Annotated in this window: 93 protein-coding genes, 16 pseudogenes and 1 riboswitch (1 of these 110 cut by a window edge); of the genes and pseudogenes, 51 read left to right on the top strand and 58 right to left on the bottom strand. The window is 64.5% G+C overall.

Annotation, left to right across the window (positions count from 1 at the left end):
• Positions 1 to 179 precede the first annotated feature (179 nt).
• Positions 180 to 1,382: an ISAs1-like element IS2404/ISMul1 family transposase gene (locus tag CKW46_RS15350; RefSeq protein ID WP_420891844.1), complete on the bottom strand. Its 1,203-nt coding sequence runs from the start codon at positions 1,380 to 1,382 to the stop codon at positions 180 to 182.
• Between the two features lie 144 nt (positions 1,383 to 1,526).
• A pseudogene (locus tag CKW46_RS15345) lies at positions 1,527 to 2,495 on the bottom strand (ISAs1-like element IS2404/ISMul1 family transposase); the annotation flags it as partial.
• Between the two features lie 216 nt (positions 2,496 to 2,711).
• Between CKW46_RS15345 and CKW46_RS15340 the strand changes: the two are divergent.
• Entirely contained in the window at positions 2,712 to 2,939 is a 228-nt protein-coding gene (locus CKW46_RS15340; RefSeq protein WP_041299172.1) for a hypothetical protein, read from the top strand.
• A 79-nt stretch (positions 2,940 to 3,018) separates the two neighbouring features.
• On the opposite strand, the gene CKW46_RS15335 is transcribed toward CKW46_RS15340, so the two are convergent.
• Positions 3,019 to 3,993: a heme o synthase gene (locus CKW46_RS15335; RefSeq protein WP_012394011.1), complete on the bottom strand. Its 975-nt coding sequence runs from the start codon at positions 3,991 to 3,993 to the stop codon at positions 3,019 to 3,021.
• A 287-nt stretch (positions 3,994 to 4,280) separates the two neighbouring features.
• On the opposite strand from CKW46_RS15335, the gene tkt reads away from it, so the two are divergent.
• The 8 genes from tkt (at position 4,281) to CKW46_RS15295 (ending at position 13,999) form a co-directional block, all read left to right on the top strand.
• Positions 4,281 to 6,383 (top strand): transketolase, encoded by a 2,103-nt coding sequence (tkt, locus tag CKW46_RS15330; protein WP_482053328.1) that lies wholly within the window; start codon positions 4,281 to 4,283, stop codon positions 6,381 to 6,383.
• Positions 6,384 to 6,398: 15 nt separating this feature from the next.
• On the top strand, positions 6,399 to 7,520 hold the full coding sequence (gene tal / locus CKW46_RS15325; protein ID WP_012394009.1) for a transaldolase: 1,122 nt from the start codon (positions 6,399 to 6,401) through the stop codon (positions 7,518 to 7,520).
• Entirely contained in the window at positions 7,517 to 9,070 is a 1,554-nt protein-coding gene (zwf, locus tag CKW46_RS15320) for a glucose-6-phosphate dehydrogenase (RefSeq protein WP_012394008.1), read from the top strand. Before tal ends, zwf begins: the two co-directional genes overlap by 4 nt.
• Positions 9,071 to 9,119: 49 nt before the next feature.
• The gene (gene opcA / locus CKW46_RS15315) at positions 9,120 to 10,031 is read left to right on the top strand and encodes a glucose-6-phosphate dehydrogenase assembly protein OpcA (RefSeq protein WP_015355656.1); all 912 of its coding nucleotides are present in this window, start codon (positions 9,120 to 9,122) and stop codon (positions 10,029 to 10,031) included.
• Positions 10,028 to 10,771 (top strand): 6-phosphogluconolactonase, encoded by a 744-nt coding sequence (pgl, locus tag CKW46_RS15310; RefSeq protein ID WP_011739931.1) that lies wholly within the window; start codon positions 10,028 to 10,030, stop codon positions 10,769 to 10,771. The genes opcA and pgl overlap by 4 nt, the downstream gene beginning before the upstream one ends.
• Before the next feature lie 49 nt (positions 10,772 to 10,820).
• On the top strand, positions 10,821 to 11,219 hold the full coding sequence (locus tag CKW46_RS15305) for an ATPase (protein WP_117436161.1): 399 nt from the start codon (positions 10,821 to 10,823) through the stop codon (positions 11,217 to 11,219).
• Positions 11,220 to 11,314: 95 nt separating this feature from the next.
• The gene (locus CKW46_RS15300; RefSeq protein ID WP_482053327.1) at positions 11,315 to 12,700 is read left to right on the top strand and encodes a PE family protein; all 1,386 of its coding nucleotides are present in this window, start codon (positions 11,315 to 11,317) and stop codon (positions 12,698 to 12,700) included.
• Positions 12,701 to 13,999, top strand: coding sequence for a PE family protein (locus CKW46_RS15295; protein ID WP_482053326.1), 1,299 nt, complete (start codon positions 12,701 to 12,703; stop codon positions 13,997 to 13,999).
• 23 nt (positions 14,000 to 14,022) lie between these two features.
• On the opposite strand, the gene ppc is transcribed toward CKW46_RS15295, so the two are convergent.
• Positions 14,023 to 16,830, bottom strand: a complete 2,808-nt coding sequence (gene ppc, locus CKW46_RS15290; RefSeq protein ID WP_482053325.1) for a phosphoenolpyruvate carboxylase — start codon at positions 16,828 to 16,830, stop codon at positions 14,023 to 14,025.
• 69 nt (positions 16,831 to 16,899) lie between these two features.
• Between ppc and secG the strand changes: the two genes are divergently transcribed.
• On the top strand, positions 16,900 to 17,133 hold the full coding sequence (gene secG / locus CKW46_RS15285) for a preprotein translocase subunit SecG (protein WP_011739926.1): 234 nt from the start codon (positions 16,900 to 16,902) through the stop codon (positions 17,131 to 17,133).
• Positions 17,134 to 17,290: 157 nt separating this feature from the next.
• Positions 17,291 to 17,635: a hypothetical protein gene (locus CKW46_RS15280; protein WP_240274860.1), complete on the top strand. Its 345-nt coding sequence runs from the start codon at positions 17,291 to 17,293 to the stop codon at positions 17,633 to 17,635.
• Between the two features lie 33 nt (positions 17,636 to 17,668).
• On the opposite strand, the gene CKW46_RS15275 is transcribed toward CKW46_RS15280, so the two are convergent.
• Positions 17,669 to 18,544 (bottom strand): GntR family transcriptional regulator, encoded by an 876-nt coding sequence (locus CKW46_RS15275; RefSeq protein ID WP_231991650.1) that lies wholly within the window; start codon positions 18,542 to 18,544, stop codon positions 17,669 to 17,671.
• A gap of 129 nt (positions 18,545 to 18,673) precedes the next feature.
• Between CKW46_RS15275 and CKW46_RS15270 the strand changes: the two genes are divergently transcribed.
• Positions 18,674 to 20,017 carry an APC family permease gene (locus CKW46_RS15270; protein ID WP_117437048.1) on the top strand — a complete coding sequence of 448 codons (1,344 nt, stop codon included), beginning with the start codon at positions 18,674 to 18,676 and terminating at the stop codon, positions 20,015 to 20,017.
• Positions 20,014 to 22,953: an aminotransferase gene (locus CKW46_RS15265; protein WP_482053324.1), complete on the top strand. Its 2,940-nt coding sequence runs from the start codon at positions 20,014 to 20,016 to the stop codon at positions 22,951 to 22,953. The genes CKW46_RS15270 and CKW46_RS15265 overlap by 4 nt, the downstream gene beginning before the upstream one ends.
• 44 nt (positions 22,954 to 22,997) lie before the next feature.
• Here the strand turns inward: CKW46_RS15265 and tpiA are convergent, their stop codons facing one another.
• From tpiA to gap, 3 genes are read right to left on the bottom strand one after another with little or no spacing between them, the layout of a single operon-like run.
• A complete protein-coding gene (tpiA, locus tag CKW46_RS15260) occupies positions 22,998 to 23,783 on the bottom strand; it encodes a triose-phosphate isomerase (protein ID WP_482053323.1) in 786 nt (261 codons plus the stop codon).
• Positions 23,780 to 25,030, bottom strand: coding sequence for a phosphoglycerate kinase (locus tag CKW46_RS15255; protein WP_015355651.1), 1,251 nt, complete (start codon positions 25,028 to 25,030; stop codon positions 23,780 to 23,782). Before CKW46_RS15255 ends, tpiA begins: the two co-directional genes overlap by 4 nt.
• Before the next feature lie 12 nt (positions 25,031 to 25,042).
• A complete protein-coding gene (gene gap, locus CKW46_RS15250; protein ID WP_011739921.1) occupies positions 25,043 to 26,062 on the bottom strand; it encodes a type I glyceraldehyde-3-phosphate dehydrogenase in 1,020 nt (339 codons plus the stop codon).
• A gap of 343 nt (positions 26,063 to 26,405) precedes the next feature.
• Between gap and CKW46_RS15245 the strand changes: the two genes are divergently transcribed.
• Positions 26,406 to 27,155: a beta-xylosidase gene (locus tag CKW46_RS15245; protein ID WP_482053322.1), complete on the top strand. Its 750-nt coding sequence runs from the start codon at positions 26,406 to 26,408 to the stop codon at positions 27,153 to 27,155.
• A gap of 7 nt (positions 27,156 to 27,162) precedes the next feature.
• Here the strand turns inward: CKW46_RS15245 and CKW46_RS15240 are convergent, their stop codons facing one another.
• Entirely contained in the window at positions 27,163 to 28,584 is a 1,422-nt protein-coding gene (locus CKW46_RS15240) for a phytoene desaturase family protein (protein WP_482053321.1), read from the bottom strand.
• Positions 28,581 to 30,349: pseudogene (locus tag CKW46_RS15235) on the bottom strand (DUF3556 domain-containing protein). Before CKW46_RS15235 ends, CKW46_RS15240 begins: the two are co-directional and overlap by 4 nt.
• Before the next feature lie 268 nt (positions 30,350 to 30,617).
• Between CKW46_RS15235 and CKW46_RS15230 the strand changes: the two are divergent.
• The 3 genes and pseudogenes from CKW46_RS15230 to CKW46_RS15220 form a co-directional block, all read left to right on the top strand.
• Positions 30,618 to 31,508, top strand: a pseudogene (locus CKW46_RS15230) (ISAs1-like element IS2404/ISMul1 family transposase); the annotation flags it as partial.
• 18 nt (positions 31,509 to 31,526) lie between these two features.
• A pseudogene (locus CKW46_RS15225) lies at positions 31,527 to 32,087 on the top strand (cutinase family protein); the annotation flags it as partial.
• Positions 32,088 to 32,099: 12 nt separating this feature from the next.
• Positions 32,100 to 33,254, top strand: coding sequence for a serpin family protein (locus tag CKW46_RS15220; RefSeq protein WP_482053320.1), 1,155 nt, complete (start codon positions 32,100 to 32,102; stop codon positions 33,252 to 33,254).
• A 9-nt stretch (positions 33,255 to 33,263) separates the two neighbouring features.
• On the opposite strand, the gene CKW46_RS15215 is transcribed toward CKW46_RS15220, so the two are convergent.
• Positions 33,264 to 34,298 (bottom strand): M48 family metallopeptidase, encoded by a 1,035-nt coding sequence (locus tag CKW46_RS15215; protein WP_482053419.1) that lies wholly within the window; start codon positions 34,296 to 34,298, stop codon positions 33,264 to 33,266.
• 140 nt (positions 34,299 to 34,438) lie between these two features.
• Here CKW46_RS15215 and CKW46_RS15210 point away from each other — a divergent pair.
• Positions 34,439 to 35,629, top strand: a pseudogene (locus tag CKW46_RS15210) (ISAs1-like element IS2404/ISMul1 family transposase).
• 147 nt (positions 35,630 to 35,776) lie between these two features.
• Here the strand turns inward: CKW46_RS15210 and CKW46_RS15205 are convergent.
• Together CKW46_RS15205 and CKW46_RS15200 are read right to left on the bottom strand one after the other, a co-directional pair.
• Positions 35,777 to 35,983, bottom strand: a complete 207-nt coding sequence (locus CKW46_RS15205) for a hypothetical protein (RefSeq protein ID WP_015355641.1) — start codon at positions 35,981 to 35,983, stop codon at positions 35,777 to 35,779.
• Between the two features lie 309 nt (positions 35,984 to 36,292).
• On the bottom strand, positions 36,293 to 37,150 hold the full coding sequence (locus CKW46_RS15200) for a class I SAM-dependent methyltransferase (RefSeq protein WP_020725403.1): 858 nt from the start codon (positions 37,148 to 37,150) through the stop codon (positions 36,293 to 36,295).
• Positions 37,151 to 37,248: 98 nt separating this feature from the next.
• On the opposite strand from CKW46_RS15200, the pseudogene CKW46_RS15195 reads away from it, so the two are divergent.
• Both CKW46_RS15195 and CKW46_RS15190 read left to right on the top strand, forming a co-directional pair.
• Positions 37,249 to 38,234: pseudogene (locus CKW46_RS15195) on the top strand (NADP-dependent oxidoreductase).
• A 68-nt stretch (positions 38,235 to 38,302) separates the two neighbouring features.
• Complete coding sequence (locus tag CKW46_RS15190) at positions 38,303 to 39,136, top strand: glycoside hydrolase family 16 protein (protein ID WP_041299166.1); 834 nt, start codon at positions 38,303 to 38,305, stop codon at positions 39,134 to 39,136.
• Between the two features lie 31 nt (positions 39,137 to 39,167).
• Here the strand turns inward: CKW46_RS15190 and CKW46_RS15185 are convergent, their stop codons facing one another.
• Entirely contained in the window at positions 39,168 to 39,536 is a 369-nt protein-coding gene (locus CKW46_RS15185) for a hypothetical protein (protein WP_117435709.1), read from the bottom strand.
• A gap of 64 nt (positions 39,537 to 39,600) precedes the next feature.
• On the opposite strand from CKW46_RS15185, the pseudogene CKW46_RS15180 reads away from it, so the two are divergent.
• Positions 39,601 to 39,869, top strand: a pseudogene (locus CKW46_RS15180) (EF-Tu/IF-2/RF-3 family GTPase).
• A 159-nt stretch (positions 39,870 to 40,028) separates the two neighbouring features.
• Entirely contained in the window at positions 40,029 to 40,295 is a 267-nt protein-coding gene (locus tag CKW46_RS15175) for a hypothetical protein (protein ID WP_015355636.1), read from the top strand.
• A 111-nt stretch (positions 40,296 to 40,406) separates the two neighbouring features.
• Here the strand turns inward: CKW46_RS15175 and CKW46_RS15170 are convergent, their stop codons facing one another.
• The 3 genes from CKW46_RS15170 to CKW46_RS15160 form a co-directional block, all read right to left on the bottom strand.
• Positions 40,407 to 41,144 (bottom strand): hypothetical protein, encoded by a 738-nt coding sequence (locus CKW46_RS15170; RefSeq protein WP_482053319.1) that lies wholly within the window; start codon positions 41,142 to 41,144, stop codon positions 40,407 to 40,409.
• The gene (locus CKW46_RS15165; protein ID WP_012394596.1) at positions 41,141 to 41,959 is read right to left on the bottom strand and encodes a hypothetical protein; all 819 of its coding nucleotides are present in this window, start codon (positions 41,957 to 41,959) and stop codon (positions 41,141 to 41,143) included. The genes CKW46_RS15170 and CKW46_RS15165 overlap by 4 nt, the downstream gene beginning before the upstream one ends.
• A 179-nt stretch (positions 41,960 to 42,138) precedes the next feature.
• Positions 42,139 to 43,041, bottom strand: a complete 903-nt coding sequence (locus CKW46_RS15160; protein WP_117435713.1) for an NAD-dependent epimerase/dehydratase family protein — start codon at positions 43,039 to 43,041, stop codon at positions 42,139 to 42,141.
• Between the two features lie 193 nt (positions 43,042 to 43,234).
• On the opposite strand from CKW46_RS15160, the gene CKW46_RS15155 reads away from it, so the two are divergent.
• The 6 genes and pseudogenes from CKW46_RS15155 (at position 43,235) to CKW46_RS15130 (ending at position 46,726) form a co-directional block, all read left to right on the top strand.
• Positions 43,235 to 43,462 carry a hypothetical protein gene (locus CKW46_RS15155; protein ID WP_020725395.1) on the top strand — a complete coding sequence of 76 codons (228 nt, stop codon included), beginning with the start codon at positions 43,235 to 43,237 and terminating at the stop codon, positions 43,460 to 43,462.
• A gap of 143 nt (positions 43,463 to 43,605) precedes the next feature.
• Positions 43,606 to 43,938: pseudogene (locus CKW46_RS15150) on the top strand (ISAs1 family transposase); the annotation flags it as partial.
• A gap of 697 nt (positions 43,939 to 44,635) precedes the next feature.
• Complete coding sequence (locus CKW46_RS15145; protein ID WP_117436270.1) at positions 44,636 to 45,325, top strand: type VII secretion system ESX-1 target, MMAR_2894 family; 690 nt, start codon at positions 44,636 to 44,638, stop codon at positions 45,323 to 45,325.
• 173 nt (positions 45,326 to 45,498) lie between these two features.
• Entirely contained in the window at positions 45,499 to 45,777 is a 279-nt protein-coding gene (locus CKW46_RS15140) for a hypothetical protein (RefSeq protein ID WP_015355631.1), read from the top strand.
• 77 nt (positions 45,778 to 45,854) lie between these two features.
• On the top strand, positions 45,855 to 46,265 hold the full coding sequence (locus tag CKW46_RS15135; protein WP_117436271.1) for an NYN domain-containing protein: 411 nt from the start codon (positions 45,855 to 45,857) through the stop codon (positions 46,263 to 46,265).
• 92 nt (positions 46,266 to 46,357) lie between these two features.
• Positions 46,358 to 46,726 (top strand): DUF732 domain-containing protein, encoded by a 369-nt coding sequence (locus CKW46_RS15130; protein ID WP_117436272.1) that lies wholly within the window; start codon positions 46,358 to 46,360, stop codon positions 46,724 to 46,726.
• An 80-nt stretch (positions 46,727 to 46,806) separates the two neighbouring features.
• On the opposite strand, the gene CKW46_RS15125 is transcribed toward CKW46_RS15130, so the two are convergent.
• The 14 genes and pseudogenes from CKW46_RS15125 to CKW46_RS15060 all read right to left on the bottom strand — a co-directional run bounded on the left by CKW46_RS15125 (position 46,807) and on the right by CKW46_RS15060 (position 60,302).
• Positions 46,807 to 47,472: a CAP domain-containing protein gene (locus CKW46_RS15125; protein WP_117436273.1), complete on the bottom strand. Its 666-nt coding sequence runs from the start codon at positions 47,470 to 47,472 to the stop codon at positions 46,807 to 46,809.
• Positions 47,473 to 47,533: 61 nt separating this feature from the next.
• Positions 47,534 to 48,027 (bottom strand): annotated as a pseudogene (locus CKW46_RS15120) (hypothetical protein).
• A gap of 74 nt (positions 48,028 to 48,101) precedes the next feature.
• Positions 48,102 to 48,665, bottom strand: a complete 564-nt coding sequence (locus CKW46_RS15115) for an Rv1363c family protein (protein ID WP_011740762.1) — start codon at positions 48,663 to 48,665, stop codon at positions 48,102 to 48,104.
• A gap of 43 nt (positions 48,666 to 48,708) precedes the next feature.
• Entirely contained in the window at positions 48,709 to 50,181 is a 1,473-nt protein-coding gene (locus tag CKW46_RS15110; RefSeq protein ID WP_117436274.1) for an MCE family protein, read from the bottom strand.
• Positions 50,182 to 51,351, bottom strand: coding sequence for a virulence factor Mce family protein (locus CKW46_RS15105; protein WP_117436275.1), 1,170 nt, complete (start codon positions 51,349 to 51,351; stop codon positions 50,182 to 50,184).
• Positions 51,351 to 52,634 carry a virulence factor Mce family protein gene (locus CKW46_RS15100; RefSeq protein WP_117436276.1) on the bottom strand — a complete coding sequence of 428 codons (1,284 nt, stop codon included), beginning with the start codon at positions 52,632 to 52,634 and terminating at the stop codon, positions 51,351 to 51,353. The genes CKW46_RS15105 and CKW46_RS15100 overlap by 1 nt, the downstream gene beginning before the upstream one ends.
• The gene (locus CKW46_RS15095) at positions 52,631 to 53,914 is read right to left on the bottom strand and encodes a virulence factor Mce family protein (protein WP_117436277.1); all 1,284 of its coding nucleotides are present in this window, start codon (positions 53,912 to 53,914) and stop codon (positions 52,631 to 52,633) included. The genes CKW46_RS15100 and CKW46_RS15095 overlap by 4 nt, the downstream gene beginning before the upstream one ends.
• On the bottom strand, positions 53,911 to 54,939 hold the full coding sequence (locus CKW46_RS15090; RefSeq protein ID WP_117436278.1) for a virulence factor Mce family protein: 1,029 nt from the start codon (positions 54,937 to 54,939) through the stop codon (positions 53,911 to 53,913). The genes CKW46_RS15095 and CKW46_RS15090 overlap by 4 nt, the downstream gene beginning before the upstream one ends.
• Before the next feature lie 64 nt (positions 54,940 to 55,003).
• On the bottom strand, positions 55,004 to 56,389 hold the full coding sequence (locus CKW46_RS15085; protein ID WP_015355622.1) for an MCE family protein: 1,386 nt from the start codon (positions 56,387 to 56,389) through the stop codon (positions 55,004 to 55,006).
• 4 nt (positions 56,390 to 56,393) lie between these two features.
• Positions 56,394 to 57,248: an ABC transporter permease gene (locus CKW46_RS15080; RefSeq protein ID WP_015355621.1), complete on the bottom strand. Its 855-nt coding sequence runs from the start codon at positions 57,246 to 57,248 to the stop codon at positions 56,394 to 56,396.
• 9 nt (positions 57,249 to 57,257) lie between these two features.
• Positions 57,258 to 58,091: an MlaE family ABC transporter permease gene (locus CKW46_RS15075; protein ID WP_085981917.1), complete on the bottom strand. Its 834-nt coding sequence runs from the start codon at positions 58,089 to 58,091 to the stop codon at positions 57,258 to 57,260.
• A gap of 324 nt (positions 58,092 to 58,415) precedes the next feature.
• A complete protein-coding gene (locus tag CKW46_RS15070) occupies positions 58,416 to 58,610 on the bottom strand; it encodes a ferredoxin (RefSeq protein ID WP_011740769.1) in 195 nt (64 codons plus the stop codon).
• Entirely contained in the window at positions 58,607 to 59,023 is a 417-nt protein-coding gene (locus CKW46_RS15065) for a nuclear transport factor 2 family protein (RefSeq protein WP_117436279.1), read from the bottom strand. The genes CKW46_RS15070 and CKW46_RS15065 overlap by 4 nt, the downstream gene beginning before the upstream one ends.
• Positions 59,020 to 60,302, bottom strand: a pseudogene (locus tag CKW46_RS15060) (cytochrome P450). The gene CKW46_RS15065 and the pseudogene CKW46_RS15060 overlap by 4 nt, the downstream one beginning before the upstream one ends.
• Before the next feature lie 116 nt (positions 60,303 to 60,418).
• Between CKW46_RS15060 and CKW46_RS15055 the strand changes: the two are divergent.
• Entirely contained in the window at positions 60,419 to 61,615 is a 1,197-nt protein-coding gene (locus CKW46_RS15055; RefSeq protein WP_015355618.1) for a LuxR C-terminal-related transcriptional regulator, read from the top strand.
• Positions 61,616 to 61,617: 2 nt separating this feature from the next.
• Here the strand turns inward: CKW46_RS15055 and CKW46_RS15050 are convergent, their stop codons facing one another.
• Entirely contained in the window at positions 61,618 to 63,141 is a 1,524-nt protein-coding gene (locus tag CKW46_RS15050) for an aldehyde dehydrogenase family protein (protein ID WP_117436280.1), read from the bottom strand.
• The gene (locus CKW46_RS15045) at positions 63,138 to 63,557 is read right to left on the bottom strand and encodes an SCP2 sterol-binding domain-containing protein (RefSeq protein WP_117436281.1); all 420 of its coding nucleotides are present in this window, start codon (positions 63,555 to 63,557) and stop codon (positions 63,138 to 63,140) included. Before CKW46_RS15045 ends, CKW46_RS15050 begins: the two co-directional genes overlap by 4 nt.
• Positions 63,558 to 64,037: 480 nt before the next feature.
• On the opposite strand from CKW46_RS15045, the gene CKW46_RS15040 reads away from it, so the two are divergent.
• Entirely contained in the window at positions 64,038 to 65,240 is a 1,203-nt protein-coding gene (locus CKW46_RS15040; protein ID WP_015355615.1) for a TetR/AcrR family transcriptional regulator, read from the top strand.
• Positions 65,241 to 65,565: 325 nt separating this feature from the next.
• On the opposite strand, the gene CKW46_RS15035 is transcribed toward CKW46_RS15040, so the two are convergent.
• A complete protein-coding gene (locus CKW46_RS15035; RefSeq protein WP_117436282.1) occupies positions 65,566 to 65,880 on the bottom strand; it encodes a DMT family transporter in 315 nt (104 codons plus the stop codon).
• Positions 65,881 to 65,890: 10 nt separating this feature from the next.
• A riboswitch (guanidine-III (ykkC-III) riboswitch) is annotated at positions 65,891 to 65,956 on the bottom strand.
• Between the two features lie 434 nt (positions 65,957 to 66,390).
• Between CKW46_RS15035 and CKW46_RS15030 the strand changes: the two are divergent.
• Positions 66,391 to 67,594 (top strand): annotated as a pseudogene (locus tag CKW46_RS15030) (ISAs1-like element IS2404/ISMul1 family transposase).
• A gap of 45 nt (positions 67,595 to 67,639) precedes the next feature.
• On the opposite strand, the gene CKW46_RS15025 reads toward CKW46_RS15030, so the two are convergent.
• On the bottom strand, positions 67,640 to 67,990 hold the full coding sequence (locus CKW46_RS15025) for a winged helix-turn-helix domain-containing protein (RefSeq protein ID WP_015355613.1): 351 nt from the start codon (positions 67,988 to 67,990) through the stop codon (positions 67,640 to 67,642).
• 248 nt (positions 67,991 to 68,238) lie between these two features.
• On the opposite strand from CKW46_RS15025, the gene CKW46_RS15020 reads away from it, so the two are divergent.
• Positions 68,239 to 69,048, top strand: a complete 810-nt coding sequence (locus CKW46_RS15020) for a YoaK family protein (protein WP_117436894.1) — start codon at positions 68,239 to 68,241, stop codon at positions 69,046 to 69,048.
• 18 nt (positions 69,049 to 69,066) lie between these two features.
• Here the strand turns inward: CKW46_RS15020 and CKW46_RS15015 are convergent, their stop codons facing one another.
• The 6 genes and pseudogenes from CKW46_RS15015 to CKW46_RS14990 form a co-directional block, all read right to left on the bottom strand.
• Positions 69,067 to 69,837, bottom strand: coding sequence for an SDR family oxidoreductase (locus CKW46_RS15015; RefSeq protein WP_020787356.1), 771 nt, complete (start codon positions 69,835 to 69,837; stop codon positions 69,067 to 69,069).
• Positions 69,838 to 69,840: 3 nt separating this feature from the next.
• Positions 69,841 to 70,938 (bottom strand): 3,4-dihydroxy-2-butanone-4-phosphate synthase, encoded by a 1,098-nt coding sequence (locus CKW46_RS15010; RefSeq protein ID WP_482053318.1) that lies wholly within the window; start codon positions 70,936 to 70,938, stop codon positions 69,841 to 69,843.
• Positions 70,935 to 71,468: a flavin reductase family protein gene (locus CKW46_RS15005; protein WP_482053317.1), complete on the bottom strand. Its 534-nt coding sequence runs from the start codon at positions 71,466 to 71,468 to the stop codon at positions 70,935 to 70,937. The genes CKW46_RS15010 and CKW46_RS15005 overlap by 4 nt, the downstream gene beginning before the upstream one ends.
• Positions 71,465 to 72,523: pseudogene (locus tag CKW46_RS15000) on the bottom strand (alpha/beta fold hydrolase). The gene CKW46_RS15005 and the pseudogene CKW46_RS15000 overlap by 4 nt, the downstream one beginning before the upstream one ends.
• An 11-nt stretch (positions 72,524 to 72,534) precedes the next feature.
• Positions 72,535 to 75,054, bottom strand: coding sequence for an FAD-binding oxidoreductase (locus tag CKW46_RS14995; RefSeq protein WP_482053316.1), 2,520 nt, complete (start codon positions 75,052 to 75,054; stop codon positions 72,535 to 72,537).
• Positions 75,055 to 75,125: 71 nt separating this feature from the next.
• Positions 75,126 to 76,217: pseudogene (locus tag CKW46_RS14990) on the bottom strand (LLM class flavin-dependent oxidoreductase); the annotation flags it as partial.
• A 235-nt stretch (positions 76,218 to 76,452) separates the two neighbouring features.
• On the opposite strand from CKW46_RS14990, the gene CKW46_RS14985 reads away from it, so the two are divergent.
• The 3 genes from CKW46_RS14985 to CKW46_RS14975 are packed head-to-tail and all read left to right on the top strand — an operon-like array spanning position 76,453 to position 79,740.
• Complete coding sequence (locus CKW46_RS14985) at positions 76,453 to 77,403, top strand: enoyl-CoA hydratase (RefSeq protein ID WP_482053314.1); 951 nt, start codon at positions 76,453 to 76,455, stop codon at positions 77,401 to 77,403.
• Positions 77,404 to 77,420: 17 nt separating this feature from the next.
• The gene (locus CKW46_RS14980) at positions 77,421 to 78,650 is read left to right on the top strand and encodes an acyl-CoA dehydrogenase (RefSeq protein WP_482053313.1); all 1,230 of its coding nucleotides are present in this window, start codon (positions 77,421 to 77,423) and stop codon (positions 78,648 to 78,650) included.
• Position 78,651: 1 nt separating this feature from the next.
• On the top strand, positions 78,652 to 79,740 hold the full coding sequence (locus CKW46_RS14975; RefSeq protein WP_015355605.1) for an acyl-CoA dehydrogenase family protein: 1,089 nt from the start codon (positions 78,652 to 78,654) through the stop codon (positions 79,738 to 79,740).
• Positions 79,741 to 79,761: 21 nt separating this feature from the next.
• Here the strand turns inward: CKW46_RS14975 and tpx are convergent, their stop codons facing one another.
• Both tpx and CKW46_RS14965 read right to left on the bottom strand, forming a co-directional pair.
• The gene (gene tpx / locus CKW46_RS14970; protein WP_011740785.1) at positions 79,762 to 80,259 is read right to left on the bottom strand and encodes a thiol peroxidase; all 498 of its coding nucleotides are present in this window, start codon (positions 80,257 to 80,259) and stop codon (positions 79,762 to 79,764) included.
• A gap of 87 nt (positions 80,260 to 80,346) precedes the next feature.
• A complete protein-coding gene (locus tag CKW46_RS14965) occupies positions 80,347 to 81,429 on the bottom strand; it encodes a radical SAM protein (protein ID WP_117436903.1) in 1,083 nt (360 codons plus the stop codon).
• Between the two features lie 243 nt (positions 81,430 to 81,672).
• Here CKW46_RS14965 and CKW46_RS14960 point away from each other — a divergent pair, with 243 nt between their 5' ends.
• The 3 genes from CKW46_RS14960 to CKW46_RS14950 all read left to right on the top strand — a co-directional run bounded on the left by CKW46_RS14960 (position 81,673) and on the right by CKW46_RS14950 (position 84,968).
• A complete protein-coding gene (locus CKW46_RS14960) occupies positions 81,673 to 83,094 on the top strand; it encodes a TIGR00366 family protein (protein ID WP_482053418.1) in 1,422 nt (473 codons plus the stop codon).
• A 161-nt stretch (positions 83,095 to 83,255) separates the two neighbouring features.
• Positions 83,256 to 84,206 carry a GlxA family transcriptional regulator gene (locus CKW46_RS14955; RefSeq protein WP_117436905.1) on the top strand — a complete coding sequence of 317 codons (951 nt, stop codon included), beginning with the start codon at positions 83,256 to 83,258 and terminating at the stop codon, positions 84,204 to 84,206.
• A gap of 18 nt (positions 84,207 to 84,224) precedes the next feature.
• Positions 84,225 to 84,968 carry a DJ-1/PfpI family protein gene (locus CKW46_RS14950; RefSeq protein WP_012394556.1) on the top strand — a complete coding sequence of 248 codons (744 nt, stop codon included), beginning with the start codon at positions 84,225 to 84,227 and terminating at the stop codon, positions 84,966 to 84,968.
• Positions 84,969 to 85,024: 56 nt separating this feature from the next.
• On the opposite strand, the gene CKW46_RS14945 is transcribed toward CKW46_RS14950, so the two are convergent.
• Positions 85,025 to 85,435 (bottom strand): hypothetical protein, encoded by a 411-nt coding sequence (locus CKW46_RS14945; RefSeq protein WP_238559593.1) that lies wholly within the window; start codon positions 85,433 to 85,435, stop codon positions 85,025 to 85,027.
• 151 nt (positions 85,436 to 85,586) lie between these two features.
• Between CKW46_RS14945 and CKW46_RS14940 the strand changes: the two genes are divergently transcribed.
• Positions 85,587 to 86,147 carry a dihydrofolate reductase family protein gene (locus tag CKW46_RS14940; protein WP_117436906.1) on the top strand — a complete coding sequence of 187 codons (561 nt, stop codon included), beginning with the start codon at positions 85,587 to 85,589 and terminating at the stop codon, positions 86,145 to 86,147.
• Between the two features lie 30 nt (positions 86,148 to 86,177).
• Here CKW46_RS14940 and CKW46_RS14935 read toward each other — a convergent pair whose 3' ends face one another.
• Entirely contained in the window at positions 86,178 to 87,032 is an 855-nt protein-coding gene (locus CKW46_RS14935) for an alpha/beta fold hydrolase (RefSeq protein WP_117436912.1), read from the bottom strand.
• 31 nt (positions 87,033 to 87,063) lie between these two features.
• Positions 87,064 to 87,540 (bottom strand): nuclear transport factor 2 family protein, encoded by a 477-nt coding sequence (locus CKW46_RS14930; protein ID WP_015355597.1) that lies wholly within the window; start codon positions 87,538 to 87,540, stop codon positions 87,064 to 87,066.
• A gap of 56 nt (positions 87,541 to 87,596) precedes the next feature.
• Here CKW46_RS14930 and CKW46_RS14925 point away from each other — a divergent pair, with 56 nt between their 5' ends.
• Positions 87,597 to 88,364: an SDR family oxidoreductase gene (locus CKW46_RS14925; RefSeq protein ID WP_012394551.1), complete on the top strand. Its 768-nt coding sequence runs from the start codon at positions 87,597 to 87,599 to the stop codon at positions 88,362 to 88,364.
• 47 nt (positions 88,365 to 88,411) lie between these two features.
• On the opposite strand, the gene CKW46_RS14920 is transcribed toward CKW46_RS14925, so the two are convergent.
• From CKW46_RS14920 to CKW46_RS14910, 3 genes are all read right to left on the bottom strand, one after another.
• Positions 88,412 to 89,119 carry a YqjF family protein gene (locus CKW46_RS14920; protein ID WP_499017928.1) on the bottom strand — a complete coding sequence of 236 codons (708 nt, stop codon included), beginning with the start codon at positions 89,117 to 89,119 and terminating at the stop codon, positions 88,412 to 88,414.
• Between the two features lie 161 nt (positions 89,120 to 89,280).
• On the bottom strand, positions 89,281 to 89,649 hold the full coding sequence (locus CKW46_RS14915) for a SpoIIAA family protein (RefSeq protein ID WP_015355594.1): 369 nt from the start codon (positions 89,647 to 89,649) through the stop codon (positions 89,281 to 89,283).
• A 115-nt stretch (positions 89,650 to 89,764) separates the two neighbouring features.
• Entirely contained in the window at positions 89,765 to 91,234 is a 1,470-nt protein-coding gene (locus CKW46_RS14910) for an alpha-L-fucosidase (protein ID WP_482053310.1), read from the bottom strand.
• Between the two features lie 177 nt (positions 91,235 to 91,411).
• Here CKW46_RS14910 and CKW46_RS14905 point away from each other — a divergent pair, with 177 nt between their 5' ends.
• Positions 91,412 to 92,143, top strand: a complete 732-nt coding sequence (locus tag CKW46_RS14905) for a peroxiredoxin (protein WP_117436909.1) — start codon at positions 91,412 to 91,414, stop codon at positions 92,141 to 92,143.
• 421 nt (positions 92,144 to 92,564) lie between these two features.
• Here the strand turns inward: CKW46_RS14905 and CKW46_RS14900 are convergent, their stop codons facing one another.
• Positions 92,565 to 93,914, bottom strand: a complete 1,350-nt coding sequence (locus CKW46_RS14900) for an 8-oxoguanine deaminase (RefSeq protein WP_482053309.1) — start codon at positions 93,912 to 93,914, stop codon at positions 92,565 to 92,567.
• Between the two features lie 389 nt (positions 93,915 to 94,303).
• Between CKW46_RS14900 and CKW46_RS14895 the strand changes: the two genes are divergently transcribed.
• Positions 94,304 to 95,302, top strand: coding sequence for an antibiotic biosynthesis monooxygenase (locus CKW46_RS14895; protein WP_117436910.1), 999 nt, complete (start codon positions 94,304 to 94,306; stop codon positions 95,300 to 95,302).
• A 75-nt stretch (positions 95,303 to 95,377) separates the two neighbouring features.
• Positions 95,378 to 96,229 (top strand): bile acid:sodium symporter family protein, encoded by an 852-nt coding sequence (locus CKW46_RS14890; protein WP_015355589.1) that lies wholly within the window; start codon positions 95,378 to 95,380, stop codon positions 96,227 to 96,229.
• 36 nt (positions 96,230 to 96,265) lie between these two features.
• Here the strand turns inward: CKW46_RS14890 and CKW46_RS14885 are convergent, their stop codons facing one another.
• From CKW46_RS14885 to CKW46_RS14870, 4 genes and pseudogenes are all read right to left on the bottom strand, one after another.
• Positions 96,266 to 96,916: a GAP family protein gene (locus tag CKW46_RS14885; protein ID WP_117436911.1), complete on the bottom strand. Its 651-nt coding sequence runs from the start codon at positions 96,914 to 96,916 to the stop codon at positions 96,266 to 96,268.
• A 205-nt stretch (positions 96,917 to 97,121) separates the two neighbouring features.
• The gene (locus tag CKW46_RS14880; RefSeq protein WP_482053511.1) at positions 97,122 to 98,345 is read right to left on the bottom strand and encodes an alkaline phosphatase family protein; all 1,224 of its coding nucleotides are present in this window, start codon (positions 98,343 to 98,345) and stop codon (positions 97,122 to 97,124) included.
• A gap of 113 nt (positions 98,346 to 98,458) precedes the next feature.
• Positions 98,459 to 98,533 (bottom strand): annotated as a pseudogene (locus CKW46_RS14875) (hypothetical protein); the annotation flags it as partial.
• A gap of 169 nt (positions 98,534 to 98,702) precedes the next feature.
• Positions 98,703 to 99,329: pseudogene (locus tag CKW46_RS14870) on the bottom strand (sulfatase-like hydrolase/transferase); the annotation flags it as partial.
• 216 nt (positions 99,330 to 99,545) lie between these two features.
• Here CKW46_RS14870 and CKW46_RS14865 point away from each other — a divergent pair.
• Both CKW46_RS14865 and CKW46_RS14860 read left to right on the top strand, forming a co-directional pair.
• The gene (locus tag CKW46_RS14865; protein ID WP_482053417.1) at positions 99,546 to 100,748 is read left to right on the top strand and encodes an ISAs1-like element IS2404/ISMul1 family transposase; all 1,203 of its coding nucleotides are present in this window, start codon (positions 99,546 to 99,548) and stop codon (positions 100,746 to 100,748) included.
• A gap of 311 nt (positions 100,749 to 101,059) precedes the next feature.
• A complete protein-coding gene (locus CKW46_RS14860; protein WP_012394541.1) occupies positions 101,060 to 101,539 on the top strand; it encodes an MPT63 family protein in 480 nt (159 codons plus the stop codon).
• Between the two features lie 58 nt (positions 101,540 to 101,597).
• On the opposite strand, the gene CKW46_RS14855 is transcribed toward CKW46_RS14860, so the two are convergent.
• Positions 101,598 to 102,800 (bottom strand): ISAs1-like element IS2404/ISMul1 family transposase, encoded by a 1,203-nt coding sequence (locus tag CKW46_RS14855; RefSeq protein WP_482053417.1) that lies wholly within the window; start codon positions 102,798 to 102,800, stop codon positions 101,598 to 101,600.
• 182 nt (positions 102,801 to 102,982) lie between these two features.
• On the opposite strand from CKW46_RS14855, the gene CKW46_RS14850 reads away from it, so the two are divergent.
• The 3 genes from CKW46_RS14850 to CKW46_RS14840 all read left to right on the top strand — a co-directional run bounded on the left by CKW46_RS14850 (position 102,983) and on the right by CKW46_RS14840 (position 106,146).
• Positions 102,983 to 103,507, top strand: a complete 525-nt coding sequence (locus CKW46_RS14850) for a hypothetical protein (RefSeq protein ID WP_237708332.1) — start codon at positions 102,983 to 102,985, stop codon at positions 103,505 to 103,507.
• Positions 103,508 to 103,930: 423 nt separating this feature from the next.
• Complete coding sequence (locus CKW46_RS14845) at positions 103,931 to 104,203, top strand: hypothetical protein (protein ID WP_020725356.1); 273 nt, start codon at positions 103,931 to 103,933, stop codon at positions 104,201 to 104,203.
• An 80-nt stretch (positions 104,204 to 104,283) separates the two neighbouring features.
• A complete protein-coding gene (locus tag CKW46_RS14840) occupies positions 104,284 to 106,146 on the top strand; it encodes a GNAT family N-acetyltransferase (protein ID WP_482053307.1) in 1,863 nt (620 codons plus the stop codon).
• Positions 106,147 to 106,149: 3 nt separating this feature from the next.
• Here CKW46_RS14840 and CKW46_RS14835 read toward each other — a convergent pair whose 3' ends face one another.
• Positions 106,150 to 108,024 (bottom strand): fatty acyl-AMP ligase, encoded by a 1,875-nt coding sequence (locus CKW46_RS14835; RefSeq protein WP_482053306.1) that lies wholly within the window; start codon positions 108,022 to 108,024, stop codon positions 106,150 to 106,152.
• 154 nt (positions 108,025 to 108,178) lie between these two features.
• On the opposite strand from CKW46_RS14835, the gene CKW46_RS14830 reads away from it, so the two are divergent.
• From CKW46_RS14830 to CKW46_RS14820, 3 genes are all read left to right on the top strand, one after another.
• A complete protein-coding gene (locus tag CKW46_RS14830) occupies positions 108,179 to 108,559 on the top strand; it encodes a hypothetical protein (protein ID WP_015355582.1) in 381 nt (126 codons plus the stop codon).
• 607 nt (positions 108,560 to 109,166) lie between these two features.
• Positions 109,167 to 111,785: a TetR family transcriptional regulator gene (locus CKW46_RS14825; RefSeq protein WP_482053305.1), complete on the top strand. Its 2,619-nt coding sequence runs from the start codon at positions 109,167 to 109,169 to the stop codon at positions 111,783 to 111,785.
• A 215-nt stretch (positions 111,786 to 112,000) separates the two neighbouring features.
• Entirely contained in the window at positions 112,001 to 112,750 is a 750-nt protein-coding gene (locus CKW46_RS14820; protein ID WP_193376293.1) for a maleylpyruvate isomerase family mycothiol-dependent enzyme, read from the top strand.
• 50 nt (positions 112,751 to 112,800) lie between these two features.
• Here CKW46_RS14820 and lipD read toward each other — a convergent pair.
• Together lipD and CKW46_RS14810 are read right to left on the bottom strand one after the other, a co-directional pair.
• Positions 112,801 to 114,050, bottom strand: a pseudogene (gene lipD, locus CKW46_RS14815) (lipase LipD).
• 121 nt (positions 114,051 to 114,171) lie between these two features.
• Positions 114,172 to 115,343, bottom strand: partial view of a serine hydrolase domain-containing protein gene (locus CKW46_RS14810; RefSeq protein WP_015355579.1) — the 3' portion only. Its footprint extends 22 nt past the window's final position; the window shows 1,172 of its 1,194 coding nt (coding positions 23-1,194); its start codon lies beyond the right edge, outside the window; the stop codon is at positions 114,172 to 114,174.

The raw sequence follows: 115,343 nt of genomic DNA, 5'->3' as shown, positions 1-115,343 counted from the left end.
CCAATATCAATGACATGATCGCCCCCTACAGTGGCGTGAAAAACCCGGTCGACCAAGCCGACAATCTATCACCAAATATCGGACAAATTCGCCCGCATCTCCACTCGAGGAATAAATAAACAAAGGATGAATTTCTACCTTTCCAACGAACCCGTCACCCAGGGCTCCGGCGTTGTTGATTAGCAGGCTTGTGAGCTGGGGAATTGTGGATTGAGGAGGTCTAGGCGGCGGTTGGCGGTCAAAGCGGTGATCCGGCAGGCTTCGGCGATGTTGTCGGCGCCGTTGAGGCGGTGCAGATTGATCGCGGTGTTGCGTAGCGTTGCTAGGACCTGTGCGCCGTTTCCGGTATGTGCCCTTTGACGGTCTTCGTCGAAGGTGACGTCGCGTATCCAGTGCAGGCTGTTCTCGATTCCCCAGTGTTGACGCATCCAGGTCATGATCGCGGTAGGGCGGGCGTGCTCGAACGGCAGGCTGCAGATGGCATAGACCACCTCCACGCTGCGCTGGTCGGTGGCGGTGATCAAGCGTTCACGAGTGATCCGGATGATTTGTTTTGCGTAGGGGAAGCCGATTCCTCGTGCAGCGGTGATGATTTGCAGGGTGCGGGTCTCGACACGGCCGTGGCCGCGGGAGTCGTCGGTAGCGGCTGTGGGCACCTCGGCCCAGGGCAGCGCGGTGATACGCGCAAGTATTTTGGCTTGGTTGGACTTGACGATCATCAGGTAGTGCGACTTCAAGGTGGCGCAGATCAACTTCGCGGTGACGACCTGGGTATGCATCGCATCCACGGTGACCAGCCACCGCAAGCTACCCGGCAGCAGCGTGAGCAGGGCACGTACGCAGGGAATTTCATTGCTTTTCTCGGCGACAGCGAGTTGACCGAGCACCAATCGGGCACGGTGGGCGAACACCGACACGAGATGCGTGGCTGTCGCTTTGGCGCGTAAAGCACCACGCAGCATCTTGCCGTCCAACGCGATCGGCACCAATCCACTGGGGTCGCTGCTGGCCACGTGTGCAGTGAAGTAACTGCCCATCCTGGCGTTGAGGTCGGCGGGGTCTAGCCGAGACAAAACAGCGCGGAAGGTCTTCTCACTGGGCCGCCGGAACCGGACCCCTAATTGGGCCAACACATCATCGGGAGCGGTGGCCGCCCATGTGGCAAAAACAGCATAGCCGCGCATCCCCGCGGCAGTGGCCAGAACCGCGATCGCCAACAAAGCCATCAGCGAATACCTCCGACCGCGTGGGTCCCTCGGGTCTGGCACCGAGGCCAACACATCGAGAAACTCCGATCCGATGAGCTCGCTGCGCTCACCAGGACTCCAGCGGTCGAATACCTCTGGAACCGACGACACAGGCAATACTGAAACGGTAGGCACGGGCAACTCCAGACCAACGACGAACAGTAACCAACTCGATCGTTCTCCAGATAGCCCGTGCCTACACTCCGGCCCCAATAGCGCGGCACCAAAGATCATCAACCCAGCTCACAAGCCTGCTAATCAACAACGCCGGAGCCCTGCCCAGTGTTGACGCATCCAGGTCATGATCGCGGTAGGGCGGGCGTGCTCGAACGGCAGGCTGCAGATGGCATAGACCACCTCCACGCTGCGCTGGTCGGTGGCGGTGATCAAGCGTTCACGAGTGATCCGGATGATTTGTTTTGCGTAGGGGAAGCCGATTCCTCGTACAGCGGTGATGATTTGCAGGGTGCGGGTCTCGACACGGCCGTGGCCGCGGGAGTCGTCGGTAGCGGCTGCGGGCACCTCGGCCCAGGGCAGCGCGGTGATACGCGCAAGTATTTTGGCTTGGTTGGACTTGACGATCATCAGGTAGTGCGACTTCAAGGTGGCGCAGATCAACTTCGCGGTGACGACCTGGGTATGCATCGCATCCACGGTGACCAGCCACCGCAAGCTACCCGGCAGCAGCGTGAGCAGGGCACGTACGCAGGGAATTTCATTGCTTTTCTCGGCGACAGCGAGTTGACCGAGCACCAATCGGGCACGGTGGGCGAACACCGACACGAGATGCGTGGCTGTCGCTTTGGCGCGTAAAGCACCACGCAGCATCTTGCCGTCCAACGCGATCGGCACCAATCCACTGGGGTCGCTGCTGGCCACGTGTGCAGTGAAGTAACTGCCCATCCTGGCGTTGAGGTCGGCGGGGTCTAGCCGAGACAAAACAGCGCGGAAGGTCTTCTCACTGGGCCGCCGGAACCGGACCCCTAATTAGGCCAACACATCATCGGGAGCGGTGGCCGCCCATGTAGCAAAACCAGCATAGCCGCGCATCCCCGCGGCAGTGGCCAGAACCGCGATCGCCAACAAAGCCATCAGCGAATACCTCCGACCGCGTGGGTCCCTCGGGTCTGGCACCGAGACCAACACATCGAGAAACTCCGATCCGATGAGCTCACTGCGCTCACCAGGACTCCAGCGGTCGAACACCTCTGGAACCGACGACACAGGCAATACTGAAACGGTAGGCACGGGCAACTCCAGACCAACGACGAACAGTAACCAACTCGATCGTTCTCCAGATAGCCCGTGCCTACACTCCGGCCCCAATAGCGCGGCACCAAAGATCATCAACCCAGCTCACAAGCCTGCTAATCAACAACGCCGGAGCCCTGCGGGTCACCTGAACAGCCGGGATGCCAAGAAGCGGCCCTAGGTGAATTACATACCCAACTCAAAAAAGTTGGTGTGACGCTGAAGACCACCGTTCTGACGAAGGCATGGCCGAAGTTTTTCCCCCATGTGTCGCAATCCGCGATCGCGAACGGCTTCTACGACGATCTGGAGTCGCTGCAAGGCCAGGGTGACATTTTCTACCTCGGCGGCGCCCTGGGTTTCGAGAGTCTCGAGCACACGATCACCTATAGCTACGGGCTGGTCGACCAGCATTTCCCGGCAATCCGCTCGGGCAGCTAGCGATCGATCACCGAAAGGCAGCGGGAAATACCGGTTGAGATTCACCATGCCGGGCCGGTGCCACCGGTGCGCTGCACGGTTAGCCGAGCAGCGTCGGCAGCCCGATCGCCGAGTCGACGGCCAGCGCGCAGAACACCAACGCCAGGTAGTTGTTGGATTGCAGGAACAACCGCAGCGGCTTGACCGCCTCGCCGGCGCGCACTCCGGCGTAGAGCTGATGCGCCATGGTCAAGAACCACGCCCCCGCCACCGCGGCAACCGCCGCGTAAAGCCACCCAGCCGCCGGCGTCAGCGCCAACGTTGCCAACACGGTCAGCCAGGTATAGATCAGGATCTGCTTGGTTACCTGACGTTCGGTCGCCACGGCCGGCAGCATCGGCACGCCGGCCTCTTTGTAGTCGTCCTTGTACCGCATCGCCAACGCCCAGGTATGCGGCGGCGTCCAGAAGAAGATGATCGCGAACATCGCCAGCGCCGGCCAGGCGAGGGTGCCCGTGACCGCGGACCAACCGATCATCACCGGCATGCACCCGGCGGCCCCGCCCCACACCACGTTTTGCGACGTGCGGCGCTTGAGCAACAGCGTGTAGATGAACACGTAGAACGCCACGGTGGCCAGGGCCAACAGCCCGGACAACAGATTGGCACTCAACCACAGCCAGAAGAACGAAATCACGGTCAGCGCCAAACCGAAGATCAGCGCGCTTCTGGTCGGCACCGCGGCTCGTGCGAGCGGGCGGCGCGCCGTGCGCTTCATCACCTTGTCGATATCGGCGTCGGCCACACAGTTGAGCGTGTTGGCGCCGGCGGCAGCCATCATGCCGCCGATCAGCGTGTTCGCGATGATCAACGGATGAACGGCACCGCGGTCGGCCAGCAGCATCGCCGGGATCGCGGTAACCAACAACAGTTCGATGACCCGCGGCTTGGTCAACGCCAGATAGGCCAGCACCGTACCGAGCACGCGGCTCCTCCACGTGCCGGTACCCGGCTCGCTACGCTGCCGGGCGGTGCCAGCTACCTGGCCCGGCGCGACGCGCCCGTGAACGCTCACGCAATAACTCCTCGAGGATTCGCAGCCGCGCACAGCTTCTACTACGCACGATGGTAGACGGCACCACCACAGCAGCACTGCCGCAGGGTCGATTCACAGTAATTTCCCCGCCAGAACGGCACTGTCTGTAACGCCGGTGTGGCCGGCAGGATATTTTCACTGTGCTTATCCGAGCTTTTCCTGACAGGCCCGATGGGTACTCCAGATCGAGGCCTGCAACCACCTGCAATCCCACACTAGGGTGGGGTTGATCAGTTTGATGACCCTGAGAACTGAGGACTGTATTTGTGACCACTCTCGAAGAGATCTCTGCGCTCACCCAACCGCGCCATCCCGACGACTGGACCGAGATCGATTCGGCTGCGGTTGACACGGCCCGAGTGCTGGCAGCCGACGCCGTGCAAAAGGTCGGCAATGGACACCCGGGAACGGCGATGAGCCTGGCCCCGCTGGCCTACACGTTGTTTCAGCGCGCGATGCGCCACGACCCCAGCGACACCACTTGGTTGGGCCGGGACCGGTTCGTCCTGTCCTGCGGACACAGCAGCCTGACCCTCTACATACAGCTCTACCTGGGCGGCTTCGGGCTTGAATTGTCCGACATCGAGTCGCTGCGCACCTGGGGGTCCAAGACTCCCGGGCATCCCGAGTTCCGCCACACCGCCGGGGTGGAGATCACCACGGGTCCGCTGGGCCAGGGCCTGGCTTCAGCGGTGGGCATGGCCATGGCGGCACGCTATGAGCGTGGCCTGTTCGACCCCGACGCCGAACCCGGAACCAGCCCCTTCGACCATCACATTTACGTGATCGCCTCCGACGGTGACATCGAAGAGGGAGTCACCTCCGAGGCGTCGTCTCTTGCGGCCGTTCAACAGCTGGGCAACCTCATCGTCTTCTACGACCACAACAAGATCTCGATCGAGGACGACACCAACATCGCGCTGTGCGAAGACACCGCTGCTCGCTACCGCGCCTACGGCTGGCACGTGCAAGAGGTGGAGGGCGGCGAGAACGTCACCGGCATCGAGGAGGCGATCGCCAACGCGAAGGCGGTCACCAATCGGCCCTCGTTCATCTCGCTGCGCACCATCATCGGCTACCCGGCGCCGAACATGATGAACACGGGCAAGGTGCATGGTGCGGCGCTTGGTGACGAGGAAGTGGCGGCCGTCAAGACAGTCCTCGGATTCGATCCCAACAAGGCGTTCGAAGTGCGCGAAGACGTCATCACGCACACCCGCGGGTTGGTGGCGCGCGGCAAGGAGGCGCACGAAAGCTGGCAGGCCGACTTTGAGGCCTGGGCGCAGCGGGAACCGCAGCGCAAGGCCTTGCTGGACCGTCTGACGGCCCAGCAGCTGCCCGACGGCTGGGATGCCGACATGCCGCGCTGGGAGCCCGGTTCCAAAGCACTGGCCACGCGGGCAGCGTCCGGACAGGTGCTGGCCGCGATCGGTCCCAAACTCCCCGAGTTGTGGGGCGGTTCGGCTGACCTTGCCGGCAGCAACAACACCACCATCAAGGGCGCGGACTCATTCGGCCCGCCAGCGATCTCTACCGATGACTACACCGCGCACTGGTACGGCCGCACGCTGCACTTCGGTGTTCGCGAGCACGCGATGGGCGCCATCCTCTCCGGGATCGCGCTGCACGGACCCACCCGCGCCTACGGTGGCACGTTCCTGCAGTTCTCCGATTACATGCGCCCGGCAGTGCGGCTGGCGGCACTGATGGACATCGACCCCATTTACGTCTGGACCCACGATTCGATCGGACTGGGTGAAGACGGCCCGACCCACCAGCCGATCGAGCACCTTTCGGCGTTGCGCGCGATCCCCCGGCTCGCGGTGGTGCGCCCGGCCGACGCCAATGAGACGGCGTACGCCTGGAGCACGATCCTGGCCCGGGGCGCCACCAGCGGTCCGGTCGGGCTGATCCTGACCCGGCAGGGAGTGCCGGTGCTAGCGGGCACCAACGCCGAGGGCGTTGCCCGCGGTGGCTACGTGCTCAGCGATGGCGCCGATGGTGACTCGTCCGAAGACCCCGACGTCGTTTTGATCGCCACCGGTTCCGAGGTGCAGCTTGCGGTCGAAGCACGGAAGTTGTTGGCGGATAACGACATCATCGCGCGAGTGGTATCGATGCCGTGCGTGGAGTGGTTTGAGTCCCAGCCTGAGGAATACCGCGACAGTGTGTTGCCGCCGTCGGTTTCGGCCCGGGTGGCCGTCGAGGCCGGCATCGCACAGTGCTGGCACAAGCTGGTCGGTAACACCGGCAAGATCGTTTCGATCGAGCACTACGGAGAGTCCGCCGACTACAAGACATTGTTCCGCGAGTACGGCTTTACCGCCGAAGCTGTTGCCGCTGCCGCGGAACGAGCATTGGAAAATTGAGAAAGGGTGGTTCAGATGGCCAGTCAGAACCCAAACCTCGCCGCACTCAGTGCCGCGGGCGTATCAGTGTGGCTCGATGACTTGTCCCGCGACCGGTTGCGCTCAGGCAACCTGCAAGAGCTGATCGACACCAAGAGTGTCGTCGGCGTGACCACCAACCCGTCCATCTTCCAGAAGGCGTTGTCGGAAGGCCACGACTACGACGCCCAGGTTGCCGAGCTCGCCGAACGCGGCGCCGATGTCGACGCCACCATCCGCACCGTCACCACCGACGACGTGCGCAACGCCTGCGATGTGCTGGCCCCCCGGTGGGAGGCCTCCGGGGGGGTCGACGGGCGGGTGTCGATCGAGGTCGACCCGCGGCTGGCGCACGAGACCGACAAGACAATCCAGCAGGCTGTCGAGCTGTGGAAGATTGTCGACCGGCCCAACTTGCTCATCAAGATCCCGGCGACCAAGGCCGGCTTGCCGGCTATTGCCGCCGTTCTGGCCGAAGGTATCTCGGTCAACGTCACGCTCATCTTCTCCGTCGACCGCCACCGCGGGGTGATGGATGCCTACTTGACCGGTATGGAGAAGGCCGCCCAAGCCGGACACGATCTATCCAAGATTCATTCGGTGGCATCGTTTTTCGTCTCCCGCGTGGATACCGAAATCGATAACCGACTGGAACAGATCGGCTCCGCGGAGGCTCTCGCGTTGCGCGGTCAGGCCGGTGTCGCCAACGCCCGACTCGCCTACGCGGCCTATCAAGAGGTGTTCGAAGGCGATGCGCGCTACCAAGCGCTCAAGGAACGTGGTGCCCGGGTGCAGCGCCCCCTGTGGGCGTCCACAGGCGTGAAGAACCCCGACTACTCCGACACCCTCTACGTCACCGAGTTGGTTGCACCGCACACGGTCAACACGATGCCGGAGAAGACCCTCGACGCTGTCGCCGATCACGGTGTGGTCAAGGGAGACTCGATCACTGGCACTTCCGGCGATGCCCAACAGGTATTCGACAAGCTCGAGGCGATCGGCATCGATCTGTCCGACGTGTTTGACGTGCTGGAGAGCGAAGGCGTGGAGAAGTTCGAGGCGTCGTGGAAAGAGCTGCTTGATGCAACGCAGGCGCAGCTCGACGCGCTCGCCAAATGAGCCCGCCTCACTCTGAGTCCGGGGTCGCGCAGTGGCAGAACCCATTGCGCGACAAGCTGGATAAGCGTCTGCCTCGCATCGCCGGTTCTTGCGGCATGGTGATTTTCGGTGTTACCGGCGACCTGGCCCGCAAGAAGGTGATGCCGGCCATCTACGATCTGGCCAACCGCGGGCTGCTACCACCCACGTTTGCACTGGTCGGCTTCGCCCGCCGGGACTGGGATACCGAAGATTTCGGCCAGGTGGTCTACCAAGCGGTCAAGGAGCACTGCCGAACCCCGTTCCGGCAGGCGAACTGGGACCGGCTGGCCGAGGGATTCCGTTTCGTCTCAGGATCTTTCGACGACGACGAAGCGTTCGGCCGGTTGGCCGAGACATTGGAGAAGCTCGACACCGAGCGCGGCACCGGCGGCAATCATGCCTTTTACCTCGCGATTCCGCCCAAGTCCTTTCCCGTGGTCTGCGGCCAACTGCACAAATCCGGGCTGGCGCGCCCGCAGGGCGACAGGTGGAGCCGGGTCGTCATCGAAAAGCCGTTCGGCCACGATCTGCAAAGCGCGCGCGACCTGAACAGGGCGGTCAATGCGGTGTTCCCGGAGGAATCGGTCTTCCGCATCGACCACTACCTGGGCAAGGAGACGGTTCAGAACATCTTGGCGCTGCGGTTCGCCAACCAGCTGTTTGATCCGATCTGGAACGCGCACTACGTCGACCACGTGCAAATCACCATGGCCGAGGACATCGGACTGGGCGGACGCGCCGGTTATTACGACGGCATCGGCGCGGCCCGCGATGTCATTCAGAACCACCTGATGCAGTTGTTGGCGCTGACCGCAATGGAAGAACCGGTCAGCTTCAATCCGACCGCCCTGCAGACCGAGAAAATCAAGGTGCTCTCCGCCACTCAACTTGCCGAGCCGCTCGACGAGACCACCAGCCGCGGCCAGTACACGGCCGGTTGGCAGGGCGGCGAGAAAGTGGTCGGTTTGCTCGACGAGGAGGGGTTTTCCAAGACCTCGACCACCGAGACCTTCGCGGCCATCACGCTCGAGGTGAACAGTCGCCGCTGGGCCGGCGTTCCGTTCTATCTTCGCACCGGAAAACGGCTGGGCCGCAGGGTAACCGAGATCGCACTGGTGTTCAAGCGGGCTCCGCACCTTCCGTTCGATGCCACCATGACCGATGAGTTGGGCACCAACGCGCTGGTGATCCGCGTTCAGCCGGATGAGGGAATGACGCTGCGGTTCGGTTCGAAGGTGCCGGGCAGCGCGATGGAAGTCCGCGACGTCAACATGGACTTCTCGTATGGCTCAGCGTTCGCCGAGGACTCGCCGGAGGCCTATGAACGGTTGATCCTTGATGTGCTGCTCGGCGAACCGTCCCTTTTCCCGGTCAACGCGGAAGTCGAATTGGCTTGGGAGATCCTGGATCCGGCGCTGGATAATTGGGCGTCCAGCGGCAAGCCCGACCCCTACGAAGCCGGCACCTGGGGCCCGGAATCGGCATTCGAGATGCTGCGACGCACCGGCCGGGAATGGCGACGGCCGTGATCCCCGCCAGCGACGATGCAGAGCGAAGCGATGAGAAGGAGCGGCGCAGATGATCGTCGACCTGCCCGACACCACCACCACCGCGGTCAACAAGAAGCTCGATGAGCTTCGCGAAAAGATCGGTGCCGTCACGATGGGGCGGGTCTTGACGCTGATCATCGTGCCGGACAGCGAGACCATGGTCGAAGAGTCCATCGACGCGGCCAACGATGCCAGCCATGAACATCCCAGTCGCATCATCGTGACGATGAGGGGCGACCCATACGCCGACGAACCGCGTCTGGACGCACAATTGCGCGCGGGTGGGGACGCCGGGTCCGGCGAGGTCGTGGTGCTGCGGCTATCCGGGCCGCTGGCCGGCCATGCCGAAAGCGTCGTCACCCCGTTCCTGCTGCCCGACATCCCGGTGGTTGCCTGGTGGCCTGACATCGCCCCTGCCGTGCCCACGCAAGATCCACTGGGCAAGTTGGCGATTCGGCGCATCACCGATGCGACCAACGGGATCGACCCACTGTCGGCGATCAAGAGCCGGTTGCCCGGATACACCGCGGGCGACACCGATCTGGCCTGGAGTCGGATCACCTATTGGCGGGCGCTGTTGACCTCGGCCGTCGATCAGCCGCCGCACGAGCCGATCGTGTCCGCGCTGGTTTCCGGATTGCGGACCGAGCCGGCGCTCGACATCCTGGCCGGCTGGCTGGCCAGCCGGATCGACGGTCCGGTGCGCCGCGCGGTGGGCGAGCTCCGAGTGGAGTTGGAGCGCCCCAGCGAAAACATCGTGCTCAGCCGGCCGCAAGAAGGGATCACCGCAACCCTGAGCCGCACCGCCAAGCCCGATGCCCTGGTTCCGTTGGCGCGCAGGGTCGTCGGGGAATGTCTGGCCGAAGATCTGCGCCGGCTCGACGCCGACGAGATCTACTTCGCCGCCCTGGAGGGCATCAAGAAAGTGCAATACGTGTGAGCCTGGACGTCGAGATCTTCCCTGACAGCGACATGCTGATCGGAGCCGCTGGACAACGCCTGATCCAGACCATCGGCAGCGCGGTGGCCGAGCGTGGACAAGCCCTGATCGTGCTGACCGGCGGCGGCAACGGTATTGGGCTGCTGCGGTATCTGGGCAGTCAAGGCCCGCAGATCGACTGGTCCAAGGTTCATCTGTTCTGGGGCGACGACCGCTACGTTCCCGAGGATGACGACGAGCGCAACGACAAGCAGGCGCGCGAGGCATTGCTCGATCACGTTGACATACCGGCGAGCCAGGTGCACCCGATGGCCGCCAGCGACGGCGAGTTCGGCGCCGACCTGGACGCCGCGGCCCTGGCCTACGAACAGGTACTGGCGGCCAGTGCAGTCCCCGGAAACCGGGCGCCGGACTTCGATGTGCACCTTTTGGGCATGGGGCCAGAGGGCCATATCAATTCGCTTTTCCCGGGCACTCAGGCCGTGCGTGAGACCACCCGTCTGGTGGTCCCGGTCGGCGACTCCCCCAAACCACCGCCACAACGAATCACCCTGACGCTTCCGGCAATTCAGCGTTCACGCGAAGTCTGGTTGATGGTTTCCGGTGGGACCAAAGCGGAGGCGGTGGCCGCTGCCATCGGCGGTGCGGACCCGGTGTTGTTGCCGGCGGCGGGTGCCATCGGGCGCGAAAGCACGCGCTGGCTGCTGGACCGCGATGCCGCGGCCAGGCTGCCTGGCTGACATCAGGGCTGTCGCCGCACGGTGAGTTATCCCTTGTCAAGGGGTGATAATGACCGTTATGGCAGATAGAGGCGGCCGCCCGACGCCAGCTCGACAGCGGATGAAGACCCTGACCCAGGCGGCGTTGAACGCCGACAAGACGGTGGAACAGGTCGAAGACGTACTCGACGGATTGGGTAAGACCATGAACGAGCTGAACAGCTCGTTGTCGGCCCTCAACGCCACGGTCGAACGCCTGGAGGGCGGCCTGGATCACCTGGAGGGCACGCTGTCCAGCCTGGACGAGCTGGCCAAGCGCCTCATCGTGCTGGTGGAACCGGTGGAGGCCATCGTCGATCGGATCGACTACATCGTCAGCCCGGGGGAAACGGTGATGTCCCCGCTGTCGATCACCGAGCACACCGTTCGTGGATTCCTGGACAAGCTGCGGAATAGAACAGCGTACTAGAACGCCCGTCCAGTTTTGGGCCGTTCCGGCAAATTAGTGCGGACCGGTCACGACAATTCGGCATTTGGCCGGGAAAAACCGCATACACTGCGGCGATGTCGGCAGTACTAGTGGTGGCCCCGGAGGCGTTGAGCGCGGCGGCAGCGAACATAGCGGGAATCGGTTCGTCACTGGGTGCGGCCAATGCGGCCGCGGTGACCCCGACCACCACGGTGCTGGCCGCTGGCACCGACGAGGTCTCGGGGGCCATCGCAACCCTGTTCTGCGGCTACGCCCGCGACTACCAAAACCTCAGCACCCAGCTGGCCGACTTTCACCAGCAGTTCCTGCAGGCCCTGACCGGAAGCGCAAACTCCTACACGGCCGCCGAAGCCGCCAACACCAACCCATTACAAGCCCTCGAACAGCAACTACTCGCCGCGATCAACGCACCCACCCAAACCCTGCTGGGCCGCCCCCTGATCGGCAACGGCGCCAACGGGGCGCCCGGCCAAAACAGCGCCGACGGCGGACTGCTGTGGGGCAACGGCGGCACCGGCGGCACCGGCGACGCCACCCACCCGGCCGGCGGCAACGGCGGCAACGCCGGACTGATCGGCAACGGCGGCGCCGGCGGCACCGGCTACAGCCCGGCCGCCGGCACCGGCGCCGGCGGCGGAGCGGGCGGCATCGGCGGACGCGGCGGCTTCTTTTTCGGCGATGGCGGCGCCGGCGGTTCGGGCGGCTTCGGGGGTAGCGGCGCTGCGGCACCCGGGACTGGCACCGCCGGCACGGGGGGCGCGGGCGGCGACGGCGGAGCCGGCGGCTCCGCGGGCATGTGGGGCACCGGTGGCGCCGGCGGACAGGGCGGATACGGCGGCGACGGCGGAGCCGGCAAAGACGGTCCACTCCAAAGCAACGGCGGTAACGCCGGCCACGATGGCGACGGGGCGGCGGGTGGCGAGGGCGGTTGGTTCTCCGGCGACGGTGGTGCGGGTGGCAGCGGCGGCCACGGCGGCCATGGCGGCAAAGGCGGTGCTGAAGGATCCGGATTCGGTAGCGGAGGTAGCGGCGGCGACGGCGGCGATGGCGGGGTCGCGGCCATGGGCGGGTCGGGCGGTTGGTTCTCCGGCAATGGCGGGGCCGGGGGCTCCGGCGGTAGCGGAGGCGACGCCGGCAACGGCGGCAACGGCAGTGGCCCCAGCACCGGCGGGGACGGAGGCGACGGGGGCAACGGCGCAGCGGGCGGTGTGGGCGCGACGCTGATCGGCAATGGCGCAGCGGGCGGTGCCGGTGGCGGCGGCGGCACTGGCGGTACCGGCGGCCATGGTGGCGCCGGCGGCACCGACGGCGGCGGAGGCGACGGCGCCATGGGCGGCGCCGCGCAGCTGATCGGGGACGGCGGCAACGGCGGGGCCGGTGGCAGCGGGACACCCGACGGGTCCGGGGGCGCCGGTGGCACGGCCGGACGTCTGGCCGGTGCGGCCGGAACACACGGGTAGGTGTCGGTCGTGCTAGTGGTGGCCCCGGAGGCGTTGAGCGCGGCGGCAGCGAACATAGCGGGAATCGGTTCGTCACTGGGTGCGGCCAACGCGGCCGCGGCGACCCCGACCACCACGGTGCTGGCCGCCGGCACCGATGAGATCTCGACGACCATCGCAACCCTGTTCTGCGGCTACGCCCGCGACTACCAAAACCTCAGCACCCAGCTGGCCAGCTTTCACCAGCAGTTCCTGCAGGCCCTCACCGGCAGCGCAAACTCCTACACGGCCGCCGAAGCCGCCAACGCCAACCCACTACAAGCCCTCGAACAGCAACTACTCGCCGCGATCAACGCACCCACCCAAACCCTGCTGGGCCGCCCCCTGATCGGCAACGGCGTCAACGGGGCGCCCGGCCAAAACGGCGCCGACGGCGGACTGCTGTGGGGCACCGGCGGCACCGGCGACGCCACCCACCCGGCCGGCGGCAACGGCGGCAACGCCGGACTGATCGGCAACGGCGGCACCGGCTACAGCCCGGCCACCGGCACCGGCGCCGGCGGCGGAGCGGGCGGCAGCGGCGGACGCGGCGGCTTCTTTTTCGGCAGTGGCGGCGCCGGCGGGGACGGCGGTGCCGGCGCTGGCGGCACCAGCCCTGGGGGCCAAAGCGCCGGCGCGGGTGGCAACGGCGGCAGCGGCGGTGCAACGGGGCTGTGCGGCACTGGCGGCGCCGGCGGCTCCGGTGGCGTCGGCGGCAAAGGCGGGTCGTCAGGCGCTACCGCTAGCCTCGGCGGGATCGGGGGCAGCGGCGGCGCCGGTGGTGACGGCGGGTGGATGTACGGCGACGGTGGGGCGGGCGGCGCTGGCGGCAAAGGCGGCACGGGCGGTCAGGGCTTGGGCATCGGCGGCATCGGCGGCGACGGCGGCGGCGGGGGCGATGGAGGCGCGGGCGGCAATGGCGGCTGGGTGGTCGGCAACGGCGGCATTGCCGGCGCGGGCGGCCACGGCGGCACTGCGGGCTCCGGCGGCCAGTCCAGCGGCAACGCCGACGGCGGTGACGGCGGCAACGGCGGAGCCGGCGGCACCGGCGGACGGCTGCTCGGCAGTGCCGGTGACGGCGGCGGCGGCGGAGATGGCGGCTTGTCCGTTGGCCCCCACAGCGGCCGCGGCGCGGGTGGCGGTGGCGGTGGCGGCGGTAGCGCGCTGCTGATCGGGAACGGGGGCAATGGCGGGGCCGGTGGCACCGGCTTACCGGAGGGAACCGGCGGCAACGGCGGCACCGGCGGACTGCTCTTCGGCACACCCGGGATGCACGGGTAGCCGTCCAGGGCGGCCAGCCGCGATCAGCCGCTGTTTCTTAGCGCGCTGGCCAGCCCGTTCATCGTCAGCAGAATGCCGCGCAGCACGGATTCGTCGTCCTCACCGCTGCGGTAACGGCGGAGCAGTTCGACTTGAAGGTGGTTGAGCGGTTCCAAGTAGGGGAACCGGTTGAACACCGAGCGCGCCAGGGCCGGGTTGTCGGCAAGTAGGTCGTCTTGTCCGGTGATTCGCTTGTACATGGCGATGGTGCGTTGGTGCTCGTCGGCGATTTTGTCGAACACCCGGCGCCGCAGCGTTTCGTCGGCCACCAGTTCGGAGTAGCGGGCCGCCAGTTCCAGGTCGCTCTTGGCCATCACCTGCGCCATGTTGGACAGCACGCTGCGGAAAAACGGCCACCGCTGATACAGGTCGTGCAGCACCTGCAGCCGGTCGGCCTCACTTTCGGGACCCGCCGCTAGCCATTGCTCGAATGCCGAGCCAGTGCCGTACCAGCCGGGAAGCATCACCCGCGACTGGCTCCAAGCCAGCACCCACGGGATGGCCCGCAGGTCGGCGATGGAAGCGGTGGGTTTGCGCGTGGTCGGCCGGCTGCCGATGTTCAGCGCCCCGATTTCGCTGACTGGGGTGGAAGCCTTGAAGTACTCGACGAAACCCGGTGTCTCGTGCACCAATTCGGCGTAGGCACGTTGCGCCAATGCCGCCACCTCGTCGAGCACCGCATAGGCCGGCGCCGCCGTATCGCCCAACCCCTCGACGTCCAGCAGCGTCGACTCCAGGGTGGCGGCCAGCAGGCTCTCCAGATTGCGTCGGGCCATCTGCGGTTCGGCGTACTTGGCGGCGATCACTTCACCCTGTTCGGTGAGCCGCAACGATCCGCTTACCGCACCCGGCGGCTGCGCCAGGATGGCCTGGTAGCTGGGTCCGCCACCGCGGCCGACCGTGCCGCCACGGCCATGGAAGAGCCGCAGCCGGATTCCGGTCTTGCGCGCCGTCTCCACCAGCGCGAGTTCGGCTCGATACACCGCCCAGTTGGCGGCCAGATACCCGCCGTCCTTGTTCGAGTCCGAGTAGCCGAGCATCACCTCCTGGCAACCACCCCGGGCCGTCACCAAAGCGCGATAGAGCGGAAGATCCAACATCGCTTGCAGAATGGCCGCCCCGTTGTGCAGGTCCTCGATCGTCTCGAACAGCGGCGAGATACCCACCGGGCAATTGGGTTCCGACTCGGAAGCGTCCAGTAGGCCGACCTCTTTGAGCAGGACCGCGGCTTCCAGCATGTCCGATACCGACCGGCACATCGAGATGATGTAGTTGGGCACCGCGGCGGGACCAAAGGTCCAGACGGCGTGGGCGGCGGCCGCCAGAACGCCCAGTTCGCTGCGAGCCAAATCGGAAAGCTGCGCGCCATCGCGGATCAGCGGCCGGCGGGTGCTCAGTTCGGCCGCCAACAGCTCGACCCGCTCCGCTTCGGCCAGCGAGGTGTAGTCCGGGTGCACGCCCGCCCACGCGAGCAGCTCTCCGACCACCTGCTCGTGGACGTCGGAGTTCTGTCGCATGTCCAGGCCGGAGAGATGAAATCCGAAGACCCGCACCGCTTCACGCAGCCGGGCCAGCCGGTCGTCGGCCAACAACCCGGCGCCGTGGTTATGCAGTGAGGCATCGATGGTGTCCAGATCGGCCCGCAGTTCGGCCGCGGTGGCATATGGCGGCAAGCCCAACTCCAGCGTGTGCTGCGGTTGCTGGTCCAGGATTTCGGCCGCGGTGGCGCTGAGCCGGCCGCGCACGACCTGCAAGGCGCGCCGGTACGGCTCGTCGGGGCGGGCACCCGCCGGACAGGCATCGGCCAGCGTGGCCAATTCGGGGGTGACGGTGATCAGTCGCGCCGACATCGAAAGCTCCTGCGCAAGTGCCGTCAGTTCGGCCAGGTAGTGCGCCAGCGCGGTGAAAGCGGCACTGCCGGTGGCCAGCCGAACCACCTCGGCGGTGACGTTCGGGTTTCCGTCCCGGTCCCCGCCGATCCACGAGCCCGGCCGCAAAATGGGTTCGGAAAGCAGGTCGGCATCGGGCCAGCGGGCTCGCAACGCATCCCGCACCTCGGCATTCACCTGCGGAATCACCTCGAAGAGCGCCGCCGGGTAGTACCGCAACCCGACCTCGATCTCGTCGGAGATCTGTAACCGAAACAGCCGGATCAGCGCGGTCTGCCACAACCTCAAGACCTGCCGACGCAATTCGACTTCGATGCCGCGCCCGTCGTCGGTTTCGGTGTGGCCTTCCGCGTGCAACCGCATCAACTGGGTGATCCGGTGCTGGGTCTCGAAAATGGTGCGCCGCCGGGTCTCGGTCGGATGGGCGGTGATGACCGGAGACACTAGTGCGCCCTTCAGCGCTTCGGCGATGGTTGCCGAATCCAACTGGGCCGCGTCAAGTTTCATGTACGTGGCGGCCAGACTGCTGTCCTGCGGCGGCTCACCGGCGGCGACGTGAATGCTGCGACGGCGCTCCCGGTGGATGTCTTCGGCCGCATTGGCCAGCAACGCGAAGTGACTGAACGCACGGATGATCGGGATGGCGTGGTGGATGTCGATGCCCTCGAACATGCGCGCCATCGCGGCGCGGTCGATCTCGGAGTGCCGCACCCGAAAGGCCTCCACCCGCGCCCGCTCCACCAACTCGAAGACCTCGTCACCGTTTTGCTCACGGACGGTATCCCCGAGGATGGCGCCCAGCAGTCTGATGTCGGCTCGCATTGGTTCGGTAGCCTCGCGGCCAATCCGGGTCCGGTGGACGTCGCCAATGGGCTCGAGTGCGGTATCGGACACCTCAACCATGTGTCCCAGTATCAAGGACCAACTCGCCCGGCGCCTGTTGTCGATCGGTTGTTCGGTAGGCTGCTGGTCATGGAGTTGGCCCTGCAGATCACCTTGGTGATCACCAGTGTGCTGGTGGTGTTGCTGGTGCTGCTGCACCGCGCGAAGGGTGGCGGCCTGTCAACGCTGTTCGGCGGCGGTGTGCAGTCCTCGCTGTCCGGGTCCACCGTGGTGGAGAAGAATCTCGACCGGTTGACCCTGTTCATCACCGGGATCTGGCTGGTATCGATCGTCGGCGTGGCATTGCTGATCAAGTACCGCTGACGCGGCACACCTCGGTGAGCTATCCCCACCAACCGGCGCCGTACCCGCATGATCGCCCCCACATCAGGCTTATCCGCCCGCACCGCACGGCTACGTCCAGCCGAGCCCGGGTTCCGGCGGAATCGCGGTAACGACTCAGTACTTCCCGCTGGGGTTCATGTTGGCGCTGTTCAAGCCCAAGATTTTCATCAATGGCTTCGAGGTACCGGTTGCCGGTTGGGGTCGTACGGTCGTGCCCGTGCAACCGGGACGGCACCGGGTGCACGTGCATGTGCCCTACTGGTTGCCGTCGCAGATCGGGCCGGCGGACACCCTGATGGATGTCTACCCTGGGCACTTGGCCGAATTGGAGTACAAGGCGCCGGTTTGGGGGTACAGCGCCGGGTCGCTGGGCACCCCGCCGCAAAGCTACAACGGCGTCGGAATCACCATCGCCGTGCTCACGATCGTCGCGGCCTTGGTGTTCGTACTGCCGATCATCGTGGCGTTGTTTCTGGCCTGACTCAGCGGACCCGCAGCACTGCAACCGCTGCAGTCAGCTGGCGACAATCCGGATCAGGACGTCGCGGTTGATCCGAAGATGTTCGGAGATTAGCTGCGTCGAACGTTGCTCGTCGCGGTCGCGAAGCGCCTCATACATTGCTTTGTGCTCACCGAATGCCTTTGCCGCATCGGTCTTGTACTCGCCCTCGCTGGCCTCGAGAATGGCCAGCGCATAGAGCATCTCGGCCTCGATCGCCGCAAAAAAGCGATCCACGCGCGGGCTGTCGAGGAGGCCGATGATTGCCGCGTGGAAGTCAAGGTCAGACTTGACGATCAGCCCGGAATCGGTCCCCCGCGAGGCCTGCTCCAGCCGGCCAAGCGCCTCGGTCAGGCGGTGGAATCGGTACCCGGAATCCACCTCGCCTGCCCTACACCACCGTTTTGCGGCATCGAGTTCGAGGACCTCGCGCGACCGGTACATATCGGTGATGTCTTCAGCACTGAAGTCGACCACGGTCGAGCCCTTGTGCCGCTGATGGCGAACCAGCCCGTTGGACTCCAATACCCGAAGCGCATCTCGAACCGTGCGACGAGACACCTGATACCGGTCGGCAATCAATTCTTCGCGCAGCGGCGCACCGCGCTTTGCCTCGCCGGACAGGATCGACTCCTGGATCAGATCCGCGACCTGTTCGCCGATGGTGCCGCGCGCCGGTAACCGCCCGCACGTCTGATCTGGACTATCCGCCCTTGGGATCACCACCGCTTCTTCCTCGAGCATTCGTCGTTTCAAAACATTGTTACCACGACGGTTTACACCGCCAATGAGCACGCGCCCGGCGGCCGGCCGAAGTCTTCGGTTCGCGCTTACCGAGATCGGCGCGTATCGTCTACCGACGAATCGTATCATTGTGATATTGGTGATCAATCTTTCCTCGCAAATCTACACACCTCTAGGTGGGAGGCCAAGCATGCAAGACGGTTCGACGCAGTTGATCAGACCGGTGCCATCGTGAGTCAGCCCACAGGCGAACCACGGCTGCGCCGGGCGTTGGGCGTGGCCGGGCTGGTTGCATTCGGCTTGGCCTACATCGCCCCGCTCGCCATGTTCGACACATTCGGCGTCGTCAGCCAAACGACGCACGGCCACGTGCCGACCGCCTACGTCGTGACATTTGTTGCGATGCTGTTCACCGCCGCAAGCTACGCCGTGCTCGTCCACGCCTACCCCAGCGCCGGGAGCGCCTACACTTTCGCGCGCCGCTCCTTCGGCGGCAACGTCGACTTTCTGACCGGCTGGGCATTGATGCTCGACTACCTGCTGTTGCCCCTGGTCAACTACCTATTGATCGGGATCTACCTCAACGCGCAGTTCCCCGCCGTCCCGGCGCCCGTCTTCTGCTTGGCCGCAATCGCCTTGGTCACCACCGTCAACATTGTCGGCGTCGTCATCATGAACCGCCTCAACTTCGCGCTCGTCGGTTTGCAGCTGGCGTTCGTCCTGGTCTTCATCACGGTGTCGCTGCTGTACCTGCGCGACCACCCGGACGCGTCGCTGCTACAGCCGCTCTACAGCGCCGGATTCCGCGGCGGAGACATCCTCGGCGGGGCGGCCGTCGTCGCCTTGAGCTTCGTTGGGTTCGACGCGGTGTCAACGATGGCTGAGGAGGCGCGCAACCCGCGCCGCACGGTTCCGCTGGCGATCATCCTCACGGTGCTCATCGGCGGTGCGACCTTCTTGTCAGTCTCCTACTGTGCCACCCTGGTCGAGCCGGACTACCGCGCAATCACCACGCCAAACTCGGCCGCATTGCAGATTGTCGTCTCCGCCGGCGGCCATTCGCTTCAAACATTTTTTATCATCGCCTACATGTGCGCCTGCAGCGCCGCCGCGCTGTCATCGCAAGTCAGCGTCACCCGCATCCTCTACGCCATGGGACGCGACGGTGTGTTGCCCCGTGCGGTGTTTGGCCGGATCAGCCGACGATTCCGCACCCCGATCGGAGCGGCGCTGGTCGTCTCGGCAGTCTCCACGCTGGCGCTGATCGCGGACCTCGAGACGATGGCGTCGATCGTCAGTTTCGGCGCATTGGCCGCCTTCACCCTGGTACATCTCGCGGTCACCAAACACTTCCTGATCGATCAGCGCCGGCGCGGCTGGCGAAGCTGGGCGCTGTACGCGGCTATGCCTGCCGTCGGTGTGGTCCTCACGGGCTGGCTTTGGACCAGCCTGTCCGTCGGTGCCTTTGCCATCGGGTTTGCCTGGCTCGGGATCGGAACCAGCTACCTGGCCGTACTGACGCGCGGATTTCGCAAGCCAGCACCGGCGGTGGATTTCGACGCCGACGCCGCGCCCATCCAGACCGAAATTGATCTCACCAAAGAAGGGACCCTGCAGTGAAACCCGTGAAAGCCCCGACGGGCTTCGACTTCTTCGCGCACCCGGAACTGCCGGGGCCGCCGGTCAGCGAACGCGATGCCGAGAAGTTTGTCGTCGAGAACTACGAAATCAGCGCTTGCGCCAGGAGTCTGGGAAGCCAGCAGGACGCCAACTTCTTGATGACAGATCCCCACGGCAACACGGTCGGGGTGCTCAAGGTGGCCAACGCGGTGTTCAGCACCGAAGAGATCGACGCCCAGGTCGAAGCCGTTGAATGGGTGGCCGAACGCGACAGCGCACTACGACTCCCCCGCGCCATCCCGGACCGCCGGGGCCAGCGCCACGCTCCCATGTCGATCGGGCAGGAAATGCTGGGAGTGGCCCGCCTGCTGACCTTCCTACCGGGCGGCGCCATGTCGCAGTCCGGATACCTCGCACCGAAGATTCTCGCCGGGATGGGCAATGTGACGGGTCGTGTCAGCCGGGCGCTTGCCTCATTCGAGCATCCTGGGTTGGATCGCGTGCTGCAGTGGGATCCACGCTTCGCGAGCGAGTCCGTCGATGCCCTCATCGGGCATGTAGCCGAACCCGCGGAGGCTCACCGCCTAGCGGTCGCCACCGCCACGGCGGTCAACAGCCTGCAGCGCCTTGACCCACAACTGCCGCGACAGGCCGTTCATCTCGATATCGCCGACACCAACATGGTGGGGTCCCCGGGCAGCGACGGTCGCCGCCACCCCGATGGCGTCATCGACTTCGGCGACCTGACCAAGACCTGGGCGATCGCCGAGCTTGCCACCACCGTGGCCTCCTGCCTGTACCACGCGGGCGCCGAGCCGGCCACCATTCTTCCGGTCGTCGCCGCCTTCCACGCCATTCGTCCCCTCAGCGGCGACGAGATCGAAGCGCTGTGGCCCATGGTGATCGCGCGGGCTGCCGTGCTACTGGTCAGCGACCTGCAACAGATCGCCATCGACCCCGGCAACGAATACGCCGCCAACACCGTCCAACGCGAACGGGTCATCCTCGACCAGGCTCTGCTGGTGCCGGCCCCGGTGATGACCGGCCTCATCCGCGACCGGCTCGGCATCGCGCAACCGCAGCACCACCCGCTCCCCAAACCGCACCGACCGATCATCGATATCGACCCAAAGTCCATTGTGAGATTGGACTTTTCCGTGGAGTCCGACGCGGCGAACCGGGGCGCCTGGCTCGATGGCGCCCTCGCCCACGAGCTGGCAGACTCCGCACTTTCATCCAACGCACTCGCCGCAGCGACGCGCTACGCGGCCACCCGCGCGGATTACATCGCACCGTTGCACCCACGAAGCAGCCCCACCATCGCCACCGGCATCGATTTCTGGCTACGCGAAGACACGGAGCTCGTTGCCCCGTGGGCCGGGGACGTCGTCGCCAGCACCGGGGCCATCACCCTACGCACCGACTCCCATGAGCTGCAGCTCACCGGCGCAGAGCCGGTGCCGACTAGCGGCCAGCGGGTCCAAGCGGGCCAGCCCTGGGCCAAAGCCCCCTTTGGCCAACGCATTCACCTCGCGCTACGCCCGACCGACGCGCCCACCGCGCCCCACACGGTACGTCCCGAGTACGCACCTGGCTGGTTGGCCGTCACCGAAGATCCGGCCGCGCTGCTGGGCTTGGAGCCAGCCCCCTCTGATGGGCTCGACGTGCTGGAACGGCGCGCCGCCACATTCGCCGAAGTGCAGGAGCACTATTACGACGACCCGCCTCAGATCGAACGAGGCTGGCGGCACTACTTGCTGTCCACGGCGGGGCGAAGCTATCTGGACATGGTCAACAACGTCACCGTTCTGGGACATGCCCACCCAGGTGTGGCTGCGGCGGCGGCGCGCCAACTGGAGCGGCTCAACACCAACTCGCGATTCAACTACGCGGTGGTGGTCGAGTTCTGCGAACGACTTACCCAGCTGCTGCCGGATCCCCTCGACACCGTATTCCTGGTCAACTCCGGTTCGGAGGCCGGCGACCTCGCATTGCGGCTGGCGATGGCGGCCACCGGCCGGCGCGATGTCGTCGCGGTCGGCGAGGCGTATCACGGCTGGACCTACGCCACCGACGCGGTATCCACGTCGACCGCGGACAACCCCAACGCGTTGAACACCCGCCCGGACTGGGTGCACACCGTGGAGTCCCCGAACAGTTTCCGCGGAAAGTACCGCGGTGCCGGGGCGTCCCAGTACGCCCACGACGCCGTCGCCGCCATCGAGGACCTGGTGCAGTCGGGCCGTGCGCCCGCGGCATTTATCGCCGAAACCGTCTATGGCAGCGCCGGAGGGATGGCACTTCCCGATGGATATCTGGACGCGGTATACACCGCCATTCGTGCCGCGGGCGGCCTGACCATCGCCGATGAGGTCCAGGTCGGGTACGGCAGGCTCGGCAAGTGGTTCTGGGGATTCGAGCAACAAGGCGTTGTGCCCGATATCGTGGCGATCGCCAAAGCGACGGGCAACGGTCATCCCGTCGGCGCCGTCATCACCAGCAAGGCCATCGCGCAGCGATTCCGTTCGCAGGGCTACTTCTTCTCGTCCACGGGTGGCAGCCCGCTGTCGAGCGCAATCGGGATCGCGGTACTCGACGCCCTGAAAAGCGAACGGCTACAACACTATGCCCTGGCCGTCGGCAGTCACCTGATCGCCCGGATACGCAAGCTGGCCACCAAACACCAGCTGATCGGTACCGTCCACGGTTTCGGCCTCTACATCGGCGTCGAGATGGTCCGCGACCGCAAGACACTGGAGCCAGCGGCCGAAGAGACCGCTGCCATCTGCGACCGGATGCTCGAACTCGGAGTCATCATCCAACCAACCGGCGAGCGGATGAACATTCTGAAGACCAAGCCACCGCTGTGCATCGACATGACCGCGGCGGACTACTTCGCCGATACGCTGGACCGAGTGCTCACCGAGGGTTGGTGAGCACTCGGTGAGCACTCGCGGGACCGCTCGCCGTGACTGCCCGGTTACGGCAGCGGTCCCCCGGCGGCGATGGCCGCCAGCGTCGCAAACTGTTCACCGTCCAACGACGCGCCACCCACCAGGCCACCGTCGACGTCCGCCTGCGCGATCAGTTCGCCGATGTTCTTCGCGTTGACCGAGCCGCCGTAGAGCACCCGAACCGCGTCGGCGATCTGCGGCGAGGCCAGCGAACCAAGCTCGCTGCGGATTGCCGCACAGACTTCCTGGGCGTCGGCTGCGCCGGCTACCCGCCCGGTGCCGATCGCCCAGACCGGCTCGTAGGCGATGACCACCTTGCTGATCTGCTCTGCTGAAAGCCCGGACAGCGAACCGCGCAGTTGTTCGACGTTGTACGCCACGTGATTTCCCGCCTCACGCACATCGAGGTGCTCGCCGATGCAGACGATCGGAGTCAGGTCGTGCTTGAGCGCCGCGGCAGCCTTGGCGGCCACTAGAGCGTCGTCCTCGTTGTGGTAGGTGCGCCGTTCCGAATGCCCCACGACGACGAAGCTGCAGCCCAGTTTGGCCAGAAATGCCCCACTGATGTCACCGGTATAGGCACCGGAGTCGTGCTGGGACAGGTCTTGACCGCCATAGGTCAGGCGCAGCTTGTCACCGTCGACCAAGGTCTGTACACTGCGCAAGTCGGTGAACGGCGGAATGACCGTCACATCGACTTTGTCGTAGTACTTGTCCGGCAACGAGAATGCGATCTTCTGCACCAGAGCGATCGCCTCGAAGTGATTGAGGTTCATCTTCCAGTTGCCGGCGATCAACGGCTTGCGGCTCACGCGGGTCCTCCGCCCTCGGTTTGGCCGGGCTGGGGTCTACCGAGCACCTCGATGCCGGGCAGCGTCTTGCCCTCCAGGTATTCCAGCGACGCGCCGCCGCCGGTGGAAATGTGCGAGAACGATCCCTCCGAAATGCCAAGCGCGCGAACCGCGGCGGCGGAGTCACCGCCGCCGACCACGCTGAACGCACCCTTGCCGGTCGCCGCGACAATCGCCTCGGCGATGCCCCTGGTGCCCGTCGCGTACGCCGGGAATTCGAATACGCCCATCGGGCCATTCCAGAAGATGGTCTTGGCGTTGGACAGCAGCGCGGCGAACCTCTTGACCGATCCCGGCCCGATATCCAAGCCCATCGTGTCGGCCGGGATCGCATCCGCGGCAACGGTTTGAGGTGGTGAATCGGCGGCGAACTTCTCGGTCACCACCACGTCGACGGGTAGCCGCAGCACATCGTGGTAGGTGTCGAGCAGCCTTCGACAGGTGTCGATCATCTCTTTTTCCAGCAGCGACGTGCCGACCGAGTAACCTTGGGCGGCAAGGAATGTGAAACACATTCCGCCGCCGATCACGATGCTGTCGGCCTTGGTTGCCAGCGACTCGATGACACCGAGCTTGTCGGATACCTTCGACCCGCCCAGCACCACCGCGTACGGCCGCTCGGTCGAACTGGTCAACTGCTCGAGCACGCGGATTTCATCAGCCACCAGCCTGCCGGCATAGTGCGGCAGCAACGTGGCGACGTCATACACCGAAGCTTGCTTGCGGTGCACCACGCCAAAGCCATCCGAGACGAAAGCACCTCCCGGGCTGACCAGTTCGGCGAGCTGCTTGGCGAAAGCGAGGCGCTCGCCGTCGTCCTTGCTGGTTTCGCGCTTGTCGAAGCGGATGTTCTCCAGCAGCAGGACGTCGCCGTCGGTCAGCCCTTCGGCACGAGCGAGCGCATCGGTGCCGACGATGTCTCCGGCCAACTGCACGTGCCGGCCCAGTTGCTCGCCAAGAGCCGCGGCAACCGGCTCCAGAGACAGCTTCGGGTCGGGCCCATCCTTGGGACGACCCAAATGCGCTGCGACGACGACCTTGGCGCCGCCGTCGAGCAGCGCCTTCAACGTCGGTACCGACGCGGTGATACGGCCCGCGTCGGTAATGACACCGTTCTCGTCGAGCGGCACATTCAGATCGGAGCGCACCAGCACCCCGCGACCCGAAACACCTTCAGCGAGAAGGTCTTCAAGGGAATGGATGGTCACGGCTGCCGGAACCTAGAGGGACTTGCCGACCAGCGCGACCAGGTCGATGAGCCGGTTGGAGTAACCCCATTCGTTGTCGTACCAAGACACCACCTTGGCCTGGTCATCGATCACCTTGGTCAGCCCGGAATCGAAGATCGAGCTGTGCGGGTCGGTGACGATGTCGCTGGACACAATCGGGGCGTCGTAGTACTTCAGAATGCCCTTGAGTCTGCCCTCGGCCGCGGCTTTGAACGCCGCGTTGATCTCTTCGGCGGTCGCGGCCTTGGCCAATTCCGCGGTCAGGTCGGTCACCGAACCGGTCGGGATCGGCACCCGCAGCGCGTAACCGTCGAGCTTGCCCTTGAGCTCGGGCATCACCAGACCGATGGCTTTGGCGGCGCCGGTAGAAGTCGGCACGATGTTGAGCGCGGCGGCCCGGGCACGACGCAAGTCCTTGTGCGGCCCATCCTGCAGGTTCTGGTCCTGGGTGTAGGCGTGGATGGTGGTCATCAGGCCCTTGACGATGCCGAACTCGTCGTGCAGCACCTTGGCCAACGGCGCCAGGCAGTTCGTCGTGCACGACGCGTTGGAGATGATGTTCTGGCTGCCGTCATACTTGTCGTCGTTGACCCCCAGCACGATGGTGAGGTCCGGGTCGGTCGCAGGCGCCGAGATGATCACCTTCTTCGCACCCGCGTCCAGGTGGCCCTTGGCCTTGGCAGCGTTGGTGAAAAGACCGGTGGACTCGACGACGACATCGACCCCCAGGTCGCCCCAGGGCATCGCCGCCGGGCCCTCCCGCACCTCGAGGGCCTTGATCTTCACACCGCCGACGACGATGGTGTCCTCGCCCTCGAGACTCACGTCCTGGGGCAACCGGCCCAGAATCGAGTCGAATTTGAGCAGGTGGGCCAGCGTCTGGTTGTCGGTGATGTCATTGACGGCGATCACCTCGATGTCCGCGCTGCCCTGCTGTTGTTGAGCCAATAAGGCCCGGTAAAAGTTGCGGCCGATTCGACCAAAGCCGTTGATACCTACCCGGACCGTCACTTGCCTCTCCCTGCCTTCCATGTCCGCCTAAAAGCGCCTTGCCCGTCAGCCTAGATCAGTGACACGCGTCACCGCCCTGCCGGTAACAAATGCCAGAACTCTGCGGCCGCGAAAGCCCAGGCGCGGCGCGGCGGGTTCGCCGGCCCCGGCGGACAGGGCCGGAAGGGGATTCGAGGGGAAACGTCACCATTTGGAAACGGCGCGGTGCGGCGCGGCGCGTGTATCGCGGCGGCCGCTAACAATTGTGCCGGTCGGCTAGACACGAGTGCAGTAGGACCATGCGGTGTTACTGCACCAATTGATTGCAGAAGTACCGGGCGCGAATAAAGAGGAGTCGGCGTTGATGACGATCTTTGATCGGTTCAACTTCAAGGTAGTTGCCTGCGCTGGGCTGTGCGGAGCCGCTATTGCGTTGAGCCCACAAGCGGCAGCTGTCCCGCTGAAAACCGACGGCTACGCGTGCATCCAAGGGATGGCGGGCGAAGGCGGAGCACCGGCGGCGGGCGGTCCGGCTGCGGCGGGCGGTCCAGCTGCGGCCGGCGGTCCGGCAGCGGCCGGCGCGACATGCGCGGCCAGCGCTCCCATCAATGACATGGCTGGTGTTCCGATGGCGGTGCCAGGGCCCATTCCGGTGCTTCCGGCTGGTGCGCCACTGATCGATCTCGGTGGGGCCGCGGCGGCCGCACCGGTGCCGATCCCGGCCGCCGCACCGGTACCCATCCCGGCCGCCGCACCGGTACCCATCCCGGCCGGCGCACCCATCCCCATCCCGGCCGCCGCACCCGTGCCCATCCCGGCCGCCGCACCGGTGCCGATCCCGGCCGCCGCACCGGTACCCATCCCGGCCGCCGCACCGGTACCCATCCCGGCCGGCGCACCCATCCCCATCGCGGCCGGCGCACCGGTACCCATCCCGGCCGGCGTTCCGCTGATCGCGCTCGGGCCGGTGCCCGCGGGCGTTCCGGCGGCCGGAGCTCCCATCATCGATATGTCGGGAACCGGCAAGGACGGGCCAATCGGTCCGGCGCCGGCCGGCGGACCTGTGGCGGGTCAGCCGGTTCAGCCCGGCCCGTCGGGTGCGGGAGCCGGCTGAGACAGCCTCAGCGCCGCTTACGCAACCCCTGCAACGCCGATTCCGCGGCGTGGTAGCCACACAGTCCGTGGATTCCGGCGCCCGGCGGGGCGGATTGGGAACACAGATAGACACCGGGTACCCCGATCGCATACGGATCGAGGGCTATCCGCGGCCGGAAAATGACCTGGAGCCCGTCATTGGCCCCGCCGATGATGTCACCGCCGATGAAGTTGCGGTTGTAGGCCTGTAGCTCGGCGGTCGACTTGCTGACGGTCGCGGTGATGCGATCGCGGAATCCGGGCGCGAATCGTTCTATCTGGTCGATGACGGCGGCAGTGGCGTCGCCGGCATAGCCGAACGGTACGTGTGCGTAGACCCAGATCGGGTTGATGTTGCCCGCCGAACGCGACGGGTCGGCCAGGTATTGCTGCCCGATCAAGACGAACGGTCGTTGCACCATTCGACCTTGTGCGCGTTGGCGTTCGGTGTCCGCGATCTCGGCGAACGTGCCCCCGAGGTGGACGGTCCCGGCCCGCCGGCAGTCAGGATTGGTCCATGGAATGTCGCCTTCGATGGCGAAGTCGACCTTGAACGCCGACGATCCTTCCCGATAACGCCGGTAGGACCGCTTGATCCGCGCGGGCATCGCATCGCCGTACAGCGTCAGAACGTTGGCCGGGCTGAGGTCGAGCATGACGATGTCGGCATCGGGGATGTCACGGCGGCTGGTGACGGTTATCCCCGTGGCCACGACACCGCCGAGCGCGTCCAGGGCGGCTCCCAGTGCCGCGGTTATCGACCCGGAACCGCCTTGTGCGACGGGCCAGCCGTAGCGGTGGCCGCTGGCCAAGATCATCAACCCCAGCGACGCGGTCAGCGGCCGGTCCAGCCGGGTGTAGACGTGCGCGGCAGCGCCTCCGAACAGTGCGCGCGCCTGCTCGGTACGGAACCAGCGCGCCATCATGGTGGCGGGCAGCGCCGCCCGAGGCCCGAAGGCGGCCAGCCGAAGCGGGTGACGGGGAACGCCGAGCACCGGGCGGAGCAGGTCGCCCGCCAGTTCATCGAAACCGGCCGCCAGGTCCCCCACCGCACGGCGCCACCGTTTGCCGTCGGGCCCCATGCCCGCCGCCGTGCGTTCAATCGACTGGTGCAGCACCCCGGCCGTGCCGTCGTCGAGCGGATGTGCGCAGTCGACTTCGGACCAATTCCACGTCAACCCGTAGCTTTGAAGGTCGATCTCATTCCAGAACGGTGAGCCGACACCCAGTGGGTGAAACGCTGAGCAGTGATCGTGGATCACCCCGGGCACGGTCAGCTCACCCGAACGCGCTCCCCCACCGATGGTGTCGTGCGCTTCAAGCACCTGCACCTCGACCCCGTGCCTGGCCAACTGGATCGCGGCGGCCAGGCCGTTGGGCCCGGCCCCGACAACGACTGCCTTGGTCATTGGGCGGCGCGTTGAGTCGTCACGTGTACCGGAAATTCGTCGCCGGGCTCGGGCCACGGCTGCCGGGCAAGCATGTCCTCGACTGTGACGTACCCGGCTTCGATCAATCCGGTCTTGGCGTCGACGATGCGGTACCACTGCTTTTGGATGTGGATCGGTTGACCTTCAAGGATGATGACGCGCAGGTCGCCGTCGGCGAAATTGCAGCGCCGCTGCACGGCCTGTACCAGCTGCTCATTGTGCAGGTGGCCCTCGCCGAAGTTCCAGCCGACCAACGGCCCGGCCACGATTTCGCCCTCACGGACCTTGTACTCGGCTTCGTTGCCGATCGCCCGGGGCAACAACCCGTTGAGCGCCCTGCCGTGGGTATGCATGGCCCGGAACGCGGCCGTCTTGTCGGCCATGATTTCGGCCGTGTTCGCGTCGTAGAGCTTGGCCAACTGGTTGACCACCAGCGCGGAGCTCTTGACGACGCTGGCCTCGATCTTTTCCTCGGCCCCGGCACGGAAACACCACACGCTGGTGGCCCAGTTACCCGCGTAGTAGCGCATCGCCGGCAGGAACGAAATCTTCTCCGGGAAAACGAAATCTTCTCCGGGAAAAGGTTTCCCGCTACCACCACGGCGACAGCGGCGAGCACGATCGCCAGCAGCAGCGGGGATCGAAGATCTATGGCGCGGATCGAGCCGTAGTGCCCGAACAGATAGAACAGCGAAAAGATGAAGAACACATTCCACTCCAGCGGGACTCCCATGGGGAGGTTGGAGAGGATGTTGAGGTGGAAGATCACCATGAACCCGATCAGGAACCAGCGCCACGGCTGGTCACCGGCGACGAGCACCAGAACCGCCGGAACCAGGAACTCCGCCGTGGTCCCACCCACGTGGGCCATGATTTTCGGCAGCCAGGACGGGCGCAGGTCGTTGACGTGGTCGCGGTAGAGCAGATGCTTGATCGGATTGAACAGCCTGCCGCGCAGTAGCGCGTTATTGCTGGTCATCACCGCGACGACGTACGGAAAATGGTGGTTGAGCTTGGACGTGGCCGCTCCCCACCACAGGCAGAGCATGATGATCTTGAACGCCGCGATCTGATCGGTGAACGGGAAGAAGAACACGAACAGCTTCAGCCAATAGTGTTCCCCGCGCGCGGCCAAAAAGACCGTCTTGTCACGCAGACCCAGTAGCGCCAGCGCGATGATCGTCGGTACCACCAGGATCGGGTCGATCAGGCCGACGTCACCGCTGGCTGTCACCTGTCCCGCATGGCCGGGAGAAAACAGTGCCCACCCCCCGCTGATCAGGACGATGGCGTAGAGCGTCACATCCACCACGGTGCGAGTGTCCCCGTCGGTGAAGGGCACCTTTGCCGGCCAGGGTGGCAGGCGAATTGTCTTGGGTAGCAGCCAATAAAGGAATCCGCCAACCGGCGGCATGAACCGCCCGGTCAACGGTCCGGACCCGCAGCCAAATCCGAGGACCTCGAACAGCAGTGTGAAGATGATGACCTTCTGATACACGATTGGTTGCGTCCACCAGTCGGCGATATGCCCCAGCCCACCCAAACCCGGCGTCAGCGAGATGATCGCCGCGGGGGCGGCGACGTAGATCCCGATCTTGAGCAAATAGAGCAGGTACACCGCATACGGGGTCCCGAAGCCATGTTCGGCCCAGTGCCGAGTAACAACCTGCAGTCGCGTTGCACGTGGCAGGGTATGCCAGGTTTCGTGATCGACGTCTGGCAAGTCCGGTGACATGAATCCCATAGCGGCCTCATTCTCGGTGCGAAACCCTGCTGGTGTGTCCCTTGCGGTTCCAATCTATCGGCACCACGCGGCCGACGAATAGATGCTTTTGAATCCCGCCGTGCCTTCTCCGTCCGGCCGCGACGAAAAGCACTAACACACAATGTCTTCACGGCCTTCATGGCCTTCACGGCCTTCAGGTTGCTGCACCGACACGGCAACTATCAGGGAAAGTCACGACCGATGTAAGCGGAGACCCCGGCCGCGATCGGAATTGTCGCACCGAAAGTCGGTGCTAGACCCCGCCGACCTCAACGCCAGGATGGGCAGTTACTTCACTGCACACGTGGCCAGCAGCGACCCCAGTGGATTGGTGCCGATCGCGTTGGACGGCAAGATGCTGCGTGGTGCTTTACGCGCCAAAGCGACAGCCACGCATCTCGTGTCGGTGTTCGCCCACCGTGCCCGATTGGTGCTCGGTCAACTCGCTGTCGCCGAGAAAAGCAATGAAATTCCCTGCGTACGTGCCCTGCTCACGCTGCTGCCGGGTAGCTTGCGGTGGCTGGTCACCGTGGATGCGATGCATACCCAGGTCGTCACCGCGAAGTTGATCTGCGCCACCTTGAAGTCGCACTACCTGATGATCGTCAAGTCCAACCAAGCCAAAATACTTGCGCGTATCACCGCGCTGCCCTGGGCCGAGGTGCCCACAGCCGCTACCGACGACTCCCGCGGCCACGGCCGTGTCGAGACCCGCACCCTGCAAATCATCACCGCTGCACGAGGAATCGGCTTCCCCTACGCAAAACAAATCATCCGGATCACTCGTGAACGCTTGATCACCGCCACCGACCAGCGCAGCGTGGAGGTGGTCTATGCCATCTGCAGCCTGCCGTTCGAGCACGCCCGCCCTACCGCGATCATGACCTGGATGCGTCAACACTGGGGAATCGAGAACAGCCTGCACTGGATACGCGACGTCACCTTCGACGAAGACCGTCAAAGGGCACATACCGGAAACGGCGCACAGGTCCTAGCAACGCTACGCAACACCGCGATCAATCTGCACCGCCTCAACGGCGCCGACAACATCGCCGAAGCCTGCCGGATCACCGCTTTGACCGCCAACCGCCACCTAGACCTCCTCAATCCACAATTCCCCAGCTCACAAGCCTGCTAATCAACAACGCCGGAGCCCTGCCCTCAGGTGGAGGTTGTCTTCGCCCGGGGCAGATTCGAGTCGCCGGGGCCCGGGGTGCTGGGCAACGCGTTCATCAGCTCGCTGAGCTCCAAGGTCGGCGGCAGAAGCATGGGGTCCTACGCCGTGAAGTATCCGGCTGACACCGAGGTCGACATCGGTGCCAACGACATGAGCGGGCACATCCAATACATGGTCAACAGCTGCCCGGACACCCGACTGGTGCTAGGCGGATATTCCCTCGGCGCGGCGGTCACCGACGTGGTGCTTGCGGTGCCGATGTCGGCGTTCGGATTCGAGAATCCGCTGCCGCCGGGCACCGATCAGCACATCGCCGCGGTCGCGCTGTTCGGCAACGGCAGCCAGTGGGTGGGGCCCATCACGAACTTCAGTCCGCTCTACAACGACAGAACCATCGAGTTGTGCCATGGCTCCGACCCGGTCTGCAGCCCCGCTGACCCCAATACGTGGAAGCAGAACTGGCCACAGCACCTCGCCAGTGCCTACATCCAGGACGGCATGGTCAACGAGGCCGCCGACTTCGTCGCAGGCAAGCTCTAGTCCCGCTGCGGCATGGACGTCGGGCCGCTGATCACGCGCTATGCCCGCCGCTTCTGTCGGGTGCATGCGGGTCTGCACTCGGTCGCGTCACCGCTGGGTGCGTGGTTGCTCCTGGCGCTGGTGGCGCCGATCGCCCGAGGTGCCGCTCGCGAGCAGCTCGAAGAGGCCCTCGGTACTGACGCTAAGCATGCGCGCCGGGCGCTGGAGGACCTGATGGTCGCGCCACCCGAGGTGATCAATGCGGCGTTGGCCCTGTGGGGCCCAGCGGACTTGGCGGGGTTGTGGTCAGGCCGCATGCCCTCCGAAGTGGAGATCGGGCCGATCCCCAGCCAGGCCCAAGCCGACACGTGGGCACGCAACCACACCGATGGCATGATCGAGCGCTTCCCCGCCGACTTGTCGGGCATGGCGGCCGTGTTGGCCAGCGCGCTGGCCACGCGGATCAGCTGGTTGCGGCCCTTCGGCGTCACCGATGCCGGCCAGCTGCGCTCGCCCTGGAGCAAACAGGTTTGCGATGCGCTCACGGTCGCCGGGCACAGCGCCTACCTCGCCGATGCTGAGGGTGTGGGAACTGTCGGCGTGCATACCGCGGTCGGTACCGGCGAATTGCACGTCACCTCGGTTATCGCGAGTCGAGGTGCATCGTTTCAGGCCGTGTTGGCGGCGGCGCACGACATCGCCTGCCGGGAAGTGACCGGCTCCCGGGTGCGTCGCCGTGAGCTCTGCGACCTGCCGCTCGGCGACGGCGAATTCTGGACGATCACCGAGGGGGCCCGTGGCCGCGAGGACGACGTGCGGGTGGTGATGCCGGCTTGGCAGGTGTCGTCGGATCACGACCTCACCGCTGATCCGGCGTTGGGTTTCGGTGCGGCCGGGCAAGCCCTGGCGGTGGCGCTGAAGGGGACTGCGGATACGCGGGCCCGGCAGTCCACGGTGGCCCGCTACGGCCGGTATGGCTTCGAGGCCGCGGCCGTCACCGCGATCGCTGTGCGTGGCGCGATGGTTTCGCGGCTGCCGTCGCGGTCAGCGACGCTGTGCTTCGGTCATCCCTATGCGGTGGTGGCAGTGGTAGGTGGCGGGCGGCGACGCGATCCGTGGGCCGGTGTGCCGGTCTTCGCCGCCTGGGTCAGCGAACCCACCGAAGTCGGATCCGTCCAAACCGGGTAGCCGGATCCGCTATTTCGGGTTGTGCCGCCACTCGTTGATCTTGCGGCCCAACGAATCGGCCGCGCTGGTGGCGGCCCGGCCCACGCCGTCCACGATGCCGCCCAGACCGTCGCGTATGCCCTTGATCAGCGGGTCGTCGGACTGGTCGAACCCGTCCTTGTAGTGGCGGGCGGCCTCGCCGAGGTCATCGGCGATCGAGGATTGGCCATCGTCGACGCGCAGCGGATAACTGCCCGACATCACCTTTCCATAGCCGCCGGCGTCCACCCACTTGGTCAATTCGGCGACCCGCAGCACCGAGAACGGGTGGGTCTGAAGTTCGAGGTTGAGCAGCTTGAGCAGCCCGTCGCGCATGTCCCCAGATCGCTCGTACTCCGCGGCCTGGGCCAAGAACGCTTCGGAGTCCAGCTTGTCCAACCGGCTTCCGCCGGCCAGCTTCATCTCCACCCGAATCGCGGTGTCCAAGTCCTGGCAGCAGAGCAGTCCCGCCCGGTCCCCGGACAGCTCGGACTTGCGTTGCCATTCCAGCAGCGCCGCCACGATCGCGCGTAACGCCCAGCCGCCGATCGAGAGAAAGCCCAGGGAACCCGCCAGCCGCATCAGGTGCATCAGCATCGTGCGGTAGGTGGCGTGACCCGATAGCGCGTGACCGAGCTCGTGACCCACGACAAAGCGCAGCTCGTCATGGGTCATCAGGTCGTAGAGCCCGGAGGTGATCACGATGAACGGGGCGTCCATCCCGATGGTGTAAGCATTCACCACCGGCGACTGCGTGACGTAGACCTCGGGTTTGGTCGGCGCGTCCAGGACATCCACGCATTCATCGAGCAGTGCGTCGAGGTCTGCGAACTGGCGTGGGCCGACTCGTGCCGCGCTGGCCAGATACAGCAGCCGGTGTTGGCGCTCCCGCAGCATTCCGGAGAGCAGTTTCAGGATCTGGTCGAAGCCTTTGAGATGGCGCAGTGCCGATAAAGCGGTTCGGTCGGCCGGATGCTCCCACGCCCTGGAGCTGATACCGCCAAGAGTGGTGCGGGTGGTGGCCAGGGCTCCGGCGTTGTTGATTAGCAGGCTTGTGAGCTGGGTTGATGATCTTTGGTGCCGCGCTATTGGGGCCGGAGTGTAGGCACGGGCTATCTGGAGAACGATCGAGTTGGTTACTGTTCGTCGTTGGTCTGGAGTTGCCCGTGCCTACCGTTTCAGTATTGCCTGTGTCGTCGGTTCCAGAGGTGTTCGACCGCTGGAGTCCTGGTGAGCGCAGCGAGCTCATCGGATCGGAGTTTCTCGGTGTGTTGGCCTCGGTGCCAGACCCGAGGGACCCACGCGGTCGGAGGTATTCGCTGATGGCTTTGTTGGCGATCGCGGTTCTGGCCACTGCCGCGGGGATGCGCGGCTATGCTGGTTTTGCCACATGGGCGGCCACCGCTCCCGATGATGTGTTGGCCTAATTAGGGGTCCGGTTCCGGCGGCCCAGTGAGAAGACCTTCCGCGCTGTTTTGTCTCGGCTAGACCCCGCCGACCTCAACGCCAGGATGGGCAGTTACTTCACTGCACACGTGGCCAGCAGCGACCCCAGTGGATTGGTGCCGATCGCGTTGGACGGCAAGATGCTGCGTGGTGCTTTACGCGCCAAAGCGACAGCCACGCATCTCGTGTCGGTGTTCGCCCACCGTGCCCGATTGGTGCTCGGTCAACTCGCTGTCGCCGAGAAAAGCAATGAAATTCCCTGCGTACGTGCCCTGCTCACGCTGCTGCCGGGTAGCTTGCGGTGGCTGGTCACCGTGGATGCGATGCATACCCAGGTCGTCACCGCGAAGTTGATCTGCGCCACCTTGAAGTCGCACTACCTGATGATCGTCAAGTCCAACCAAGCCAAAATACTTGCGCGTATCACCGCGCTGCCCTGGGCCGAGGTGCCCGCAGCCGCTACCGACGACTCCCGCGGCCACGGCCGTGTCGAGACCCGCACCCTGCAAATCATCACCGCTGCACGAGGAATCGGCTTCCCCTACGCAAAACAAATCATCCGGATCACTCGTGAACGCTTGATCACCGCCACCGACCAGCGCAGCGTGGAGGTGGTCTATGCCATCTGCAGCCTGCCGTTCGAGCACGCCCGCCCTACCGCGATCATGACCTGGATGCGTCAACACTGGGGAATCGAGAACAGCCTGCACTGGATACGCGACGTCACCTTCGACGAAGACCATCAAAGGGCACATACCGGAAACGGCGCACAGGTCCTAGCAACGCTACGCAACACCGCGATCAATCTGCACCGCCTCAACGGCGCCGAAGCCTGCCGGATCACCGCTTTGACCGCCAACCGCCGCCTAGACCTCCTCAATCCACAATTCCCCAGCTCACAAGCCTGCTAATCAACAACGCCGGAGCCCTGGGGTGGTGGCCGGTGTCTGAGACATGACGCGAACTCCTCGGTAGTCCGTATCAGAATACGGACGCCGTGCCACCGCGATTTCGCAGTAAAGGAATTCCCAGACCGCGCCGAAGAGGGGCGCGAGAGGTCAGGCCGGCGAATCCGCGCTGGGCCATGCCCGGGCGGCGCTACCCATGCTGCTGACGTCGACTCCCATCGCGGCAGCACGCTGACGGCCCAGGTAGGCGGGGTGTCGGCGCATCTCTTCACGGCGCTGATTTTCGCGCTGCCGAGCTGCAAGCCACATCGGATGTGACTGCAGATAAATGACCTCCGCCTCTGGTGCATTCGTCACTGCTCGTCAACTCCTCTCGTTCAACCCGAGTTCGGTACATACGCCACGAACACCTGTCCGTTAAGGATTGACAGCAAACCTGTGATCAAACCGTGTCTTAATGTAAGAATTAGCCGTGAATTCCACGCATTCCTGACGGTTCCGTCAAACCGCCGGGGTCTGGGCGAGCGCCCGAAATTCTCTGGAAAACCCGAATGACCTGCTTGTTTAGGGTCGGGTAACGGTTCGGGCCGGGCAGCGGCGGATCACTGCGAAATGCACGCAGGCGTTAATTGACAGTTCTCCGAACTCAACGAGTCTCTCAGGTACTCATTGAGTAAGGAGCGTAACCGCGCTCCAGGGCCTGCGGCCCGGATGGCGCGGATTCGGCTGCGGAAGCCACCCGAGTGAGCGCATTGATATCGGCAGGCGGCGGAACCGCTGCGCGGCCGTAAACAGGGATTCCGCCTCTGCTACGTGCCAACCCAGTCCTTCAAAGAAGGCCAAACCGTTGTCGGGTGCAAACTTGAACGGCGCGTTCTGCAGCATGCCGGCCATCTTCTTGTTCATCATTTTCTTGAGGGCAGGGCCGGCTAAATCAAGCATCCACCAACCCACTTGGGGTTGTCGTATCGCCTCAGAGAGGGCAATCACATCCGGTTCGTCGAGGTACATCAGCAGGCCCTCGGTCAGGACAAGTGCCTTGGCGGCACCGGCCAGTGCCTCGGTGAAGAAGGCATCGCGAGCGGCTGGATCGGCTAGATCCACGGCGCTGCGGGTCAGCTGGCATCGCGGGGTTTCGCCGCTGAGCAGCTGTGTTTTTTCCGCCAACAGCAGCGGTAGATCCGCTTCGATCCAGGTCAATTCGGCGGGCAGATCCAGCCGGTACGGCCGGGTATCCAGGCCGGCAGCCAAGTTCAAAACCCGGTCACAACCGTTGGCGATCGCGCGGGCAATGGCGTCGTCAATGATTTTCGTCCGCGCGACGAGCCACCAACCGTTACGGGTGGTGCGCGGAACTGTGGCGACGATAGCGCGGCCATGCTCTCCGGCAAGCCGATTGGCGAGGGGGTCGCTGAACAATGCATCCGGACGCGCCGATTCGGTGGCCCGATATAGGGCCGTCCATCGGGCCGTATCGGAGACGTGGGTAATCACTTGCCCTTCGCCGGAATCCAAGCCTGCCATGTATGCGTTATAGCACCGGCAGACGAAACCACCCACCGCCCCAATCGGAATGGTGCCGATCGCGATGTCGCACTATCGGTCTGGGGTAGCGTGCGCTCATGCCCGATCGAAACCGCCGATTCCTTCTTCGCGAACGTCCCACTGGGCGCATCGGTCCGAATACTTTCGAGCTCAGCGAAGCCCCGATCCCCGAAATCGGCGATGGCGAGGCGCTGGTACGCGTCACCTGGATATCCCTGGATCCGACCAACCGCGGCTGGATCAACGACATGCCGTCGTATCTGCCCCGGTTGGCATTGGCGAGGTCATGCGCGCGGCCGGGCTCGGCGAGGTTGTCGAGTCGAGGAATCCGAATTATCCGGTGGGTTTGACCGTGCAAGGTCTGGTCGGTTGGCAGGACTACGCGGTGGTCTCGGACACGACGCCGCTCTTTCCGGTCGAGGTCGCCGACGGCGTCTCCCCCAGCGCCTACCTCGGCGCACTCGGGATGCGCGAGATCGCCAAACCACGGCCCGGCGAAACAGTCGTCGTATCCGCCGCGGCCGGCGCCGTCGGTTCGGTGGCGGGCCAGCTCGCCAAGGCGGATGATGCGCGGGTAGTCGGGATCGCCGGTGGGCCGCAAAAGTGCGCTTTGCTCACTGAGCAGCTCGGTTTCGACGCGGCCGTCGACCATCGGGCCGACGACTGGGCAGCTCAGCTTGTCGCCGCGACACCCAACGGCATCGACGTCGACTTCGAGAACGTCGGTGGCGACATCATGGACGCGATCTTCGCGCGGCTCAACGTCCGCGCGCGGGTAGCGCTGTGCGGCCTGATTTCGGGATACAACTCCGCCGATCCGCCACCCGGACCGCGAGCGTTCGGAAACCTGCTGGTCCAACGCGCCACACTGCAGGGCTTCATCATTCTTGATCACCTGGGCCGCGCGGCCGAGGCGACCGCGGAGATCGCCGGTCTGATCGCGCAGGGCAAGCTCACGCCGCTGGAAACGGTGGTGACCGGCTTCGAACAATTGCCCACGGCGATCAACATGCTCTTCGACGGCACCAACGTGGGCAAGCTCGTCGTGCGGACCTCCGAGTAGTCGGCTGAGCGGTTGACGCCGTTCGTGCTTTAGCGCAGCAGGTGCCGGGCTGCTATCGTCGCTGGCTTATGCCCGAGATGGACCGTCGTCGGATGATGCTGATGACCGGATTTGGTGTGCTCGGGGCGGCACTGCCCGTCCCGGCGGCCAGCGCCGACTCGTCTCGACGGGACATGCCTCTGGCGCCGGCGCCCAATGGCCAATCGGGCCCCTACCTGTTTCACGACGAATTCGATGGTCCGGCCGGCTCTGCCCCCGACTCGTCGAAGTGGACGTTGGCGCGAGCCCGCGAGGAGATGAAGGACCCGACGTACTGGGAACGGCCCGAGAACGTCGGCCAGTACCGCGACGACCGGCAGAACGTCTTCCTGGACGGTAAGTCGAATCTGGTCATCCGAGCCGCGAAGGACGGCGGCACCTACTACGCCGGCAAGATCCAAAGTCCGTGGCGGGGCGGCATCGGCCATACCTGGGAAGCCCGTATCAAATTCGACTGTCTGACCGCCGGCTGCTGGCCGGCCTGGTGGCTGGGTAACCAGGATCGCGGCGAAATCGACATCATCGAGTGGTACGGCAACGGGAGCTGGCCGTCGGCCACCACTGTCCACGCGAAAGCAAACGGTTCGGAGTGGAAGACCCGCAACGTCGCGTTGGACAGCGGGTGGCACACCTGGCGATGCCAATGGGACGAGACCGGTATGCGGTTCTGGCAGGACTACGCCGAGGGGGCGCAGCCCTACTTCACCGTCGCGGCGCATTCGCTACCCGACTGGCCGTTCAACGATCCCGGCTACACCGTGTTCCCCGTCCTCAACCTCGCGGTTGCCGGATCCGGCGGCGGGGATCCCAGACCGGGCAGCTATCCGGCACAGATGCTGGTCGATTGGGTACGCGTCTGGTGACCGCGCCGGGAACCTGAGTATCTTCGGGAGCCTAAAGCGGCGCGACGATCAGGACCTTGGAATGGTCCGTGGGGTCAACCCGGACCGGTAGGTCCAGACCAACCCTGAGGTGTGGAGCGCTCGACAGTTCGAGCCCGATGCGCCGAATGGCGCGGTATGGGTCCTGCTGCGGCAGTGTCACGTCCAATTCGAGCTCGTGCCAAGAACCCAACGTCGTGCTCGCGACATTGCGCCGAATGCTGACGATGGTTGCTACGCCTTCCAGCCCCTCGCGCAGCAGTCGCTCGCGCTCGGTGGTGAGTGCGCTGAGTTCGGCGGCCGCGTTATGAGCCGCGGCCTTGTCCGCGCGCGTCACCCGTTGTCCGACGCTGGCTCTGCGCACTCGCTGCAGCCAACCCATGCGGGTCAGCGTACGGCGGCCAGCCGACACCCGTCGATGGCGTCGGGCGGGTAGCGTGCCGCACATGTTTCGCATGACTGTTCAGGACGTGTTCTTCATCCGGGGCGGGGCATCGTGGCTACCGGGCGCGTGGAACACGGCGAGTTGCGGGTCGGCGACGAGGTACGAATCAACGATGGTTCAGGCGTGCGAGTCGACGCCATCGAGGCATTCCGCAAGAAGCTGGACACGGCGAAAGCCGGGGACAACGTCGGCCTGCTGTTCAAGAAGCTCACCAAGAGCGATCTGGCCGCGGGAGACGTCATCACCGCGGCGGATGCATTCCTGGCCTAGCGCCGAACCTGCGCTGCTGGGCAGCCCCGCCCCGCTCCCCTGGCCTGGGGCGATGCCCTCGCGGGCCGACGTTGTTGGGATCGGTAGCTACCCCGTCGATCTGTACTTGTGCCAACGACGACGCCACCGAGGCGGCGCCCCACGGAAGGAATAGCGCAGATGAACATCGTCCCCGCCAGCATCGAGGAGAAGATCAGCCGGGTCGATCGGCAACGAAGCCTGGCGATCGGAATCAGCTGTGGAGTCTTGGCGGCGTGGTCCTTCTTCCGGTTGGTATGGCTGCTCTACGTGTCGATGACGTTTGGTTGGTTCATGGGGGCGGTGGCCTTCCAGTTCGTGCTGTGGGCAGTCGTCGGCTCCGTGGCCACCATCGCCGCAGCCGGGTTCTTGGCCCGCTACTTCAAGGACTCTGACCCGGATCTCTGACAGCCGGGTTGGGCGAATCGTTTCGGACCGGGTTCACGCCCGTCCGGAACGCTTCCCCATTTCGGGGGCGCTGATTTTCGGGGGGTGCCGCACGCCGAGGGATTCGGCGAGTCAACGGTTTGTGATTCGTTGCAGCGTGGCCTCGAAGATCGAGTCGAAAGGTTGTTGGTGGCCAGTACTGGCCATACCGGTCAGGATCAACCCCGATGTGCGGGCGTAGGAGTAGTAGTCGGTCCGCGTCGTGTCGGTGGGCTCGCCGGGGATCGTGGTGGTGACCGAATACCGGAAGCGCTGGGGTGCCCCGGCGGGGTGGGTGTTCTGCAGAATGTTGACCGCATAGGAACCGGCAGCGGCGCTGCTGAACCGCGGGCAACGCGACACCAGGGCCATGAATTTGTCGAATCCCGACGGGTCGAACTCCCGGCCCACCATGACGCGGATGTCTCTGCGGTCGGCGACCTCCGCTGGATCGGTGGGGTCGTGGCCGAACACCTCAGCGGCATCGAAGGCCCCGGTAGAAGCCACGCCCACCACCGCGAAACATTCGACGGGATCAAAGCCGAGACCCTCGTCGTACAACTGATATCGGAAATAGCCGAAGGTACCGGAGAGCTCCTTGATGTCACTGACCGTCCACGAAGGCGGAAACTCTGCCTGCTTGGGCAGCAGCTCGGCCAGTTTCTGGTCGCTCAGACCGGCCAGTCCCGGGGCCAGTGCCTCGGGCCCGGAGCCCCGATTACCGGGCCAGGCCCGGTCCACGACTGGGGCGGTGATCACCACCCCCACGACCGCAAGCGCACCCAGCGCCGCCGCGATCGCCCATGGTCTCCGGCGTGACAAGTTGGTCATGACGCCCGTAAGTTTCGCAGCGTCTGGTCGGCGAGCCGCTGCACCAGATCCCGCTCGGCGCCCTCCATGTAGATGGTGCATTCCAGCAGCACACCCCGCACCGCGTAGTAGCTGACCTGGTAGGTCGATGCGGGGTCGCGACTGCCGATCGTGGCGAACGTCCTGGTGACAGTGACGGCGGCGTCGGCATCACGTGCTGCATGGGACTGGATCTGGGTGCTAACGGTGCGACGGTCTTTGACCTGGCCGTCGACGTAGTAGTTGGTGACCCGATAGGAGCCGCAGCGGTCCAGCCAGTGCTGGTAATTCCCAACCTGCTCCGCCGCGTCCGAGTTGACCCAGAGCGCGAAACGGGCGTTGGGCCCGTGCTCCCGTCCCTCTCCGGTCGCCGCGAAATCGGATGCGGGGGCATCCTGCACAAACAGTTGGGCGTATCGGTCGACTTGGACGTAGGCAGCCAAACTATCCCCCGAGTGATTGAGGATCTTGGGTATCGCGCCACACATGTCCGGTTCGTAGGTCGCCGCGGGCCCCGCATCGGGCTGGACACTCAGCGTCGCCGGATCGCTGGCAGCGGCACGCTGCAACCGTCCGGTCAGTGAATATCCCCAATCTGGCGGGAAGTCTGTGCTGGTTGGTAAGGCGGTCGCCAGGACCCAATCGCTGTGCGATGCCAAATCCGTGGTGTCCGACAGCGATGGCACCGCCAGCAGCATCACGCCGCAGGCACCGAGGACGGCTAGGGCGAGGGCACCCACCACCCGCGGCCAGGGCCGGCCGGGTGAAGCGACGGGCTCTGCGGCTACGGATCCCATCCGTGCTCCTCCCCGCGGGCCGGTCTGCGCGGCCTTCGCATCACCACCGGGGTTGCCGGCGTAACACTATCGCGGCAGCACGGGGGTCAAGCCGACCGACACAGCGGCACCCTTCGACCGCGATCTTCGGTGGCCCCGGGGTGGCTCCGGCGGCGGGCACTATTGCTGCCGCACGCGGTTCACAGCCCGGGTGCCTCCGGATGGAACTTGGCTACCAGCCGCCGCATTCCGTCGTGCCAGTCGACGGCGGTGTTGCCGATGAGCTCGTGCATCCGGGTGACGTCAACCGGATTTGGGCGCAATGCGCTGTCGCTCTCCTGGAAAACGGGCTCTTTGCCGATCAGTGTCCCTAGGTAGCCGCACCAGTCCTGCAGGCTGACGATCTGGTCGCCGGCCCAGTTGACCGTGGTCGCCGGAACCGACGCCGCCGCGAACAGCTTCGGGATGGTCGCGATGATGTCGTCTTCGTGAATCGGGTTGTAGCGTGCCGGCCCGCCCGGCGGAACCGGGATTGGAATTCCGGCCAGCATCATCTCCATGTGGAAGAACGGCCACCCACCGTTGTCGCCGTAGGGGACGTTGAGGCGCGCGATGGTGGCGGGTAGTTCGAGAACGCGCGCCATCGACCGAACGACCACCTCGCCGGCAATCTTGGATATCGAATAGGTGGGGAACAGGAACTTGTGGTTGTCGCCGAGAGCGGCGTTTTCGGTGCGCAGTTCATTGTCGGGCGGGTCGTACACGGCCGCGGATGAGCAGTGCAGAAAGGCCTTCGCGGCGCGGCAATGCGCCACCAGCAGTCCGACCGATTCGGCGTTTGCTGCCAGGTCCTTGTCCCAGTTGCCGCTCTTGGCCACCGCAAAGTTGAGGACGTAATCGAAGTCGGAGGGAATTTCGGTGAAGTCACCAGCGGCCAGGTTGACCGCTTGACAGCGAATGCCCACTTGCTCGAGGTCCGCCCGCGCGGTGGCATCGGTAAAGCGCGCGATGCCCCAGACCTCGTTAGCTCCCGCCAGGGCCCGGGCAACGGGACTGGCGACCTGTCCGGTCACGCCGGTGATCAGTATTTTCGAGTCGCGCATGAGGGTGATGCTAGGGCCCGCACGGGCGGCCGACGCAAGGCGCCGCGGCCGGCGGGCGTTAAGGGTCGATGGTCCCTACCGGTGCGGCTATCGGCGCGACATCATCGAAGAGATGAGCGATCCGTCGCAACCCGCATCAGGCGCGACTGAACAACCTGATCGACCCAGCCGCGTTGTTCAAGCCGCGGCTTGGGTGGGCATCGTTGCCGGCATCGTGTTCATCGTCGCCGTGGTTTTCTTCTCCGGATTCTTCGTGGCGTGGTCCACCGGTTACGGCGGTGGCGGCGATCAGGACACCGGCTCCACAGGTCAGAGCGCTCCGGGCCCGATGATGAACAAGTGCCCCATGATGGGCGGTGAAGGCGGACGCGGCCCTGGCCCGTCACCAGCAACCAGCGCGCCCGGTCCGTCGCGGCCGTAGCCCCCCGGTGGTTGGGAAATGGTGATTGGGAAATGTGGTGCGGCCGATAAACGAATCCTCGCGGCCCACTAGACCTTTATTGTCGGTGGTTGATCTCGTCGCGCGCGGATTCTGATTGCTTTGGTTCGGTACCCCCGCCCTGCACCGACCAGCGCAGCGTGGAGGTGGTCTATGCCATCTGCAGCCTGCCGTTCGAGCACGCCCGCCCTACCGCGATCATGACCTGGATGCGTCAACACTGGGGAATCGAGAACAGCCTGCACTGGATACGCGACGTCACCTTCGACGAAGACCGTCAAAGGGCACATACCGGAAACGGCGCACAGGTCCTAGCAACGCTACGCAACACCGCGATCAATCTGCACCGCCTCAACGGCGCCGACAACATCGCCGAAGCCTGCCGGATCACCGCTTTGACCGCCAACCGCCGCCTAGACCTCCTCAATCCACAATTCCCCAGCTCACAAGCCTGCTAATCAACAACGCCGGAGCCCTGGGCCATTGCCGACGGCGAGCTGGTCGGATTCGGGGCACCCGCGGGCGATGCGTGCAACGGCCATTGAGCTGGCCGCACGCTGGTCGGCAGCCGGTACCGTCCGCGCGACGTCCGCAAAGCCGGACGAGCGCAAGGCCGGTGCGACGATTTCGTCCCGGGCCGGGCGGAATGACCGCCATCGTCTCTACCACGCGAAGCCGGCATTTGATATGGGAGAGAAACTTGCAGGTTGCGAGGTTCTTGGTGGGGTCTTGGGCCACCACATATGGTTCGGTCGCACACCCGCAGCGCCTGTGAGTGGATAGTCGGAGTAAGCAGTGGCTTCCTGGTTCTGTGCATTGCGCTCACCCGCGAACTCGCCGGTGCCGGCGGCGCCGATCGTCCTCGTTGGCGAGGGCGGGCACTCGGCGGTGATTTACACGACAATTCGCCCGTAATTGCGGGAGCGGTCACACTTGGCACAGTGAATTTCCTGCATGTTCTCAGGTGTTGGCCCTGGTAATCGTCCTGATCCAGAAAACCTGCTGGCTAGTGGTCCAGTCCGTCGTAGAATTGAGCAATCGTCCAGCAAAGCTGGGACGGTGTGTGCGGCGACAGTCGCGCGACGGATCAGTTGGTCGTTGGACTGCAAGGGCACGAACGATTCGTGCAGCGCACAATTACACAGGAGCGTGCAAATGGATCCCATGTCACACGACCCGGCCGCAGGCGACATTGGCTCTCAGCTGGTCGACATCGGTACCCAGGGCATCAGTGCTGGTACCACGGCAGCGATGACTGTGCTGACCGGTTTGATCCCGGCGGGAGCTGAAGAAGTCTCGGCGCAGGCCGTCCTGGCCTTTGCTCAGGAGGCGGCCACGATGTTGGCGTCCAATGTGGCGGCTCAAGAAGAGTTGATGCGGACCGGCACGGCGCTCAGCGACATCGCGCGCATGTACGGAGACGCCGATGATGTTGCCGCGGACGCGTTGACCTTCCGTGGCGCGGCAATGTCGAACCCCGCTGCCGCGGGCAGCTCTGGTTTTGCGATTGGTGCGGGCCTGCGCGCCGGCGCGTTTGCCACCGAAGCGGGACCCGCGGCCCAGCCGCTGGTGTCCCAACTGATTGGGTCGCAGTCCTCGCCGATGGCGGCCGCGGCCGCCAACGCGGGATCATCGGCGATGAGTGGTGCCGCGCCGATGGGAAGCGGGATGGGCGCGGGCTCGTCGGCAGGCGGCGCATCCAAGCCAGGGCTGGTATCAGCCACCGGGCCCGCCGATGAGGAAGAACGTAAGGACTCCGCGGCTGCGGGCGAACAAAACGGGCTGGCGGACGTGGGCCAGCGAGAGGACGCGAGCGGCTCTCACCCGGTCGAACGCTTGATGTAGCGGGCCTTCGGCAACCAGCGCGGGGCCGGCGCACTGTTGTGCGCTGCGGTGGTGGGTTCAAGACCGTCGCCAAGCCGTCGAGAATGCTGCGCTGGCCCACAGACACTTCGGGGCGCCGGTCTCCTACGCTTGCGCTGTGACGTGCTAGTCCCGGAAGCGAAAGAGAGGCTGTTGTGACCGACCCCGACATGGCCACAGTCCTGCGGAACATGAAAGTCCCGGTGCGGATGACCGGCAGCCAGGCGCTTCGTGACTTCTTGCTCATCTACGTCGACGATGAAGAGTCGCTGGCGACCCCAGAACGGCTCAAGCAGTTGAACGGCCTGCTGATCCTGTCCCACCTCGAGGTCGTCAATGCCCTCGGTGCGATGGAAGCGGCGGCCACCGAGCAGCATGTTGAGCGATTCCGCAACGAGATCAACAGGAAGTTCCGCAAACGCAGATGGGGGTAACGGGCTCGGCGCCGCCGCGAGATCGCTAGGCGAGGATTCGGCGGACGCGTCCCACGCTCGTCGTCGTACGGTGAAGTGTGCATTGGATCATCGACGGCATGAACGTAATCGGCTCGCGGCCGGACGGATGGTGGAAGGACCGCCACGGCGCGATGGTCGCGCTTGTGCACAGACTCGAGCGTTGGGCATCGGAGCAGGACGGAGCCGGCGGAAAGGACGTCACCGTGATATTCGAGCGGCCTCCGTCAACGCCGATCTGCTCGTCGGTTCTCGAGGTAGCGCATGCGCCCAAGGCGGCGGCCAACTCGGCTGACGACGAGATCGTGCGCCGGATCGCAGCGGAACCGCAACCGCGCGACGTTCGGGTGGTGACGTCGGACAAGCTATTGGTCGAGCGGGTCACAAACCTGGGTGCATCAACCTATCGGGCGGAACGTTTTCGTGACCTCATCGATCCGCGTGGTGCCAAGCATGGGGGCGAGCGCTGAGGCCGCGTTCGCCAGCGGCCCGGGTGGTCAGCGCCAAATTGGCCTGCTAGATCCTGTTTATCCGCCGGTCGTTGCTGGATAGGATGGCAGCCATGGCGCATCGCAGTTGGCCGATTGCCTTGGCAGCCGCCACAGTTGCCCTGGGCACGATCCCCATGGGTATGGCCACGCGAGCATATGCCGCGCCGGCTCCAGAAGTGGAATACGTCTACAACGTGATGGTGTGGCGCCACTACGATTTTCCGAACAATGACGCGATCGGCTACGGACACGGGATCTGCGGCAAGGTCAGTGGCGGTCAAAGTTACGCCCAGGTGATGGGTGACGTAAAGAATGATGTGACCCCTAACGACGAGTTCGCGGCCAACTACCTGGTGTCCTACGCGGTCAATCTCCTTTGCCCCGAGCAAGTCTGGCAGCTGCGGAACTCGGCGGCGAACTACCGGCCACCGGCGGAGTAACTCGAGACCCAACGTTGGCGCCGGTACGGCAGCCGTGGGCAGAAGTGCGAGTCAACTTCTGAAGGTGTTGCACCCCTAGCCTATTCGGGTGGCATGGCGGGCGGCGGGTAGACGCCGCGCAGAATCCAGGGAAGCCAATTGATCCCGTATTCGATCTCGTCGCTGGCATCGTAGTCAGGGCTGGGGTCGATCGGAACGTTCTCGGGCAAAGCCACCGGTGGCGGCGGCTCGGTTGGCGCTGTAACCAGTGGTGTCGCCACCGGGCGGTCGAGCTGTCCGTACATAGCCACCACGACCGTGCGATCCGGGCTGTTCTCTGACCACACCCCGATTTCGGTGTTGGCGCAATCCGACATGATCGCGAAATACGCCGGGTTGTAATACCACTGGTTGAGCAACTCCACGCCGCTGATCGCCAGGGCAGGATTGATGGCCACGGTTTCGGCGACTTGGCCGTGGAAGCCGGCGGCGCTGGCGCGGTCGGAAGGTGCGGATCCGTCAGAACCAATGCCGCCACCGAGGTCGCGGTTGTTCAACACATCGAGGGTGTGCCATTGCGCGGCCAGCTGCAGCTGCGGGTTGATTCTCACGTCATTGGTGCAGCCGGCTTGATGCTGGACGGTGTAGACATTGGCGACCACTCCGTCATTGAGGCGCTTGTTGTCGGCGCGCGCTGCGGGCATGCCCAGCGCAGCGCCGGACACCATGGCGACCGATGCGGACAGAATCAGGTATCGGTGTCGCATTGTCGTCTTCCTTCCCATACTGGCCCTTCGTGACCGGTCCGCCCCCTCGTGTCTGGCCGACTCACACCGGGTCAAATCGCGAAATCAGCCACCGCCCGTCGACCTTGTCGAGGGTGACCCGAACGCTGGATGCGGTGCTGGTGGGCGGGTCCTGGCTCACGATGATGGTCTGGTTCACAAACAGCAGAACGATCGCGTGCTCGCCGGTTGCGACACCGAGGCCCCGGCTGGCACGGTGGCCACCGCCGAAATATCCTTCTGTTTGGCCCCCGGGATGACCACATCGCGGGTCAGCGATGTGTAGTCGCTCAGGAATGCGCCGGTCAATTTGGCTCGTGCGGCCTCGAGGTCACTGCGCACGGTGTCAGGCCGGTAGGACAGCAGCGCGATGGTCCCCGCGGTGGCGGCCTGGACGGATTCCGCACGTGCCTGTGCCGCATCGCGAACGGCGCAATCCTGCCACTTCGCAAACCCGGTTCCGCCTGCCAGCAGGAGCGCCAGGGCGGGCAGCAGGCCGTAGGCGATCACCGGCCACCAGCGAAGTCGACGCCGCACCACCGCCGGTGGTTCGCCGCTGCCCGCGGTGTCGGTGTCGCCGCACTCGCCCGCGCCGGGCCGGCTGACGGCGGTCACGGTACGAATCCGACCTTGGCGGCTTTGAATCCGTCGTCGACCCTCTCGAGGGTGATGCGTATCCGCCATATTCGCGGCATCGGGTCGGGTTCACCGCCATTTGAGGTCTGCACCGAAACCGCCACCAGCGCCTGGGCCGTGTCGGCTGTCTCCGACTCCAGTCCGGCCTCGGTTACGGTGCCCACCGTGGTGGCCTTGGCCTGCCGCAGAACCTCGATGAAAGGCTTTGAGCGTTCGGCGAAATCGTTGTAGAACTCCCCCGTCGCGCTGTCCAGAATGCGGTGCACGTCGGAATCGCCATGTTGCCAGTCGATGGTCGTCAGGTTCAGCGCAACCTGCCTGGCGACTCGCAGAGCTTGGCCTTGTCGGGCTTGCGCCTGACCGGCTAGATGAACGCGAAATCCAAACCACCCCAGTGGCGCTGCCAATGCAACAACCACGGCCAGGCCGAAGAGCGTGGCGCGCAGCGGCGCGGACCGGTGTTTCTCGGCGGCGGAGTCCGCGCATCGGTGTTCGAGTGCTTCGTCTGGGGGCGGTCCGGGACTGGTCACCACGCTCATGAGGCCCTCCGTTCTATCGGGGTGATCGTGTGCACCCTTGGCTTCAGGGCACCGGTGGTGGCAACAGCATCGATTGCCATGTCTGGTCTTTCGGAGCGGTTTGGGCCAGGTCGGACCGGGTGTACTGGCGGCCGTCCGGTCCCGTGTAGGTGCCGGTGGCCGGGTCGTACTCGGCGGCGGCGATGGGCGGCGGAGGAGCCTCCCCGGGCCCAGCGGCGGCAGGCGGCGGCGGGCCGGGTGGGAGTTGTGGGATGTCTTGGCCGGAAAGGGTGGAGTTGGGGTCGCCCTTCCAGTTGTAGCCGTCATTGAGCGGCACGTACTGTTCGTTGCTCTCGCACAACTTCACCGTTGGTGCACGCTTGCCGGGAACGGTTTCGCACGGGATATTGCGCGCCCCACGCACATTGAGCGGCGAATCCTGCGGCACCCGGCAGTACAGGTCGCCGGCCGGACGGTTCGGGTAGTCCTCGAAGGTGGGGACTCGCTGCTGCTGGGCTGGCAGGAATCCGGTGGAGCACGGCGGTGGCAGGTTGAGGTTGAGGTTAAAGCTCAGATACTGGCCGTGGTAGGCCTGTTTGGTGTTGACGTTGGCCAGGATTCCGGCTTGTTCGGCGCTGATGGCCATCGGGAACACCACCAGCAGCTGCTCGATGTCGTTCTGGTAGGCCAGCGCGACCTGGCCGACGCTGACGAGGTTGGCAAGCAGGATCGGCAAGGTGGGTTGCACCCGTTCGAGCAGTGAGTTCACCTCGTCCAATGCTGGGCCGCCATTGTCGATGGTTGCGGCGACGGCTTGGTCGTGGGTCTGCAGTTCGGTGGTGACCGCGGCCAGGTGCGACGCCCATCCGGCTATCGCATCCGAGCTATGGGTTTGTGAATCCAGCACCGGCGGGGTCTGGTCGATCAGTGCGATCAGTGCGATCAGCGGGTCGAGGTTCTTGCGCGCGTCGATCGCCAGGTTGGAGGTGCCCGTGATCAGACGGGAGAGTTCGGGACCGAGGCCGCCGACGGCTGTGTACGACTCATTGATGACGGTTTGCAGGTTCTCGTGCGGGATGGCTCCCAGGGCGGTGTTGGCCGCGCTGAGCAGGGTGTTGATGTCGGGCGGAACCGAGGTGTTGACCAGTCTGATCACGTCGCCGTCCTTGAGCGGGGGCGAGGTGGCGTTGCGGGGCAATAACTCGACATAGGTTTCGCCGATGGCGGTTTGGCTATGCACTTCGGCTTTGAGGTCGGACGGAATGTCGATGCCCGACTTCAGCGATAGGACGGCCACGACCCCGGTGTCGGTCAGCTGCACCGACTCCACCCGGCCCACTTCGGAGCCGCGATAGGTGACATTGCCGGAGGTGTACAGCCCACCGGACTTCGTCAGCTCCATTGTCACCGTGTAGCGGCCGACGCCGAAGAGCATGGCCGGCAGTTTGGCGAAGTGCAGGAACGTGATCGCCAGTACGCTCAGCGCGATGACGGCGAAGATGGTCAGCTGAATCATGACGCGGCGCTCTAGATGCATCTAGGGCCCCTGGTCCCAGTGGTACGGCACGGTGAGTGGATTGCCTGGGGTTCCGCGGTATCCGGCGGTGCACGGGCTCGGGAACTGACCGATGGTGCGTCCCCACTGCAGTTCGAGTTCGGTGAGGTGGCATTCCCAGCGGGTGCCGGTCAGTAGCCCTTGGTCTATTCGACTCAGCGTGAGGTCGACGATCGCCGTCAAGTTGGCGTAATCACCACGCTGGAAGTTCTGGAACGTTTCGTTCGGAAAGGGAAAGGTCGCCAGCAGTGATAGCGACCGGGTCAGGCTGGGTCCGGCGTTGGCCAACGATTCCAAAACCGGTCCGAGCTGCCGCAGTTCGCTGACCAGGTTGGCCTTGGTCTTGTTCACCGAGTCGGCGGTTAGGGCGCTGAACTTGCTGAGCTGGTCGGCTGCCGTAACGAGCTTGTCCCGCTCGTCATTGAGCACGGCTAGGGCGTCCGGAATGGTGGCCAGCGCCCGATCCAGGACGGGCTGCTGTTCGGCGAACTTTCCCACCAACCGGTTCAAGCTCTCAGTGGCTTCGATGATGTCATCGGATTGGTCGTCGAGGGTCGCGGTGAAGCTATCCAGCTGTGCGATCAGGCTGCGCACATCGTGCTCGCGCCCGCGGAATGCGGTGCTCAATGCCTCGGTGATGTCTTGGACTTGGCCCAACCCGCCCCCGTTGAGCACCAGCGACAGCGCCGCCAGGGTCTGCTCGGTGCTCGGGTAGGCTCCGCCGTGGGACAGCGGAATCAGCGATCCCTCGCGCAGCCTGCCTTGCGGTGCATCATGTTTCGGGGCAGCCAGCTCGATGTGATAAGAGCCGAGCAGGCTGGTGGTCCCGATCCGGGCGGTCGCGTTGGCCGGCAGCGCGACGCCGGCATCCAGCCGGATCGTCACCAGCGCGTGCCAGCCCTGGCGCTCGATTCTTGCCACATGGCCGACCGTCACGTCGGCAACCCGCACCCTCGAGTTCGGCTGGATGTTGTTGACGTCCGGCATCTGCGCCTGGATGACAAACGAACCCGGCCCGTTGCCCTCGGTGCCCGGCAGTGGTAGCGAATTCAGACCGCGCCAGCCGCAGCCGGATACTGCGGCCAAGGTAACCATCGTCACCAGGACTGTGGCCAGACGCGGCGCCACCCGGCGCCGGTGGCGGACGCGCATCAGCCACCTCCCGGCGGGACCATCATGCCGCGTAGCCCGGCGGCGGGGTCGGGTTCCACAGTCACATCTGCTGGCGGTTCCGCAGGCGGCATATCCGGCTGCGGCGGAAGGTAGTCCGGTCTCATCCAGTCTTCGCTGTAGGTGACTTCGTTGGGCCGGGCCTGGGCGCCGACGAACAGGTTCTCCCCGAGCGGGGGAAAGTTGTATTGGCGGTTCTTCAGGATCGGAGCCAGATATTGCACGCAGAGTTTGGCTGCCTGTTCGCCGCCCAAGCGGGAGGCGGACTGAATTGCACCGCACAGAAACGAGATTGGGTTGGCGAAGTCGTTGGCGGCCAGCGCGCCGGTGAGCGCCCCGTTGGCCGGTTCGAAGATGTTGTTGAAGTTCTGCAGCACCGTGGGCCCGATGTGCACGGTCTGCTTGATGTCGTCGAGGCTGGCCACCAGCGCGTTGCTGATCGACGCCAGCTTGTCTGAGGCGGTGCCGACCGCCTCCCGGTTCTCGGCGGCGAAGCTCTGCACATCGGCGACCACCGCGTTGATGTCTTTCACGGCCTGACCGACCTTGTTCGGATCTGTGGCCAGCAGCGAGGAAACCGCGGCGAGGTTGTGGTTGAGTTGCTCGAGCAGGTCGGCACTGTCGTGCAGTGCAGACACCAGCGTGGACAGGTTTCGTACGGTGGAGAAGATGTCATTCCGGTGATCGCTGAGAGTCGAAACCGTCTGTGAAAGTTCGACAATCGCGTCACGAATGGTGGATCCCTGGCCACGTAGATTGTCCGCGGCGGTATTGATGAGGGCACCCAACGTGCTGACGCCGCCCGGCTCGGTGGGCTTGAGCAACTCGGTCAGTCGTTGTAGCTGGTTGCGTAGGTCATCCCACTCCACCGGCACCGCGGTGCGCTGCTGCGAGATGATCGCGCCGTTGGCCATGGTGGGTCCACCTGAGTAGGGCGGGGTGAGCTGGATCGCCCGACCCGTCACCAATTGTGGCGACAGGATCGCCGCCTTGGCGTCGGCGGGAACCTTGTACTTGCGGTCGAACCAGAACGAGATCTTGGACCGCAGCGGCTGCGGCTCGATCTTGACTATCTTGCCTACTGGCACGCCCCGGATGAGGACGTCGTCACCGGCGAACACCCCGTTGCTGTTGTCGAAGTAGGCGACCACGAGCGTTCGGGTCGCGTCCCCGGCGGTGCGCATTGCCGCGATCACTCCGGCGACCAACACCAGGATGAGTGTGGTTGCCAGCACCGAGCGGGTCCGCCGCAACCTCGTGGTCATGACGCACCACCCGGCTGCGGGCCCGGCACCTGGACCGGTCCCGGGGTGGACGCCAAGCCCGGCGGTGCGACCGCGGGCGGCCCCGGTGGTGGCCCCCCGGGCGGTGGAGCCGGCGGTGGCTCCCGGTATGGGTAGCGCGGATCGCCGGGGTTGCCGGTAATCGCGTCCGGCAGCGTCAACCGCGGCTCGCCGCCCTGACCGGTGCGCGGGTAGGCCATCGGCAACGGCGGGATGCCGGGTTGCCCAGTGGGCGGATCGGTCAGCTGCGAGGGCAGCAAGGTGGCCGGGTCCAGCCCCAGATCGGAGAATGCGGCGCCGATGAACGGTTGCACGAACTGGCCCGGTAGCAGGTTGACCACGTAGGCCTTGAAGAAGGGGCCCAAGGACACCGATTCGCCGAGTGACATGACGTAGGTGTTGATCAACGGAATCGCTTGCTGCAGGCGCTCTTTGCGACTCTCGACAATGTCGAGCACCCCGTTGAGTTTGTCCAGCGCCGGCCGTAGCTCCTGGCGGTTGTCGGCGATGAAGCCCTTCAATTGCCGTGCTACCGCGGAGATGTTCGCCCAGATCTGGTCCAGGGCCGCACTTTGGGTCCGAAGCTGCACCAGCAGTGCATTGGTGTCGCGTACCAGGCCCGCGATCTGATCGGTGCGGTTGGCCAGCACGCCAGTGGCTCTGGCCGCGTTGTCCAGCAGGCTGCGCAGTTGCACGTCACGCTGGTTGAGTGTTCGTGCGAGGCGGGCCACTCCCTGTACCGCGTTGCGGAAATCGGCCGGGGTGTCGGCAAAGGTCTGCGCCAGGGTGTCCAGTGATTCGGACAGCTGACCGGTGTTCAATCCGCTGATGGTGCTGGCCAGGTCGCCCAGCGCGTCGGGCAGCTGGTAGGGCGACATGGTCCGCTCGACGGGGATCGGGCCGGTGAGATGGCCCTCTCCACGCGGCATCACCTCGACGAACTTGCTACCCAGCAGGCCTTTGGTCTTGATAGCCGCCTCGGTGCGCTCACCGAGGCGGATGTTCTTGTCGACCTTGAACGTGACCCGGGCGCCGGGCTCGTCGAGCTCGATGCTGGACACCTTCCCGACGGGATAGCCGGAGACCTCCACCGTGTTGCCGGTCCGCAACCCACCCACATCGGCGAAGTATGCGCAGACGCTGGTGCCCTGGTCGAAGAACGGGAGCTTCTGATATTGCAGGGCACCCCCCACGACGCCAGCGGCGGTAAGGATGCCCACGGTGCCGACCAGCAGCAGGTTGCGTTCAGCGAATGACTTCATTTCGGTGTGCACCGACCTGTGGCCTGACCGGCGACCTTGATGTACACCGGCTGCCCACCTTTGCCGTTGACCTTCAGCACGACGTCACACAGGTAGAAGGCGAAGAAGTCGCCGTACATGCCCTGCCGTACCAGCGCCTGGTATCTGTCCGGCAACGTGTTGAGCAGATTGTCGAGGTAGTCATGATCGGCCAGCGCGATGGTCGCGACCCGGTCGGTCTCGTGCAGCGCCTTCGAAAACGGTGCGCGGGCCTGCGAGAGCAAGTCGGCGACCGATCCGGCCGCGGCGTTGGTGTATGCCACCGCGTTGGATATGTCGGTTCGGCGTTCGGAGAGCCCCGCAATCAGCTGCGACAGCGACGCCACGGCCTTGTCCAGCCGGTCGCTTTGACCCCCCAGCGAACCAAGCACCACGTTGAGATTGGTGACCACCTGACCGATCAGCTGATCCCGATCGGCCAATGTGTTGGTCACGGCCGCAGCCTGGTCCAGAAAAGTTCCGATGGTGGGGCCCTGGCCCTGAAATGCTTGCAGCAGTTGGTCGCTCAGCGCATTGACCTGGTGGGGGTCCAGGGCGCGAAACAGTGGCCGGAAGCCGCCGATCAAGGCGTCGAGATCCAGTGCCGGTTTGGTGTTGGCCAACGGAATTGTCTGACCGGGCTTGAGGATCGTGAGCCCGCCGGCTCCTTCCTCGAGTGCCAGATAGCGGTCGCCGAAGAGATTGTCGTAGCGGATCACCGCCTGGGTCCCCTGGGTGAGGGTGACCGAATTGTCGTCGGTGAACTCGACTTTCACGGTCGCATCGGGATTGATGGAGATCTTCTCGACCTTGCCGACCTCAACCCCTGCGATGCGGACCAGCTTGCCTTCTCTGAGGTTGGAGACATTGCTGAACTCGGCGTAGTAGGTGTTGCCGTCGCCGAAGCGCACCTGACCGAAGACAGCGACCAGCAGAAAGGCGGTCAGCGCGCAGACCGTCAGGAACACGCCGAGGCGGATCACGACGCCTCTGAGGTCTTCCCGCATTGCTACTCCCCTGCTTGTCTTGACCGGCACGCACCGGCGCCGCCCTGGTGCCGTCATGGGTCTGTCATGGTGATGGAGGCCCCGTCTCCTGCTGGGGTGCAGGGGGTTCGGGTATCGATGCGGGCTCAGTGGGAGCCGGCGGGACCCCCGGCCATAGCGGCACCCCGCCAGGGCCGTACAGCGCGGCCCCATACGGCGGCCCCCCGGGGTTGGGGCCGATCGCCGGCCCCGGCAGGCAGGGGCGCACCGAAGGAGGCTGGGGCACAGCGCGGGTCACGGGCAAGTAGTCGGCCCAGCAAGGATGCCCGATTCCGGGGTTGGGCCGGATGTCGAGTCCGGTTCCCCAACCGGTGTCGGTGACGAGCTGACGCACTGGGAAGTTCTTGGTCGCATCTGGCAATGATCCGCAGCCCGGCGCTCCGCCGGGGCCGCCTTTTGCGGCGACGAGCGGCAGGTTGTCGGGAAAGACATAGGGGTCATTGCCCAGCAGCAGTGCGACATCGAGCTGCAGGGTGCGGCCGTCGGCGCCACCCCAGGCCGCATAGCCGCCATTGTCGAGGTACCACTTGGTGCCCTGTAGCAAGCAGGTGTATTCGGGGTTGTACTTGAGTAGCAGATTCGTGGTCGGCTCGAGGATATTGATCGATGTGGTCAGGTTCTCTCGGTTGTTGGCGAGCAGATTGGCCCCGGTGTCGGCCAAGCCGATCACGTTGAGCAGCAGGGAATCCAGCGACCTCGCGTGGTCCACCACGGTGGTGCTGGTGGTGCTGGCCGCATCGAGGATCGTCAAGATGTCGCGCGCGGCCGCGTCATAGGTGTTGCTGAAATCTCGCAGCGACCGCCAGTTCTGGCGCAGCGTGTCCCGACGTGCATTGAGTCCCTGCAACACCTGGTTCAGATCGGTGGTTGCCTGACCGATGCGTTCCCCCTGTCCGCGAACGCCTTCGGCCACCGCGCTCAGCACGGCGTTGAGCTTCAGCGGATCGATCATGTTGAGCAGGTCGACGACGTTCTCGAAAACGGTGTTGATCTCGGTGCTGACGTTCTTGGAATGCAATACCGCCCCGGCAGCCAGCCGAGCGCGACTCGGGGTCGGCGGTATCACCAGGTCGACGAACTTCGCGCCGAACGCGGTGGTGGCGCTGATCTGCGCCTCCACATTGGCAGGGATGTAACGGATCTGGTCGGGGTCGATTTCCAGTTCGAGACTGGCGCCATGGTTGCTGTCGATCTGACGGACCCGGCCGACCTGCACCCCACGCAACATGACCTTGGCGCCGGCGTCCATCACCAGCCCGGATCGTTCAGAAGTCAGGGTGACCGCAACATACGGTCGCAAGGTGCCGGTGAAGGACACGGTCGTCACGAGGATGGCCGCGACGATCGCCGCGAACAGGATCACGGTCCACCAAGCATCGTGCAGACGGTGTTTTCCCGGCCCGCGACCCATGCCACTAGCTCGCCAGGTGGAAGTTGGGTGACTGGCCGTAGATGGCCAGCGTCATGATGACGATTGCTATCGAGGCGACGACCATTGACGCGCGTACGGCCCGGCCGACGGCCTCGCCGACCCCGGCCGGCCCGCCGTGCGCGTTGTACCCGTAGTAGGTGCAGACCAACATGATCATGAGTGCCACCACGACGACTTCGAAGGACGACCAGAGCACGTCGGTGGGGCGCAGGAACGTATTGAAGTAATGGTCGTACACACCGGACCCCTGGCCGTAGATGGCGGTGGTGCCAGCCCGCGCGGCCAGATATGCGGTGATGAGTCCGACGCAGAACAACGGGATGGCCACCACCACTCCGGCCAGCACCCGGGTGCTGGCCAAGTAGCTGACGCTGCGGATACCGATCACCTCGAGCGCGTCGATCTCTTCGTTGATCCGCATCGCACCCAGCTGCGTGGTGGCGCCGGCGCCGACGGTTGCGGCCAGCGCGACCATGACGGTGCCCGGCTGAATTTCGCGAGTATTGAAGAAGGCCGACGCAAAGCCCGTCAGTGCTTCCACACCCACCGACGCAAACTGGTTGTAGCCCTGCACCGCCACGATTGCGCCGGTCGTCATCGCCAAGAACCCGACGATGACGACCGTCCCGCCGATCACCGCGAGCGTCCCCGCGCCAAAACCCATCTGCGCGATCACCCGCAGCAGCTCGCTGCGATAGTGCATGACCGCATCGGGGATCCCGGTCAGCGTGGTGACATAGAACCGCATCTGTGAACCCAGCCGATTCCACTCGCGCACCAGGCTTTTCGCCGTGCGTCGCAGGCGATGGCGGGAGCTTCTCGAAGCGCTGACTGTCATGGTTTCACCTCACGACACCATGAACGGGATGCCGACGGCGGTCACGACGATGTTGATGACGAACAGCACCACGAACGCGAAGACCACGGTCTCGTTGACCGCTCTGCCGACGCCCGCCGGACCGCCGCCCACCGATATGCCCTTGTAGCAGGCGATCAGCCCGGCCATCAGCCCGAAAAGGGTCGCCTTGATCATCGAGATGACGACGTCGACCGTGTGAGTGAGTGTGGTGAGTCCGGTGACCCACGCACCTGCCGAAACATGCATGAGGAACACCGAACACAAGAATGCCCCGATGAGTCCCGTCGCGATCACCAGCGAACTCAGCGCCAGGGAGACGGTGGTGGCGGCCAGCACTCGGGGAACCACCAGAGCCTGGATCGGGTTGATTCCCATCACCCGTAGCGCATCGAGTTCCTCGCGGATGGTCCGCGCACCCAGATCGGCGCACATTGCGGTGGCGCCCGCGCCCGCGACCACCAGGACGGTGACGATGGGAGCGCTCTGGTCCACGGTGAAGATCGCGCAGCCGGTGCCGGAGAAGTCCGCGGCGCCGATATCGGTGAGCAGCACGTTGAAGAGGAACCCCGAGATCACCGCCCACGGGATTGTCATCAAAACCCCGGGCAGCGTGGATACCCGCGCCACGAACCAGCATTGGAGTAGATATTCACGCCATGCGAACGGCGGCCGGAACATCGACACGAACGTGTCGAGCGTCATGGCGAAGAAGTCGCCGAGCGCTCGGACCGGCTTGGTGACCGATCCGGCCAGCGGACGTGCGACCGGGTCGGCTACCGGATCTGCTACCGGGCTGGCCGCCCGATCGGTCAGAGTCACCATGGTGTCGCGCACCATCTGGCATTGATGCCGAGGCCTCGGGTGGGGTTGCTCACGCTGACCATCCGGACAGGTCGAGTTGGACGGGTGACATCGGTGAGGGTACGCGGCGCAAGCTGCACATGTCCATAGACAATACGAGCTATTGAAGCCTCGGTATCTGTAAATATCGAAGCAAGATGCCAGTTATGGCTACTGATGTATCTTGCTAGTACCCTACTGATAGGCGCGCTTGAGGGAGATCGAGTGTGGTGGATGTCCGCGGCGTTCGCGCGCTCTGGGCCGGTGCTGACTTCGCCGTCGAATGCGGCGCCGGGCCACATCCCCTCAGTCCGACATCAGCTCGAGCGCCCCCGACGGGCACAGTTTGACCGCATTGCGCACCCGGCGTTCTTCGTCGGCGGGCACCTCATGGGCGGCCAGTACCACGATGCCGTCGGCGTCCTGATCGAAGAAGGCGTCGGCCGTCATTACGCACATGCCGGTCGCCATGCAGATCTCCCGGTCGGCGGCGACCCTCATGAGAAGGCCTGCAGGGTGAGGGCGGAATTCATGAAGTCCCGGAAGTGCAACCAGCGACCGTCGCGCAACGTGATGATGTGCGCGAACTCCGATTCCCATTCGTGTCCGGTGGCCAGCCGCCGGAACCGCTGCCGGCCCCAGGTCGCGAGATCGTCACCTTGCGCGATGAACTTCCACGGCTCCATCTCGACGATCTCGATCGCCTGGCCAACCTTGGCGAAGAATGTCATCGCCTCGTCGATGCCGCGGTAATCGCCCGCGTAGGGGATCTTTTCGGTCCCGTAGTAGGTGATGCGCACGTCGGGGTCGAGGTGGTGCAGCACGGTATCCAGGTCGCCGGCCGGCACCGCGGTATAGATGGCCTTGGTTGCCTCGATGTTGCGCGACTCCCGTGACTCGGTGGTGACCGTCATGACAGGTGCAGGGGTAGCCGGACAAATGCGTGGGTCAGCAGGCTGGCCGTCTGCTTGGTGCCGGGGTCGTCGGTCAGCGCGATCTTCTGATAGCGATCCAGCACGGCGTTGAGGACGGCGAGCACCTCCAGTCGGGCCAGTGAGGCACCGAGGCAGAAGTGCAGGCCATGCCCCAGCGAGAGCTGCTGGCGAATGTTCGGCCGGTCGATGTCCAATCGTCCCGGGTCGGGGAACACGGCGGGGTCGCGGTTGGCCGAGCCGAAGAACAACGCGACCCACTCCCCCTTGCGGATCAGCTTGTCGCCGACCTCGACGTCGCGCGTGGCGATGCGGAACAGGCGCTGTGGCGGCCCGTCGAGCCGAAGCGTCTCCTCAACGAAAATGTTCAGCAAGGTCCGATCGGCGCGGACGCGTGCCTGCACCTCGGGCTCTCGGGCCAGCGCGTGCAGCAGATTTCCGATCAGGGATGTCGTTGTTTCGCTGCCGGCTACCACCAGCGTCACACAGAACCGGACGATCTCTTCGGGGTGAGCCGCTGCCCGTCGACCTCGGCGCGCAACAGCGCCGAGATGAGGTCTTCGGCATCCTCAACGTCATCGCTGGCTTCGCGTTCGGCCAGCCGGGCAGTGTGTTCGGCGAGCCGGGTGGCGAAGGTGCCCACCATCTCCTGGTTGCTCGCCATGCGTTCTTCGGGGGTGAGCGACGAGGACAGCATGAAGGCGTTGGCCCACCGCCGGAACCGCACGTGGTCACCATCGGGCAGGCCCAGCAGTCGCACCATCGCCCGGGTGGGAATCTCGGCGGCGAAGCCCATGACTTCTACGACCCCGTCCGGTGAGCCGTCTTCGGCCCCATCCCGAGAATCCTTTTCGAGATCGTTGAGCAGCTGCGGGATCAGGTCATTGAGCCACCCCTCCAGTCGCTTGACCCGGCGCGGCGAAAACGCCTGGCTGACCAGTTTGCGTTCGACTTCGTGCTTGGGCGGATCGGTGTTGACCAGCATCAGGCTCGGCGCCGACGACGCCTCCTGCAAGGGATCGCGGGACGAGAAGGTTGCCGCGTCGCGCGCCGCGGCAAAGACCTGGTCGTAGCGGAACAGCGCCCAGGCGGTAACCGGTTCGTCGGCGCCCGGGACGGTTCCAGGGGGCCAGTCCCGATACCCCGCAACGGGCGAGAGCCCTCTGAGTTCGTCATAGAGCGGATAGGGATTGGCGATGCCTTGCGGGGTAGTCAGAAGTTCGACGGCTGGCACCGTCCCTGAAACGGTCTCTGTTGACATGTCATCCAGCCTCTGACAACCCCGGTGGCAGGTCGATCCCCCGTTGGGGAGGACTCTTGCCACCGTAGGAGGGGAGTTTGGGCTTTTCGCCGCGACGGGCCATCCCGGAGAGGACAGTGGGAGGGGTGATCGATGTGGTCGATATGCCCGATCCCCCCGCATTCCCCACGTTGGCCGACGACGAGCACCCCGGCTGGGCGTCGCGTCCGATACGGGAAAGCGATGCCACTCGTCACTATCGGGAAGCGTTCGGCGATTGCAACGTCGATCCCACCGACGACCCCATGGCGGTGGTTGCCGAGGCCATCGACGTCAACGCCGCCGCGGTGCGCCACGCCCTGGAGTCCCTCGGTGACGTGCATGCGGTCAACGCCCTCGAAACGCTGTTGGATTTGTCCTCGCTGGAACGGGAGATGATCGAGGACGGTGCCGCACGCCGCACGCTGGCGCTGTTGCAGGTGCAGGAGGCCTTGAGCAAGCTGCGCGCCGTGGACGACGTCGCGATGATTGTCGACCGGGCGCCGCGTGAACTGGTGGAGTCGTGCGGGTTCGATCGTGCTGTGCTGTTTCGAGTGCACGAAGGCCGAATGGTGATGGAATCGTCCTACTTTGGGGAAGACCGTGAAGGTGCGGAGAAGATGGTCGCCTTCGCGCAATCGGTAGCACCGCTGTTGGATCACATGCTGATCGAAACCCAGATGATTCGCCGGCACGCGCCCGCGATCGTGCGCGATGCCCGCAATGATCCGCGGGTGAATCGACCGATCGTGGACTTTTCGCTGACGCATTCCTATGTGGCGGCCCCGGTGATGCCGACCGGCAAAGTGATCGGTTTCCTGCACGCCGATCGGTTGTACTCCGGGCGCATAGTCGACGAGATCGACCGAGACACGGTGTGGGCGTTCGCCGAAGGCTTCGGATATGCCTATGAGCGAACGGTTCTGCTGGAGCGCATGCGGCGCCAGCACGCCGAGGTGCGCAGTGCGCTTGCGTCCGCGGACGAGGCGGCGCGCGCTCTGCAGGATGCCGATCTGGACCTGCGCAAGATCGAGCCGGTCGAACGTAGCCCCGCGGCAAGGTCGTTGGCCGAGGTGCAGACGCGAGTGATGGCCATGCTGACCCGCCGGGAAGTGGAGGTGCTGCGGCTGATGGCGGCCGGCCGCACCAATCAGCAGATCGCCGACGAACTGGTGATCTCGGCCGGCACGGTGAAATCTCATGTCAAAAGGGTGCTGCGGAAGCTGCATGCGACGAATCGGGCCGAGGCGGCCTCGGCGTACGTCCGGTTGGCCAGCGTTCCCGAAGTTGTTTGACGTCAACCGGTTTCGGGGTAGCCGAGTAGGACGTCGTAGGGTTTTGCTTCGCGTCCGCCGGACAGGTCCAGATGGATCGTCTTGACCTCCGTGTAAGCATCGAGCGCATCGGGGCCCAGTTCACGACCGACGCCGCTCTGCTTGTAACCGCCGAACGGGAGACGACAGTTGATCTGGTGGGCATCGTTGATCCACACGCTGCCGGATTGGATGCGTTCGGCCATCGCCAGTCCCCTGGCGTTGTCGGACGTCCAGATGCTGGCGGCCAGTCCGTAGTCACTGTCGTTGGCGATCGCGATGGCCTGTTCGTCCCCGTCGTAGCCGATGACCACCAATACCGGGCCGAAGACTTCCTCCCGGGCGATCGCCATGTCGTTGTGCACGCCGGTCAGGATCGTCGGCGCCACCCAGAACCCCTTGTCGAACATTCCGCCCGTCAGTGCCTCTCCCCCGAGCGCCACGGTCGCTCCGTCGGTCTGCGCACCACGGATGTAGTTCAGGATGCGAGTGCGTTGTGCGGCGTCGATGACCGGCCCCAGGTCGGTGTCCCAGTCCCTGGTCGGGCCTACCACGATGGTGGCGGCGCGCTTGACCAGCCGATCGACGAATTCCTGGTAGAGCGTCGTGGGGACCAGTGCGCGGGTGCCGGACTCGCAGACCTGACCCGAATAGGCGAAGCATCCGTAGAGCACACCTTCGACGGCCATCTCGAGATCGGCGTCGTCGAGGACGATCGTCGGGCCCTTACCGCCGAGTTCGAGGGTCACCTGTTTGACGGTGCCGGATGCCAGCCGCATGATCTCGCGTCCGACCGCGGTGGAGCCGGTGAACGCAATCTTGCCCACGTCGGGATGCGAGGCCAGTCTGGCGCCGGCCTCGGGCCCCTCGCCGGGGACTACGTTGATCACTCCGGGCGGTAGTCCGCTGCGTTCGGCGATACGGGCGAACTCGAGTATCGACAGCGGTGTGTGCTCGTCGGGTTTGACCACCACGCTGTTTCCCGCCGCAATCGCAGGTCCGACCTTCCACAGGGTCAGTAGTAGCGGAAAGTTCCATGGCGTGATCGCGCCGACCACCCCGATCGGCTCGCGGTGCATGACACTTTGACTGAGCACCGGGAAGGTCTCGATCGGTGCCGGACGCTGGTAGGCGTAGCTCTCGGCAAGGTCTGCAAAATAGCTGAAATGACTTAGTGCGTGACCGATATGGAATCCAGTGGCCAGCCGGATGGTCGCGCCGTTGCACGCCATCTCCAGCTCGATCAGCTCATCGGTGACCTGGTCGGCCGCGGCGACGATGCGGCGCATCACGGCGGCGCGCTCCTGTGGCGTGGCCCGCGACCAGCTACCGTCCTCGAAGCTGGCTTTTGCGGCCGCCACGGCGGCATCGACGTGCGATGCATCACCGCAGGCCACCGTGGCGACCGGGCTCTCGTCGCCGGGGTCGACCAGCGACAGCCGCCGATCGGAGTCCACCGACTCGCCGCCGATCAACATCGCATGATGCGGAACAGCCACCGTCGTCATCGGGTCAGGCCACCTCGGGACTGTTCGCGATCTTTCTCGGCGATCTTTTCGCGGTAGCTGCCGAACAGCGGTTTGGTCAACGGGATCAGCCGCAGGATCTTTCCGATCGGCCCCTTGGCCTTGACCTGGCCCTTGGCCAGGCCAATGGTGAGATTGTAGTTACCGCGCCAGAATTGGTCGGCGACATCGGCGGGCATGGTCATCGTGACGTCGGGTGTGAGATTGCTCGGGCCGCAGACGACTCGGAAATCGTCGCGCAGTGCGACGGTGAGTTCGCAGTCGGGATTTGTGTAGACCACCCGCATGACGATGTTGGCGGCGCGGAATTTCGGCCCCGACTGTGGGTGGTCGCCGGCATTGCGAAAGACCCCGCCGATGTACTTGTCGATCTCGTTGCAATCCTTGAAGAAGCCCATGATTGGTCCTGCTCCTGCGCGATGTGCGGTGCTCGATGGCACCGGATGCTGCCTGGATGGTGCGTGGATGGTGCTCACGCAATGCAATCACCGGGTCGAGGCCGTGGTCAGCCCCAAAGGAGAAGTCTTGGTGCCCCGAAGGGGGAAAGCGCGGATTGGCAGCTCTTGGCCTACACCGGTGCAAGTGGGCCGCGCAGTCCCATGGATAGCCGGCATGTCTATAACCGATACGCAATATTAGCCAAGGCGTGGACGTTAAACATCGATGTAATGTCGTTTTAGTATCGGATGATGTATCTTGATAATCCGATGTTATCTGTCGCGACCGGGGTGCTGCGGCCACGACCGGAGGAGCTATCCACATGATCGATGCCAGGCGAGCTGACAACAAGTTTGTCCTGACCCGGCGCGGGACGAAGCCCTAGGCGGTGCTTCTGGCAGGATTTGTAACCCCGATGCGCAAGAAGGGAGTTCGAGTCGATGGACTCCGTCGTCGCGCCCGTTAGGCGCCGGCCGAAGGATCGAAAGCAGCAAATTCTGGAGCAGGCCGTTGGGCTCTTCATCGACCGTGGCTTTCATTCGGTCAAGTTGGAGGACATCGCCGAGGCGGCGGGGGTCACCGCGCGTGCGCTCTATCGCCACTACGACAACAAGCAAGCGTTGCTCGCCGAAGCCATCCGGACCGGTCAGGATCAGTACCAAAGTGCGCGCCGACTCACCGAGGGCGAGCAAGAGCCGACACCTCGCCCGTTGAGTGTTGATCTTCCGGACCTGATCGCCGCGGCTGTTGCGTCGCGGTCCTTGACGGTGCTGTCGCAGCGCGAGGCGCGCTATCTCAATGACGCCGACCGTATCGAGGTCCGGCGCCGCATCAACGCGATCGTCGCCGGCATGCGCGAAAGCGTCTTGCTGGAGGTGCCCGGTCTGAGCCCGGCGCACTCGGAGTTGCGGGCATGGGCGGTGTCCAGCACGCTGACCAGCCTCGGTAGACATAGTCTGACGCTTCCCGCCGAGGAGCTCAAAGAGCGCCTGTACCAGGCGTGTATGGCCGCTGCCAGGACGCCCCCGGTGTGCGAGCTGGAGCCACTTGGAACGGCCGCTGGCGGGCGCGACGGGCAGGACGTGCTGTTCTCCCGCTATGAAACCCTGTTGGCCACGGGTGCACGGCTATTCCGTGCGCAGGGCTATCCGGCCGTTAGCACCAGTGAAATCGGCAAGGGCGCCGGAATCGCGGGACCCGGGTTGTATCGCTCGTTCTCGTCCAAGCAGGCGATCCTGGACGCGCTCATCCGCCGCCTTGATGAGTGGCGAAGCCTGGAGTGCATCCGCGCCTTACGCGCGAATTGGCAAGCGGCGCAGCGGCTACGCGGGCTGGTCGAGGGACACGTCCGGATCAGCTTGGACGCACCGGATCTGGTTGCGGTGTGCGTGACCGAGCTGAACCACGCCTCCGGCGACGTGCGGGACGGATATCTTCGGAATCAAGCCGACCGTGACACCCTCTGGATTGATCTCATCGGCGAGCTGGTTCCACAGACCAGTTCGGTCGAAGCGCGACTTTTGGTCGCGGCGGCCATCAGCTTTATCGAGGATGTGGCGCGTACCTGGCATCTCACGCGCTACGCCGCGGTGGCAGACGAAATCACCGAGATCGCACTATCAATCCTGACCAGCCGGTCCTGACTTCGAACTTGGTAGCGCACTGTTTGCGCGGTGGAACGGGAGTGTCGCGACCCTCATCGGATCGGATTCTCTTCGGGTGATGTTTTGGATTGGGTTGGGGTCCTTCGCGATCCAAGTGCACAGGTGGGATCCACACGGTCTCACGAACAATTCGGTCGGCGGGTACAGCTCGGTGCCCTGGTGCATTTCGTGCCTGCCGATCCCCTGGCCGCGCGGTAGCAACGAGAACACGAACGGGCCAGATGATTCCAGAGGGAGCCGCCCGCCGGGGCCAGACGTCGCGTTGGGTGAATGGCGAGCAGACCCCGGTCAGGCTCGAACGGAATCAGTGTGCGAGCTTGAGGCCGATCACGCTTCCAATGATCATTGCCAAGAACGTCACCTTGAGAAGCGACGCCGGCTCATCCCCGGTGGCCATCGCGTAGACCACGGTGAGAACTGCCCCAATGCCCACCCAGACGGCGTATGCGGTCCCGACCGACAGGTCCCGCATGGCGTAGGCCAACCCGGCCATGCTGACGATGAAGGCCACCAGAAACACCACGCTCGGCGCGGGCTTGCTGAACCCTTCGGACCTGCCAAGGGCCGTTGCCCACACAGCTTCTAGAACACCAGACATGACCAGCACGATCCACGACACGGCGTTTCTCCCCAGGCCGTCTTGTCGCACACCGGGTACGGCACCCATCGTCCGGAAGCCTTGATCAAGGCTCTGTCACGAACTTCTCACACCCGCGGTCGGGTGGCAATGTTAGCCCAGTCACCACAGCGGCCCGCGGAACCTGTCAACCGGAATCAGGCACCGTTTCGGGTATTGACAGGGCATCCCGCGCTGGTTGCTTGGGGGCCAGCCACTCGACCGTGAGGTGGTGAACACGCCAAAAGTCAACTCGCACAGGCGCTCCAGACTCACACCGAGAACTGCCTTGTTGTGACCTCTGAAGCCACAGTGGCACAAGGAATTACAGTGACCTGTAGGCGCGCGGCGGTAACGTTGGCCGAGCGGTCAGGGCTCCGGCGTTGTTGATTAGCAGGCTTGTGAGCTGGGTTGATGATCTTTGGTGCCGCGCTATTGGGGCCGGAGTGTAGGCACGGGCTATCTGGAGAACGATCGAGTTGGTTACTGTTCGTCGTTGGTCTGGAGTTGCCCGTGCCTACCGTTTCAGTATTGCCTGTGTCGTCGGTTCCAGAGGTGTTCGACCGCTGGAGTCCTGGTGAGCGCAGCGAGCTCATCGGATCGGAGTTTCTCGATGTGTTGGCCTCGGTGCCAGACCCGAGGGACCCACGCGGTCGGAGGTATTCGCTGATGGCTTTGTTGGCGATCGCGGTTCTGGCCACTGCCGCGGGGATGCGCGGCTATGCTGGTTTTGCCACATGGGCGGCCACCGCTCCCGATGATGTGTTGGCCCAATTAGGGGTCCGGTTCCGGCGGCCCAGTGAGAAGACCTTCCGCGCTGTTTTGTCTCGGCTAGACCCCGCCGACCTCAACGCCAGGATGGGCAGTTACTTCACTGCACACGTGGCCAGCAGCGACCCCAGTGGATTGGTGCCGATCGCGTTGGACGGCAAGATGCTGCGTGGTGCCTTTACGCGCCAAAGCGACAGCCACGCATCTCGTGTCGGTGTTCGCCCACCGTGCCCGATTGGTGCTCGGTCAACTCGCTGTCGCCGAGAAAAGCAATGAAATTCCCTGCGTACGTGCCCTGCTCACGCTGCTGCCGGGTAGCTTGCGGTGGCTGGTCACCGTGGATGCGATGCATACCCAGGTCGTCACCGCGAAGTTGATCTGCGCCACCTTGAAGTCGCACTACCTGATGATCGTCAAGTCCAACCAAGCCAAAATACTTGCGCGTATCACCGCGCTGCCCTGGGCCGAGGTGCCCACAGCCGCTACCGACGACTCCCGCGGCCACGGCCGTGTCGAGACCCGCACCCTGCAAATCATCACCGCTGCACGAGGAATCGGCTTCCCCTACGCAAAACAAATCATCCGGATCACTCGTGAACGCTTGATCACCGCCACCGACCAGCGCAGCGTGGAGGTGGTCTATGCCATCTGCAGCCTGCCGTTCGAGCACGCCCGCCCTACCGCGATCATGACCTGGATGCGTCAACACTGGGGAATCGAGAACAGCCTGCACTGGATACGCGACGTCACCTTCGACGAAGACCGTCAAAGGGCACATACCGGAAACGGCGCACAGGTCCTAGCAACGCTACGCAACACCGCGATCAATCTGCACCGCCTCAACGGCGCCGACAACATCGCCGAAGCCTGCCGGATCACCGCTTTGACCGCCAACCGCCGCCTAGACCTCCTCAATCCACAATTCCCCAGCTCACAAGCCTGCTAATCAACAACGCCGGAGCCCTGGCCGAGCGGTGGAGGTGCAAACGAACTATGACAACGCTTCTATGAGTTCGCCCACGGTATGGCTGGCTTCCAGGGGGCGGCGCAGTCTGCCCTTGGGATTGAGGGTGTAGACATTGCGTCTGCCGTCCTTGGACTTGATCAGGTAACCCTCATCGGTCAAGTCCGCCAGGATCGTCTGTACTGACCGCTCGGTGATGCCGATTCGCATCGAGAGTTCACGGGCGGTCAAATGTTCACTGACTGATACGCACAGCAGTACATGTCCGTGGTTGGTCAGGAATGTCCATCCGCGTTCGGAGTCGCTATTGCGCGGTCGGCTTTGCTTCCCGGCCCTGGCAGCGCTCACAATTTCGATGTTGCTACACCGAGCTTTCATGTAAATTACTTCGCTAATTCAAATAGACGAAAGATTGCGCGACTTTGCTGTCACGATCACCCTGGCGCGCCCGCGCCGTCTCGCGGCCCGCTCGGCGCCAAGGCTGAAGTCGGCGATCCCGGGTTGGCGGCGCGTCATCGGTGTGGGCGCTCTGGCCAAACTCATACGAAGAACTATTGGCGAAGATGATTTCGTCATATTACCTTCGTAGTAGTCCGATGATGCTCCAGCCCGGAAAGCGAAGCCTCATGAAACCCCACCCCGGCACACGACCGCAGTCGTTGGCCACGGGACACGACGGCCACCTCTCCTCCAAGAGGGTCCTGCTCAGCTACAGTGGCTCACTGGCCTTCATCGCAGGCTTTGTCAATGCGGTTGGCCTGCTGCTGCTGGCCTTCCCGGTCGGCAACCTCACGGGAGTGACAACCCAGCTTGGCATGAACACAGCCAATCCCTGGCTGTATGAGGGTCACATCCTGGCCGCGATCTTGATGGGGTTTTGGATTGGCGCGATCACGGCCGGAGCGATTCTCGGCAATAACCAGCATCCCCGGGGGTCGCACCACGCCATCGTGCTGACCGTGGAGGCGATATTGCTGATGCTCGCCTCGCTCGGTGTGGAGGAAACTCAGGTCAAGGCGGGCATTCAGGCGCTGGGCGTCGAGGAACCCGTCGTGCAGGCCCTGTTTATCGCGGCGGCCCTTGGAATGCAGAACGGCCTGACGCCAAGCTTCCGCGGGATGGCGGTTCGCACCACCCACTTCACCGGCACGGTGACCGATCTCGGCTTGATGCTTGGCCGCGCCCGTCGGGAAGGAATCGAGAGCTGGAAGGCCGCAGTCCTTGCGCTGACCTTGGTGCTCTTCTTGGTGGGTGGCGCCGCCGGCCTGCTGATCGGAACCTGGCTTGGCGGATATGCGCTGCTTCTTCCGGCGGCGGCGTGTGCGGTCTTTGCGGCGACGTATTTGCTGCGTAGCCGGAAGACCAAAGTGGCCACGGCGACAACGGCCGAGAACCCAGCGCGAGACGTCGGCGAAACCGCAACAGTGACCGTGTGAGTGCTGGGCGAGCGACGCTCACCACAGTGCGGCGATGGTTCCGCCGTCCGCGATCTGGGTTGTTCCGGTAATCATCGACGAATCGTCGGACAGCAGGAACGCCACGATGCTAGCCATCTCCTCGGGTCTGGCCATGCGGCCCTGCAGCCTGGCAATCATGGTGTTCGCGCCCCCCGTTCCTAGGACCTCGTCGAACATCGCCATCGCACTCTGTTGCATGGGGGTATCCACGAACGCGGGCAACAACGCATTGGAGCGCACATTGGCCGAGCGCAGTTCGGCGGCAGTGACTCGGCTGAGGTGGCTGATCCCGGCCTTCGACATGCCGTACGCCGCGGTTCCGCCCACCCCGATATGGCCCGCCAGTGACGACATGTTGACGATCGCTCCCCCGCCGCGCTCGACCATCTTGGGTGCCGCATGCTTGGTGCACAACCAGGCTCCACGCAGGTTGATGCCGATGACCCGATCAAAGTCCTCGACCGCGGTGTCGAGGATCGGGGCCAGATGAACGACTCCGGCATTGGCGACGAGCTTGTCGAGCCCGCCGAACGATGTGACGCAGGCTTCGACCATGCCGGCGACCTGTTCCTCGGCACTGACATCGACCTGATACCCGACTGCGCCGGAGCCGATTTTTGCCGCTGCTTGCTCGGCCGAAGCGCCGTCGATGTCCGCGCAGAGTACCGCGGCGCCTTCGGCGGCCAGCCGCTCGGCGATCGCGAGGCCGATCCCGGCCCCGGCCCCGGTCACGATCGTGGCTTTGCCGGCCAGGTCCGGGTACCTCACGGGCTAGCCCGCGGCCGCGAGTGGCGTGTCTGCAGGCCCGGCGGCCGCACCAGCCTCGCGAATGGCTCCGAACATCACAAGGCCAAATCCTGGCATGTCGTCGGAGAGTTTGATCGCATACACCCCAAGATCGCGCAGCATCCAGGTCACGGTCTCGGACATGAAGTCAGCGGGGGTCTCCTCGTCAGAGGCGAACAGGCCGCATGCGCGCGGCGGTCCCGGGGGCCGCAGGTATAGGACCACGCCGCTGCCCTGGGCTGACATTGCGCTGAGTGCGCCGTTGAGTTCCCCGCCGCATCGGCACCCGGTCGACCCGAAGACGTCGCCGGTCAGACACTCGATGTGGACGTGCAGTGCCACGGGCACGCCGGAGTCGGGGGCACCGATGATCACCGCCAAATGCTCGCCTCCGGGGTTGGCTGGCCCCAGATCACGAAAGCCGATGACGCGGGAATTGCCGGCCCACGTGGGTAGGGTCGTCTCGGTCAGCCGGATGACCTGCGGTTCGGTCCGTTGCCGATAAGCCAGGAGTTCGGCGATGGACACGACGGCCAATCCGTGTTCCACGGCGAATTCGACCAACTCGGCGCCGTGCGCCATCAGAGTGGGGTTACGGCGAGAGACAATCTCACACAATGCGGCGGCCGGCCGGTGTCCGGCTAGGCGGGCAAGGTCTACGGCGGCTTCGGCGGGCTCGCACTTGGCGAGCACCCCGTGCGGCTCGGCCAGTAGTGGGGCCACGTGCCCGGGCCGGAGAAAATCCGCAGCTTGCGAGCCCGCCGACGCGAGAGCCGCGATGGTGCGGGCACAGTCGCGCGCCGAGATGCCGGTGCCGGTTGCTCGCACATCGACCGATACCCGATGTGTCGGGTTGTGATGGCACATCGGCGGTAGGTTCAACCGCGCACACTCGGCGCCCGGCAGCGCGACGCGGACATATCCCGCCGTGTGCCGGACGGTGAAAGCGACCAGAGACGAGGTCGCGGCCTCGGCCGCGAAGACCAGATATCCCTGGGCGGCGTGATCGTGGGTGACAACGACGGGGCGTCCCGCCGCTATCGCGGTGATCGCCCGGCGCACCCGGACATCGGTGGTTTTCATCCAGGCTCCGTTGCAGGGTGAGCGGCCAACCGGCGGAACCGGCTGCCATGAAAAACCAGTGGCGGTGTCTCGGGATCGGCTCCCAGCGAGCAGATTTCGAGCAATGCGATGGTGCGATCCCCCGCCGGGACCTCGGAGTGCAGCCGGCACTCCAGCCAGGCGCTGGCTCCGAGAACGACCACGCGCCCGCCGGGCAGCTCGCTGTGGAACACCCCGGCGAATCGGTCACCTTCCTTGCGCGAGAGGCTGATACATGCCTCGTCGTGGCCCTCGGCAAGAACGCTGACGCCGAGGCGCGGACGGTTGCGCAACTTCGGCCACGTCGTGGAAGTGTTCTGCACGCAGATCGACACCAGCGGCGGGTCGATCGAAACGGAAGTGAACGAGCTCGCCGCCATCCCGACCGGGGCATCGCCGACCATCGCACAGACAGCAATCACACCGGAGGGGAAGCAGCCGAAGGCGTAGCGCAACGCGGCGCCGTCGAGAGGGTCGACGGTCTGCGGAATCATGTCGAAGGTGCAACTCACTGCCGCAGCCCCCCAAGGAATTCGAGTAGCAGCCGGTTGGTCTCATCGGGCGCTTCCTGCTGAATCCAGTGCCCGACGTCGGCCACCATGTGGGTGCCGCGGTAGTCGGACATGACCTCGTGTGCCCGCGCTATGGCCTCGGCTCCCCAGGTGGTGCCGACATCGTATTGACCACCGATGAACAGCGCGGGCGCAGACAGCGGCTTGCCTTCCTGGTCGGCGAGGTCGTGCCAGTCGTTGTCGATGTTGTGATAGAAACTCAGCGGTCCACCGAAGCCGGAGCGTTCGAACTCGCCAGTGTAGAAGTCAAGATCGGCATCGGTGAACCAAGCGGGCATCGTCTCCGGGTAGACGAACGCGTCCTTGAGCCGCGCCCCATCGGCCATGCACAAGGGGCCGGCCCGGATAACGTCGATCGGATCCATGGATGCCAGATCGACACCCGCATCGGCGGCCGCCTTGGTGGCCGCGATCATGCCGTCGCCGGACACCGTGTAGGTCAGCCCGAGTAGCCAGGTCCGCACATCTTCCTCGATCTCGGCGATGATGCCATCCTGAGCGGAGAAGTAGTCCTGATACCAAACCCGGCCTTCGCCCGCCAGCTCGAGGTGGTAGTCATTGGGCCGATGCTCGCCAAAGGGGCTGCCCGGCAAGCCGATCACACCACGCCCGGCGAATGGAACGCTGATCCCCACCACCCCGGCGCATCTTTGCGGATATAACCAGGCGAAGGTCCAAGCGACCGGCGCGCCCCAGTCGTGACCGATAACGAATGCCTTGTCCGCACCATAGGCATCGACGACACCAAGCACGTCACCGACTAATTCTTTGATGCGGTAGGCCTTTTGCACCCGGTACTTCGACGATCTGCCATAGCCACGCTGATCGACGGCCACCACCCGGTAACCCGCGGCGGCCAGCGCCGGAATCTGATGGCGCCACGAGTACTAGGACTCTGGAAACCCGTGCAGCAGTATCACCAGCGGTCCTTCGCCGTCTTCGACGGCATGGATGCGGGTGCCCCGGCAGTTCAAGATCCGATGAGCCTGCGCCATGGTCGCCTTCCTTATCTCAGATCACCCACGGTCACCAGCTGGTCCGCGGGTTCGGCAGGTGCGGTGTGGTTTTCGTAGTTGCGGGCGATCAACGTCTTCTGGCCGGACAGCCTGGTTCGCGCCCATTTACCGATGACGCGGCTGGCGATTCCGGGCTTCATGAGCGCCAGCGGCGGTTTGACCAGGTGGACGACGGCCAGAAACTCGCGGTAGGCGTCGAGGTCGTCGTGCACCAGCTCCAACAGCCGATCCATGTACCAGGTGAGCGCACCGAAATAGAACGGGCGTTTCTTGTCGACGTCCTTGAGCCAGTTGAAGCGCAGGTTCTGCTCGCGGATCACGAACCAGGCGGTGTCGGCCATCTTGGCGATCGTTCGGTAGTACTTGCGCGGTAGCTCCCGGTGCGTGGGACCGTATTTGGACAGCAGCAACTGCATCTCCCGAACTTCCTTGAGCTCCAGACTCATGCCCAGCCCGGAAACGGGGTCCGCACTAGTGTAGGCGTCGCCCACCGCCAACAGAGCGCGCGGCAGGTTGCGCTTCTTTTCGTAGTGCAGCCGCAGCATGTTGGGATATCCGAAGTTGTAGATCGGCGAGGCCGGCTGAAGTCCGTCGATGTTCTCTCCGATGACCGGTGACGGCATCAGATCGGCGAACTCGCGAAATTCTCGGACGGTGCGTGGCGGCGAGTAGCAGTTGTAGGCCACCAGTGAGGTGGACAGGATGGTCCGGGAGCTGTCGGTGTAGTACTGCGCGGCGTAGGTGTCTTCGTAGGGCCGGTACGCATAACAGATCACCATCACCTTGTCTTGCCACTGCCGCTCCGGCGGCACCTGGTGTTGCATGGTGGAGTAGAAGCAGTTGATGATGTCCTGCTCGACCTCGGGGGCTCCAATGCCGATGCGCTCCAAGAACTCCGGCACGTGGGTGTTCTTTCCCGAGGCATCCAGGACGAACTCCGCGGGAATCACCTCCGGTTCGCCGCCGTCACCCGGGACCGCAACCCCGATGACGGCGTTGGTGGCGCGATCGAACACCAGGTCGGTGACCTCTGACTCGTAGCGGAAGTCGATGCGCGGTTCGTCGTCGAGTCGACGGCGCACGCACCATTCCAGCAGCGGCCGCCCGGCGCACACGATCTCGATGTCGCTCGTACCGGGTTTCTTCCAGGTTCCGCCCAGCCGAATCCGGTACTGGGCTGCCATGTCGACCTTGAATGCGCCCTCGCGCACCATGTCGTCGACGATGCCGGGGAAGAAACGTTCGAGTTCGATCTGCCCGGCGGTGAGGAGGTGGTGCAGGTGCCAGCCCTGCGCAGCGCCCGGTCTGCCCTCGCGGCGGCGGTGGGGGTCGTCCTTCTCGAGCACGATGACGCGGTCAAAGGTGTCGCTGCAGACCTTGGCCGCGGTGATGCCCGCGATGCTGCCGCCGATGACCACAGCGATACCGCGACCGCTGCGCCGCACCGCGGCGAGATCCAGGGCCGAGTAGTCCAGGCGCGCCGGCGTGCGGCGGCGCGCCGCCCCGCTGGCCACGAACTTTTCGTGGTAGAGCCCAGCTCGGTGAAAGCCATTGGCCGACAACCAGGTTCGGGTAGCCTCGACCATCGCAGCGGGGCCGCACAGGTACACGTCGGCGTCGCCGCCGGCCAGCATCGCCTCGTCGAGCAAGTCGGTGACCAGCCCGGTGCGCCCGGACCAGTCGTCGTCGCGGCGCGCCACGGTGACGTGCACCTGCAAGCCCGCAACACGGTGCTCGAGCTGTTCGAGTTCGTCGAGCTTGCACAGATCTTCGGCCGAGGTCACTCCATAGAGCAGACTTACCGGTTGGCCGGGATCGGCCGGCAGACTCTGGGCCATGGCCAGGATTGCTGACAGGCCGGTACCGCCGGCGACCAGCACCACCGGCCGTACAATCGGGCGAAGATAGAAGTTTCCCTTGCTGCCCCGCAACGCAATTCGATCACCCTGTTTGGCGTGGTCCCGCAAATAGTTCGACATCGCGCCGTCGGGCAACAATCGGATGATGAACTCGAGCTCACCACCTCCGTCGGCCGGATGCGCATAAGAGTAGTTGCGCCACTGGTCGCTACCGGGAACCTGCAGCTGGGCGAACTGGCCCGCTCGATATCCGATCGTGCCGGCCATGGCCGAGACATCGACACGCAGGACGGCGGTGCCCGGTGACACCATGTCAACACCGGTCACCACGCCGTCGCCGCTTACCAGCAACGCCGCGTTGTCGTCGACGGGGTACTGCAGTTCGATCTCGCAATCGGACTCGGCAAAGGTCTGGCAGGTGAGGATCTTTCGGGCCGCTCGCTCCACATCGGAGAGGCCCTCGGTACGTCCCATGTCGTACCGGCCGGCGGTGCAGGTGGCCACGCAGGTGCCGCAGATTCCGCTTTGGCATTCGTTGACGATGGCGACACCGTGTTCTTCGGCGGCCTCCAGTATCGACTGGTCGGGCCGCACCGGCATGGTCTTGTGCGTTCCGTCCGAGTAGCCGACGGTAACGTGCCGAACTGTCATGGCGGTGCCCTTCTCGCCTTTGGTTCGCTAGACGATCGCGGCTTCGGGCTTTGGAGGTTTGTGGGGTCCCCCGGCTTCTTGGCGATGCGAGCATTGAGCCGGGGCATGACTTCCTCGGCGAGCAGCCGTAGTGACTCTTTCCATGGCCCCGGGTTCTCCCGGTAGTCGAATCCGAGAACCAACAGGTGACCGAATCCGCCGACCTGGTCGTAGGTGGCTTCGAGTTTGTCGACCACGGTGTCCACCGAGCCGACCACGAAGGTGTTTTCGGCGAGGTACTCCGGGGTCACGTCGTCGTCGGGCACCGAGGGGTTGTGCTTGTAGAACTTGGTCATGCCGAACATTCGGAAGGTCGGCAGGACGTACTCGCGCATGGCTCGCCCCATGGTCCCGTCGACGGCGTACCGGAATGCTTGCTCATCGGTCTCCGCCACCAACACCTCACGCACGAGTCGCCAGTCGCGGCGGTCGGGCGTCCGGCCGCTGCGGGCGGCGCCTTCGAGGACCGCATCCCAGTGGGTCGCGACATACTCGGTGTTCAGGTCCAGGCTCATCGGAAGGTAGCCCCGCTCGCCGGCCAGTTTGAGGGTTTCCGAGCCGGCGCTGAACCCGGTTACTCCGATCGGTGGGTGGGGTTTTTGGTAGGGCTTGATGTGGCGCCTCATCAGACCTTCGAACATCGGCGCAATACCGTTGGCGTTCCAGTACTTTCCGCGATGTTCCCAGGGTTGGTCTTCGGTCCAGATCCGCAACATGATTTCGAGGGCTTCGCGGGTCATCTCGCGATGCTCGCCATTCTTGCCGTCCACGTCATAGAGTGCCCAATCTCCTGGGATACCGCTGGCTCCGACGCCCAGCATGAAGCGGCCCTGTGCCAGGTGATCGAAATACGCTACGCGATGGGCAAGTTCGACCGGGTGATGATAGGGCAGCAGGTGCGCGCCGGGTGCGAGCTTGATCTGCTTGGTACGCAGCAGCGCCTGGGCCAACAGTAGATCCGGGGCGCAGATCGGCTCCCACGGCACGGTGAAGTGTTCGCCGACCCAGGCTTCGACGTAGCCGAGTTGGTCGGCCAGTTCGATGATGTCGAGGTCCCACTGGGTGGCGTCGTAGAGAGTGCGTTCCGGCGGATTGGCCGGCATGAGGAATATTCCGATCTCCATCATTAACCCTTCTGGTCTGTCCCCGGCCCTGATGTGTGGCGCCGTGATCGCGTCTTCTGTAGGTATACCACAGTACTAGCAAGATACTTGACTGCGCACAAGACCCAATTTGCATGCGAGTTTATGTGTCATGGATCCCCTGATAGGCCGTATTGGCTATGGACATACTGGTCCGTAGCCGCGTAACCTCGCACAGATCACCCGTTCAGCGCCCAGTGAGCAGTAAGGAGCCGCCATGAACGTCGCCGGTGTCAGTCCAGTCGATCGCTGGTCCAACGGGGAGCGTGCGGCGCCGGACTTCACATACGTCCGGTACGAAACGATCGACGACGGCCGTATCGCGACGATCACCCTGAATCGTCCGAAACAGCGCAACGCGCAAACGCGCGGAATGCTGGTGGAGTTGGGTGCCGCCTTCGAACTTGCCGAAGCTGACGACACCGTCCGGGTGGTCATCCTGCGCGGCGAGGGGCCCGCCTTTTCCGCCGGGCACGACCTGGGCTCGGCCGATGATGTCCGGGAACGCGCCCCGGGGCCCGACCAGCACCCCACCTATCAGTGCAATGGCGGCACCTATGGCGGGGTGGAGTCACGCAACCGCCAGGAGTGGCACTACTACTTCGAGAACACGAAGAGGTGGCGCAATCTGCGCAAGATCACCGTCGCCCAGGTGCACGGGACGGTGCTGTCGGCGGGTTTGATGTTGGCCTGGTGCTGTGACTTGATCGTCGCTGCCGATGACACCGTATTCGCCGATGTCGTGGGCACCCGTCTCGGCATGTGTGGAGTCGAGTACTTCGGCCACCCGTGGGAGTTCGGCCCGCGCAAGGCCAAGGAGTTCTTGCTTACCGGCGACTCGATCGGCGCGGACGAAGCCCACGCGTTGGGCATGGTGAGCAAGGTATTTCCGGGCGAGGATCTAGCCGATAGCGCGATCGAATTTGCGCGCCGCATCGCCAAGCTACCGACGATGGCTCCGCTGCTCATCAAGGAATCGGTGAACCAGACCGTGGACGCCATGGGTTTCACCACGGCGCTGGACGGGTGCTTCAAGATCCATCAGCTCAATCATGCCCACTGGGCCGAGGTCACCGGCGGAAAGCTGTGCTACGGCACCGTCGAGTATGGACTCGACGACTGGCGGGCCGCTCCGGAGATTCTGCCCGCGACCAAGCGGCGGCCCTGAGCAAGGGAGCGCCGCACGTGGACGTCGCTTACCCGCCCGAGGCGGAAGAGTTTCGCGAGCGGGTCCGCGCGTTCTTGGACGAGCACCTGCCGTGCGGCTGGTCGGGGCCCGGCGCTCTGGCGGTGCAGGACCGCAAGGCCTTCGCTGCGAGGTGGCGCCAACTCCTGGTGGCGGCCGGGTTGATCGCGGTGTCCTGGCCCAAGGAGTACGGCGGGGGCGGTTACTCCCCCGTCGAGCAGGTGGTGCTCGCCGAAGAGTTCGCCCGCGCGGGAGCACCCGAGCGCGAGGAGAACGATCTGTTCGGGGTCGATCTGCTGGGCAACACGTTGATCGCCCTGGGAACCGAAGCGCAGAAGCGGCATTTCCTGCCGCGCATCCTCACCGGCGACGATCGCTGGTGTCAGGGTTTCTCTGAGCCCGAGGCCGGCTCGGATCTGGCCTCCGTGCGGACCCGAGCCGTACTCGATGGTGACCAGTGGGTGATCAACGGTCAGAAAATCTGGACATCGGCCGGATCCACCGCCAATTGGATCTTTGTCTTGGCGCGAACGGATCCCGTTGCGCCCAAGCACCAGGGGCTGTCGTTGTTGTTGGTGCCGATGGACCAGCCCGCCGTGGTAGTTCGGCCGATCGTCAATGCCGCCGGACATTCCCTGTTCAATGAGGTCTTCTTCGCCGACGCCCGAACCGGCGTTGCCAATGTAGTGGGCGAAGTCGGCAGCGGCTGGACGGCCGCCATGAGCCTGCTGGGTTTCGAACGCGGCGCGCAGGCGACCACGGGGGCGATCGACTTCGCCCGTGACCTGTCGCGGTTGTGCGATCTGGCCCGAGCGCGGGGCCTGGACAGCGACCCGCGCATCCGAGACCGGCTGGCGTGGTGTTATTCCCGCACCCAGATCATGCGCTACCGCGGCTACCGCAGCCTTACCTGGGCACTGAACGGGGTGTTGCCAGGCGCTGAAGCGGCGATCAGCAAGGTCATCTGGAGTGAATACTTCCAGCGCTATACCGAGCTTGCCGTGGAAATCCTCGGGTTGGACGCGCTCTGCCCCAGCGGCCCGGGCAATGGTGAGGCGCGCGTTGTTCCGCAGGCCGGTACCGCCAACTCCCCTGCCTGCTGGATGGACGAGTTGTTATACGCGCGCGCCGCGACGATCTATGCCGACAGTTCGCAGATCCAGCGCAATGTGATCGGCGAGCAATTGCTCGGGCTCCCCAAGGAACCACGCCGAGAAGCCGTGCACTGACATGGATTTCCGCTATAGCACCGAGCAGGACGACTTCCGCGAGTCGTTGCGGGGCTTTCTTCGCGATCAGGCCCCACCGGCGCGGGTACGTCAGGTTGCCGCCGTGGGTGGCCATGACAAAAAACTGTGGCACCGGCTTTGCGCCGAACTGGAACTGCCCGCGCTACACGCCCCGCCGGAGTACGGCGGAGCGGGCGGCACGCTGGTGGAGACCGCGATCGCATTCGGTGAACTCGGCCGGGCACTGACCCCGGTTCCCTTCGCCGCAACGATCCTCGCGATCGAGGCGATACTGCGCATGGGTGATAGCGAGCAGCGTAAGGGCCTGCTCAGCGGTCTGCTCTCCGGCGATCGGATCGGGGCGCTGGCGGCGGCCGGACCCGACCTATCGGTGACCTCGGTGCGAGCCGGCCGGCGCGACGGTCGCCCGGTACTCACCGGCGAGTGCGCCCCGGTGTTGCATGGCCATGTCGCGGACCTGTTCGTCGTCCCGGCCGAATCCGACGGTGCGGTGATCCTCTACGTGGTGGACGCCGCTGCCCCAGGGGTCGCAGTCGTCGGACTCCCCTCGTTCGACATCACCCGTCCGGTCGCCAAGCTGCGACTGGTTCGGGCCCCGGCGGAAGCCTTGGCCGCGAGCTCAGCCGACGAGGTAGCCCGACTACTGGACGTGGCCCGGGTGCTGCTGGCCGCTGAGATGCTCGGTGGTGCCGAGGCATGCCTGGATCTGGCGATCGAATACGCCTGCAGTCGCAAGCAATTCGATCGGCTGATCGGCTCGTTTCAGGCCGTCAAGCACCGCTGCGCCGACATGATGATCGAGATTGATGCCACCCGCGCTGCGGTGATGTTTGCGCAGCTGTGCGCGGCCGGCGGGGACGAACTGCACGCCACCGCCCCGCTGGCGAAGGCGCAGGCCGCGGACACCTACGTATTGTGTGCGGGCTCGGCTATCCAGGTTCACGGCGGGATCGCCTTCACCTGGGAACACGACCTGCATCTGTATTTCCGCCGGGCCAAGACGACCGAAGCCTTGTTCGGCAGCAGTGCGCATCACCGGTCGCTGTTGGCCGATCGTGTCGGCCTCTAGCCGGTGAGCGACGGTGCCGATCTAGGTGCCGACTGCTGCCAGCGCCGCTTCGTAGTCGGGCTCTTGCGCGATTTCCGGCACCAGTTCGGTGTAGGAAACTTTGCCGTCGGCGCCGATGACCACGATGGCCCGGGCAAGGAGTCCGGCCATCGGGCCGTCGGTGATGGTGACGCCGTAGGCCTCACCGAAGCCGTCGCGGAACGCCGAGGCGTTTGTCACGTTCTCGATCCCCTCCGCCCCACAGAATCGCTTCTGCGCAAATGGCAGGTCTTTCGACACGCAGAGCACGTTCACTCCGCTGGCGGCGGCACGCTCGTTGAAGGTCCGAACACTGGTTGCGCACACCGGTGTATCGATGGACGGGAAGATATTCAGCACGACGGCCTTGCCGCGGAACTGGTCGCTGCTCACCGTTCCCAGGTCATCACCGGTAAGGGCGAATGCCGGGGCAGGAGATCCGACGGCGGGCAGTTCGCCGACAGTGTTGATCGCATTTCCACGCAGGGTTATCTGTGCCATGGGCACAGTCTGCCAAGACCGTCAAAGCGACCCACGATCAGGTCCAGACCGGGCTGACCCGCCGCTGTTGGTGCCCAAAGGACACCTTCAGCATGAATACGAAACCCGCGCTCCGAACGCCTCGACCACATGGGTCGCTGTGACCTCATGGACCATGGCGCTGAACTGTTCGTCGAAGAAGCCCCGATCCTCGAGGTAGGCCTCGATGCGCGGCAAGATATATCGATCGATCGGGCAGTCTTGCAGGATGTGGCTGTCGAAATTGCGTGCGATCGGGCTGGTGTCGCAGGCGCCGAGGAACGGGCACTGCGTGCAGACCGAATCCTTCAGTGCTGTCTCTTCCGCGACAAGGTAGCCGTAGGTGGCGCCATCCACGATGTCCTCGATGGTCGTCTCGGTGATATTGCCGAGGTCCCCATGCTCACGGTAGGCATCGCAGCTGAGTCTGCCGTCACGGTCGATGACGAGGACGTCGTTACCCAACAGCGCACGGTCTTGGCTCGGGCGCTCCAAGCCCATGCGCTTGAGGATCACGGTGCGCAGATACTGATCAAGAGGATCGACCCGCGGGGTCATACCGGCCGAGACCCACAGGTCGAAGAACACCATCAACGCGTCGAGGATGTCGGACTTGTCGACGGTGACGCCGTTCATCGGACGCGCCGCGGGACCGCTGAACAGTGGGAGCAGTCGTGTCGGCTTCTGGAGCTGGCTGATCTCCTCGAATACGCGCTGAATCTGGCTGACGGTGTGCCCAGCCAACACCGTGATGATGCTGAAGGGTAAGCCCCGGTCCTGCAGACGGCGGATGTTCGAACGTACCGCCGCCTCTGTCCGCTTGCCTCCCGCCGTCAACCGCACGCCTTCGGCGAAATCTACCGAGATATCCAGTTCAACGTCATGTTCTTCGAAGACGTCGAGGTGCTCGTCGCGAACGGAATACAGGTTCGTTTGCAGGACATTTCTGACCCGGCGGCTTTGTAGCCAGTCGCTGGGGAAAACCTCTCTCTGCAATGCGAACACTCGTTCAAAGTATTCACGCGGCAACAGTGTGGGCTCGCCCCCGTGCCAAATGATGTCCACGGGGATGTCGTAGCCGCAGCGCCGGGTCGTCAGATCGGCGTAGTCCCGGATGGCGACTAAAGCGTCCCGCCAGACCGACTCCGACATCCTTGTCGGGTCCGCCGGAGCCCTGGGGTTCACCCTTAGCAAGTAATGGCGTTGGAACGAGGGATTCCGGCTGGCGGTGCCGGCATCACGCCGGTCGCGCGCCGCTCGGCCTTCTCGCTGCCGAGCTTGCGCCGCGGTCGAGACGTAGCGGCCGCCGAGATCCTGTTTACGGTTTCGGGGTCGGGCCAGCACAATCAACAAGCGCGGATTGATGCGGCGGGTCGACTTAGCGAAGGCGGGCCAATGACGACACGGCAGGATCGAAAGGCCAAGCGGCGCAGCTTGATGCAGCACCTCACGGCGCTGTGCGTGCGCTACGTCGAACGCTTCATGCCAGATCCGTACCTGTTCGCGGTCCTGCTTACCGTCATCGTGGTTGCGTTGGTCGCGCTACTGGTCCGGGGCGCAACGCCGAGCGGCGTCCTCAACGCCTGGTACGACGGTGTCTGGGGATCGCAGAACATCTTTACCTTCGCGTTCCAGATGGTGCTGATCCTGGTGACTGGTTACACGCTCGCCGAAGCGCCACCGCTGAAGCGGGCGATCGTATTCGTCGCCAGTAAGCCAACGAACCAGATTCAAGGCGCTCTGCTGTGTTTTAGCCTGAGTGCCGCATTGTCGCTGCTGAATTGGGGGCTCGGTCTGATGGCGGGCGCCCTGGTCGCTCGCCAGGTGGCGAAGCGACTCGAGGGCGTGCATTTCGGCTACCTCATCGCAGCCTCATTCATGGGCTTTATCGTCTGGACCCAGGGCCTGTCGTCGTCGATCGCGCTGGCGAACACCGACTCCAAGAGCCCAATCAATGTGATTCACAAGATGACCGGAATCAACGTGCCGCTGCGGCTGACGATCTTCCAGCCCTACAGCTGGGTGGCCGCGGCGGCGGTACTGGTGCGGCTGGCCATCGCGATCCGGCGCATGGAGCCGGCGCGTCGCCTCGAGCCGGACCCCGCGGTCTTCGCGGACGAGGAAACGCCATCGGACCCCGCCACAGGCCACCGGACGTTTGCTGACTGGTTGGAAAACCTGTGGATTCTCAACGTGATCGTCTTTGTCGCGGGACTAACATACTTCTGGCTAAGTGGTTTTGCGCTGAACATCTCGTCGATGATCATGCTGTTCACCGTGACGGGAGCGTTGCTACATCGCACGCCAATTCGCTTCATCCGGGCGTTTTCCGGCGCGGCCAGAGTGTCGGGCCCGCTGCTGCTGCAGTATCCGCTGTACGGCGGGATCATCGGGCTTCTGGGTTATCTGCCCTCGCAAGCACCCGCGGGTTCGGGCAAGCCGCTGCAGACGGTGCTCGCCGAGGTGCTGGTCAGCGGCGCGAACCAGTACACCCTCCCTTTCCTGACCTTCGTCGGCTCGATCATCATCTCGCTGTTTGTGCCCTCCGGCGGTGGACACTGGGCGGTGCAGGGGCCAGTCGCGGTCGACTCGGCGCTCGTGCTGGGCCAACATTCGCCGGCCTACCTCGGACTGATCTCAATGTCGGTGGCAATCGGCGAGGCGGTTGCCAACATGATTCAGCCGTTCTGGCTGCTACCACTGCTGGCAATCGCGAAACTCAATGTCCGTCAGGTAATGGGATTCACCATCATCGCCTTCCTGATCGGTTCGGTGGTCTCCAGCGCCGCCGTCCTCATCGCGCCGCACATCCTATGAATCGATCAACTCCGGCGCCTACCAATGCACTGACATGTGCTCCCCTGGACTCATTACTCGGCTGCCGGTGCGGCGGGGACACGCCGGCAGCTGACGGCCTGGCCTAATTTGTGGGGTACCCGACCTAGACGACATAGCGGAACCTGAGCAGCATTGAGCCCATGGCCCGCAAGGTGGTTATCGTCGGTTTCCCCGGGGTCCAACCGCTCGACGTGGTGGGACCGTTCGAGGTGTTTGCGAGTGCATCCCTGCTGAGCGAGGGCGGTTACGACGTGGCGCTCGCATCGATCGACGAGCGTCCGGTGGCCACCGGAATCGGCTTGGAATTCATGACCACGCGGCTGCCAAACCCGAGTGCGCCGGTAGACACCGTTGTGCTCCCCGGTGGCGGTGGCGTCGATGCCGCACGCGACAACGTGGCGCTGATGGACTGGGTCAAAGCCGCTGCGGGTACTGCACGGCGCGTTGTCACCGTGTGTACCGGCACATTTTTGGCCGCCGAAGCGGGGCTGCTCGACGGTTGTCGGGCCACCACACATTGGGCCTTCGCCGACCGACTGGCTCGTGAGTTTCCCGCCGCCGACGTCGATCCTGACCCGATCTTCATCCGCAGCTCCCCGAAGGTGTGGACTGCCGCGGGAGTGACGGCGGGTATTGACCTCGCGCTCGCCTTGGTCGAGGGCGATCACGGCACCGAGATCGCCCAGACGGTTGCCCGCTGGCTGGTGTTGTATCTGCGTCGCCCCGGCGGCCAGACGCAGTTCGCGGCACCGGTGTGGATGCCACGGGCCAAGCGGCCTTCGATCCGGGACGTGCAGGAGGCGATCGAGGCCCAACCGGGTGGCCCGCACAGCATTGAAGAGCTGGCCCATCGGGCGGCGATGAGTCCCCGCCATTTCACGCGGGTATTCACTGGTGAAGTTGGCGAGGCGCCGGGCCAGTATGTCGAACGCGTCCGCACGGAGGCCGCGCGACGACAGTTGGAAGAGACCGAGGACACCGTCGTGGCAATCGCGGCCCGCTGCGGGTTCGGTACCGCTGAGACGATGCGGCGCAACTTCATTCGCAGGGTTGGCATCTCACCAGACCAATACCGCAAGGCCTTCGCCTGACCGGAAGGGAGAATACCGATGCCCCAGTTCGCTTTCGTTGCTTACCCGGGTTTTACCGCTCTGGACATGATTGGCCCGTACGAGGTATTGCGCAATCTCCCCCACGCCGAGGTGCGTTTTGTCTGGCATGATCCCGGACCGATCACCGCCGACTCGGGGGTGCTGGTGCTCGGCGCCACGCATTCGCTGGCTGAAACTCCTGCGCCTGATGTGGTCGTGGTTCCGGGTGGCCCGGCTACTCCCGTGCATGCGCGCGATGAGAAGCTACTCGACTGGCTGCGCCAAGCCCATCGGAGCGCCAGCTGGACTACTTCGGTGTGTTCGGGCTCGGTAATCCTGGCCGCGGCCGGCTTGCTCAAAGACCGGCGCGCGACTTCACACTGGCTGACCATCCCGGCGCTGAAGGCGTTTGGCGCGATTCCGGTCGCTGACAAGCGAATCGTTCAGCAGGACAACATCATTACGAGTGCTGGCGTGTCCGCGGGACTGGACTTGGGGCTGTGGCTGGCCGGGCAAATCGGTGGCGAGAGCCGGGCGAAAGCGATCCAGCTGGCCCTCGAATACGATCCTCAGCCGCCGTTCGATTCCGGTCACATGTCGAAGGCATCGGCGAGCACGAAGGTTGCCGCGACGGCGCTGTTGTCGAAAGATAGCGCCACGCCGGTCAACTTGAAGGCCGCCACCATGTTGGCGTGGCAGCAGGCGCTGGCGGCGGCTCGGGCGCGACGGCGCAAGCGCCAGCCGGTTGACTCGACGCCGTAGCGGACCCGGCCCGTCTTCGCGCGGTCGCCATTGCTCCAGCGACGCCATTTCCACCTTCACGCCTCCGGCTGGGGATAGCTGGGACAAAACAGCGGTGCATCACCGAGGAGTAAGACGGTAAGGTACAGCCCGGTTGCCCTGACGACCATGCCGGCGCCGAAAATTGCTGGCAGCCGGATCCATTCGCGGCCCCGTATGAATGTATAGCTGAGCACGAGGTAGAACCCGCCGAACAGCAGCGCCGAAACAAACCCGACGGACAGTTGCACAAAACGAGGGTTGGCCATCATCAGCGGATCGGCACCGCCTATCTGAGCGTAGAGGAGCCGTGCTGCCGGGTTGTGCGAATGCGGATTCGGGCGGCCAACCATGTTGGCGGTATCGATCACCAACGATGTACATGCGAACGTTGTGAATGCGACGACGAAGAACCAGTCATATCGTCGCTCGCGCAGCGGGATCGACAACGATGGGGCATCGTGTCGACCGGTATGGTCAGGCCCGGCGGGCCTGGTTGTCATGCTCCGAATGGTAGGCGGGTCACCCTTGGGTGTGGATGAATCCACCACGGACAGCGGCCCCGCACCGATGTTGGGGTGCGGCCGTATGGTCTGGTCTATGGGACAGATTGTGTTCGACACCGCGACGACTCTCAACGGCTGGATCGCCGACGAAAACAATTCGCCGGCTTGGCTGTTCGCGGTCGACCAAGGCGGACTGCCCGAAAGCGGACTGGTTCCGACCGAAGCGACAGTCATGGTGGAGGGCTCGACAACCTACCAGTGGGTCATTGAGACGGAGAGCATTCTCGACCACCCCGAGAAGTGGCAGCAGTTCTATGGCGACAAACCAACATTCGTCTTCACTACACGTGAGCTGCCCGTCCCCGCCGGCGCAGATGTGCGGTTCGTATCCGGCTCAGTCCTCGATGTGCTGCCGACGATAGAAGAGGCCGCGGGCGCCGGAGACATCTGGGTGGTCGGTGGCGGAGACCTTGCCGGCCAGTTTCTCGATGCCGGCGCCCTGGATGAGATCAGGTTGTCCGTTGCGCCCGTAGCCTTGGCCGGCGGAGCGCCGCTACTCCCGCGATGCATCGGGGCCGATCGGCTCCGCCTGGTTTCGGCCGCTGCTCATGGGCAGTTCGCCCGTCTTGTCTACACCGTCACCTCACCAGAGTGACCCCCTACTGCCATGAAGTCCCCGGGCAGGTCAGTCCCGACGGTCCGACCCCGTAGCTCGCGCGCCGATGATCCGCTCTGCGACCTCGGTGAACGCATCGCGCACCGCGACCGGCTGTTCGATCCAGGGGAAGTGCCCGGCCTCGGCGATGACGCGCCGGATCACGTTGTGTGCCTGGAAGCGCTCGGTTTGCCACAGCGACTGCGTAACGATGCGATCGGCCGCGCCGCTGACGATGAGCGTCGGTAGTCTGGTCGGCCACCAGGCCAACCGGTAGCTGCGATCGAAGTCCGCGTCCGACCATTGCGTCGCACCCGTGTTGTAAGGCAGCCGGGCCAGCATCCGCGCGCCCCTGGCGACGCTATGTTCAGCGAAGTTCCAGGGCGCCGACTCGACGGTAACGGCGCGAAGATTCTCCGGTGTTTGATCGGATTGGTAGCGGGCCATCGCCTGCTCGACGCCCGGCAGCCAATTGTTGCGGGTCATCTCCTCGAAGGCCGGCATCCACGAGGCATCAGGAGCGGTGCTGATTAATACCGGCCCCTCGAGCACTGCATCCAGCGCGGGCGTCGACAGCAGGTACTCGCCCCCGGTGGAATGCCCGACAAACACGGGATGCGGGACTTGTCGGGCCGCTTCCGCGACAACCCGCGGCCACAGACGATAGGGATCCTCGGAGGCACCCGGCGCATTGACGTTGGAGCCATCGCCGGGAAGATCGACCAGCCAGCAGGTGCCGGGGACATCGACCGTGTCGACCAGTTCGTGCAGGCTCTCGGAGCCGATTCCCGGGCCACCGGGCAGAAATAGCCAATTGAGGTCACCGGCGCGAGCGATCCGGCGAATCAGGCGTACCCCGGATCGGGTCCACTGGACGTGGTGCATGTGCGCGTCGGCCCAGCCGGGTTGCGGCAACCTAGGGCCCGGGCTGCAGGATCTGGTCGGAGGCGAGCTGGCCGCCGGCCAGCAGCCAGGCAGCTATCACCCGTGGCGCATCCCGGTCGGGGTTATAGATGTCTTCCTCGCTGCAGAACAGGCCGTCGCCGGCGTAGACGAGTCGAGTCCAGTTCGGGAACCAGAACGGCTCACCGTTTGGATCGGTCGGGTGGTCAAGGCTGTTCTTGATCATCAGGACAACAGCATCGTTGTCTTGGTCGTAGGCGGTCCAATCCGAGGGAAAGCGCATATGCGGGAAAGGCGCCATGACCGCAACGATCCACTCGCGCACCGCCTCGCGGCCATGGAAGACCCCATAGTGGTGTTCGGTGTAGACGACATCCTCGGTGAACAAGTCTGCGAACGGTCGCCAGTCGCCGGAGGCTGAGCACCCCTCGACGACGGTGGTGTAGTGCCTGACGGCTTGTTCTATCTCGGCCTTGGTGAACCTGCCCATACCGGACACACTAGAACGTGTTTCGGTTGGAGGTCACCGTCTGAAGGGACTGGCGAATGAGCGTGTTGGATCTGTTCGACTTGAGCGGCAAGCGCGCCCTGATCACCGGGGCGTCCACCGGCATCGGAAAGAAGGTGGCGCTGGCCTATGCCGAGGCCGGGGCCCAAGTCGCCGTTGCGGCAAGGCATTCCGATGCGCTGCAGGTGGTTGCCGACGAGATAGCTGGGGTCGGCGGCAAGGCGCTGCCTATCCGCTGTGATGTCACCCAGCCTGACCAGGTCAGGGGCATGCTCGACCAGATGACCGGCGAGCTGGGTGGGATCGACATCGCCGTCTGCAACGCCGGCATCGTCTCGGTGCAGGCGATGCTGGACATGCCACTCGAAGAGTTCCAGCGCATTCAGGATACGAACGTGACCGGTGTCTTTCTCACCGCACAAGCGGCAGCCCGGGCGATGGTCGATCAGGGCCTTGGCGGAACGATCATCACGACCGCGTCGATGTCCGGACACATCATCAACATTCCTCAGCAGGTCAGCCACTACTGCACGTCCAAGGCGGCGGTTGTTCATCTGACCAAAGCCATGGCCGTGGAGTTGGCTCCGCACCAGATCCGGGTGAACAGCGTCAGCCCGGGCTACATCCGCACCGAGCTCGTTGAGCCATTGGCGGACTACCACGCCCTATGGGAGCCAAAGATTCCGCTGGGACGAATGGGCCGGCCCGAAGAACTCACCGGCCTCTACCTCTACCTAGCCAGTGCGGCTTCCAGCTATATGACCGGCTCGGACATCGTGATCGACGGTGGGTACACCTGCCCCTGACCCCGAATCCGGATGCCGCTCGGCTCGCTTTGCAATGAACCACGCATTCAACGAACCACGCACGGGCGCCCGAAAAAGGTTCGTACTCCGGGAGAGAACAGGGCACGCAGGTGTTTGCCGGCCGGCCGCACCCCGCTGGCCGCGGTGAGCTCATCGTCGAGTTCGAGGATCTGGGCCGAGTGCAACGGCCACGATCCGTGCTCGTTGGGCATCCACCGCGTCCGTCCCCCATGGCGGGTGTGCGCTCCCCAGCGCGCGGTGAGCCAAGTCTCCAGCGGAGTCGGTTCAACCGCGTCGCCCACGCGGATCGTCAGCAGGCTGCGCAGGCCGCGGTGGGGCCAGCGCCGCACGCTTGCATAGCTCAGGCGCTGGCCCGACCATGTCATCTGCATTTTCGCCCAGGTGTAAGGAATGCCCATCCCAATCCGGGTGACGGGCACAACGGCCAGCCGGGCCGTTTCCAAGGAACGGAACAACACGCCGTGGCGCCCGGAGTCATCGATCGAGTAGAGCCGGATGTTGGTCTCCAGAAACCTGCCGAAATATGGGAGCGGGAGCGCGGTGCCGATCTTGGTGCTGGTCATCGCGAACGGAACAAAGCCCAGATATGTCAGACCGTCGGCGAAGATGTCGGGACGAGTGCCGAGCGGGTACATGTGCGCGACGCTGTCCGGCAGCACGGGCCAGTGGACGAAGGTCAGGTCACTCCAGCGCTGGTCGAAGGTGACGGGGCGCGGCAATGGCGGTGGCGTCACCGGGTATCCGGCAAGGGGGTCGCAGTGGCTGGAATCCGATTCTGGGGGCTCGGTACGACAGTCATTTCACCATCGTGGCAGGGTCGGTCCCATCCAGCGACCCCGAACCCGCAACGCGGCGATCAACGTTGCAGCGCAGGGTATTACGAGCATCAATCCGTCTAGGATCCACCCAGGATCCACTGTTGTGCTTGTTCGACTTGGCCGGCGGGAAAGTGGCGCACCTCAGCCGACACGAAATGCGATGTCAGATGCTCGGCGACATCCCCGAGGTGGGAGTCGGTAACGACGGCGATTTTCTTCACGTGCTTCTGATGGTCCCGAATGAAGCGGAAGTGATTGACCATCGCTCCGAAACTGTCCCAGCCGGGGAAGGACGGGGCGTTGAGAATCAGCCCGGCAAGATCGCCGGTCGCTTCGATATGAGGATCCACCACTTCAGCGAGCTTGACGAAATCTTCCTTGTCCAGCGCCGTTTCGGGCCGTACGTGGAGAATGGAATGTTCGGTGTCCAAAGAGAAATCGATCATGAGGGCTCCTAGGCTCCTAGGCGACAGTCGGCCGCGAACTGTCATGCCGTCATGATCGGCTACCCCGGTGCTGGCTGGTTAGAGGCCAAAGTCACCGGATTGGGCGAAGCCGGGATCAAGCTTGCAGATGGGGTTTCGGAGTGATCTTGAGGGCGTAGGCAGGCCAGACGTCCAATCGGTCGGGGAACGTCACGTTGATCCGGTCGTCGGCACATTCATGTTCGAGGGTGCCACCGCCGAGTAGCTCGACCTTGGTATCCGAAGTGCCGGTGAGTCCACGCAACCCGACCCGGGGTTCGCCGGGGGCCTGCAGGAACGTCACATACACGGCGTCCTCTTTTTGGGTGAAGCGCAGCGGGGTTCCATCTGTAGCGGTGGCTTGCGCGGTTGCCCACGGGCGGGTGTTGAAGTAGGCGTCGCCGGTCACGTCGAGCCACGCGCCGAAATCGGCGAGCAGCTTGGCCTGCAACTCGGGGATGGTGCCGTCCGGGTAGGGCCCGATACCCAGGAGCAGGTTTCCGTTCTTGCTCACCAGGTCGGCGAAGCCGCGGGCGAGGTCGGTGAGGGTCAACATCTGGTCGGGACCCTCTTGGCGGTTGTTTCCGAACGAGTTGCCCACACCGCGGGTCGATTCCCACTTGTACGGTTTGATCTCGTCGTACTGGGCGTACTCCGGGGTGCGGAAGTCGTAGTGGAAGTTGGTCGGGAAGTCCAAGACCCGAACCCGGTCGGGCAGCAACCGCCACAATGCGTTGGCCAGACCGAGCCCGCCCATGACCAGTGGCTCCATTCCGGGGACCCTGGGGAGCTGCAACTGCGCCCACCGGTCGTTGATGACACCGTCGGGCACCTGGTTGTAGTAATGCGCGAACAACTCGGCCAGGTTCGACTTGGGTGGGTAGCCGATGTCGTTCCACAGCACAGACGGCTGGTACCGGTTGATGAGCTCGCGGATGTGATTGTCGGCGTACTGCGCATACTCGTCGGTCTGTACGAGCGAGGATGCCATCCCCGGTAGGTCGGTGATGACGGTCGGGTTGAACGTCCAGTCGTAGCCACCCGAGTAATAAAGGCCCATCTTCATGCCCCGGTCGTGGACCGCGCTGGTCAGGTCTCCGACCAGATCGCGGCCGGCATGCCAGGAGTCCTTGTGCGGGTAGGGATGCCGGCTGGGCCACATGGTGAATCCGCCGTGGTGCTTGGTGGTGAGCACCACGTAGCGGGCGTTGGCCCGGACAAAGAAATCGGCCCAGGAGTCGGGATCGAACTGCTTGACCGCCTTGTTGAACATCGGCTTGAAGTCGTCGTAGGTGAAGTTGGAGCCGTAGGTCTTGAGGTGGTACTGCTGCGACGGGCTGCCGGGGATTCCGATGGTGTTCTGGTACCACTCGGCATAGGGGTTGTGCTTGAGCCAGTACGCCGGCCCCCTGGTGGCCATCAACTCTTGGGTGTCGGCCTCGAGTGGGGCCCACCCCGGCACCGAATAAAGACCCCAGTGGATGAAGATGCCAAACTTCGCGTTCTCAAACCAGTCGGGCACACGATGGGTGGCGACCGAGTCTTTGGTCGGCTGGTATTCGGGCACTCCCGCACCCTACTAGCACTATCGGCATCGTGCCTGGTCCCATCGTGGTTGTCGGCGGTCACCCCGCGCTGCGGCGCCGGCCATCAACAACCCCGATGTGTGGAAACTCGGACGGCCCGGAATATACCCCAATGGGTATTTGTTGAACGGGCTGAGATACGCGAAAGGATCATCACGATGACCATCCCCGACACCCCGGCCCCAGCCGCAGTCATGCCACGAATCGGCGATCCGGCTCCGGAGTTCACCGCTGTCACCACACAGGAGCCCATCAATTTTCCGGCCGACTATGCGGGCAAGTGGGTCATCTTCTTCTCTCATCCGGCCGACTTCACCCCCGTATGCACAAGCGAGTTCATCACGTTCGCGTCGATGCAGCAGCAGTTCGCGTCCTACAACACCGAGTTGGTCGGACTGTCCGTGGACGGGCTCTATAGCCACATCGCATGGCTGCGAACGATCAAGGACAAGATCAGTTTTCGCGACATGCACGATGTGCAGGTCAACTTCCCGCTCATCGAGGACGTCTCGATGGAGATCGCCGGCAAGTACGGGATGATCATGCCTGGTGAGGACTCGACCAAGGCCGTACGAGCGGTGTTTGTCATCGATCCCACCGGCACGATCCGGGCCATCATCTACTACCCGCTCAGCCTCGGCCGCAATTTCGACGAGCTCCTTCGCGTGATCAAGGCCCTGCAGACTGCCGATCACTACGACGTCGCGACACCGGCGGACTGGCGCCCGGGTGACCCGGTGATCGTGCCCCCCGCGGGCTCGTGCGGCACGGCGAAAGAGCGCATGGAAGGTCAGGTCGACGGCGTTGAATGCGAAGACTGGTTCTTCTGCACCAAGGAACTCAGTGCTGAGACCGTCGAGTCGGCGATCACAGCCGGTGCCCAACCGTGACGGGCGCCGGCATCGGTTCCGAAAAAGCCGCGGGCCAGATGGGTGAGACGACCATGGACGAGTCAGCGAAATGCCGAGAGCCAGCCGGCCCGCGCCGGAGCGGGAGCGCTGCGGCCCCCGCGAACGCAACGAACACGCCCCCCCGCGCCGAGTCGGCCAACATGTCGGGAAGTACCCGACGATGACCCCTATGACTTGGGGTGCCAACCCGCTGCCGAGCTGGGTCCTGCGCCGTCCGTCGCCGACTGAGCACCAAGCGGCCCTAACTCGGCATTGGCGGCGTTCCTCATTCGGCGACGGGCACGGGCTGCGGCTAGCCGGATCCCCCGGATCCCACAGCTCCCAATGGATTTGCTTCAAAAGGGATCTGAGGGCTACTGGCAGGTCCGCCGAGGGGCTCAGTGGCCGGCGCCGGCCAGGCCTAGCCGCGTTCCCGCAGAGTCACCGCGGCGTTCTTGGCGTCTGTTGCCAAGGTCTCGGTGTCGGCGGTGCGCAACTCGCCGTCTTCGACGACGGTGTTTCCACCCACCAGGAGTAGCCGCAACGGCGCAGGCGGACCATAGATCAGCGCCCATACCGGGTCTTCGACATCGGAATGGCCGAGCCCGTCCAGCTGCCAGAGTGCGATGTCGGCCAGCTTGCCGACCTCGAGGGACCCGAGGTCTTGGTCGCGGCCCAGGCACCGGGCGCCGCCAACGGTCGCCATCCACAAGGCCTCGCGCGCGTCGAGCGCCTGCGGGCCCAGTCGGAATCTGGCCGCCAGCGCGGCCTGGCGCATTTCGTTGGCCAGCCCACGGTGTTCGGCGCCGGCGCCGTCCACGCCCAATCCGACCGCGACATCGGCGGCCAGCAGTTCGGGGATCGGGGCGATCCCCGCGCCAAAGCGGTCATTGGAGGTCGGGCAGTGGGCTACCCCGGTTTCGGTAGCGGCGAGCTTGGCGATGTCGCCCTTGGACAGGTGCACGCAGTGCGCCATCCAGACGTCACTTCCCAGCCAGCCCAGCGATTCCACGTAATCAACTGGCCGGGAACCGAATTGGGCGAGACAAAACTCGTCTTCTTCGACGGTCTCCGAAAGATGAGTGTGCAGCCGCACCCCAAGGTCGCGGGCCAGCAGCGCGGACTGCTTCATCAATTCACCGGTGACCGAAAACGGTGAGCAGGGAGCAAGGGAGATCTGCACCATCGAGCCCTTCGTGTGGTCGTGGTGCTCGCGTACGGCGTCTTGGCAGGTGGTCAGGATCGTGTCGATGTCTTCGACGGTGTGCTCCGGCGGGAGTCCCCCCGATGCGACGCCGAGGTCCATCGAGCCGCGGGTCGGATGAAAGCGGACGCCGATGCGCTTTGCTGCGGCGATCTCCGCGCCCAGCATGTCTCCCCCGGCATGCGGGAAGACATAGTGATGATCCATGGTCGTGGTGCAACCGGTCAGGGCGAGCCCGGCCAGCCCCGCGCTGGCGGCAGCGAACTCCAGCTCAGCGTCCAGGCGTCCCCACACCGGATACATCTCGGTCAGCCACTGAAACAAGGTCCCCTTCTGGGTGTAACCACGGGTGATCCACTGATAGAGGTGCTCGTGGGTGTTGACCAATCCGGGAGTTGCCAGGCAACCGCGTCCATCGATGACAGTTGCGCCGGGGACCTCGGGCGCGGGTCCATCGCCAACCGCGACGATCAGATCGTCCTCGACGATGATGTGGCCTTCGGAGAACTCGGCGGCCTTGGGGTCAACGGTTGCTATGGATACGCGGTCGATCACGAGTTTGGGCACGCGACACTCTAACATCAGCGTGAGCAGAATGATTGACATGGGAGGGGTCTACGTAAAGTTGACACGACCAGCTCGAACATGCTCCAGCGGTGCACAATTGGTTCGGCCGTACCAATTTGGATTCCAATTTCGGATTGTTTTCCGGTCGGCGTGGCGCCATCGCGCTAGGGTTGAGCCGAAGTTCACCGGCCTGAACCGATTGTTGTTGGTGGGAACAGTTGTTGACGGGAACAAACGATGACACCTGAGCGGTCCGTGGCCATGGCGATTCGGCTGGGCGGTGTATCGGTTGGCGCCGGCCGGGCAGGCGGGCACAACCACGAGTTGCGATATTCCGACTCAACCCCAGGCGATGTCCGGGGCCGTAGCGCGAACGAAGGCAGCTGTTGATGGGACAGAAGGCGCCCGGCGGCGACCGGTCGGGGTCCTACCGTGCGGTCGAGCCACGTGACAACGCGGTGACCGTGATCATCGGTCAGGCAATACATTCCGGTCGCGAAGACGACTACGTCGCTTGGCAGCAGAAGCTTCACAAGGGGCTTTCGCACTATCCGGGCTACCTCGGCTCCGAGCTGCGGCCACCCGGCGGGGCGCAGTCCGAGTGGATTGCCGTCTATCGCTTCGATTCGGCTCCAAACGCGAAAAGTTGGTTGGACAGTTCCAGCCGCCAGCTCATGGTCAGTGAGGCGGCGGGGATTTTTGCGGGACCAGCCAGCTGTCAGGTGATCGCACGCAGTACCGAGGCTGATGACTCGCTGATGACCGTCGTTGTGTCGCACCGGGTTCCCGAAGAACGGGTGGATGAGTTCCTGGCTTGGCAGAAGGACATCGTGGCAGCCGAAAGCAAGTTCGCGGGCTTTCGCGGTGCCGAGATGTTCCGCCCGGTCGCTGGCATCCAAGACGAGTGGACAATCTGCTATCGATTCGACACCGCCGAGCATCTGGATGCCTGGCTGACGTCGGAGGCGCGCAAGCAGCTCATGCACCACCCGCACTTCCGGGACTACAAGATGCGCAAGATCGATCAGTCATTCGGCAGCTGGTTCGTACTCGGTGACGAGACAGCCCCGCCACCTTCGGATTTCAAGACTTCGGTGGCGGTGTGGTTAGGGCTCTACCCCACCGTGGTGTTGTTGACGATGCTGCTCAGTCCGCTGCGCATGCCACTGTGGTTGGGGATGCTGGTGGGCAACCTGTTGTCGAGCTTTGTGATGAGCTACATCACCATGCCCTACTACAGCATGCCGATCATCGGGTGGTGGCTCAGGCCGAAGGCCCGCGCTCGTCAGCCGCGTACCAACGTCGGCGGAATGCTGTTGGTGGTGCTGGTCAACGGGGCCTGGGCCGTGGTGTTCTACCTGGTTACGGTCCGGCTTTGGCACCCATAGGCTCGCTATTGCTTTAGCCGGCAACGCATTCAGGTCTCACCGATCTGCCGGTCGTGGCAAGCTGGCGCGGTGACGATGGTCGAAGCGGCGAAGATCGCCTTTCAGTTGAGCCTGTTCGTGGTGATCCTCGGCTACGGGTTGACAGCACACTTTTCCGACGTGCTTTATGTGCTGAGACGCCCGGGTCTGCTGGCCCGTTCGGTGTTGGCCGTGCTGATCGTTGCACCCGTGCTAGCAATACTGCTCGTTCGCTTGCTGGAGCTGCGTCCACAAATTGCGATTGCGCTTGTCACACTGTCGTTGTCACCGCTGCCCCCGTTGTTGCCGCGTCGCGGAGAAAAAGCGGGCGGGCACGTTCAGTACGCCCTGGGTCTGGTCATCATCCTCGCCGTCCTCGTCGTTCCCGTGCTAACCGTGGCCGCGATGTTGCTCGATGACATCTTCGGGCGCCAACTCGTCTCCAGACCCGGGGCCATCGGAGAGCTGATGGCCATATCTGTGCTGGTCCCGCTGGGCGCCGGGATGGCGATCAGAGCGCGCTGGCCGGATGCGGCAACCCGCATCGCGCCGCCCATCCAGCGCGCGCAGAAGTGGGTGCTGCCGATCGCAATGATTGCGCTGCTGATCTCAGCTGCGCCCGAGATGTGGAAGCTCATCGGTGAATCGACCTTGGTGGCCATGTTGGCATTCATCGCTGGCACCTTCGCCATTGGTCATCTCTTGGGCGGCCCCGACCGGGAATCGTCGACGGTGTTGGCGTTCGCCAGCAGCTGCCGCCATCCCGCGACCGCGTTGGCGATCGCGTCGGCCAATTTTCCCAACGCTGACGAGCACGCCGCCGTGGCGCTCTACGGTTTGCTCACCGCGGTGTTGGGGATGCTCTATACGTTGTGGACGCGCCGACGCGCGGTCACCTCACCATCGTGACTGGCCGTCCGTTGGCGCATCGCTGGGCTGCGGGATCTAGATCACCCCGAGGCCGTGCTGGGCCTTGAATCCGAACCAGATCCCAAACCCCAATCCCACCACGATCATGATCGGTCTGTCGTTGTCCTGCAGCCAGCGCTGGATCCGGTCCAGCAGGGCGCGCGACTGATCAGGGAACAGTGCGGCCATGGCTACCACGAGCAGATTTGTACTCAGGGCAAGCAACACGAAAAGCACGTAGGAAGCCATGTTGCCGACTCGTGGCAGTCCCGCGTTGCCGATCACGCTGATCGCCGCCAGCGTGAAGACCCACGATTTCACCGATACGGTCACCAGGCCCGCGCCGATGAGAAACGCCCTGGTGGGTGTCGCCGACATCAGCATCGCCATCCACTTGGGCGGTGGCGCCTCCGGGTCGTTATCGCCGAAGAACTCTCGGGCCTCGGTGACCAGAAATATCAGCGCCACGATCAGAAGGACGGTCGACACAATCCAGTGGTGCGTGTGGTTGGGTGCAGAGCGGCGAGCTCCCCAGTGCAGGATGGTGCCGAAGACCAGGCCCTGCAGCAGACGTGTGCAGCCATGGCCGGCGATCCAAGCGCCGGCGGTTCGAGTACGCGCGGGCGTGCCCAGCAGCATGATGGTTATGGCAAGTTCGATCGGTTCCAGCAGACTGCCAAGAATCAACGGCAGCAGGCTGCTTCACATGGCGGACACCGGGTGAGAATAACCAGCCGGCACGCCGATGGGGCCAAACCTGGCGCCGGTGTCCAGGTTCGGTTGTGAAACTTGAGCCACTAACGATGCGAGCGCTTCAGGCAGCACGGCAACGCGGTGGGTGCGTTGCCGCTGATCACCGACGGGTGCGGTGTAGGCCACCGACCAGCGCGATCTATTGGGAGCCCAGTGCCGCGCGCATCTCGATGTCGGAAAGGGCGGCGGCAAGGTCGGCCGGACGCGGGCTCACACTGGCATCGATCCGGTGGATACGGCCGGTGAACGGGAAACTGTGCTCGTAGGGCGCGACGGGTGAGCCGGTGTCGAGTCCAACATCGAGGGTTTCTCCGCTCATTGAAAATCGGAACGGAACCGTCTGCTCAACGCGTCCGCTGGCCACCGTGGTGCCGTCGACGAGCAAGGTGACCAACGCGCCCTTCCCCAGTCCCCCGCCGTCGTAGTCGAACGAAAGCGCCAGGGTTATCTGACCCTCGGGAAGCGGATCGGTGGCGGCGACCGTGGTGAGTTCGTGGCCCAAGTAGTTGTAGGCGAACGTAGGGATGCCGTCTTGCAGATACAGGCTCCACCCGCCCATTGACCCACCGATGCAGATGACCACCCCCTGGGCGCCGCCGCGTGGGATCTGCAGCTGCGCCCGCAGTTCGAATGAGGTGCTGGTGTAGGGCAGCGTCGAGGTCTCGGGGATCCGCACATGGCTGGGGTAATAAGTAGCCGAGGTGCGGCCGGCGAGCAGGTTCGGCCGGTTAGCGGGCAGCGCGCGGGCCAGCGTCGCGTCGCTGAGCGGGTAGACGTCGTACTTGCGCGCTTCGGTGTCGAACACGGCCTGCAGCTCGGCGAGCTTGTCCGGGTATTGCTCGGCGAGATCTACCCCCTGGCTGAAGTCGTCGGCGAGGTGATAGAGCTCCCAGCGCTCGGAGTCGCCGAAGGGGTTGGTTCGCTGGGTGCGGACCCACGGCAGCCGGCCATGGAAACAGGACGCGATCCAACCTTCGTGATAGATGGCGCGATTGCCGAAGATCTCGAAATACTGGGTCCGGCGTCGGCTGTGGGCATCGGCCTCGTCGAAGGAGTAGCGCATGCTCACACCTTCGATCGGCTTCTGCTCGATACCGTTGACGCGCTCGGGCATCTCGATTCCGGCGGCCTCCAAGATCGTCGGAACGACGTCGATGACGTGGTGAAACTGGCTGCGCTGCTCCCCCGCGCAGGTAATCCCGCGGGGCCAGGAGACGGCCATCCCGTTGCGAGTTCCGCCGAAATGGGAGATGCCACCTGTTTCATCCACTGAAACGGTGAGTCCAGCGCCCAGGCCCAGCCGACGTTGTAGTGGTTCTCGCAGCGCACCGTGCCGAAATCGGCCAAGTGGGCCAGCAGCCATTCAGGGTCCTCGGGCAACCCGTTTTGAAACGAAGGAGAGCTCCAGGCGCCGTGCACCGTTCCTTCGGCCGAGGCGCCGTTGTCGCCGCAGATGTAGATGAACAAGGTGTTTTCCCACTGCCCCAGGTCGTCGATCGCATCGACGACACGGCCTATCTGGGCATCGGTATGGGCCAGAAAACCTGGCATAAACCTCCATCAGGCGACGCGCCACCGGCTTGTACCGATCGTCGTAGTCCGCCCAGGCCGGAATTTGTTCGGGTCGTGGTGTTAGTTGGGTCCCGGGGGGAATGATTCCCCTCTCGAGCTGGCGGGCATACGTCTGCTCGCGCAGCGCGTCCCAGCCCTCGTCGAACTGTCCGGCGAACCGGTCCGACCATTCTGGCCAGACGTGGTGGGGACTGTGCGTTGCGCCGGGTGCCAAGTAGAGCAGGAACGGCTTGTCCGGCGCGGATGTCTGTTGCCGCTGAATCCACTCGATCGCCTTGTCGGCAAGATCCTCGGTGAGGTGGTAGTCGTCGCGCCCGACGTATGGCTCAACCGGCGTGGTTTGGTCAAATAACGCGGGCTCGTACTGTGACGTGTCGCCGCCCAGGAAACCGTAGAAGCGTTCGAATCCCAGGCCAGTGGGCCACCGGTCGAAGGGGCCCGCCGGGCCAATCTCCCAGGTGGGAGTGAAATGCGCTTTGCCGAACAGTGCGGTGTTGTATCCGTTCATGCGCAGGATCTGTGCGATGGTGGCGGTGCTCTGCGGCAGCACACTGTCGTAGCCGGGGAACCCGTAGGCGATCTCGCAGATCGTCCCCATATGCGCGCTGTGGTGATTGCGGCCGGTCAGCAACGCGGCGCGGGTGGGCGAGCAAAGTGCGGTGGTGTGGAATTGGTTGTAGCGCAAGCCGGCTTGGGCGATGCGGTCCAGGGTTGGGGTAGGCACTGGTCCGCCGAAGGTCGAAGGGGCGCCGAACCCAACGTCGTCGAGCAACACCACAACGACGTTGGGAGCCCCGTCGGGTGGATAGTCGATCGACGGGGTGACCGGGGTGGAGTCGGCCCCCACCCAGGGCTCCGGCGTTGTTGATTAGCAGGCTTGTGAGCTGGGTTGATGATCTTTGGTGCCGCGCTATTGGGGCCGGAGTGTAGGCACGGGCTATCTGGAGAACGATCGAGTTGGTTACTGTTCGTCGTTGGTCTGGAGTTGCCCGTGCCTACCGTTTCAGTATTGCCTGTGTCGTCGGTTCCAGAGGTGTTCGACCGCTGGAGTCCTGGTGAGCGTAGCGAGGTCATCGGATCGGAGTTTCTCGGTGTGTTGGTCTCGGTGCTAGACCCGAGGGACCCACGCGGTCGGAGGTATTCGCTGATGGCTTTGTTGGCGATCGCGGTTCTGGCCACTGCCGCGGGGATGTGCGGCTATGCTGGTTTTGCTACATGGGCGGCCACCGCTCCCGATGATGTGTTGGCCCAATTAGGGGTCCGGTTCCGGCGGCCCAGTGAGAAGACCTTCCGCGCTGTTTTGTCTCGGCTAGACCCCGCCGACCTCAACGCCAGGATGGGCAGTTACTTCACTGCACACGTGGCCAGCAGCGACCCCAGTGGATTGGTGCCGATCGCGTTGGACGGCAAGATGCTGCGTGGTGCTTTACGCGCCAAAGCGACAGCCACGCATCTCGTGTCGGTGTTCGCCCACCGTGCCCGATTGGTGCTCGGTCAACTCGCTGTCGCCGAGAAAAGCAATGAAATTCCCTGCGTACGTGCCCTGCTCACGCTGCTGCCGGGTAGCTTGCGGTGGCTGGTCACCGTGGATGCGATGCATACCCAGGTCGTCACCGCGAAGTTGATCTGCGCCACCTTGAAGTCGCACTACCTGATGATCGTCAAGTCCAACCAAGCCAAAATACTTGCGCGTATCACCGCGCTGCCCTGGGCCGAGGTGCCCGCAGCCGCTACCGACGACTCCCGCGGCCACGGCCGTGTCGAGACCCGCACCCTGCAAATCATCACCGCTGTACGAGGAATCGGCTTCCCCTACGCAAAACAAATCATCCGGATCACTCGTGAACGCTTGATCACCGCCACCGACCAGCGCAGCGTGGAGGTGGTCTATGCCATCTGCAGCCTGCCGTTCGAGCACGCCCGCCCTACCGCGATCATGACCTGGATGCGTCAACACTGGGGAATCGAGAACAGCCTGCACTGGATACGCGACGTCACCTTCGACGAAGACCGTCAAAGGGCACATACCGGAAACGGCGCACAGGTCCTAGCAACGCTACGCAACACCGCGATCAATCTGCACCGCCTCAACGGCGCCGACAACATCGCCGAAGCCTGCCGGATCACCGCTTTGACCGCCAACCGCCGCCTAGACCTCCTCAATCCACAATTCCCCAGCTCACAAGCCTGCTAATCAACAACGCCGGAGCCCTGGGCCCCCACCGGGTTGATAACTCCGCCGAACGGTTGCTCGTTGCGCGGCAAGTCGACCATTCGTGCTCCTGATTCCCGTGCCCGGATTGTTGTCTGCCAGAGGTCTTCTCGACGGCCACATTACAGATTCTTCGGCGTCTGTCCGCCGTACCGGCGAGGTACTTGGGCCAGGTGGGCTGTGGTGTTTGCTGCCAAATTGTGGGGAGCAATACGCCATTTAAGACTTAGAGTTAGTCATGCCGGGAAGTTTGAACGGCGTGATCGCTCCAAAAAAATAGTGGAGGAGGACCAATGAAGCTCACCACGATGATAAAGACGGCGGTGGCCGTCGTGGCAATTGCGACCATCGCGACCATCACTGCACCAATCGCATTCGCCGCATATCCGATCACCGGCAAATTCGGCAGTGAGTTGAAGATGACCGACTCCGTTGGTCAAGTTGTGCTCGGCTGGACAGTCAGCGATCTCAAATCCAGCTCAGACGTGATCCCCGGCTACCCGGTAGCCGGCCAGGTCTGGGAAGCCACTGCCACCGTTAATGCAATCAGCGGCCCGGTCACTCCGGCGATTTCTCAGTTCAACGCTCGCACCGCGGACGGGGTCAACTACCGAGTCCTGTGGCAAGCGTCGGGCCCGAACACCATTAGCGGGGCCACCATCCCACAGGGTGCATCATCGACCGGGAAGATCTACTTCGATGTCACCGGTCCGGCTCCGACCATTGTTGCGATGAACAATGGAATGGAAGATCTCATGATTTGGGGTCCCTAGAACGGTTGCTGTTTGACCGGCACGGTGCGGGCCTGCCCCAGGGCTCCGGCGTTGTTGATTAGCAGGCTTGTGAGCTGGGGAATTGTGGATTGAGGAGGTCTAGGCGGCGGTTGGCGGTCAAAGCGGTGATCCGGCAGGCTTCGGCGATGTTGTCGGCGCCGTTGAGGCGGTGCAGATTGATCGCGGTGTTGCGTAGCGTTGCTAGGACCTGTGCGCCGTTTCCGGTATGTGCCCTTTGACGGTCTTCGTCGAAGGTGACGTCGCGTATCCAGTGCAGGCTGTTCTCGATTCCCCAGTGTTGACGCATCCAGGTCATGATCGCGGTAGGGCGGGCGTGCTCGAACGGCAGGCTGCAGATGGCATAGACCACCTCCACGCTGCGCTGGTCGGTGGCGGTGATCAAGCGTTCACGAGTGATCCGGATGATTTGTTTTGCGTAGGGGAAGCCGATTCCTCGTACAGCGGTGATGATTTGCAGGGTGCGGGTCTCGACACGGCCGTGGCCGCGGGAGTCGTCGGTAGCGGCTGCGGGCACCTCGGCCCAGGGCAGCGCGGTGATACGCGCAAGTATTTTGGCTTGGTTGGACTTGACGATCATCAGGTAGTGCGACTTCAAGGTGGCGCAGATCAACTTCGCGGTGACGACCTGGGTATGCATCGCATCCACGGTGACCAGCCACCGCAAGCTACCCGGCAGCAGCGTGAGCAGGGCACGTACGCAGGGAATTTCATTGCTTTTCTCGGCGACAGCGAGTTGACCGAGCACCAATCGGGCACGGTGGGCGAACACCGACACGAGATGCGTGGCTGTCGCTTTGGCGCGTAAAGCACCACGCAGCATCTTGCCGTCCAACGCGATCGGCACCAATCCACTGGGGTCGCTGCTGGCCACGTGTGCAGTGAAGTAACTGCCCATCCTGGCGTTGAGGTCGGCGGGGTCTAGCCGAGACAAAACAGCGCGGAAGGTCTTCTCACTGGGCCGCCGGAACCGGACCCCTAATTGGGCCAACACATCATCGGGAGCGGTGGCCGCCCATGTAGCAAAACCAGCATAGCCGCACATCCCCGCGGCAGTGGCCAGAACCGCGATCGCCAACAAAGCCATCAGCGAATACCTCCGACCGCGTGGGTCCCTCGGGTCTAGCACCGAGACCAACACACCGAGAAACTCCGATCCGATGACCTCGCTACGCTCACCAGGACTCCAGCGGTCGAACACCTCTGGAACCGACGACACAGGCAATACTGAAACGGTAGGCACGGGCAACTCCAGACCAACGACGAACAGTAACCAACTCGATCGTTCTCCAGATAGCCCGTGCCTACACTCCGGCCCCAATAGCGCGGCACCAAAGATCATCAACCCAGCTCACAAGCCTGCTAGTCAACAACGCCGGAGCCCTGGGGCCTGCCCGCTCGCACCACGGCCCTATCGTGGTTGCCGTGGGCCCTTCACGGAAGCGAGGCAGGCTCGCGGCCGGTGCGGCATTGGTCGCGGTGACGGCACTGTTCGGAGCCGGCTACCCGCTGTGCGGGCGGCCATCGGCAGAGGTCGGATGCGCCGGCGGCAGGCCTGTCACCAGGCCCGTTGATGAAGGCGAGCGGGTGATCGTGGACTACTTCAACGCGGTCAACGACCGCGACTACGGCGCGGCTTGGGGGTACCTGGGCCGGCCGATGCGTGCGATCTATGGCGCAACATCGCCGGATCACGACCGAGACGGGCTGGCGCAGTTCTCATTACGCATGGACCAACGTGTGAGGTGCGTGCGGGTCACCGAGATCGTCAACGTCGGAAGCGCCGACCCGCAGATCTCTGCATCGATGGGTATCCAGTGGTATCGGGTGAAACTTGATGCCGAATACGTCGCCGCGGCCGGCGCATTGCCGGCGTTCTACAAGGCCAGCGCCGATCCGCACGCCGGGGCGCCACCGCCGCTGATCATGGGGCAGGCGACGAGTCTGTGAAAGCGCACGACCGCATGCCGGTGCGAAGTTCAGCACCGTCGGCTCGACCAGCCGGGGCCGCCTTGGGCGCGGTAATGCCACCATGGCCGTATGCGAATCAGCGGTACCGGCGTCGGGAGATGGGCAGCAATTCTGTTGTTGGCGAGCACGGCGGGGTGTGGCGATGGGCCGGGCGTTACCACCGGAGAGAGCTCTCCGGCGCCAACCGGCACCACAATTTCTACGTCCACACTGCCGACTCCCAGTAATAATCTGCAGCTGGCGAACGCGGCCGACTACTTCTTGGACACCGGCAGCGCTCGCGCGGGCTACTACTTCGAGTCGCCCAGCGGTCGCTGGCGTTGCGCGATCCTGCCCCATGTCCAGGCCGGTTGTCAGTCTGCCAGTGGTTCGGCGATCGGGATCCACGGTGCGCCAGACACGGTGACCAACTCCGATGGGACTACCGACGCGCCGAATGCGATCGTGGTCGAGGAGACCGGTGAGGCGCACTTCGCCGTGCTGAGCAAGGCACAATCCTTTGCGGCCGTTGAGCCGGCGAAGGTTCTGCCCTTCAACGAAGTCCTCGATGCGGCCGGTTTCCGGTGCAACTTTCAGGAATCCGTCGGTGTCTCCTGTGCAAGTGAAACGAGCGCACAAGGCTTCACGTTTTCCAGCGACGGCTACACCCTGCAGTACACGGACATTCGGCCGTGATATCGCTGCTGGTGCGAGATGCGTTGCGGCCCCCGGAATATTCGGTTGCCCCGGCACACGTCGGTGGCAACAATCGCTGAATGGTCGACCCACCGCTATCGGATGGCACGGTCACGCTCTCGCCGTTTCGTCCCGATGAGGTGAGTGCGCACGTCGCCGGCCAAGACGAGCTGACAGCGCGCTGGCTCAGCGGCGGGGTGGTGACCCAGCACAGCGCGGCGGCGTACTTCGAACACTGCCGTGACCAATGGGCTACCGGCGGACCACTGCGGGCCTTCGCGATCCGAGTGGGGCCGCAGCAGGTTCCGGCGGGGACGGTCGAACTGCGATTTGCCGGTGAGGGACTGGCCTTCGGCGAGGTCAACGTCGCCTACGGCCTCTACCCGGCCTGGCGCGGGCGCGGCCTGGCCACCCGCGCGGTCGACCTGGTGTGCCGCTATGCGGCACAGCTGGATGCCACCGTTGCGGTGGTCAAGGTGGAGCCGGAGAACTCGGCTTCGGCGCGGGTCGCGCTGCGGGCTGGCTTTGGCCGCACCAGCCGGATCCGCGAGCCGGACGGAAACGTCTTCGACCGCTACGAGCGCACCCTCAGCAGGGGGGTTTGGGTCAGGATCGCCGGCGAGGCCGATATCGACGCGGTGTTCGAGATCCGCACCAGTGTCACCGAGAACCATCTGTCGCTCGAGCAACTCGCCGAACTCGGCATCACCAAAGAATCGGTGCGAGAGGCCATGCGCGCCTCGCCGTGCCTGTGGGTCGCAGATGTCGACGGGGTCACCGCGGGTTTCACGATGGCCGATGCGACCGCCGGCAGCGTGTTCGCCTGCTTTGTTCGACCGCAGTTTCAGGGTCGCGGTGTGGGAAGCGCGTTGATGCGGCGCGTGGAAGCAACGCTGTTTGAACGGCACGCGGCGATCTGGCTGACTACCGACGGCTCGAGTCGTGCCGCCGGCTTTTACCGCAAACTGGGCTGGAGCGCGGCCGGGGATCTACCCGACGGCAGTATCAGGTTCGAGAAGCGGCTGAGAGCTCCCGCCGCCAAGATGCACGCCGACGAGGTGGACATCGACGCATCGCTGGTCCGGCGGCTGGTGTCCACCCAATTCCCGCACTGGGCGGACCTGCCACTGACACCGATCGACTCGGCCGGCACAGACAACGCCATGTACCGGCTCGGAACCGACATGGCGGTTCGGCTTCCGCGGATCCACTGGGCGGTGGCGAGCCTGCGAACCGAGCAGCGCTGGCTCGGTCGAATCGCCCCGCAGCTGCCCGTTGCCAGCCCGGTCCCAGTGGGGCTGGGTGCCGCGGCGCAGGGGTTCGCTTGGCCGTGGTCGATCTGCCGTTGGGTCACCGGTGAGAATCCGAAGGTCGGCCAGCTTGTCGAACCCATCGGACTTGCTCGGGACCTGGCCGACTTCATCGGCGCCCTGCGCCGCATCGACCCCGCAGGCGGGCCGGACGCGGCGCGGGGAAAGCCCTTGGCCGAGCAGGATGAGCAGGTCCGCGGCGCGTTGGCGATGCTGGACGGACGCCTCGACGTCCATGCCGTTACCGTCGCGTGGGAACGAGCGCTGCGCATCCCCGGGTACGCGGGGCCGCCGACGTGGTTCCACGGCGACCTGTCCCCGTTCAACATCCTGACCGTCGACGGCCGGTTGGCGGGGGTGATCGATTTCGGCTTGATGGGCGTGGGCGACCCCAGTGTCGACCTCATCCCCGCGTGGAATCTGCTGTCCGCGCCGGCGCGCGAGCAGTTCCGCACCATGCTGCGGGTAGACGCGGAAACCTGGGCACGCGGTTGCGGTCGGGCTTTGTCGATCGCCCTCGTTGCCCTTCCCTACTACCAGACCACCAACCCTCAGCTGGCCGGCAGTGCCCGCCATGTCATCAGCGAAATCCTCGCCGATCAGCGGCGCAGCGGCTCGCTTGGCTCGTGGTGAGTGCTAGTGCACTCCCAATACCCCGCCGAGGTATTGGCCGCGGCATGCCCGCCGAGCCAACTTGCCGCTGGTCGTGCGCGGAATGGCGCCGGCGGGAAGGAAACGCACTTCGGCCACCGCCAATCCATGGCGGTTTGCCACCGCGGCGCGGATGGCTTGGATCGCGGGCTGTGGATCGTCGCGGCTGGTTCCGGCCGCCCGTTCGGCGATGACGACCAGCTGTGGGCTGGTGTTGTGGCTATCCGAATCTTGGGCCGTAGGCAATTCGTTGGCGGGTGCCGCGAACGCTGTCACATATCCCCGCCGGACCATGGGTGAGGCCTCGGCAACGGTGGCCTCGATGTCCTGGGGATAGTGGTTGTGTCCATCGATGACGATCAGATCGGCGATTCGGCCGGTGACATACAGTTCGCCGTCGAGGTAGACGCCCAGGTCACCGGTTCTTAGCCAGGCGCCGTCGAGCGCGGCGCCGGCGGCGTGGCTAGCTTCGTCGAGCTGCGAATGCAGCTTGGCGCCAAACACCCGCTCGGTGTCTTCGGGCCGTCCCCAGTAACCGCGACCGACGTTGTTGCCTTGCAGCCAGATTTCGCCGACTTCGCCGTCACACAATTCGGTGCCGGTATCGGGATCGACGATCACGGCCCACAAGCTGCGGGCGACGCGGCCGCAGGACACCTGAAGCACCGCGTTGGGTGCCTCGGCGGCCACGCGTACGGCGTGACCGGCGCCCAGCTGTTCGCGGTCGAGGTAGACGACCGTGGGCTCAGCGGCATGGTCGATGGTTGCCACCAGCAGCGTCGCCTCTGCGATCCCGTAGGAGGGTTTGAACGCTGTGCGCGGTAGCCCGTAGGGCGCGAACGCCTTGTTGAACGTCGTGACGGCATCGATGCTGACCGGCTCTGAACCGATGATCAGTACGACATTGCTCAGATCGACGTCGTCGCCGGGTGTGAGTAGACCACGCTGGGCCGCCCATTCGTAGGCGAAGTTCGGCGCCGCGGTGACCACGCGTCCGGTGCGCGATCCAGCCGACAAGGCATGGATCCATCGTTGCGGTCTGCGGACAAACGCGGTTGGCGACATGAGCGTGGAGTGCCCGCCGTACACCGCGGGAAAGCCAATCATGGACAAACCCATGTCGTGGTACAGCGGCAACCAGCTGACGCCATGCGTGTTGCGGTTCAGCAGATCGATGGACAGGATCATCTGCACCAGGTTGGTGCCCACGGCACGGTGGGTGATCTCCACACCGACCGGTGGACGTGTCGATCCGGACGTGTACTGCAGGTGCGAAACGGCATCGATGTCGAGCTCGACCGGAACGAAAGACTCCCCCGCCGAATCCGGCACATCATCGATGGTGATGATGTGCGGCCTGCGTAGGTGGGAAAGGTTCGCCAGAAACTCCTCGATGGCAGGCTTTGCCGCGCCGGTGGTGAGCACGACCGTCGGTTCCGAGTCGCGCAGCGCGGTATCGAGACGTTCAGCGTGGCCGGGGAGTTCGGGTGCGAACAGCGGTACCGCGATCGTGCCCGCCTTGATCGCCGCATAGAACCCGGCGACGTAGTCAATGCCCTGCGGCGCGAGAATCGCAACCCGATCACCGTCGCCGGCGAACTTCTGCACATGGGCACCGATGGCCTGCAACCGGACGCCGAATTCTGACCAGGTGACCTCCAGGGCGTGCCCCTGCGCCGTCCGATTGTGGTCCAGGTAGCGATACGCCACCGAGTCGCCGACATTGGCAATGTTGCGTTCAATGAGAGAGATCAGCGTGGTGCCCGGCGGCAGCTCGATGTTGCCGCCGGCATCCAGGCAGTCCTCGATCTCTAGCAGGCCTTTTGGAGCCGCGGAGTCCTGCCGGGAACCGTCATTCATAACCGCAGTCTAAGCAACCGCGCAGGTCTGGCACCGCAAGCACCTTGTGGCCTCGGCCACCCCGGCGACGCACCGATCACCCCTTGGCTGGCCTATCGGTCCACTAAAGTCCGTGCCTAGCGGGCCCGTCGATCGGCTCGAGGCAGGGGTATCCGTGGACTCAGGCGACTGCAACCCCGCGGCCACGACTCGCGATGCGGCATTCGCGCGCGTGCTCGCCTACCGAGACCGGGCGCGGGCCAAGCCGATGGTGCTTCGCGTACTGCTCGCCGTCTTCGGTGCGGCGCTGCTGATCGCATCCGTACCTCTCATGGTGCTGCTGCCGGAGCTGGGCATTCCCGCGGTCCTGGTCGCGTTCCGTGTCCTGGCGATCGAGTCCGATTGGGCCGCGCGCGCGTATGCCTGGACCGATTGGCGGTTCGCCCAGCTGCGTGACTGGTTCCACCGGCAGTCCGCGATTGTGCGCGCGGCGATTCTGACGGCGCTGTTGTTGGTGGCAGCCGCCCTGGTGTGGGTACTGATTGTTGAGTTCTAGCGTCGGGCGATGGTGGTTGGTGCGGGGCTCAATCTCGCCCGCAGCGCCACCATACGCCGCGCCCGCTGCTGCATCCTCGTTCTTCTTGCGCGGCCTGGGAAGTCCAACTGTGTTGTGGCTCAGTGGGGTTGGTTTGTGTGTCGACCTTGGCGGAGTTGGTCGCGGTTGGACCGGCCGTGACGTCGGGGGTGGGTGGGAGCCATGCGGTTGCCGCCATCAGCGCTGGTGCGGCAAGTAGCACGCGCGGCCAGTTGCGCCTGCGGGCCCGGCTGGGCTGAGCAGCAACTGGAGATGGCAGAGCTGGCACCGACATGGTCTGGCCCAGTTTAGCTGGTGGGAGCGGATTCAGACGGTGCGTGTTGGACCTGTGTAGGTGGCTGTGCACGCGCGCGGCGCGGCGAAGTCACCCAGGACTCGCCGCGAGAGGCAAGCCTGGAATCTAGACTGAGGTCTTCAAAAAGCACCCGCCTTACCAGGCGGATACACGGTTTCACTCCCGCGCGTGGTCCAGGCCGGGTGGCAACCGGTGAGCAGGCGCGGAAGGGTGCTCTGTATGACCAGTAGCACCGAATGCCATAGACGAAGTAGAGACCAAGTGAGAGTCTGAATGGAAACCGAGCGTCTGCTGCGCGCCGCAGCTGACTTTCTCAGCACGCGGCCCAACGCCACCCTGGATGAGATCGGCGCTGCCGCGGGGGTCAGCCACTCAACGCTGTACCGCCACTTCGACGGACGTACCGCATTGCTCGAGGCGCTGGATCACGCGGCCATCGAGCAGATGCGTGATGCGCTGAAAACCTCTCACTGGCAGGAATATTCACCTACTGATGCGCTGCGGATACTGGTTGCGGCTTGCGAGCCGGTGGCGGGCTACCTGACGCTGCGCTACGTGCAAGGTCAAAGCTTTGAGACCCGGAAGTCGGTTGCCGAGTGGCGTGAAATCAACTCCGAGATCGAGGAGATTTTTCTGCGCGGCCAACGCGCCGGAGAGTTCCGCACCGACGTGACCGCAGACTGGCTGACCGAAGCGTTTTTCAGCCTCGTCTCTGGCGCAGGGTGGTCTGTCCAGCTTGGGCGGGTCGCTCGTCGCGAATTCACCCACATGATTACCGCTTTGTTGCTTGACGGAGTCAGAGCGCCGGCACAGGGGAATCTGCCGCCACCGCTTGTTGGGTTTGTCGGTCGTGAGGCCGAACTTGCCGAACTCAAAGAGTTGATCTTGAATTCGCGATTGGTGACGTTGACCGGGATCAGTGGAATCGGTAAGTCGACCTTGTCGGTGTGGGCCGCCCACGAATGTGTCGGGGAATTTCGCGATGGCGTGTGGTTGATCGAGCTGGGCGACCTGAGCAATGGTGAGCTGTTGGTTGCGGCGGCGGCCGCGGCGCTGGGCATTCGCGATCAGACCGCCAGGCCGCTGTTGGAGGTGATGGTCGAAACTCTGGCTGACCGTGAGGCACTGCTGGTGCTCGACAACTGTGAACACATCATTGACGCGGCGGTCCCGTTCATCCAGACACTGCTGGCACGCTGCCCGAGGCTGAAGATTCTGGCGACCAGCCGAGAGTTCTTTGACATCGATACCGAAGTGGTGCTGCCGGTTCCTCCGCTGTCGGTTCCCGATACCAGTCACCTGCCTGGTCTGCAGGATTTGGCCCGCTGCGATGCCGTGGCGTTGTTTGTCAAACATGCCCGTGCCAGCCAGCGCAGTTTCAAGCTCACCGAGCGCAATGCTGCGGCCGTCGCGCACATCTGTGCTCAGCTTGACGGGCTGCCATTGGCCATCGAACTGGCCGCTCCGTTGTTGCGGACGATGGCCGTCGAACAGATCGCCGCGCGGGTTTCGGACCGGGCGGGGCTCTTGACCCATGGCAAGCGCGGGGCGCCGGCTCGCCAGCGCACGTTGAACTGGTGCATCAGTTGGAGTTATGAGCGTTGTACCCCGGCCGAGCAACAACTGTGGGCACGGTTGTCGGTGTTCGCCGGTGGCTTTGAGCCAAACGCCGTTCAACGGATCTGCGCGCCAGAGATGTCCGACGATGAGCTACTCGAGGCGTTGTGTGCCCTCGAGGACAAATCGATCCTCATCCGCACCGCGGCCCAAGACGTGCTGCGTTTTCGGCAGCTGGCAACGCTGCGTGAATTTGGATACGCCAAGCTCAGCGTGCAAGAGCAAGCCGAGCTGCACCGCAGCCACCTTGATTGGTACCGCCAGCTCGCCGAGAAAGCCTGCGAGGAATGGTTTGGCGAACATCAACTCGACTGGCTTCACCGCCTGCGACGGGAGATGCCCAACCTGCAAGAAGCGCTGCAGGTTGCGCTGACCGTTGCACCCGCCGATGCCGTGGAAATGGCCACCAACCTACGCGATCCCTGGACCGCTATCGGGATGCTCCAGCAAGGGCGCCGATGGATCGAAAAGGCCCTCGACGCCGCCCCCGCCGAACCCAACGCGGCGCGACTGCAGGCGATCGTCGCAGCGGCCGAACTAGCCTTTTTGCAGGTCGATATGCCCACCATGGCCGCTCGACAGGCAGAAGCTCGTGAACTGCTCACCACCGTGACCGACCACAACTCCCTCGCCTACTTCAACGCCAACGAAGGAGCGCTCGCCCTGCTGCGCGGCGAGCTAGACCTGGCGCGGAGCTTGGCCGAGCAGTCGCTGGCCAGCGCCGACGAATTCCGGGTGCAAATCTATGCCCTCATAGTGATGATATGGACGTCGGCCGCCGCCAATGACGCCCACACCGCGGTGGCCCACGCCGAGCAGGGCCTCGCCCTGTCCAAAGCCCACGGCCAGGACATCGTCTTGCGGACCTACCTCTTGGCGGGCCTGGCGGCTAGTCGCCTGGCGCTGGGGCAACTGGACCTGGCTGAGCACGCTAACCGGGAAGGCCTGCAACTGTCGCGGACGATCAACGACACCTTCACCTGCGCGACATTTCTGGAGACGGGTTCCTGGATTGCCGCGGCCAGAAACGATCCGCGGCGCGCCGCGGTTTTGATGGCCGCCGCAGCCGCCGTGAGCCGCGCTGCCGGCGCCGGCGGCGCCGTCTCGGCACACGTGGGGCCATTCCACGAACAATGCGAACGCCAAGTCCGCAAGCAACTTTCCGAAGCCGACTATCGCACCGCCACCAACGAGGGCAGACGCCTATCCCTGGACGAGGCCGCCGCCCTCGTTCTGGGTATGGAGGTGCTGCCCGATCGAGGGTATGGCGGGTGAGGCCGGGCGGTGTAACTGGCCGGGTGCACAGCAACACGAATCAGCCATCGCCTAGCAAGTCCGCCGGGGCCCGGTGCCAACCCCAGTGACCGCGGCCAATCGACCCGCGCAAGAGCGCGATGCACTGTTTGTCATGTCAGTAGACCGTGATCGGATATGTCCATCCCCAACACGGAGCTAGCGGCTGCGGCCTGATTCTGGGAGCGGGCTTCCCGGTGCTGCCGTGGCGAGGGCTGGCGGTACCATCGCCAGGCATGGGGGTCGACTACCTGGCCGCGCTGCGGCGCGACGGCGATCGGATTGTCGCCGTGTCGGAGGCGGGCCTGGATCGTCCGGTGCCGAGCTGCGCCGGATGGACCATCGCAGACCTGATCTGGCATGTCGGTGTCGTGCACACGTTTTGGCGGCAGGTGGCTGTCGGAGCCATTACTGGACCGGAGACCTACCAGGAGCCTGCGCGGCCGCCGAACCTGGTGGACTGGTTTCGCGACGGTGTGGCCGAGACCAGTGACACGTTCGCAGGTATCGATCCCGCCGTACCGGCATGGACTTGGGGACGTCGACAAGACGTGGGATTTATCCGGCGCCGAGTTGCGCACGAAACCGCGGTGCACTGTTGGGACGCCGTAACTGCGGTAGCGCCCGAGGAACCGATCGAATCAAACTTAGCCGCCGATGGCGTGTCAGAGTTCATCGATGATGTGTTGCCGGCGATGTCGAAGGATTTGGCCGGGCCGTTTCAGACAATCTCGTTACGCGCCTGCGATACCGATACCCAATGGACGGTCCGAGTCGGGGATGGGCATTGCCATGCCATGCCGATCGAGACCGTGGCCGATGCCACGGTCAGTGCCACCGCGTCGGATCTGGTTCTGCTGCTGTGGGGGCGTCGTCGCCCAGATCGGGTTGATGTCGACGGCTCGGCCGAGGCACTGAGACGATTCTTGGCCCGGGCGACCTTCTGAGCCACACCGACCGGCTGGTTTCAGCTGGTTTCTCCGGCCGCCAGCGGTTGCTAACCAGTCTCGCGGTAGGAAGCACCGAAGTGCGGTACCTCTAGCGGGCCCTCCCGCCGGGCGGTCGAGACAGCACTGCTCAACAGCGGCGCCAGCCCGGCGAACGAACCGATGTCAAAGAGCAGCAAGGTCAGCAGCCGGTTGTGTACGTAGCCGAAGGCGCTGCCGCTCTCGGGGTCTGCCCATCCGATGGTTCCGCCCAGACCGATGTGGCCGTATCCCCCCAGCAGTCCTGGGACGGGAGAGGATTGGTAGCCCTGGTGGTAGGTAAAGGGAAGACCAAGATTGAGATCTGGCCACAGCTCGGCCTTGCCGGTCAGTCCGCTTACCGCGTCCGACGACAACAGTTGCATGCCGTCGATGACACCGTCATTGGCCAGCGCCGCATACGTCTTGGCCAGGGCGCGCGCCGTCACCACGCCGTTGACCGCTGGGATCTCGCCGTCCAGAAATGGCATGTCGTCCTGCAACATCGACAGAATTCCCGGGAAGTAGACGGCGCCAAGTAGACCAGAAAAGGACAGTCCGGCGACTTTTGGCGCGATGAAGTCCAGTAGTGGGGGATCTTGGATTGTGGTAGCAGCGTCTGTGCCGCGGTGGTCGGCGCATCGGCCGGCGGGCGGCCTAGATGGAGACCATCCGTGTCGAGCGGGCGGGCGAGTTCTTCACGGAACAGGTCACGCATACCTTTGCCGGTCACCGCGCGGGCCAGACCGGACAGCAGCCAACCGTAGGTCACTGCGTGGTACGCCATCTTGCCGTGCGTGCGATCCAGCGGTGCCGCCGCCAGCTTCTCCTCCATCCGGAGGTGATCCAGTATTTCCTTCTTACCGACACCTTTGAGGTGCGATAGCCCGGATCGATGCCGCAGCAGGTCGCTGACGGTGATTGCCGACTTGCCCTTGACACCGAACTCCGGCCAGTAGTCGGCCACGGGGGCGTCGTAATCCAGCAGCCCGCGATCCACCAGGCGGTGAATCACGGTGGCGGCCAGGCCCTTGGTGGCCGAGAACACCATTGCTCCGGTGTCAGCAGTCCAAGGGACTTCGCCGTTGCGATCGGCCCAGCCCGTCCAGACGTCGACCACTTGACGGCCCTCGATGTAAACCGATAGCGCCCCGCCGCCGAACTTGCGTCCCGGGTACAACCCCGCGAAGGCACGCACGACCCCGGAGAACCGGGAGTCGCAGGCACCCGCTACGCCGGACGGTAGGCCATCATCGGTGGTGAGGACAGAAGGTTGCGCCATACCGTGAATGATTGCAGCCCGCTCTGGCTCTGTTACATCGGAATGACGTTTTGGTCGTCGTTGGCCGGGTTTGACACCCGAATCCGGTGCTCGAGCGGCCGTCAACCTGGGGTGCCTGCGGCTACATCCACAGGCGTCCGATTGCATCGGCCAGGCTTTCGGGATCTTGTCCTTCCGTGTTGCAGCTGACGGCCACCGAAGTACGCCGGTCGCTGCTGATCCGGAATTCAGTGACAAATCCGGCCCAGCTGCCGTCGTGGTCGAGGGTGCCGTTGGCACGGGAGAAGATGCCGGCGCCATACCGGTCGCCGCTGCCGGGTTCGGTTTCCACGGCACCGGCAAGTTGCTCGTCAAGCAGCTTCTGGCCGCCCACTTTGCCGGTTCGGTAGTTGTCGGCCCAGAGCACGAGTTGGCTGGGCGTGGTCTGGATAGCGCCATCGCCGACCTGCTCCCAACCTGAGTGGAGCACCGGGAACTGCGGTGGGTTGCCGGTGTCGCCCTCGCCGTAGGAGACCGCCTCATCGGGATCTGCCGAGATCGGATCCACGACCATGGCCAGATCCAGCGGGCGGAATATCTCGATGCTCAGGAAGTCAGGTAGCGATTTGCCGGAGACCAGCCGCACGATCTCGGCGAGCAGCAGATAGTTGGAGTTCGAGTACTCGAAGCGGGTACCGGGCTTGAATTCCAGCTCAGGTGCCCCTTGTATCGCGGCCAAGGCTTGAGCTTGGGTTGTCCGGTCACTCATTTGGTACCCCTGGGCCTCGAGCAAGCCGGTGTAGTCGGGGATGCCGCTGGTGTGGTGCATCAGTTGCGCGACGGTGACGGCGGACGACCAGTCCGGAAGGTCGGGAACATAGTGGGCCAACGGGTCATCGAGCGTCAGCCTGCCCTCGTTGACCAGGAGCAGCACCGCGGTGGCGGTGAACTGCTTGGAAACCGAGCCGATGTCGAACACGGTGTCCTTGGTGACCTTCTTGTTGGTAGCCAGGTCCGCAATCCCGAGGACACCGGTCCACATGACAACGCCCTCAACGCCTACTGCGGCCGAGCAGCCCGGTTCATCGGGATTGACGGCGCCGTCGAGCACCCGCTGGCTGCGGGTCTTGAGATCGGAATTGTCCGTAGTAGGCGGCGGGGTGACGGCAGGGGGCGGGCCGCCGCAGGCGCCGAGCATCACCGCAATCACCAGAAGTGGTGCCCACTTGCTTCGCCATCCGCGCCGATGCGTCGAGGAAACCGGATTCCACCGAACCAAGCCCACCTGGTCGGGTGCAGACGACGCCTGAGCCT

The organism is Mycobacterium liflandii, assembly GCF_022354805.1.
In the GTDB taxonomy this organism is placed as follows: Bacteria; Actinomycetota; Actinomycetes; order Mycobacteriales; family Mycobacteriaceae; genus Mycobacterium; species Mycobacterium marinum.
This window is presented reverse-complemented; position numbering and strand designations above follow the sequence as displayed.

What these genes read in the sequence shown, in the direction of transcription:
- tal (WP_012394009.1), top strand. Translation starts at nt 6,399, where the DNA reads ATGGCCAGTCAGAACCCAAACCTCGCCGCACTCAGTGCCGCGGGCGTA.
- zwf (WP_012394008.1), top strand. Translation starts at nt 7,517, where the DNA reads ATGAGCCCGCCTCACTCTGAGTCCGGGGTCGCGCAGTGGCAGAACCCA.
- opcA (WP_015355656.1), top strand. Translation starts at nt 9,120, where the DNA reads ATGATCGTCGACCTGCCCGACACCACCACCACCGCGGTCAACAAGAAG.
- CKW46_RS15305 (WP_117436161.1), top strand. Translation starts at nt 10,821, where the DNA reads ATGACCGTTATGGCAGATAGAGGCGGCCGCCCGACGCCAGCTCGACAG.
- CKW46_RS15300 (WP_482053327.1), top strand. Translation starts at nt 11,315, where the DNA reads ATGTCGGCAGTACTAGTGGTGGCCCCGGAGGCGTTGAGCGCGGCGGCA.
- ppc (WP_482053325.1), bottom strand. Translation starts at nt 16,830, where the DNA reads ATGGTTGAGGTGTCCGATACCGCACTCGAGCCCATTGGCGACGTCCAC.
- secG (WP_011739926.1), top strand. Translation starts at nt 16,900, where the DNA reads ATGGAGTTGGCCCTGCAGATCACCTTGGTGATCACCAGTGTGCTGGTG.
- CKW46_RS15280 (WP_240274860.1), top strand. Translation starts at nt 17,291, where the DNA reads ATGTTGGCGCTGTTCAAGCCCAAGATTTTCATCAATGGCTTCGAGGTA.
- CKW46_RS15245 (WP_482053322.1), top strand. Translation starts at nt 26,406, where the DNA reads ATGACGATCTTTGATCGGTTCAACTTCAAGGTAGTTGCCTGCGCTGGG.
- CKW46_RS15240 (WP_482053321.1), bottom strand. Translation starts at nt 28,584, where the DNA reads ATGACCAAGGCAGTCGTTGTCGGGGCCGGGCCCAACGGCCTGGCCGCC.
- CKW46_RS15220 (WP_482053320.1), top strand. Translation starts at nt 32,100, where the DNA reads ATGGACGTCGGGCCGCTGATCACGCGCTATGCCCGCCGCTTCTGTCGG.
- CKW46_RS15200 (WP_020725403.1), bottom strand. Translation starts at nt 37,150, where the DNA reads ATGGCAGGCTTGGATTCCGGCGAAGGGCAAGTGATTACCCACGTCTCC.
- CKW46_RS15190 (WP_041299166.1), top strand. Translation starts at nt 38,303, where the DNA reads ATGCCCGAGATGGACCGTCGTCGGATGATGCTGATGACCGGATTTGGT.
- CKW46_RS15185 (WP_117435709.1), bottom strand. Translation starts at nt 39,536, where the DNA reads ATGGGTTGGCTGCAGCGAGTGCGCAGAGCCAGCGTCGGACAACGGGTG.
- CKW46_RS15175 (WP_015355636.1), top strand. Translation starts at nt 40,029, where the DNA reads ATGAACATCGTCCCCGCCAGCATCGAGGAGAAGATCAGCCGGGTCGAT.
- CKW46_RS15170 (WP_482053319.1), bottom strand. Translation starts at nt 41,144, where the DNA reads ATGACCAACTTGTCACGCCGGAGACCATGGGCGATCGCGGCGGCGCTG.
- CKW46_RS15165 (WP_012394596.1), bottom strand. Translation starts at nt 41,959, where the DNA reads ATGGGATCCGTAGCCGCAGAGCCCGTCGCTTCACCCGGCCGGCCCTGG.
- CKW46_RS15160 (WP_117435713.1), bottom strand. Translation starts at nt 43,041, where the DNA reads ATGCGCGACTCGAAAATACTGATCACCGGCGTGACCGGACAGGTCGCC.
- CKW46_RS15145 (WP_117436270.1), top strand. Translation starts at nt 44,636, where the DNA reads ATGGATCCCATGTCACACGACCCGGCCGCAGGCGACATTGGCTCTCAG.
- CKW46_RS15130 (WP_117436272.1), top strand. Translation starts at nt 46,358, where the DNA reads ATGGCGCATCGCAGTTGGCCGATTGCCTTGGCAGCCGCCACAGTTGCC.
- CKW46_RS15125 (WP_117436273.1), bottom strand. Translation starts at nt 47,472, where the DNA reads ATGCGACACCGATACCTGATTCTGTCCGCATCGGTCGCCATGGTGTCC.
- CKW46_RS15115 (WP_011740762.1), bottom strand. Translation starts at nt 48,665, where the DNA reads ATGAGCGTGGTGACCAGTCCCGGACCGCCCCCAGACGAAGCACTCGAA.
- CKW46_RS15110 (WP_117436274.1), bottom strand. Translation starts at nt 50,181, where the DNA reads ATGCATCTAGAGCGCCGCGTCATGATTCAGCTGACCATCTTCGCCGTC.
- CKW46_RS15105 (WP_117436275.1), bottom strand. Translation starts at nt 51,351, where the DNA reads ATGCGCGTCCGCCACCGGCGCCGGGTGGCGCCGCGTCTGGCCACAGTC.
- CKW46_RS15100 (WP_117436276.1), bottom strand. Translation starts at nt 52,634, where the DNA reads ATGACCACGAGGTTGCGGCGGACCCGCTCGGTGCTGGCAACCACACTC.
- CKW46_RS15095 (WP_117436277.1), bottom strand. Translation starts at nt 53,914, where the DNA reads ATGAAGTCATTCGCTGAACGCAACCTGCTGCTGGTCGGCACCGTGGGC.
- CKW46_RS15090 (WP_117436278.1), bottom strand. Translation starts at nt 54,939, where the DNA reads ATGCGGGAAGACCTCAGAGGCGTCGTGATCCGCCTCGGCGTGTTCCTG.
- CKW46_RS15085 (WP_015355622.1), bottom strand. Translation starts at nt 56,389, where the DNA reads ATGGGTCGCGGGCCGGGAAAACACCGTCTGCACGATGCTTGGTGGACC.
- CKW46_RS15080 (WP_015355621.1), bottom strand. Translation starts at nt 57,248, where the DNA reads ATGACAGTCAGCGCTTCGAGAAGCTCCCGCCATCGCCTGCGACGCACG.
- CKW46_RS15075 (WP_085981917.1), bottom strand. Translation starts at nt 58,091, where the DNA reads ATGGTGACTCTGACCGATCGGGCGGCCAGCCCGGTAGCAGATCCGGTA.
- CKW46_RS15070 (WP_011740769.1), bottom strand. Translation starts at nt 58,610, where the DNA reads ATGAGGGTCGCCGCCGACCGGGAGATCTGCATGGCGACCGGCATGTGC.
- CKW46_RS15065 (WP_117436279.1), bottom strand. Translation starts at nt 59,023, where the DNA reads ATGACGGTCACCACCGAGTCACGGGAGTCGCGCAACATCGAGGCAACC.
- CKW46_RS15050 (WP_117436280.1), bottom strand. Translation starts at nt 63,141, where the DNA reads ATGACGACGGTGGCTGTTCCGCATCATGCGATGTTGATCGGCGGCGAG.
- CKW46_RS15045 (WP_117436281.1), bottom strand. Translation starts at nt 63,557, where the DNA reads ATGGGCTTCTTCAAGGATTGCAACGAGATCGACAAGTACATCGGCGGG.
- CKW46_RS15040 (WP_015355615.1), top strand. Translation starts at nt 64,038, where the DNA reads ATGGACTCCGTCGTCGCGCCCGTTAGGCGCCGGCCGAAGGATCGAAAG.
- CKW46_RS15025 (WP_015355613.1), bottom strand. Translation starts at nt 67,990, where the DNA reads ATGAAAGCTCGGTGTAGCAACATCGAAATTGTGAGCGCTGCCAGGGCC.
- CKW46_RS15020 (WP_117436894.1), top strand. Translation starts at nt 68,239, where the DNA reads ATGAAACCCCACCCCGGCACACGACCGCAGTCGTTGGCCACGGGACAC.
- CKW46_RS15010 (WP_482053318.1), bottom strand. Translation starts at nt 70,938, where the DNA reads ATGAAAACCACCGATGTCCGGGTGCGCCGGGCGATCACCGCGATAGCG.
- CKW46_RS14995 (WP_482053316.1), bottom strand. Translation starts at nt 75,054, where the DNA reads ATGACAGTTCGGCACGTTACCGTCGGCTACTCGGACGGAACGCACAAG.
- CKW46_RS14985 (WP_482053314.1), top strand. Translation starts at nt 76,453, where the DNA reads ATGAACGTCGCCGGTGTCAGTCCAGTCGATCGCTGGTCCAACGGGGAG.
- CKW46_RS14975 (WP_015355605.1), top strand. Translation starts at nt 78,652, where the DNA reads ATGGATTTCCGCTATAGCACCGAGCAGGACGACTTCCGCGAGTCGTTG.
- tpx (WP_011740785.1), bottom strand. Translation starts at nt 80,259, where the DNA reads ATGGCACAGATAACCCTGCGTGGAAATGCGATCAACACTGTCGGCGAA.
- CKW46_RS14965 (WP_117436903.1), bottom strand. Translation starts at nt 81,429, where the DNA reads ATGTCGGAGTCGGTCTGGCGGGACGCTTTAGTCGCCATCCGGGACTAC.
- CKW46_RS14960 (WP_482053418.1), top strand. Translation starts at nt 81,673, where the DNA reads ATGACGACACGGCAGGATCGAAAGGCCAAGCGGCGCAGCTTGATGCAG.
- CKW46_RS14955 (WP_117436905.1), top strand. Translation starts at nt 83,256, where the DNA reads ATGGCCCGCAAGGTGGTTATCGTCGGTTTCCCCGGGGTCCAACCGCTC.
- CKW46_RS14950 (WP_012394556.1), top strand. Translation starts at nt 84,225, where the DNA reads ATGCCCCAGTTCGCTTTCGTTGCTTACCCGGGTTTTACCGCTCTGGAC.
- CKW46_RS14940 (WP_117436906.1), top strand. Translation starts at nt 85,587, where the DNA reads ATGGGACAGATTGTGTTCGACACCGCGACGACTCTCAACGGCTGGATC.
- CKW46_RS14935 (WP_117436912.1), bottom strand. Translation starts at nt 87,032, where the DNA reads ATGCACCACGTCCAGTGGACCCGATCCGGGGTACGCCTGATTCGCCGG.
- CKW46_RS14930 (WP_015355597.1), bottom strand. Translation starts at nt 87,540, where the DNA reads ATGGGCAGGTTCACCAAGGCCGAGATAGAACAAGCCGTCAGGCACTAC.
- CKW46_RS14925 (WP_012394551.1), top strand. Translation starts at nt 87,597, where the DNA reads ATGAGCGTGTTGGATCTGTTCGACTTGAGCGGCAAGCGCGCCCTGATC.
- CKW46_RS14915 (WP_015355594.1), bottom strand. Translation starts at nt 89,649, where the DNA reads ATGATCGATTTCTCTTTGGACACCGAACATTCCATTCTCCACGTACGG.
- CKW46_RS14905 (WP_117436909.1), top strand. Translation starts at nt 91,412, where the DNA reads ATGACCATCCCCGACACCCCGGCCCCAGCCGCAGTCATGCCACGAATC.
- CKW46_RS14895 (WP_117436910.1), top strand. Translation starts at nt 94,304, where the DNA reads ATGGGACAGAAGGCGCCCGGCGGCGACCGGTCGGGGTCCTACCGTGCG.
- CKW46_RS14890 (WP_015355589.1), top strand. Translation starts at nt 95,378, where the DNA reads ATGGTCGAAGCGGCGAAGATCGCCTTTCAGTTGAGCCTGTTCGTGGTG.
- CKW46_RS14880 (WP_482053511.1), bottom strand. Translation starts at nt 98,345, where the DNA reads ATGGCTGCTGGCCCACTTGGCCGATTTCGGCACGGTGCGCTGCGAGAA.
- CKW46_RS14860 (WP_012394541.1), top strand. Translation starts at nt 101,060, where the DNA reads ATGAAGCTCACCACGATGATAAAGACGGCGGTGGCCGTCGTGGCAATT.
- CKW46_RS14840 (WP_482053307.1), top strand. Translation starts at nt 104,284, where the DNA reads ATGGTCGACCCACCGCTATCGGATGGCACGGTCACGCTCTCGCCGTTT.
- CKW46_RS14835 (WP_482053306.1), bottom strand. Translation starts at nt 108,024, where the DNA reads ATGAATGACGGTTCCCGGCAGGACTCCGCGGCTCCAAAAGGCCTGCTA.
- CKW46_RS14825 (WP_482053305.1), top strand. Translation starts at nt 109,167, where the DNA reads ATGGAAACCGAGCGTCTGCTGCGCGCCGCAGCTGACTTTCTCAGCACG.